Origin of the sequence: Acidovorax sp. 1608163, assembly GCF_003669015.1 — a bacterium.
Classification (GTDB): Bacteria; Pseudomonadota; Gammaproteobacteria; order Burkholderiales; family Burkholderiaceae_C; genus Acidovorax.
The window spans coordinates 375,001-489,266 of record NZ_CP033069.1 but is presented as its reverse complement, the minus strand read 5'-3'; the positions used below and the strand labels follow the sequence as shown (position 1 = coordinate 489,266).

The 114,266-nt window shown below is 64.0% G+C and carries 102 protein-coding genes, 1 tRNA gene, 2 rRNA genes and 8 pseudogenes (2 of these 113 only partly in view); 40 read left to right on the top strand and 73 right to left on the bottom strand.

The window, feature by feature from the left end:
• A protein-coding gene (nhaR, locus tag EAG14_RS02190) for a transcriptional activator NhaR (protein WP_121727927.1) crosses the window boundary here: on the top strand, window positions 1–729 show its 3' portion. Its footprint begins 168 nt before the window's first position; the window shows 729 of its 897 coding nt (coding positions 169–897); the start codon falls outside the window, past its left edge; its stop codon occupies window positions 727–729.
• 253 nt (window positions 730–982) lie between these two features.
• Here the strand turns inward: nhaR and EAG14_RS02185 are convergent.
• The 25 genes from EAG14_RS02185 to EAG14_RS02065 all read right to left on the bottom strand — a co-directional run bounded on the left by EAG14_RS02185 (window position 983) and on the right by EAG14_RS02065 (window position 18,163).
• Window positions 983–1,059 (bottom strand) — tRNA-Met (locus EAG14_RS02185).
• A 21-nt stretch (window positions 1,060–1,080) separates the two neighbouring features.
• Window positions 1,081–1,473, bottom strand: a complete 393-nt coding sequence (rplQ, locus tag EAG14_RS02180) for a 50S ribosomal protein L17 (protein WP_099656876.1) — start codon at window positions 1,471–1,473, stop codon at window positions 1,081–1,083.
• A gap of 92 nt (window positions 1,474–1,565) precedes the next feature.
• A complete protein-coding gene (rpoA, locus tag EAG14_RS02175) occupies window positions 1,566–2,558 on the bottom strand; it encodes a DNA-directed RNA polymerase subunit alpha (RefSeq protein ID WP_099656877.1) in 993 nt (330 codons plus the stop codon).
• Window positions 2,559–2,671: 113 nt separating this feature from the next.
• Complete coding sequence (gene rpsD / locus EAG14_RS02170; RefSeq protein WP_099656878.1) at window positions 2,672–3,295, bottom strand: 30S ribosomal protein S4; 624 nt, start codon at window positions 3,293–3,295, stop codon at window positions 2,672–2,674.
• A gap of 91 nt (window positions 3,296–3,386) precedes the next feature.
• Window positions 3,387–3,791 carry a 30S ribosomal protein S11 gene (gene rpsK / locus EAG14_RS02165; protein WP_005793662.1) on the bottom strand — a complete coding sequence of 135 codons (405 nt, stop codon included), beginning with the start codon at window positions 3,789–3,791 and terminating at the stop codon, window positions 3,387–3,389.
• Between the two features lie 18 nt (window positions 3,792–3,809).
• Entirely contained in the window at window positions 3,810–4,175 is a 366-nt protein-coding gene (gene rpsM, locus EAG14_RS02160) for a 30S ribosomal protein S13 (RefSeq protein ID WP_099656879.1), read from the bottom strand.
• A gap of 23 nt (window positions 4,176–4,198) precedes the next feature.
• Complete coding sequence (gene rpmJ, locus EAG14_RS02155; protein WP_005793651.1) at window positions 4,199–4,312, bottom strand: 50S ribosomal protein L36; 114 nt, start codon at window positions 4,310–4,312, stop codon at window positions 4,199–4,201.
• 137 nt (window positions 4,313–4,449) lie between these two features.
• Window positions 4,450–5,769: a preprotein translocase subunit SecY gene (gene secY / locus EAG14_RS02150; RefSeq protein WP_099656880.1), complete on the bottom strand. Its 1,320-nt coding sequence runs from the start codon at window positions 5,767–5,769 to the stop codon at window positions 4,450–4,452.
• Window positions 5,770–5,793: 24 nt separating this feature from the next.
• A complete protein-coding gene (rplO, locus tag EAG14_RS02145; protein WP_099656881.1) occupies window positions 5,794–6,225 on the bottom strand; it encodes a 50S ribosomal protein L15 in 432 nt (143 codons plus the stop codon).
• 10 nt (window positions 6,226–6,235) lie between these two features.
• Window positions 6,236–6,418, bottom strand: a complete 183-nt coding sequence (gene rpmD, locus EAG14_RS02140) for a 50S ribosomal protein L30 (protein WP_044399276.1) — start codon at window positions 6,416–6,418, stop codon at window positions 6,236–6,238.
• Window positions 6,419–6,432: 14 nt separating this feature from the next.
• Window positions 6,433–6,951 carry a 30S ribosomal protein S5 gene (gene rpsE / locus EAG14_RS02135; RefSeq protein ID WP_069103887.1) on the bottom strand — a complete coding sequence of 173 codons (519 nt, stop codon included), beginning with the start codon at window positions 6,949–6,951 and terminating at the stop codon, window positions 6,433–6,435.
• Window positions 6,952–6,968: 17 nt separating this feature from the next.
• Window positions 6,969–7,334 carry a 50S ribosomal protein L18 gene (rplR, locus tag EAG14_RS02130; protein WP_099656882.1) on the bottom strand — a complete coding sequence of 122 codons (366 nt, stop codon included), beginning with the start codon at window positions 7,332–7,334 and terminating at the stop codon, window positions 6,969–6,971.
• Between the two features lie 11 nt (window positions 7,335–7,345).
• Window positions 7,346–7,879 carry a 50S ribosomal protein L6 gene (rplF, locus tag EAG14_RS02125; protein WP_121727926.1) on the bottom strand — a complete coding sequence of 178 codons (534 nt, stop codon included), beginning with the start codon at window positions 7,877–7,879 and terminating at the stop codon, window positions 7,346–7,348.
• A gap of 24 nt (window positions 7,880–7,903) precedes the next feature.
• Window positions 7,904–8,299, bottom strand: a complete 396-nt coding sequence (rpsH, locus tag EAG14_RS02120) for a 30S ribosomal protein S8 (protein ID WP_005793636.1) — start codon at window positions 8,297–8,299, stop codon at window positions 7,904–7,906.
• A 20-nt stretch (window positions 8,300–8,319) separates the two neighbouring features.
• On the bottom strand, window positions 8,320–8,625 hold the full coding sequence (rpsN, locus tag EAG14_RS02115) for a 30S ribosomal protein S14 (protein WP_099656884.1): 306 nt from the start codon (window positions 8,623–8,625) through the stop codon (window positions 8,320–8,322).
• A gap of 8 nt (window positions 8,626–8,633) precedes the next feature.
• Window positions 8,634–9,173, bottom strand: a complete 540-nt coding sequence (gene rplE / locus EAG14_RS02110) for a 50S ribosomal protein L5 (RefSeq protein WP_099656885.1) — start codon at window positions 9,171–9,173, stop codon at window positions 8,634–8,636.
• Window positions 9,174–9,182: 9 nt separating this feature from the next.
• Window positions 9,183–9,503, bottom strand: coding sequence for a 50S ribosomal protein L24 (gene rplX, locus EAG14_RS02105; protein WP_099656886.1), 321 nt, complete (start codon window positions 9,501–9,503; stop codon window positions 9,183–9,185).
• A 9-nt stretch (window positions 9,504–9,512) separates the two neighbouring features.
• A complete protein-coding gene (rplN, locus tag EAG14_RS02100; protein WP_007861702.1) occupies window positions 9,513–9,881 on the bottom strand; it encodes a 50S ribosomal protein L14 in 369 nt (122 codons plus the stop codon).
• 194 nt (window positions 9,882–10,075) lie between these two features.
• Window positions 10,076–11,668 carry a glycerol-3-phosphate dehydrogenase/oxidase gene (locus tag EAG14_RS02095; protein WP_121727925.1) on the bottom strand — a complete coding sequence of 531 codons (1,593 nt, stop codon included), beginning with the start codon at window positions 11,666–11,668 and terminating at the stop codon, window positions 10,076–10,078.
• A 233-nt stretch (window positions 11,669–11,901) separates the two neighbouring features.
• Window positions 11,902–13,635, bottom strand: a complete 1,734-nt coding sequence (locus EAG14_RS02090; protein WP_099656888.1) for an ABC transporter substrate-binding protein — start codon at window positions 13,633–13,635, stop codon at window positions 11,902–11,904.
• A gap of 198 nt (window positions 13,636–13,833) precedes the next feature.
• Window positions 13,834–14,142, bottom strand: coding sequence for a DUF2160 domain-containing protein (locus tag EAG14_RS02085; RefSeq protein ID WP_099656889.1), 309 nt, complete (start codon window positions 14,140–14,142; stop codon window positions 13,834–13,836).
• 156 nt (window positions 14,143–14,298) lie between these two features.
• Window positions 14,299–15,111: a carbohydrate ABC transporter permease gene (locus EAG14_RS02080; RefSeq protein WP_099656890.1), complete on the bottom strand. Its 813-nt coding sequence runs from the start codon at window positions 15,109–15,111 to the stop codon at window positions 14,299–14,301.
• Window positions 15,104–16,000: a carbohydrate ABC transporter permease gene (locus EAG14_RS02075; protein ID WP_099656891.1), complete on the bottom strand. Its 897-nt coding sequence runs from the start codon at window positions 15,998–16,000 to the stop codon at window positions 15,104–15,106. Before EAG14_RS02075 ends, EAG14_RS02080 begins: the two co-directional genes overlap by 8 nt.
• Entirely contained in the window at window positions 15,997–17,073 is a 1,077-nt protein-coding gene (locus tag EAG14_RS02070) for an ABC transporter ATP-binding protein (protein ID WP_121730252.1), read from the bottom strand. The genes EAG14_RS02075 and EAG14_RS02070 overlap by 4 nt, the downstream gene beginning before the upstream one ends.
• A gap of 1 nt (window position 17,074) precedes the next feature.
• Window positions 17,075–18,163, bottom strand: a complete 1,089-nt coding sequence (locus EAG14_RS02065; RefSeq protein WP_121727924.1) for an ABC transporter ATP-binding protein — start codon at window positions 18,161–18,163, stop codon at window positions 17,075–17,077.
• A 276-nt stretch (window positions 18,164–18,439) separates the two neighbouring features.
• Between EAG14_RS02065 and EAG14_RS02060 the strand changes: the two genes are divergently transcribed.
• The 4 genes from EAG14_RS02060 (at window position 18,440) to proC (ending at window position 22,236) form a co-directional block, all read left to right on the top strand.
• Entirely contained in the window at window positions 18,440–19,204 is a 765-nt protein-coding gene (locus EAG14_RS02060; RefSeq protein WP_121727923.1) for a DeoR/GlpR family DNA-binding transcription regulator, read from the top strand.
• 194 nt (window positions 19,205–19,398) lie between these two features.
• Complete coding sequence (gene glpK / locus EAG14_RS02050) at window positions 19,399–20,892, top strand: glycerol kinase GlpK (RefSeq protein WP_121727922.1); 1,494 nt, start codon at window positions 19,399–19,401, stop codon at window positions 20,890–20,892.
• A 109-nt stretch (window positions 20,893–21,001) separates the two neighbouring features.
• The gene (locus EAG14_RS02045; RefSeq protein ID WP_121727921.1) at window positions 21,002–21,226 is read left to right on the top strand and encodes a molybdenum ABC transporter permease; all 225 of its coding nucleotides are present in this window, start codon (window positions 21,002–21,004) and stop codon (window positions 21,224–21,226) included.
• A 164-nt stretch (window positions 21,227–21,390) separates the two neighbouring features.
• Complete coding sequence (gene proC / locus EAG14_RS02040; RefSeq protein WP_099742224.1) at window positions 21,391–22,236, top strand: pyrroline-5-carboxylate reductase; 846 nt, start codon at window positions 21,391–21,393, stop codon at window positions 22,234–22,236.
• A gap of 197 nt (window positions 22,237–22,433) precedes the next feature.
• Here proC and EAG14_RS02035 read toward each other — a convergent pair whose 3' ends face one another.
• The 11 genes and pseudogenes from EAG14_RS02035 to recG form a co-directional block, all read right to left on the bottom strand.
• On the bottom strand, window positions 22,434–23,081 hold the full coding sequence (locus EAG14_RS02035; RefSeq protein WP_121727920.1) for a VWA domain-containing protein: 648 nt from the start codon (window positions 23,079–23,081) through the stop codon (window positions 22,434–22,436).
• Between the two features lie 18 nt (window positions 23,082–23,099).
• Entirely contained in the window at window positions 23,100–24,140 is a 1,041-nt protein-coding gene (locus EAG14_RS02030) for a hypothetical protein (RefSeq protein ID WP_121727919.1), read from the bottom strand.
• A gap of 70 nt (window positions 24,141–24,210) precedes the next feature.
• On the bottom strand, window positions 24,211–24,822 hold the full coding sequence (locus tag EAG14_RS02025) for a TerD family protein (protein ID WP_099656898.1): 612 nt from the start codon (window positions 24,820–24,822) through the stop codon (window positions 24,211–24,213).
• Window positions 24,823–24,907: 85 nt separating this feature from the next.
• Window positions 24,908–26,143, bottom strand: coding sequence for a hypothetical protein (locus tag EAG14_RS02020; RefSeq protein ID WP_121727918.1), 1,236 nt, complete (start codon window positions 26,141–26,143; stop codon window positions 24,908–24,910).
• Window positions 26,144–26,245: 102 nt separating this feature from the next.
• A complete protein-coding gene (locus tag EAG14_RS02015) occupies window positions 26,246–27,178 on the bottom strand; it encodes a hypothetical protein (RefSeq protein ID WP_205603487.1) in 933 nt (310 codons plus the stop codon).
• 259 nt (window positions 27,179–27,437) lie between these two features.
• Window positions 27,438–28,337, bottom strand: a complete 900-nt coding sequence (gene ubiA, locus EAG14_RS02010) for a 4-hydroxybenzoate octaprenyltransferase (RefSeq protein ID WP_121730251.1) — start codon at window positions 28,335–28,337, stop codon at window positions 27,438–27,440.
• Window positions 28,338–28,554: 217 nt separating this feature from the next.
• Window positions 28,555–29,073 carry a Dps family protein gene (locus tag EAG14_RS02005; RefSeq protein ID WP_056647935.1) on the bottom strand — a complete coding sequence of 173 codons (519 nt, stop codon included), beginning with the start codon at window positions 29,071–29,073 and terminating at the stop codon, window positions 28,555–28,557.
• Window positions 29,074–29,257: 184 nt separating this feature from the next.
• Entirely contained in the window at window positions 29,258–30,997 is a 1,740-nt protein-coding gene (locus EAG14_RS02000) for a dipeptidase (RefSeq protein WP_121727917.1), read from the bottom strand.
• A gap of 217 nt (window positions 30,998–31,214) precedes the next feature.
• Entirely contained in the window at window positions 31,215–32,180 is a 966-nt protein-coding gene (locus tag EAG14_RS01995) for a LysR substrate-binding domain-containing protein (RefSeq protein WP_099656901.1), read from the bottom strand.
• A complete protein-coding gene (locus EAG14_RS01990) occupies window positions 32,177–33,271 on the bottom strand; it encodes a hypothetical protein (RefSeq protein ID WP_162995880.1) in 1,095 nt (364 codons plus the stop codon). The genes EAG14_RS01995 and EAG14_RS01990 overlap by 4 nt, the downstream gene beginning before the upstream one ends.
• 17 nt (window positions 33,272–33,288) lie before the next feature.
• Window positions 33,289–35,408: pseudogene (gene recG / locus EAG14_RS01985) on the bottom strand (ATP-dependent DNA helicase RecG).
• A 108-nt stretch (window positions 35,409–35,516) separates the two neighbouring features.
• Between recG and EAG14_RS01980 the strand changes: the two are divergent.
• The 5 genes and pseudogenes from EAG14_RS01980 to EAG14_RS01960 all read left to right on the top strand — a co-directional run bounded on the left by EAG14_RS01980 (window position 35,517) and on the right by EAG14_RS01960 (window position 42,347).
• Window positions 35,517–36,805 (top strand): annotated as a pseudogene (locus EAG14_RS01980) (HD-GYP domain-containing protein).
• A 70-nt stretch (window positions 36,806–36,875) separates the two neighbouring features.
• Window positions 36,876–37,847: a 1-phosphofructokinase family hexose kinase gene (locus EAG14_RS01975; RefSeq protein WP_121727915.1), complete on the top strand. Its 972-nt coding sequence runs from the start codon at window positions 36,876–36,878 to the stop codon at window positions 37,845–37,847.
• A gap of 118 nt (window positions 37,848–37,965) precedes the next feature.
• A pseudogene (gene queA, locus EAG14_RS01970) lies at window positions 37,966–39,134 on the top strand (tRNA preQ1(34) S-adenosylmethionine ribosyltransferase-isomerase QueA).
• A gap of 206 nt (window positions 39,135–39,340) precedes the next feature.
• Window positions 39,341–39,952 (top strand): hypothetical protein, encoded by a 612-nt coding sequence (locus tag EAG14_RS01965; protein WP_240456906.1) that lies wholly within the window; start codon window positions 39,341–39,343, stop codon window positions 39,950–39,952.
• Between the two features lie 376 nt (window positions 39,953–40,328).
• A complete protein-coding gene (locus tag EAG14_RS01960; protein ID WP_162995879.1) occupies window positions 40,329–42,347 on the top strand; it encodes an Ig-like domain-containing protein in 2,019 nt (672 codons plus the stop codon).
• 168 nt (window positions 42,348–42,515) lie between these two features.
• Here EAG14_RS01960 and EAG14_RS01955 read toward each other — a convergent pair whose 3' ends face one another.
• The 9 genes from EAG14_RS01955 to trpE form a co-directional block, all read right to left on the bottom strand.
• Complete coding sequence (locus EAG14_RS01955) at window positions 42,516–43,238, bottom strand: uracil-DNA glycosylase (protein ID WP_121727913.1); 723 nt, start codon at window positions 43,236–43,238, stop codon at window positions 42,516–42,518.
• A gap of 60 nt (window positions 43,239–43,298) precedes the next feature.
• Window positions 43,299–44,099 (bottom strand): indole-3-glycerol phosphate synthase TrpC, encoded by an 801-nt coding sequence (gene trpC, locus EAG14_RS01950; RefSeq protein WP_121727912.1) that lies wholly within the window; start codon window positions 44,097–44,099, stop codon window positions 43,299–43,301.
• A 68-nt stretch (window positions 44,100–44,167) separates the two neighbouring features.
• The gene (locus EAG14_RS01945; RefSeq protein WP_121727911.1) at window positions 44,168–44,563 is read right to left on the bottom strand and encodes a hypothetical protein; all 396 of its coding nucleotides are present in this window, start codon (window positions 44,561–44,563) and stop codon (window positions 44,168–44,170) included.
• Between the two features lie 212 nt (window positions 44,564–44,775).
• Complete coding sequence (locus EAG14_RS22600; protein ID WP_162995878.1) at window positions 44,776–44,928, bottom strand: hypothetical protein; 153 nt, start codon at window positions 44,926–44,928, stop codon at window positions 44,776–44,778.
• A gap of 6 nt (window positions 44,929–44,934) precedes the next feature.
• Window positions 44,935–45,966 (bottom strand): anthranilate phosphoribosyltransferase, encoded by a 1,032-nt coding sequence (gene trpD, locus EAG14_RS01940; protein WP_121727910.1) that lies wholly within the window; start codon window positions 45,964–45,966, stop codon window positions 44,935–44,937.
• 17 nt (window positions 45,967–45,983) lie between these two features.
• Window positions 45,984–46,655 (bottom strand): LysE family translocator, encoded by a 672-nt coding sequence (locus tag EAG14_RS01935; RefSeq protein WP_121727909.1) that lies wholly within the window; start codon window positions 46,653–46,655, stop codon window positions 45,984–45,986.
• Window positions 46,652–47,236: an aminodeoxychorismate/anthranilate synthase component II gene (locus tag EAG14_RS01930; RefSeq protein ID WP_121727908.1), complete on the bottom strand. Its 585-nt coding sequence runs from the start codon at window positions 47,234–47,236 to the stop codon at window positions 46,652–46,654. The genes EAG14_RS01935 and EAG14_RS01930 overlap by 4 nt, the downstream gene beginning before the upstream one ends.
• Complete coding sequence (locus EAG14_RS01925; RefSeq protein WP_121727907.1) at window positions 47,233–47,568, bottom strand: chorismate mutase; 336 nt, start codon at window positions 47,566–47,568, stop codon at window positions 47,233–47,235. The genes EAG14_RS01930 and EAG14_RS01925 overlap by 4 nt, the downstream gene beginning before the upstream one ends.
• On the bottom strand, window positions 47,565–49,064 hold the full coding sequence (gene trpE / locus EAG14_RS01920; protein WP_121727906.1) for an anthranilate synthase component I: 1,500 nt from the start codon (window positions 49,062–49,064) through the stop codon (window positions 47,565–47,567). The genes EAG14_RS01925 and trpE overlap by 4 nt, the downstream gene beginning before the upstream one ends.
• 385 nt (window positions 49,065–49,449) lie before the next feature.
• On the opposite strand from trpE, the gene EAG14_RS01915 reads away from it, so the two are divergent.
• Window positions 49,450–50,037: a chalcone isomerase family protein gene (locus EAG14_RS01915; RefSeq protein ID WP_099656916.1), complete on the top strand. Its 588-nt coding sequence runs from the start codon at window positions 49,450–49,452 to the stop codon at window positions 50,035–50,037.
• A 36-nt stretch (window positions 50,038–50,073) separates the two neighbouring features.
• Here the strand turns inward: EAG14_RS01915 and EAG14_RS01910 are convergent, their stop codons facing one another.
• Window positions 50,074–50,760 carry a phosphoglycolate phosphatase gene (locus tag EAG14_RS01910; protein ID WP_371414394.1) on the bottom strand — a complete coding sequence of 229 codons (687 nt, stop codon included), beginning with the start codon at window positions 50,758–50,760 and terminating at the stop codon, window positions 50,074–50,076.
• Window positions 50,761–50,823: 63 nt separating this feature from the next.
• Entirely contained in the window at window positions 50,824–51,696 is an 873-nt protein-coding gene (locus EAG14_RS01905; RefSeq protein WP_121727904.1) for a LysR substrate-binding domain-containing protein, read from the bottom strand.
• A gap of 114 nt (window positions 51,697–51,810) precedes the next feature.
• Between EAG14_RS01905 and EAG14_RS01900 the strand changes: the two genes are divergently transcribed.
• Together EAG14_RS01900 and EAG14_RS01895 are read left to right on the top strand one after the other, a co-directional pair.
• Window positions 51,811–52,515, top strand: a complete 705-nt coding sequence (locus EAG14_RS01900) for an SDR family oxidoreductase (protein ID WP_099656918.1) — start codon at window positions 51,811–51,813, stop codon at window positions 52,513–52,515.
• A 98-nt stretch (window positions 52,516–52,613) separates the two neighbouring features.
• Window positions 52,614–53,003: a hypothetical protein gene (locus EAG14_RS01895; protein ID WP_121727903.1), complete on the top strand. Its 390-nt coding sequence runs from the start codon at window positions 52,614–52,616 to the stop codon at window positions 53,001–53,003.
• A gap of 106 nt (window positions 53,004–53,109) precedes the next feature.
• On the opposite strand, the gene EAG14_RS01890 is transcribed toward EAG14_RS01895, so the two are convergent.
• The gene (locus tag EAG14_RS01890) at window positions 53,110–54,645 is read right to left on the bottom strand and encodes a hypothetical protein (protein ID WP_240456905.1); all 1,536 of its coding nucleotides are present in this window, start codon (window positions 54,643–54,645) and stop codon (window positions 53,110–53,112) included.
• Between the two features lie 2 nt (window positions 54,646–54,647).
• Window positions 54,648–55,997, bottom strand: a complete 1,350-nt coding sequence (locus EAG14_RS01885) for an SPFH domain-containing protein (RefSeq protein ID WP_121727902.1) — start codon at window positions 55,995–55,997, stop codon at window positions 54,648–54,650.
• 228 nt (window positions 55,998–56,225) lie between these two features.
• On the opposite strand from EAG14_RS01885, the gene EAG14_RS01880 reads away from it, so the two are divergent.
• Entirely contained in the window at window positions 56,226–56,924 is a 699-nt protein-coding gene (locus EAG14_RS01880; protein WP_121727901.1) for a response regulator transcription factor, read from the top strand.
• Window positions 56,925–57,090: 166 nt separating this feature from the next.
• Window positions 57,091–59,280 carry a HAMP domain-containing sensor histidine kinase gene (locus EAG14_RS01875; protein WP_121727900.1) on the top strand — a complete coding sequence of 730 codons (2,190 nt, stop codon included), beginning with the start codon at window positions 57,091–57,093 and terminating at the stop codon, window positions 59,278–59,280.
• A gap of 46 nt (window positions 59,281–59,326) precedes the next feature.
• Here EAG14_RS01875 and rpe read toward each other — a convergent pair whose 3' ends face one another.
• Entirely contained in the window at window positions 59,327–60,010 is a 684-nt protein-coding gene (gene rpe / locus EAG14_RS01870; RefSeq protein WP_094290388.1) for a ribulose-phosphate 3-epimerase, read from the bottom strand.
• An 86-nt stretch (window positions 60,011–60,096) separates the two neighbouring features.
• Here rpe and apaG point away from each other — a divergent pair, with 86 nt between their 5' ends.
• The 5 genes from apaG to thiL all read left to right on the top strand — a co-directional run bounded on the left by apaG (window position 60,097) and on the right by thiL (window position 66,230).
• Window positions 60,097–60,504: a Co2+/Mg2+ efflux protein ApaG gene (gene apaG, locus EAG14_RS01865; RefSeq protein WP_099656923.1), complete on the top strand. Its 408-nt coding sequence runs from the start codon at window positions 60,097–60,099 to the stop codon at window positions 60,502–60,504.
• Window positions 60,501–62,474 (top strand): site-specific recombinase, encoded by a 1,974-nt coding sequence (locus EAG14_RS01860; protein WP_121727899.1) that lies wholly within the window; start codon window positions 60,501–60,503, stop codon window positions 62,472–62,474. The genes apaG and EAG14_RS01860 overlap by 4 nt, the downstream gene beginning before the upstream one ends.
• A gap of 345 nt (window positions 62,475–62,819) precedes the next feature.
• Window positions 62,820–64,079, top strand: coding sequence for a cation:proton antiporter (locus EAG14_RS01855; protein ID WP_099656925.1), 1,260 nt, complete (start codon window positions 62,820–62,822; stop codon window positions 64,077–64,079).
• Window positions 64,069–65,193, top strand: coding sequence for a YbdK family carboxylate-amine ligase (locus EAG14_RS01850; RefSeq protein ID WP_099656926.1), 1,125 nt, complete (start codon window positions 64,069–64,071; stop codon window positions 65,191–65,193). The genes EAG14_RS01855 and EAG14_RS01850 overlap by 11 nt, the downstream gene beginning before the upstream one ends.
• 50 nt (window positions 65,194–65,243) lie before the next feature.
• On the top strand, window positions 65,244–66,230 hold the full coding sequence (gene thiL, locus EAG14_RS01845) for a thiamine-phosphate kinase (protein WP_121727898.1): 987 nt from the start codon (window positions 65,244–65,246) through the stop codon (window positions 66,228–66,230).
• 79 nt (window positions 66,231–66,309) lie between these two features.
• Here thiL and EAG14_RS01840 read toward each other — a convergent pair whose 3' ends face one another.
• The gene (locus EAG14_RS01840; protein ID WP_121727897.1) at window positions 66,310–67,305 is read right to left on the bottom strand and encodes a TRAP transporter substrate-binding protein; all 996 of its coding nucleotides are present in this window, start codon (window positions 67,303–67,305) and stop codon (window positions 66,310–66,312) included.
• A 433-nt stretch (window positions 67,306–67,738) separates the two neighbouring features.
• Between EAG14_RS01840 and EAG14_RS01835 the strand changes: the two genes are divergently transcribed.
• Window positions 67,739–69,523 carry a pectate lyase gene (locus EAG14_RS01835; RefSeq protein ID WP_121727896.1) on the top strand — a complete coding sequence of 595 codons (1,785 nt, stop codon included), beginning with the start codon at window positions 67,739–67,741 and terminating at the stop codon, window positions 69,521–69,523.
• A gap of 45 nt (window positions 69,524–69,568) precedes the next feature.
• Here EAG14_RS01835 and EAG14_RS01830 read toward each other — a convergent pair whose 3' ends face one another.
• Window positions 69,569–70,873: a ferric reductase-like transmembrane domain-containing protein gene (locus tag EAG14_RS01830; protein ID WP_162995877.1), complete on the bottom strand. Its 1,305-nt coding sequence runs from the start codon at window positions 70,871–70,873 to the stop codon at window positions 69,569–69,571.
• A 243-nt stretch (window positions 70,874–71,116) separates the two neighbouring features.
• On the opposite strand from EAG14_RS01830, the gene EAG14_RS01825 reads away from it, so the two are divergent.
• From EAG14_RS01825 to EAG14_RS01805, 5 genes are all read left to right on the top strand, one after another.
• A complete protein-coding gene (locus tag EAG14_RS01825; RefSeq protein WP_121730248.1) occupies window positions 71,117–72,727 on the top strand; it encodes a DUF4139 domain-containing protein in 1,611 nt (536 codons plus the stop codon).
• Entirely contained in the window at window positions 72,724–73,281 is a 558-nt protein-coding gene (locus tag EAG14_RS01820; protein WP_121727895.1) for a phosphatidylglycerophosphatase A, read from the top strand. The genes EAG14_RS01825 and EAG14_RS01820 overlap by 4 nt, the downstream gene beginning before the upstream one ends.
• Window positions 73,278–73,844, top strand: a complete 567-nt coding sequence (locus EAG14_RS01815) for a CinA family protein (protein WP_121727894.1) — start codon at window positions 73,278–73,280, stop codon at window positions 73,842–73,844. The genes EAG14_RS01820 and EAG14_RS01815 overlap by 4 nt, the downstream gene beginning before the upstream one ends.
• Window positions 73,845–74,031: 187 nt before the next feature.
• Window positions 74,032–75,180, top strand: a complete 1,149-nt coding sequence (ssuD, locus tag EAG14_RS01810) for an FMNH2-dependent alkanesulfonate monooxygenase (RefSeq protein WP_121727893.1) — start codon at window positions 74,032–74,034, stop codon at window positions 75,178–75,180.
• Window positions 75,181–75,284: 104 nt separating this feature from the next.
• Window positions 75,285–75,773, top strand: coding sequence for a nuclear transport factor 2 family protein (locus EAG14_RS01805; RefSeq protein ID WP_099656933.1), 489 nt, complete (start codon window positions 75,285–75,287; stop codon window positions 75,771–75,773).
• 355 nt (window positions 75,774–76,128) lie between these two features.
• Here EAG14_RS01805 and EAG14_RS22595 read toward each other — a convergent pair whose 3' ends face one another.
• Window positions 76,129–76,545, bottom strand: coding sequence for a hypothetical protein (locus tag EAG14_RS22595; RefSeq protein WP_162995876.1), 417 nt, complete (start codon window positions 76,543–76,545; stop codon window positions 76,129–76,131).
• A gap of 420 nt (window positions 76,546–76,965) precedes the next feature.
• Here EAG14_RS22595 and EAG14_RS01795 point away from each other — a divergent pair, with 420 nt between their 5' ends.
• Window positions 76,966–78,567 carry a hypothetical protein gene (locus EAG14_RS01795; RefSeq protein ID WP_162995875.1) on the top strand — a complete coding sequence of 534 codons (1,602 nt, stop codon included), beginning with the start codon at window positions 76,966–76,968 and terminating at the stop codon, window positions 78,565–78,567.
• Between the two features lie 134 nt (window positions 78,568–78,701).
• On the opposite strand, the gene EAG14_RS01790 is transcribed toward EAG14_RS01795, so the two are convergent.
• Window positions 78,702–78,947: a sterol desaturase family protein gene (locus tag EAG14_RS01790; RefSeq protein ID WP_240456904.1), complete on the bottom strand. Its 246-nt coding sequence runs from the start codon at window positions 78,945–78,947 to the stop codon at window positions 78,702–78,704.
• On the opposite strand from EAG14_RS01790, the gene EAG14_RS23700 reads away from it, so the two are divergent.
• Window positions 78,828–79,082: a hypothetical protein gene (locus EAG14_RS23700; protein ID WP_371414437.1), complete on the top strand. Its 255-nt coding sequence runs from the start codon at window positions 78,828–78,830 to the stop codon at window positions 79,080–79,082. The genes EAG14_RS01790 and EAG14_RS23700 overlap by 120 nt on opposite strands.
• Window positions 79,083–79,323: 241 nt before the next feature.
• Here EAG14_RS23700 and EAG14_RS01785 read toward each other — a convergent pair whose 3' ends face one another.
• Both EAG14_RS01785 and EAG14_RS01780 read right to left on the bottom strand, forming a co-directional pair.
• Window positions 79,324–79,761: a hypothetical protein gene (locus EAG14_RS01785; protein ID WP_143226722.1), complete on the bottom strand. Its 438-nt coding sequence runs from the start codon at window positions 79,759–79,761 to the stop codon at window positions 79,324–79,326.
• Window positions 79,762–80,225: 464 nt separating this feature from the next.
• A complete protein-coding gene (locus EAG14_RS01780) occupies window positions 80,226–81,707 on the bottom strand; it encodes a SulP family inorganic anion transporter (RefSeq protein WP_121727890.1) in 1,482 nt (493 codons plus the stop codon).
• Between EAG14_RS01780 and EAG14_RS22590 the strand changes: the two genes are divergently transcribed.
• Window positions 81,706–81,981 (top strand): hypothetical protein, encoded by a 276-nt coding sequence (locus tag EAG14_RS22590; protein ID WP_162995873.1) that lies wholly within the window; start codon window positions 81,706–81,708, stop codon window positions 81,979–81,981. The genes EAG14_RS01780 and EAG14_RS22590 overlap by 2 nt on opposite strands.
• A gap of 47 nt (window positions 81,982–82,028) precedes the next feature.
• Here the strand turns inward: EAG14_RS22590 and EAG14_RS01775 are convergent.
• A pseudogene (locus EAG14_RS01775) lies at window positions 82,029–82,894 on the bottom strand (UPF0149 family protein).
• A 176-nt stretch (window positions 82,895–83,070) separates the two neighbouring features.
• Here EAG14_RS01775 and EAG14_RS01770 point away from each other — a divergent pair.
• Both EAG14_RS01770 and EAG14_RS01765 read left to right on the top strand, forming a co-directional pair.
• Complete coding sequence (locus EAG14_RS01770) at window positions 83,071–84,735, top strand: FMN-binding glutamate synthase family protein (protein WP_121727889.1); 1,665 nt, start codon at window positions 83,071–83,073, stop codon at window positions 84,733–84,735.
• Between the two features lie 45 nt (window positions 84,736–84,780).
• On the top strand, window positions 84,781–85,617 hold the full coding sequence (locus tag EAG14_RS01765) for a hypothetical protein (protein ID WP_121727888.1): 837 nt from the start codon (window positions 84,781–84,783) through the stop codon (window positions 85,615–85,617).
• Window positions 85,618–85,856: 239 nt separating this feature from the next.
• Here the strand turns inward: EAG14_RS01765 and EAG14_RS01760 are convergent, their stop codons facing one another.
• From EAG14_RS01760 to EAG14_RS01750, 3 genes are read right to left on the bottom strand one after another with little or no spacing between them, the layout of a single operon-like run.
• Window positions 85,857–86,372 carry a putative toxin-antitoxin system toxin component, PIN family gene (locus EAG14_RS01760; RefSeq protein ID WP_240456903.1) on the bottom strand — a complete coding sequence of 172 codons (516 nt, stop codon included), beginning with the start codon at window positions 86,370–86,372 and terminating at the stop codon, window positions 85,857–85,859.
• Window positions 86,362–87,666 carry a class I SAM-dependent RNA methyltransferase gene (locus EAG14_RS01755; protein ID WP_121727887.1) on the bottom strand — a complete coding sequence of 435 codons (1,305 nt, stop codon included), beginning with the start codon at window positions 87,664–87,666 and terminating at the stop codon, window positions 86,362–86,364. Before EAG14_RS01755 ends, EAG14_RS01760 begins: the two co-directional genes overlap by 11 nt.
• A 42-nt stretch (window positions 87,667–87,708) precedes the next feature.
• Window positions 87,709–88,170 (bottom strand): thioesterase family protein, encoded by a 462-nt coding sequence (locus EAG14_RS01750; RefSeq protein ID WP_099742268.1) that lies wholly within the window; start codon window positions 88,168–88,170, stop codon window positions 87,709–87,711.
• A 385-nt stretch (window positions 88,171–88,555) separates the two neighbouring features.
• On the opposite strand from EAG14_RS01750, the gene EAG14_RS01745 reads away from it, so the two are divergent.
• Entirely contained in the window at window positions 88,556–89,095 is a 540-nt protein-coding gene (locus EAG14_RS01745) for a hypothetical protein (RefSeq protein ID WP_099656942.1), read from the top strand.
• A gap of 47 nt (window positions 89,096–89,142) precedes the next feature.
• Here EAG14_RS01745 and EAG14_RS01740 read toward each other — a convergent pair.
• The 6 genes and pseudogenes from EAG14_RS01740 to argS form a co-directional block, all read right to left on the bottom strand.
• A pseudogene (locus EAG14_RS01740) lies at window positions 89,143–90,770 on the bottom strand (RNA polymerase factor sigma-54).
• Window positions 90,771–90,834: 64 nt separating this feature from the next.
• Window positions 90,835–91,617 (bottom strand): LPS export ABC transporter ATP-binding protein, encoded by a 783-nt coding sequence (lptB, locus tag EAG14_RS01735; protein ID WP_121727886.1) that lies wholly within the window; start codon window positions 91,615–91,617, stop codon window positions 90,835–90,837.
• Window positions 91,614–92,288, bottom strand: coding sequence for a lipopolysaccharide transport periplasmic protein LptA (gene lptA / locus EAG14_RS01730; protein ID WP_099658846.1), 675 nt, complete (start codon window positions 92,286–92,288; stop codon window positions 91,614–91,616). Before lptA ends, lptB begins: the two co-directional genes overlap by 4 nt.
• A 111-nt stretch (window positions 92,289–92,399) precedes the next feature.
• On the bottom strand, window positions 92,400–93,056 hold the full coding sequence (locus EAG14_RS01725) for a thiol:disulfide interchange protein DsbA/DsbL (protein ID WP_121727885.1): 657 nt from the start codon (window positions 93,054–93,056) through the stop codon (window positions 92,400–92,402).
• A gap of 82 nt (window positions 93,057–93,138) precedes the next feature.
• Complete coding sequence (locus EAG14_RS01720) at window positions 93,139–93,822, bottom strand: SPOR domain-containing protein (RefSeq protein ID WP_099656946.1); 684 nt, start codon at window positions 93,820–93,822, stop codon at window positions 93,139–93,141.
• 12 nt (window positions 93,823–93,834) lie between these two features.
• Window positions 93,835–95,544, bottom strand: a complete 1,710-nt coding sequence (gene argS / locus EAG14_RS01715) for an arginine--tRNA ligase (RefSeq protein WP_121727884.1) — start codon at window positions 95,542–95,544, stop codon at window positions 93,835–93,837.
• 284 nt (window positions 95,545–95,828) lie between these two features.
• Between argS and EAG14_RS01710 the strand changes: the two genes are divergently transcribed.
• The gene (locus EAG14_RS01710) at window positions 95,829–96,233 is read left to right on the top strand and encodes a PsiF family protein (protein ID WP_121727883.1); all 405 of its coding nucleotides are present in this window, start codon (window positions 95,829–95,831) and stop codon (window positions 96,231–96,233) included.
• A gap of 105 nt (window positions 96,234–96,338) precedes the next feature.
• On the opposite strand, the gene EAG14_RS01705 is transcribed toward EAG14_RS01710, so the two are convergent.
• Window positions 96,339–96,785, bottom strand: a complete 447-nt coding sequence (locus tag EAG14_RS01705; RefSeq protein WP_121727882.1) for a DUF2214 family protein — start codon at window positions 96,783–96,785, stop codon at window positions 96,339–96,341.
• 127 nt (window positions 96,786–96,912) lie between these two features.
• Window positions 96,913–98,283 (bottom strand): dicarboxylate/amino acid:cation symporter, encoded by a 1,371-nt coding sequence (locus EAG14_RS01700; protein WP_121727881.1) that lies wholly within the window; start codon window positions 98,281–98,283, stop codon window positions 96,913–96,915.
• A 238-nt stretch (window positions 98,284–98,521) separates the two neighbouring features.
• Between EAG14_RS01700 and EAG14_RS23695 the strand changes: the two are divergent.
• Window positions 98,522–101,208: pseudogene (locus EAG14_RS23695) on the top strand (PAS-domain containing protein).
• Between the two features lie 49 nt (window positions 101,209–101,257).
• Here EAG14_RS23695 and EAG14_RS01690 read toward each other — a convergent pair.
• The 3 genes from EAG14_RS01690 to EAG14_RS01680 all read right to left on the bottom strand — a co-directional run bounded on the left by EAG14_RS01690 (window position 101,258) and on the right by EAG14_RS01680 (window position 104,516).
• The gene (locus EAG14_RS01690; protein WP_371414393.1) at window positions 101,258–102,715 is read right to left on the bottom strand and encodes a PIN domain-containing protein; all 1,458 of its coding nucleotides are present in this window, start codon (window positions 102,713–102,715) and stop codon (window positions 101,258–101,260) included.
• Between the two features lie 163 nt (window positions 102,716–102,878).
• Window positions 102,879–103,523 carry a response regulator transcription factor gene (locus EAG14_RS01685; RefSeq protein ID WP_121727879.1) on the bottom strand — a complete coding sequence of 215 codons (645 nt, stop codon included), beginning with the start codon at window positions 103,521–103,523 and terminating at the stop codon, window positions 102,879–102,881.
• A gap of 72 nt (window positions 103,524–103,595) precedes the next feature.
• Complete coding sequence (locus EAG14_RS01680) at window positions 103,596–104,516, bottom strand: LysR family transcriptional regulator (RefSeq protein WP_121727878.1); 921 nt, start codon at window positions 104,514–104,516, stop codon at window positions 103,596–103,598.
• Between the two features lie 162 nt (window positions 104,517–104,678).
• Between EAG14_RS01680 and EAG14_RS01675 the strand changes: the two genes are divergently transcribed.
• From EAG14_RS01675 to EAG14_RS01650, 6 genes and pseudogenes are all read left to right on the top strand, one after another.
• A complete protein-coding gene (locus EAG14_RS01675; RefSeq protein WP_121727877.1) occupies window positions 104,679–106,886 on the top strand; it encodes a malate synthase G in 2,208 nt (735 codons plus the stop codon).
• Window positions 106,887–107,105: 219 nt separating this feature from the next.
• A pseudogene (locus EAG14_RS01670) lies at window positions 107,106–108,712 on the top strand (methyl-accepting chemotaxis protein).
• Between the two features lie 96 nt (window positions 108,713–108,808).
• Entirely contained in the window at window positions 108,809–109,042 is a 234-nt protein-coding gene (locus EAG14_RS01665) for a cysteine-rich CWC family protein (RefSeq protein ID WP_371414392.1), read from the top strand.
• A 58-nt stretch (window positions 109,043–109,100) separates the two neighbouring features.
• Complete coding sequence (locus EAG14_RS01660; protein ID WP_092699432.1) at window positions 109,101–109,289, top strand: 4-oxalocrotonate tautomerase; 189 nt, start codon at window positions 109,101–109,103, stop codon at window positions 109,287–109,289.
• A 23-nt stretch (window positions 109,290–109,312) separates the two neighbouring features.
• Window positions 109,313–110,790: pseudogene (locus EAG14_RS01655) on the top strand (MFS transporter).
• Between the two features lie 18 nt (window positions 110,791–110,808).
• Entirely contained in the window at window positions 110,809–111,573 is a 765-nt protein-coding gene (locus EAG14_RS01650) for a class II glutamine amidotransferase (protein ID WP_121727875.1), read from the top strand.
• A gap of 219 nt (window positions 111,574–111,792) precedes the next feature.
• Here the strand turns inward: EAG14_RS01650 and rrf are convergent.
• Window positions 111,793–111,905 (bottom strand): 5S ribosomal RNA (gene rrf / locus EAG14_RS01645).
• A 153-nt stretch (window positions 111,906–112,058) separates the two neighbouring features.
• Window positions 112,059–114,266: ribosomal RNA gene (locus tag EAG14_RS01640) — 23S ribosomal RNA — on the bottom strand; it runs 671 nt beyond the window's last position.

Here is a 114,266-nt window from a genome sequence, read left to right as displayed (position 1 = left end):
CTGACCAACGAGGGGCGCATTGCCTTGGGCTACGCAGAACAGATATTTGCGCTGAGCGATGAGTTGGAAAAATCCATTCGCCTGCCTCGGGGGCACTCCAAACCTCTGGAGTTCAAGGTGGGGGTGGCAGATTCGGTCGCCAAATCCGTCGCCTACCACCTGCTGGAGCCCGCGCTCGGCATGAAGGAGCAGGTGCACATGACCTGCCACGAGGGCAAATTCCCCGAGCTGCTCGCCCAACTCAGCATTCACCGGCTGGACCTGCTGCTGGCCGATGAGCCCGCCTCCAAGAAAATCGGCGTCAAGGCCTTCAACCATGCGCTCGGATCGTCCAGCATGAGCTTCTTCTGCGCACCAGCACTCAAAAACGAGCTGCAGGGGCCATTTCCACAGTGTCTGCACGGCGCCCCCATGCTCATCCAGGGGCCGCAATCTTCAGTGCGGCAGCAGTTGGATCACTGGCTGAACAAGCACCACCTGCAGCCACGAATCGTGGGCGAGTTTGACGATAGCGCGCTCATGAATGCTTTTGGGCGGGAAGGACGGGGCATCTTCACGTCACCCACGGTGCTGGAACAAGAGACCCAGACCCAATTTGGCGTGGAAGCCATTGGCCGCTCCAGCGAATTGGTGGAGGAGTTTTTTGCGATTTCTGTGGAGCGCCGCATCAGCCACCCCTGCGTCGTAGCCATCACGGAGTCCGCCAGATCAGACCTGTTTGGTCACTGAACGCAGGCAACTACTCCATTGCTCAGAGGACGGCACTCCGAAAGTGCCGCACTGACGCGAGTCCTGGCGCCCCATTCAAAGCCCCGCAAAGGACGGCTCGGGAGACCGCTCAGCAGCACGCTTGGGCTGCGGCACACTGACTCTCTAAACTGCGATAGCAACCCATAGAAAGAGGCGCACGGCCGACGCCTTTACAAACGGGCAAAAAAAAGCCCTCCAAAAGAGGGCTTTTTGATACGGCTTGCGCCATGTTTGGTTGCGCGAGAAGGATTTGAACCTCCGACCTTTGGGTTATGAGCCCAACGAGCTACCAGACTGCTCCATCGCGCGGTAGATTTAAATTATACCCTATTATTCGGCTGCTGCCGAAGAATTTTCAGTTTCTGCAGCGCGATCCACCAACTCAACCAGGGCCATAGGCGCATTGTCACCCACGCGGAAGCCCATCTTCAGAATGCGTGTGTAGCCACCGGGACGCGCGTTGAAGCGGGGGCCCAGGTCGTTGAACAGCTTGGTAACACTGTCACGGTCGCGCAGGCGATTGAAGGCCAGGCGGCGGTTGGCAACGGTGTCAACCTTGGCCAGGGTGATCATGGGCTCGATCACGCGGCGCAGTTCCTTGGCCTTAGGCACCGTGGTCTTGATGGCCTCGTGCTCGATGATCGAGTTCATCATGTTTTGCAGCATCGCAAGGCGGTGCGAGCTGGTGCGATTGAGTTTGCGAAGGCCGTGTCCGTGGCGCATGGTGCTTTCCTTTTTACTTTGATTAAATCAGGCAGCCGTATCAGGTACTGCCCAATGCACTGTTCCCGAAAAGGGGAACCCGAAATTATAACTTAACGCTTGTCCAGGCCAGCTGGTGGCCAGTTTTCAAGCTTCATGCCCAAAGTGAGGCCACGGGAAGCCAAAACTTCCTTGATCTCATTGAGCGATTTGCGACCCAGATTAGGCGTCTTGAGCAACTCGTTCTCGGTGCGCTGAATCAGGTCACCGATGTAATAGATGTTCTCAGCCTTCAGGCAGTTGGCGGAACGCACGGTCAATTCCAGCTCGTCCACAGGGCGCAGCAGGATAGGATCGAACGTAGCACCACCGCGTGGGCCCGAAGGTGTTTCAAAAGCGGTCAACTCGCCGCCTTCCAACTGTGCAAACACTGCCAGTTGTTCCACCAAAATCTTGGCAGATGCTCGCACTGCATCTTCCGCAGTGATGGCGCCGTTGGTTTCAATTTCAACCACCAGCTTGTCTAGATCAGTACGCTGCTCGACACGAGCGCTTTCTACGGTGTAGCTGACGCGCTTGACTGGAGAGAAAGACGCATCCAGAACAATGCGACCGATGGATTTGGTTGCTTCGTCGGCATAACGACGCATGCTGCCGGGCACATAACCACGGCCCTTTTCCACCTTGATCTGCATGTCCAGCTTGCCGCCTTGCGACAGGTGTGCAATCACATGATCAGGGTTGACGATTTCCACGTCATGGGGCGTCTGAATGTCACGGGCAGTCACCACGCCTTCACCATCCTTGCGCAGGCTCAGTGTGACTTCATCGCGGTTGTGGAGCTTGAAGACCACGCCCTTCAGGTTCAAGAGAATGTTCACCACATCTTCTTGCACACCGTCAATCGACGAGTACTCGTGAAGCACGCCAGCAATGGTCACTTCAGTCGCTGCGTAACCCACCATAGACGAAAGCAGAACGCGTCGAATGGCATTGCCCAGCGTATGGCCATAGCCACGCTCGAACGGCTCCAAAGCCACCTTGGCACGATTGTGGCCAAGCTGCTCAACATTGATCGCCTTGGGTTTCAGCAAATTGGTTTGCATTCAGACTTCCTCTCAATACCCCCAGCTCGTTACACCGGTAAGGCTGGTGAAGCGCCTAAACCGCGATGCCTCGCGGTTTAGGAACGGTTTACTCGAAAAATTAGTTCGAGTGATTAGCGCGAGTACAACTCAACGATCAGCGATTCGTTGATGTCTGCACCGAACTCATCACGATCAGGCACCTTCTTGAAGACGCCTTCTGCCTTGTCGGCATTCACATCGACCCACGCTGGCATGCCTACTTGGGCGGCCAGTTGCAGAGCTTCAGTGATACGGGATTGCTTCTTGGATTTTTCACGCACAGCAACCACATCACCCACCTTCACAAGGTACGAAGGGATGTTGACCGATTGGCCGTTCACCGTGATCGCCTTGTGCGACACCAGCTGACGGGCTTCTGCACGCGTGGAGCCGAAGCCCATGCGGTACACGACGTTGTCCAGACGGGACTCCAACAGGAACAACAGGTTCGCGCCAGTGTTGCCCTTCTTGCCGTCAGCAGCTTCAAAGTAGCGGCGGAATTGCTTTTCCAGAATGCCGTACATGCGCTTGACTTTTTGCTTTTCGCGCAGTTGCAGACCGTAGTCGGAAGTACGGGCACCGGAAGTGCGGCCGTGCTGACCAGGCTTGGAGTCGAACTTGGACTTGTCAGCGATCGAACGACGAGCGCTCTTCAGGAACAGGTCCGTGCCTTCACGGCGAGAGAGTTTGGCCTTGGGGCCGAGGTAACGTGCCACTTGAGCTTCCTTTTATGTCATCTACCGCAAACCATTGCGGGAGCCACCTGGAGCGCTTTCGCGTCTACAGGTGGCGGTGGGCTTGGGAAAATTAGATACGGCGGCGCTTTTGAGGGCGGCAGCCATTGTGCGGCACAGGCGTCACATCGGAAATCGATGTGATGCGAATACCCAGGGCGCCCAGAGCGCGCACAGAAGATTCACGACCAGGACCAGGACCCTTGATTTCAACATCCAGGTTCTTGATGCCTTGGTCAATGGCTGCACGACCTGCCACTTCGGAAGCTACCTGGGCAGCAAACGGAGTGGACTTGCGGGAGCCCTTGAAACCTTGACCACCAGACGAAGCCCAAGACAATGCATTGCCTTGGCGATCGGTGATGGTGATGATCGTGTTGTTGAAGGATGCATGCACGTGAGCGATGCCATCCGAAACGTTCTTACGAACCTTCTTGCGAACGCGTTGAGCTGCGTTATTGGCAGGAGACTTAGCCATAATGATCTTTCAATCTCTTTATTTCTTCAGTGCAGCTGCACCCTTGCGCGGACCCTTGCGAGTACGGGCGTTGGTACGCGTACGCTGACCACGCATCGGCAAACCACGACGATGGCGGAAACCACGGTAGCAGCCAATGTCCATCAAGCGCTTGATGTTCATGGTGGTTTCGCGGCGCAGATCACCTTCAATGGTGAACTGCTCGATTTGCTCGCGAATTTTTTCCAGGTCGCCGTCCGTCAGATCTTTGATCTTCTTGGAGTAAGCGATGCCAGTTGCTTCGCAAATCTTGCGAGCGCGGGTGCGACCAATACCAAAAATGGAGGTCAGACCGATTTCCGCATGCTTGTGGGGCGGAATATTGATGCCAGCGATACGTGCCATATGCGTCCTCTAATACTTTCCAATCAACCCTGGCGCTGCTTGTGACGCAGATCCGTGCAGATCACGCGCACCACACCTTTGCGGCGGATGATCTTGCAGTTGCGGCAGATTTTTTTGACCGAAGCCGAAACTCTCATTGCATTCTCCTAAAACTTTTCCATCCGTCCCGGCTATTCTGCACGGAACACAATGCGTGCCCGCGAAAATTCGTGGGGCGCTCACTTAACTTATTCGTGCCAATCAATGACCACTTGGTAGTGGTCATTGCAGCACCTTAACCACCACTGCCACCCTTGAAGTTTGCCTTCTTGAGCAGAGACTCGTACTGCTGCGACATCATGTAGTTTTGAACCTGGGCCATGAAGTCCATGGTCACCACCACAATGATCAACAGAGAAGTACCGCCGAAATAAAACGGCACGTTGTACTTGAGAATCAAAAACTCCGGCAGCAAACACACAAAGGTGATGTAGACGGCACCGGCAAGAGTCAAGCGAACGAGAATCTTGTCAATGTAGCGGGCAGTCTGCTCACCAGGGCGAATGCCAGGAATAAAGGCACCGCTCTTTTTCAGGTTGTCTGCAGTTTCACGGCTGTTGAAAACCAGCGCTGTGTAAAAGAAGCAGAAGAAAACAATGGCAGCGGCGTAGAACATCACATAGATGGGCTGACCAGGGGTCAGAGCACCAGAGATATCCTTCAACCAGCGCATTGAATCACCAGCACTGAACCAGTTCACCACTGTCGCAGGCAACAGAATGATCGACGATGCAAAGATCGGCGGAATCACACCAGCCATGTTCAACTTCAGGGGCAAATGCGAAGCCTGACCACCGTAAACCTTGTTTCCAACCTGACGGCGGGCATAGTTCACGAGGATCTTGCGCTGCCCTCGTTCAACGAACACAACAAAGTATGTTACCAGACCAACCACCAACACGATAAAAATCGCAGCAGGGGCGGACATTGCACCAGTACCAACCAGTTCCAGCAAACCACCGATAGAGCTGGGAAGCCCCGCAGCGATGCCAGCGAAGATCAGTATCGAGATACCGTTCCCCAAGCCACGCTCGGTAATTTGTTCACCCAACCACATCAAAAACATGGTGCCTGCAGTCAAACTGACCACCGCTGTCATGCGGAAACCAAAACCGGGGCTGAGAACCAGACCAGCAGAGCTTTCCAACGCCACAGCAATACCGAACGACTGAAACAGAGCCAGCCCCAAGGTACCCGCACGGGTGTATTGGGTGATTTTCCGGCGGCCCGCTTCGCCTTCCTTCTTCAATTGCTCAAAGGTGGGAATGACGTAGGTCATCAGCTGCAGGATGATCGATGCCGAAATGTACGGCATGATCCCCAGAGCGAAGACCGTGAAACGAGACAGAGCACCACCCGAGAACATGTTGAACAGGTTCAGGATGCCGCCCTGTTGTCCGCTGAACAATTGCTGAAGTTGGGCTGGATCGATGCCTGGCACAGGGATATGGGCCCCGATGCGATACACGACCAGCGCAAGCAACAGAAAAACCAGACGGCGACGGAGATCGCCGAACTTGCCGGTCTTTGCAATTTGAGCTGCGCTAGTTGCCACAGATGCCTTCCTTGAGGAACGCTATCAGGCTACAGAGCCACCAGCAGCTTCAATCGCTGCCTTGGCACCAGCCGTTGCGCCCACACCCGTCAGCTTGACAGCCTTGGTCAAAGAACCGCTCTTGATGACCTTGACCACCTTGGCCAGTTCACCGATCAGACCGGCTTGCTTCAGAGCCAAAACGTCGACTTCAGGCAGACCCAGTTGGTCCAGAGCAGACAGCGTGACTTCTGCGTTGAACTTCAGCAAATGGGACTTGAAACCGCGCTTGGGCAGACGGCGTTGCAAAGGCATTTGACCGCCTTCAAAACCCACTTTGTGGTAACCACCCGAACGGGACTTCTGACCTTTGTGACCACGGCCAGCGGTCTTGCCCAAACCGGAGCCGATGCCACGGCCTACACGGCGCTTGGCATGCTTGGCGCCGTCTGCGGGCTTGATGCTATTGAGTTCCATGATCGATCTCTCAGACGATTTTGACCAGATAGCTGATCTTGTTAATCATGCCGCGCACTTCGGGCGTGTCTTGCAATTCGCTGATGCTGTTCAGCTTGCGCAGACCCAGACCACGGACGGTGGCGCGGTGCGACTCTTTGGTGCCAATCGGGCTGCGCACCAGTTGAATCTTGACGGTTTGTTGCGTTGTCATATTCAGGCTCCGGTTCAGGCGAAGATGTCTTCGACTGTCTTGCCGCGCTTGGCTGCCACATTCGACGGGGTGGTCGAATTGACGAGCGCGTCAAACGTTGCACGAACCATGTTGTAAGGATTGGAAGAACCATGGCTCTTTGCCACGATATCCGTCACACCCAACACTTCGAAGACTGCGCGCATAGGACCGCCAGCAATGATGCCGGTACCCTTAGGAGCGGGAGCCATCATCACAACAGCGGCGCCATGGTGGCCAGTCACGTTGTGGAAAATGGTGCCGTTCTTCAGCGAAACCTTGACCATGTTGCGACGGGCCTCTTCCATCGCCTTTTGCACTGCAGCAGGCACTTCCTTGGACTTGCCCTTGCCCATGCCAACGCGGCCATCACCGTCGCCGACCACAGTCAGTGCAGCGAAGCCGAGAATACGGCCGCCCTTCACGACTTTGGTCACGCGATTCACCGCGATCATTTTTTCGCGCAGACCGTCGTCTTGACCTTCGCTCTGCACTTTGGGTTGAAATTTAGCCATTTTTTATTCCGCTCCGCTTAGAACTGCAGACCAGCTTCGCGGGCTGCATCGGCCAAAGCCTTGACGCGACCGTGATAAGCGAAACCTGCACGATCAAATGCAACCTTCTCAACGCCTGCTGCCTTCGCTTTTTCAGCGATGCGCTTGCCGATCAGTTGGGCTGCAGCGGCATTGCCACCCTTGCCCGAACCGCCCAAGGACTTGCGCACATCGGCTTCTGCCGTGGAAGCGCTGGCCAGCACTTGGCTGCCATCGCCGGAAATCACACTGGCGTAGATATGGAGGTTCGTACGATTCACAGTCAAACGGGCCACGCCTTGCTGGGCAATGCGGATGCGTGTTTGACGGGCACGACGAAGACGCTGCTCTTTCTTTGTCAACATGTTGCAGCTCCTTATTTCTTCTTGGTCTCTTTGATCGTGATCTTCTCATCCGCGTAGCGGATGCCCTTGCCCTTGTAAGGCTCGGGAGGACGAACAGCACGAATCTCAGCGGCGATTTGACCTACACGCTGACGGTCGGCACCCTTCACTACCACTTCGGTAGGGGTAGGTGTTGCGACAGTGATGCCAGCAGGCATTTCGAAATTGACGGGATGGGAATAACCCACAGCCAGGTTCAACTTGGAACCGGATGCAGCAGCTTTGTAACCCACACCAACCAAGCTCAGCTTCTTTTCGAAGCCTTTGCTCACGCCAACAACCATGTTGTTGACCAGCTGACGCAGCGTACCGCTCATGGCGTTGGCTTCACGCGAGTCATCCACAGGCTCGAAGCTCAACTTGCCATCATTGCTGGACACTTTGACCAACACGTTTTGTGCCAGTGTCAGTGCGCCACCAGAACCCTTGACGGAGATCTGGTCATCTTTGATCGACACATCCACACCAGCGGGGATGGTCACGGGCATTTTTCCTACTCGGGACATTTCAGTTACTCCTCAATGCCGCGGTTAGGCCACGTAGCACAGCACTTCGCCACCGACACCGGTAGCACGCGCTTTGCGATCAGTCATCACGCCCTTAGGAGTCGTGACGATTGCCACACCCAGACCGTTCATAACTTGTGGAATGGAATCACGGCCTTTGTAGACACGCAGACCAGGGCGGCTGACGCGCTCAATGCGCTCAATCACTGGACGGCCTGCGTAGTACTTCAGGGCGATTTCGAGTTCGGACTTGCCAGCTTCAGTTTTCACTTGGAAGCCGTCGATATAACCTTCGTCCTTCAGCACTTGGGCGATGGCAATCTTCACTTTGGAAGAAGGCACCAGAACCGTGGCCTTGGAGACCATCTGTGCATTACGGATGCGGGTCAGCAAGTCAGCGATGGGATCACTCATGCTCATGTTTAATCTCTCCTGCCTGCTTACCAGCTGGCTTTGGTGACACCAGGGATGTCGCCTGCAAAAGCCAGTTCACGGATCTTGGCGCGGGCCAGACCGAATTGACGGAAGGTACCGCGAGGGCGGCCGGTGATTTCGCAACGGTTGCGCTGACGCGTTGGGTTGGCGTTGCGTGGGAGCTTTTGCAAGCCCAGACGAGCAGCTTCACGCTCTTCGTCACTACGCTTGGCATCGCCAGCAATTGCCTTCAGTTCCGCATACTTGGTTGCGTACTTGGCAGCCAGTTTTTCGCGCTTCAGTTCGCGCTGGATCAAAGCTACTTTAGCCATGCTTCGCCTCAGTTCTTGAACGGGAAACGGAAACCAGCCAGAAGCGCCTTGGCTTCTTCGTCGGTCTTGGCCGTTGTGGTGATGCTGATGTTCAGGCCACGCAGAGCGTCAACCTTGTCGTACTCGATTTCAGGGAAAATGATCTGTTCCTTGACACCGATGTTGTAGTTGCCACGACCATCAAAGGCACGGCCAGAGATACCACGGAAGTCACGAACGCGGGGCAGTGCCACGGTCACGAAACGGTCCAGGAACTCATACATTTGCACGCCACGCAGCGTGACCATGCAACCAATCGCTTGGCCTTCGCGAATCTTGAAACCAGCGATAGCCTTCTTGGCTTTGGTCACCACAGGCTTTTGACCAGCAATCTTGGTCAGATCAGCCACGGCGTTGTCCATCACCTTCTTGTCCGACACGGCTTCGCTCACACCCATGTTCAGGGTGATTTTGGTCAGACGTGGAACCTGCATGGGCGAGGTGTAACCGAACTGCTTGGTCAGCTCGGGGGCGACTTTGTCGCGGTAAATTTCTTGCAGTCGTGCCATGTTTACCCCTTAGGCCGCCTTGATTTCAGCGCCGCTGGACTTGAACACGCGAATGCGCGAACCATCAGCCTGCACCTTGATACCCACGCGATCAGCCTTGCCGGTAGCCGCATTGAAGATGGCCACGTTGGACTGATGGATTGGCATAGCCTTTTCAACGATGCCGCCAGTTGTGCCCTTCATGGGGTTTGGCTTGGCGTGCTTCTTGACCAGGTTGATGCCGTCGATGACCACATAAGAGTCATCTTTGCGCAGCGACACTGTGCCGCGCTTGCCCTTGTCGCGCCCTGTCAGCACGATGACTTCGTCGCCTTTGCGAATCTTGTTCATGGCGCGTCCTTAGAGAACTTCAGGAGCCAGGGACACGATCTTCATGAACTTTTCGGTACGCAGCTCGCGCGTCACGGGTCCAAAGATGCGGGTGCCGATAGGCTCCAACTTTGCATTCAGCAACACCGCAGCGTTGCCATCGAATTTGACGAGCGAACCGTCGCCGCGACGAATACCCTTCGCCGTGCGAACCACCACTGCGCTGTAAACCTCGCCTTTTTTGACGCGGCCACGTGGAGCGGCTTCTTTGATGCTCACCTTGATGATGTCGCCAACGCTTGCATAGCGACGCTTAGAGCCACCCAGCACCTTAATGCAAAGGACGGACTTAGCGCCGGTGTTGTCGGCAACCTCTAACCGAGATTCTGTCTGGATCATTTCAATATTCCCAACTTGCACCAGAAGACAACAGCCCCAGAGAACTTCTCAAGGGCTGCAAATCAGCCAGTCAGTCTTGGGCCCGTCGTCCGCACCGCAAACCATTTGCAGCACTTCCCGCTGGGCAGAAACTTCACGCTTTAAACGCGAAGCCTTTGATTATTGCAAACCCAAAGCGCCAAGTCAAGCGCCTATCACATTTCTGGGCGCAAATATTGTGGTGCCAATGCCAAAAAAGCAGGCAACTGCGGGTCGCCACCCAACTCTTCTCGCAGGATCTCTGCAACGGCAGGGGCAACCTCCTGGGCCAGGCGGGCGTCCAGGAACAGCATGCGCGAGCGGCGCGCCAGCACGTCCTCGACGGTTCGGGCGTATTCAAAGCGTGCAGCAAACCGCACCATCGCCTCGGTCAATCCACCGCCCAAGGCGTTGGATGCCCCTGGTAAACCCGCCACTTGCGCAGCATCTGCCCCATAAGAATGCATGCCTGGCGCGTCGCTGATACGGTGGCGCACCGCCTCGGTCGGGGTACCCACCAGCGGCAGCTGGTTGGTCACACCCGCAGCCTTGGGCGGCAAAGCTCCAGTATCAAAGCACTTTTGCAGCACGTCTTCGGCCATGGCGCGATAGGTCGTCCACTTGCCGCCCGTCACGGTGACCAGGCCACTGCGGCTGGCCAGCACGGTGTGCTCCCGACTAATGCTCTTGGTGTTACCGCCGTCATCGTCCTGCGGCTTGACCAAGGGGCGCAACCCGACCCAGATGCTGCGAATGTCCTCGGGCTTGGGCGCGCGGGTCAGGTAGCGGGCAGACTCGTTCAGGATGAAGGCGACTTCTTCCTTGAACGGCAAAGGCTCGCGCACCACATCCTGGCGGGGGCTGTCTGTGGTGCCCAAAATGAGCTTGCCCAGCCACGGAACCGCAAAAAGCACCCGCCCGTCCGCCGTCTTGGGCACCATCAGTGCATGGTCTGACGGCAAAAATTCTTTGTCCACCACGATGTGAACGCCCTGGCTGGGCGCCACGATGGGCTTGACGGGCTTGCCAATGGCCTCCCCGTCCATTTGGCGCAGGCCATCCACCCACACACCCGTGGCATTCACCACGCAGCGCGCCTTGACCGTGAAAGCACGGCCAGATTCCACGTCTTCACACTCGAACCCAGCCACCCGCCCACCTTCATGGACCAACTTCTTGGCGGGGCAGTAGTTCACCAGCAGCGCTCCGCGGCTGGCAGCGGTGCGCGCCAGCGCCAGGGCCAGACGAGCGTCGTCAAATTGGCCATCCCAATACTTCACGCCGCCTTTGAGCCCGTCTTTGCGGGCCGTGGGCAGGCACTGCAAGGTGCGCTCGCGCCCCAGGAACTGCGTGGCACCCAGCCCGGCCTTGCCCGCCAGGGCGTCGTACATCATGAGGCCGATGCCGTAGAAGGGCGTCTCCCAAAAGCGGTAGGACGGCATCACAAACGGCAGGGGCTGCGCCAGGTGGGGCGCGTTGCTCAGCAGCGTGGTGCGCTCGTGCAGGGCCTCGCGCACCAGGGAGATATTGCCCTGCGCCAGGTAGCGCACGCCACCGTGCACCAGCTTGGTGGCCCGGGATGAGGTGCCCTTGGCGAAATCGTGCGAATCCACCAGCACCACACTGAAACCCCGCGCCGCCGCATCCAAGGCCACCCCCAGGCCCGTGGCGCCCCCGCCAATCACGGCCAGGTCATACAAGTGCGGCTGGGCCAAACGGTCCAGAAGTTCGGCACGCGGGGTGGGAAGGGGGGCTGAAACATTGGTCATGGGTGCTGATTGTCCATGGGAGGCCACAGTTTTTAAGGGTTAACCCTTGATTTTGTAACACCAGTGGAGGGCTTGGGTAACAAACCTTGCACCAGCTCCAGGCGGGCGCAAGGCCAAAGAGGCAACAAAAAAGACACAACCACCCTGGGGCTGCCCACCACCATCGCCCCAGGGAGGGCGGCAGGCACGGCACACCTTGCTGTGCCGTGCGCTGCCATCAAACTACCCGCGCATCAGCGCACCTTGCCGGCCTTCCAGGCGTCCAGCAGGGTTTGGTAGGCGATGGTTTCGCCCTTCGGCTTTTCGTTCGCCAGCTTCTTCCAGGGGGCTTGCTTGTCGCTCAGCCACTTGTTGGGGTCTTCCTTCTTGTTGAGCTTGGGCGCGCAGTGGGCCATGCCAGCGCGCTCCAGGCGGGCCATCACCTGGTCCATCTCGTCGGCCAGCGTGTCCATGGCGCCTTGCGGGGTCTTTTCACCCGTCACGGCCTGGGCTACGTTCTTCCACCACAGCTGGGCCAGCTTGGGGTAGTCGGGCACGTTGGTACCGGTGGGCGACCATGCCACGCGGGCGGGGCTGCGGTAGAACTCCACCAAACCGCCCAGCTTGGGCGCTGCATCGGTCATGGCCTTGGACTGGATGTCGCTCTCGCGGATCGGGGTCAGGCCCACCAGCGTCTTCTTGAGCGAGGTGGTCTTGGCCGTCACGAACTGGGCATAGAGCCAGGCAGCAGCGGTCTTGTTGGCGTCGTGGTCCTTGAAGAAGGTCCAGCTGCCCACGTCCTGGTAGCCGTTTTGCATGCCTTGCTTCCAATAGGGGCCGTTGGGGCCAGGGGCCATGCGCCACTTGGGTGTGCCGTCGGCGTTCACCACAGGCAGGCCGGGCTTGGTCATGTCGGCCGTGAAGGCGGTGTACCAGAAGATTTGCTGCGCGATCTGGCCCTGGGCGGGCACAGGGCCGGCCTCGCCGAAGGTCATGCCCGTGGCTTCCTTGGGCGCGTACTTCTTCATCCAGTCCACGTACTTGGTCAGAGCGTAGACGGCGGCTGGCGAGTTGGTCGCACCGCCACGGGATACAGAAGCACCCACCGGTGTGCATTTGTCGTCGGCCACGCGAATGCCCCACTCGTCGATGGGCAGGCCATTGGGCGCGCCGATGTCGGCGGTGCCGGCCATCGACAGCCAGGCATCGGTGAAGCGCCAGCCCAACGATGGGTCCTTCTTGCCGTAGTCCATGTGGCCGTAAATGGCCTTGCCGTCGATCTGCTTGACGTCGTTGGTGAAGAACTCGGCGATGTCTTCGTAGGCAGACCAGTTCAGTGGCACGCCCAGGTCATAGCCGTACTTGGCCTTGAACTTGTCCTTGATGTCCTTGCGCTCGAACAGGTCGGCGCGGAACCAGTACAGGTTGGCGAACTGCTGGTCGGGCAATTGGTACATCTTGCCGTCGGGCCCGGTGGTGAACTTGGTGCCGATGTAATCCTTGATGTCGATACCGGGGTTCGTCCACTCCTTGCCGGTGCCGCTCATGTAGTCGGTCAGGCTCATGATCTTGCCGTAGCGGTAGTGCGTACCGATCAGGTCCGAATCGGAGATCCAGCCGTCGTAAATCGACTTGCCCGACTGCATGGAGGTCTGCAGCTTCTCGACCACGTCGCCTTCCTGGATCAGGTCGTGCTTGACCTTGATGCCAGTGATTTCCTCGAACGCCTTGGCCAGCGTCTTGGATTCGTATTCATGGGTGGTGATGGTCTCAGACACCACCGAGATTTCCTTGACGCCCTTGCCCTGGAGCTTCTTGGCAGCGTCGATGAACCACTTCATCTCGGCCATCTGCTGGTCTTTGCTCAGCGTGGATGGCTGGAACTCACTGTCGATCCACTTCTTGGCTTCGGCCTCGCCGGCCCAGGCGGCTTGCCCCAGGGCCAGGGTGGCGGCGGCGAACGCGATCGCCGTGAACTGCATCTTCATTGTTGTCTCCTCAGATGGAACCCCCATGGTGGATGAACACCGGCCCTGGGGGGAATCGGGCCGGGGCTTGTCATCATCAAAAACAATAGCTGCTAGCGCTTGCTGCACCTATGCTTCAGATACTTTTTTATCTCAATCACTTACCAAATAAGCGCTGGCAGCTATCGTTTTGATACCGCACAGATGCCCAAGCGCCCATCACCCCTTGCGCATCACCAGCGCCAGCAGCGCCATCGACAGCACAAAGCTGATCCAGATGGACGGATCGCCATCCAAGCTGAACCACTGCGCCAGCTTGCCGCTGATGCCCACAAAAATCAGGTTCACATAGGCCGCCGACAGCAGCCCGATAAAAAGCCGATCACCGCGCGTGGTCTCCAGCGGCAAAAAGCCCTTGCGCATCGTTGTGGGCGATTTCACCTCCCACACCGCCATGCCGATCAGCATGAGCACGATGCAGATGAAGAACACCGCCACGGGCAACGTCCAAGCCATCCAGTCAAACATTTGAAGCATTCCTTTCCATTAGCGTGGCGTCAGATACCGCCAAAGCACATCCCTACTGGCACGCCCAAGGCCAGGGACGCCGAGCCAGGGCCGCCCCGCAGCGAGGGCGTCGTCCCCCTGGAGGGGGAAGGCGCCGCAGGCGACTCAGGGGGTGCATCACACCCGTCCCATCGCGAAACCCTTGGCGATGTAGTGGCGCACAAACCAGATCACGATCGCACCCGGCACGATGGTCAGCACACCCGCCGCCGCCAGCGTGGCCCAGTCCATGCCGCTGGCGCTCACCGTGCGCGTCATCGTGGCCACGATGGGCTTGGCGTTCACGCTGGTCAACGTGCGGGCCAGCAGCAGCTCCACCCAGCTGAACATGAAGCAGAAGAACGCCGCTACACCCACACCGGCCTTGATGAGCGGCAGGAAGATGGTGAGGAAAAAGCGCGGAAAGCTGTAGCCATCGATGTAGGCCGTCTCGTCGATCTCGCGCGGAATGCCACTCATGAAGCCTTCCAAAATCCACACCGCCAGCGGCACGCTGAACAAAAGATGCGCCAGCGCCACGGCAATGTGCGTGTCCATCAGCCCCACGGTGGTGTAGAGCTGAAAGAACGGCAGCAAAAACACGGCCGGCGGCGTCATGCGGTTTGTGAGCAGCCAGAAGAACACATGCTTGTCACCCAGGAAGCTGTAGCGCGAGAACGCATAGGCCGCTGGCAGCGCCACGGTGAGCGTGATCACCATGTTGATGCTGACGTAGATCAGGCTGTTGATGTAGCCCGAATACCAGCTCTCATCGGTGAAGATGGTCTTGTAGTTGTCCCACGTAAAGTGCTGCGGAAAAAAGGAGAACGTCGAAAGAATTTCGGCATTCGTCTTGAAGCTCATGTTCACCATCCAGTAGATGGGCAACAGCGCAAACAGCAGGTACGCGATCAGGAACAGCGTGCGTTTTTGGAAGCGTTTTTCATGCATGGCCAGCCCCTTCGTCGCTGACGGTGCCCACCCGCTGCATCCAGTTGTAGAGGATGAAGCACAGCAGCAAGATGATGAAGAAATAGATCAGCGAGAACGCTGCGGCAGGGCCCAGGTCGAACTGGCCCACGGCCTTGGTCGTGAGGTACTGCGACAGGAACGTGGTCGCATTGCCCGGCCCGCCACCGGTGAGCACAAAGGGCTCGGTGTAGATCATGAAGCTGTCCATGAAGCGCAGCAGCACCGCAATCATCAGCACGCCGCGCATCTTGGGCAGCTGGATGTAGCGGAACACCGCCAGCTTGCTGGCGCCATCGATGCGGGCTGCCTGGTAGTACGCATCGGGGATGGAGCGCAGCCCGGCAAAGGCCAGCAGCGCCACCAGTGGTGTCCAGTGCCACACATCCATCAGCAGCACCGTGAGCCAGGCCTGCGTGGCGTTGCCGGTGTAGCTGTATTCAATGCCCATCTCCTGCAGCATGCGGCCCATCAGGCCAATGTCGGCCCGGCCATAAATCTGCCAGATGGTGCCCACCACGTTCCACGGAATCAGCAGCGACAGCGCCACCACCACCAGCACGGCGGACGACTTCCAGCCCTGCGCGGGCATGGACAGCGCCAGCAGAATGCCCAGCGGAATCTCCACCGCCAGCACGGCCAGCGAGAAGGTGATCTGCCGCCACAGGGCCGAGTGCAACTCCTCGTCGCGCATCACGGCGGCAAACCACTCGGTGCCCACAAAAACGCGGCGCTCGGGGCTGATGATGTCTTGCACCGAATAGTTCACCACCGTCATCAACGGCAAGATGGCCGAGAAGGCCACGCAGAGGATGACCGGCAGGATCAGGAACCAGGCCTTCTGGTTCACGGGTTTGGTGGTTGCGCTCATGCCAGCAACTCCTCATTCTTGTAAAAGCAGGTGTGCTCACCCAGCACCTGCAGCCACACCGTATCGCCTGCCGAGGGCAGCCGCGTCTCGGGGCTGAAGCGAGCCTTGAGCGTGTGCTCGCCCACCTTCGCGGTCAGCATCAGGTAGGTGCCGATGTCCTGCACCTGCGCCACGCTGCAGGCCAATGCGCCGGGCTGCTGCGCAGCGGCCAGCGCCAGGTATTCGGGGCGAATGCCGACCTGCAGCGAACCAGCGGGCAGCGCGCGCCCCGCGGGGGCCGCCAGGCGATGGCCCGCTACGGTCAGCTCGGCACCTTCCGACTGCGCAGGCAAAAAGTTCATGCCCGGCGAGCCAATGAAGTGCCCCACAAACACGTGCTGGGGCCGCTCAAACAGCGCATCGGCCGATCCCACCTGCACCGCACGGCCCCGCGTCATCACCACCACCTGGTCGGCAAAGGTCAGCGCCTCCACCTGGTCGTGCGTCACGTAGATCAGCGTGAGCTTGAGTTCATGGTGGATCTGCTTGAGCTTGCGACGCAGCTGCCACTTGAGGTGCGGGTCGATCACCGTGAGCGGCTCGTCAAACAGCACCGCCGCCACGTCCGATCGCACCAGGCCACGGCCCAGCGATATTTTTTGCTTCTGGTCGGCCGACAGGCCCGCTGCGCGCATGTTGAGCTGGTGGCTCATCTCCAGCATCTCGGCAATCGCGCCCACGCGCTCTTTGATCTGGGCTTCGGGCACCTTGCGGTTCTTCAGCGGAAAGGCCAGGTTCTCGGCCACCGTCATGGTGTCGTAGATCACCGGGAACTGGAACACCTGCGCAATGTTGCGCTCCTGTGGGCTGGCGCGGGTCACGTCGCGGCCATCAAACAGCACCTTGCCGTGCGATGGCACGAGCAGGCCCGACATGATGTTGAGCATGGTGGTCTTGCCACAGCCCGAGGGGCCCAGCAGCGCATAGGCGCCGCCGTCTTCAAATTCCATCTTCAAGGGCAGCAGCGCGTAGTCGCTGTCCTGCTGCGGGTGGGGCTTGTACGAATGCGCCAAGTCCAGACTGATACGCGCCATCTCAGCGACCTCCTTGTACAGCCAGGTGGCGGGCAGGCGCCCACACCAGGCGCTCGTCTGCGCCAAACACATAGGCCTGCGCCGGGTCCAGGTGCAAGGTGATGCTTGTGCCCAGCTCAAAGTAGTGCACGCCGGTGAGCTGTGCCACCAGCTCGCCCCAGGGCGTGTGGGCGTGCACAAAGGTGTCCGAGCCCGAGATTTCGGCCAGCTCCACCACGCCGCTCACGCTCACATCGCCGGGGCGGGCATGCACGCGCAGGGCACTGGCGCGCACGCCCACCGTCAAGGCGCCAGCGGCGCTGCCTGCGGGCAGTGGAATGGCCAGATCGCTACCGCCTTGCAACCGCACGCCTTGCGGCAATGGCGTGGCAGGGATCAGGTTCATCGGCGGGTCGCTGAAGGCGCGCGCCACACTCAGTGAATTGGGCGCATGGAATACCTCGGCCGTGGGGCCGTATTGCAGCAACCGACCTTCATCGAGCACGGCGGTGTAGCCGCCCAGCAGCAGCGCCTCGCCCGGCTCGGTGGTGGCGTACACCACCGTGGACTGGCCTGCGGCAAACAGCTGCGTCAGTTCTTCGCGCAGCTCTTCGCGCAGCTTGTAATCCAGGTTCACCAGGGGTTCGTCCAGCAGCATCAGCGGCGCGCCCTTGGCCAGTGCACGCGCCAGCGCCACACGCTGCTGTTGCCCGCCCGACAGCTCGGCCGGGTAGCGGTCCAGAAACATGTCGATGTGCAGCCGCCCGGCCAACTCGCGCACCCGGGCGTCAATGTCCTTGTCGCCGCGCAGCTTCAGTGGCGAGGCGATGTTGTCAAACACCTTCATCGAGGGGTAGTTGATGAACTGCTGGTACACCATGGCCACGTTGCGCTCGCGCACGGGCATGCCCGTCACATCCACACCATCCACCGTCACCTTGCCTGCGGTGGGCGTGTCCAGCCCCGCCATGATGCGCATCAGGCTGGTCTTGCCCGCCTGCGTAGCGCCCAGCAGCACCGTCACGGCATTGCTTTGCAAGGCCAGGCTCATGTCATAAAGCCAGGTCTGCGCCCCCACCCTTTTGCTGATGCTGTCCAGTGCCAGCTGCATGAAGCATCCTCTTCCGGCCCAACGGCCTGTGTGACAAGACGACCCGCATGGATGCCAGCCGCCCGTGATTTTCGATATTTTTCATTTTTGTTCTTTTTGATTCGAATCGAATCCAGGTTTACCCTTAATCATTTCGTTTTCGTTCGATTTAAAGTCCAGCAAAGCGTACGGCGTTCGCTTTCTGTTCATTTCAGTTTCGCTACGATTCGATGACAAAACGCTGCCTGCACCACCCAGGCGAGCCCCCCCCCGAACGCACAACCCATCCGTCTGCCCGTGAACACCAACCCCCGCCAACTGCAACTGCTTGAAGAAGTGCGCACCCGCAAGTCCGCCACCGTGGAACAACTGGCCGACACCCTGGGCGTGACCCTGCAGACCGTGCGCCGCGATGTGCAGCGGCTGGCCGAGTCGGGCCTGCTCACGCGCTTTCATGGCGGGGTGCGCGTGCCCAGCTCCACGGTGGAGAACCTGGCCCACACCCAGCGCGAAACCCTGCACGCCGAAGGCAAAGCCCGCATTGCCCGCGCCGTGGCCGAACAGGTGCCGAACAACTGCTCGCTGATCCTGAACATCGGCACCACGACCGAGGCCATCGCCAAGGCCCTGCTGCACCACCGCGGCCTGCGCGTCATCACCAACAACCTGAACGTGGCGGCCATCCTGTGCAGCAACCCCGAGTGCGAGGTCATCGTGGCCGGCGGCATGGTGCGCCCGCGCGACCGGGGCATCGTGGGCGAAGCGGCGGTGGATTTCATCCGCCAGTTCAAGGTGGACATCGCCCTCATCGGCATCTCGGGCATCGAGCCCGACGGCTCGCTGCGCGACTTTGACTACCGCGAGGTGAAGGTGGCGCAAACCATCATCGGCCAGGCCCGCGAGGTGTGGCTGGCGGCCGACCAAAGCAAGTTCAACCGCCCGGCCATGGTGCAGCTGGCCACGCTCAATCAAATCGGGCGGCTCTTCACCGATGCGCCCCCGCCTGAGCCTTTTCCCGCGTTGCTGCAAGATGCCGGTGTGATCTGCACCGTGGCAGCCTGAAAGATGGAGTGCATCCCCCTGAGCCGCTTCGCGCCTTCCCCCTTCTCTCGAATTGCGATGCAATTCGGGAAGGGGGACACCGCCAGCGCGGCGGGGCGGCCCTTGCGCGGCGGTCGCTGGCATCGGCTGCGCGCTTTCAAGGGCCAGCTCTCCAAGTTAGGGCCGAACTACATGCCTAACAAACCTATTCTTCTATGACCTACCTGCTCGCACTCGACCAAGGCACCTCCAGCTCCCGCAGCATCGTCTTTGACGAACGCGGCCACATCGTGGCCCAGGCGCAGCTGGAGCTGCCGCAGATCTACCCCCAGCCCGGCTGGGTGGAGCACGACCCGCTGGAAATCTGGCGCACCCAGCTGGCCACCGCAAGCGATGCGCTGGCCAAGGCGGGCATTGCGGCCAGCGCCGTGCGCGCCGTAGGCATCACCAACCAGCGCGAAACCACGGTGCTCTGGAACCGCAAGACGGGCCAGCCCGTGCACCACGCCATCGTGTGGCAAGACCGCCGCGCCGAGCCCGCCTGCGCCCAGCTGCGCGAACAAGGCCACGCCGCCACCATCCAGGCCAAGACGGGCCTGCTGGTGGATGCCTACTTCTCCGGCACCAAGCTGCAGTGGCTGCTCGACCACGTGCCCGGCGCGCGCGATGCGGCCGAACGAGGCGAACTGGCCTTTGGCACGGTCGACAGCTGGCTGATGTGGAAGCTGACCCACGGCCAGGTGCATGTGACGGACGTGAGCAACGCCTCGCGCACCATGCTGTTCAATGTGCACACCAACCAGTGGGACGACGAGCTGCTGGCCCTGCTGCGCATTCCCAAGGCGCTGCTGCCCGAGGTGCTGCCCTCGGCCGCCCACTTTGGCGACACGGCGGCCGACCTGCTGGGCCACCCCATCCGCATCGGCGGCGTGGCGGGCGACCAGCAAAGCGCACTGTTCGGCCAAGCCTGCTTCACGGCGGGCATGGCAAAGAACACCTATGGCACGGGCTGCTTCATGCTCATGCACACGGGCAGCACCTTCCAGACCAGCCAGAACGGCCTGCTCACCACCAGCGCGGCGCAAGCCACCACCCAGCCCGAGTTCGCCATGGAAGGCTCGGTCTTCGTGGGCGGCGCCGTGGTGCAGTGGCTGCGCGATGGCCTGCGCGCCATCACCAACAGCAGCGAGGTCGAGTCGCTCGCGCAAAGCGTGCCCGACTCGGGCGGCGTGATGATGGTGCCCGCCTTCACCGGCCTGGGCGCCCCCTACTGGAAGCCCGACGCACGCGGCACCATCACGGGCCTCACGCGCGGCAGCACCATTGCCCACATCGCCCGCGCGGCGCTGGAGAGCATCGCCTACCAAAGCGCCGCCCTGCTGCTGGCCATGAGCCGCGACGCCGTGGCCGCCGGTGGCGCCCCGGTGAGCGAGCTGCGCGTGGATGGCGGCGCGTGCGTGAACGACCTGCTGATGCAGTTCCAGGCCGACCTGCTGGGCATCCCGGTGGTGCGCCCTGCGGTCATCGAGACCACGGCGCTGGGCGCGGCCTACCTGGCAGGCCTGTCGAGCGGCGTGTACGCCAGCACCAGCGAACTCTCCCACCTGTGGCGCGCCGACCGCCGTTTTGTGCCCACGCTGAGCAACGGCCGCGCGCAAGAGTTGATGGCGAACTGGGAACACGCGGTGCGACAAACCACGGCAGCCTGACCACGCCTGAAGCACGGCCGATACAAACAGAGGAAACTGAAAGCATTTGACACACCCACGCTCACCCTCGCTAGATAGCATTGCGCTTCTTTTTTTAAAGGGAGGTGCTATGAGTCTTGTGTGGGGTATTGTTTTCTTGGTGGCCGGTCTTGCCGGCCGTTTTTTCATCGGTCGACGGAAATTCAATCGTCGGAACGTCGCTGGTATCGAGGAGTATGAAAGCTACAGCTCCGCACTGGCCAACTCAGCGTTTGACCGCATCGCATCTATTGGCTCGGGCATTTTGATTTTTCTCGGCATCGTGTTGAGCGCTGGTTTTTTTCTGAGCAAGTAGGTAGCCCACTTGAAGCCGCTTGTACCGAGCCTGCCGAAACGCAATACCGGCGTCGGCCAGCTCAGTCGGATTGGATACTTCTAAACCGCAGAGGTCCAAACTCAATAGGTTGCTGACGTGCTGCCCGCGCTACCATCGTGGCCCTTCCAGACTGTTGACCGACCATGAGCACCACCTCTGCCCCCGCTTCTGCCTCCACCCTGCCCGTCATCGCTTTCATCGGCGGCGGCAACATGGCCAGCGCCATCATTGGCGGGCTGATCCACCAGGGCCTGCCTGCCAGCCAGATCGAGGTGGTGGAACCCTGGGCCGAAGCACGCGAGGCGCTGCGCAAAAACTACGGCATTGAAGCCCAGGCAGAGGCCGGCCCCGCCCTGCAGCGCGCAGGCATCGTGGTCTGGGCCGTCAAGCCGCAAACCTTCAAGGACGCGGCCGCACAGGCCAAGTCCCACACCCCAGCCGCCCTGCACCTGAGCGTGGCCGCAGGCATCCGCTCCAGCAGCATCGCGCAATGGCTCGGCACCGAGCGCATCGTGCGCACCATGCCCAACACACCGGCCCTGGTGGGCAAGGGCATGAGCGCCATCTACGCCCGCCCCGCCGTCACGCCAGCCGAGCGCCAGAGTGTGGAAGCCATCATGGCGTCCACCGGCGAGTTCCTGTGGGTAGAGAGCGAAAAGCAGCTGGATGCCGTCACGGCCCTCTCCGGCTCGGGCCCGGCCTACGTGTTTTATTTCCTCGAAGCCATGACCCGTGCCGGCGTGGGCATGGGGCTGAGCGAGCAGCAGGCGCACCAATTGGCCGTGGGCACGTTTGTGGGCGCCTCTGAACTGGCCCGCCGCTCCGACGAGCCCCCGGCCGTGCTGCGCCAGCGCGTCACGTCCAAGGGCGGCACCACCTACGCGGCGCTGCAATCCATGGAAGGCGCTGGTGTGGGCCCAGCCTTTGAGCGCGCCATGGAAGCCGCACGCCAGCGGGCGGACGAGCTGGGCAACGAGTTCGGCGGCTGACGCCTAAAACATCAAGCAAAATTAGCTGCTAGCGCTTATTGAGCAAGCGCCAGCAGCTATATTTTTAATAGCAAACCAAACCCAAGCGGCGAACGCGCCTCAGGCCCGCCCCGCCTTCAGCCAAGCCACCAGCTCGTCGCTGATGAGCGACTGGTTGATGGCATCGTCCGGCTGCTGCACCCATTGGCGCACCCGGTTCACCGCCGTGAAGCCCACGTTGCTGAACTTGTCCCCAGGCCCTGGATGTAGGGGAACTGGGCGGACTGGTTGCTCACCCCCAGGAAGTGGAAATACACCCCGTCGCCCCGCGCCTGTGAGGCAGACAGCAGCGCAGTGGTCCGGGCCTCGTCGGCGCTTTCGCCATCGGTCACAAAGAAGATCAGCGTCTGGCGGGGCTTGGCGACAGGTGCCGGGGCTTCGCCGCCGCCGAACAAGCGGCTCAGAAAGCCCTTGGGCTTCTCGGTCATCCACCCGAAGTCGGTCAACACCCTCTCCAGCACATACGAGTAGTCGGTCGCGCCCATGTAGCCGGGGCAGCCAATGATTTCGCGCTGCACATAGCCCGCGTAGTTCTTGGCGCTCACATCCGTGGCGTGGTGCACATTGCGAGGGCCGTTGGAGAAGGTGTAGACCTCCATCTTTTGGTCCGGGTCAAACAGCGCGGCCCAGGGGATCAGGCGTGTGAGCAGGTCGTTGGTCACGCCCTGGCGGTGCTCGTCGTCAAACGAGCCGGAGACATCCATCACAAACGCTACGTCCACTTTGGGCAGTTCGCTCACGCCCGCCTTGGCCAGGTTGAGCACCAGGGCTTGTTGCGATTTGTTCAGGTCCAGGGTGAGCGCCATGTTCGGTCGTCCGTCAAGTTAAGAGAGGTGGAGCAGGCCCAGCAGGCCTTGCAGTTGCTGCGCCAGGGCGTAGCGTTCGGTGTCGTTCAACTGCCGCGCCTGGGTGGCCAGGGCCACTTTTTCTGTCCACGCAGGCAGGGCCATCAGCACGGTGTCCTGGATGCGGTGGATCAGCCCATCCAGGCTGTGCTGGCTGCCTTGGCGCAGCTGCAGGCCCCCATGGATGTGCAGCACGGTCTGCGCCAGCGCGCTGGCGCGTTGCAGCAAGGCATGGGCGCGTGGATCGGCGCCAGAGTCCAGCAGATCGGCCAGGTAGTGCGCGGCCAGGCTTTGCGCCTCCAGCCGCACGGCCAGCGGAGCCAGTTCGCTGCCAATGCCTTGCAGCTCGGCCTGCAGGCTGCGCAGAGCGGGCAAGGCCTCGGCCAGATGCTGGCGCAGTTGCGCCAGCTCGCCCTGGCTGGCCTGCAACAGCGCTGCGGGCCCGGCGCTGGTCTTCCAGAACAGCAGCGGCGACTTGGCGGGGGCCAGCCATTCGTCGGCAATGCCTTGCAGCAGCGCATGCAAACGTGCCACATGGCGCAGGCTGGTCTGCAGCGTGGTGGCCTGGGTGATCTGCAACGAGGCATCGACCAGCGCGCCATAGCGCTGCTGGGCCTCTTCGCCCCAGCGGGCGGCCTGGGTCGCGCTCAGGGTATCGACGATGGTGGCCTGCAGCAGGCGCTGGGCTTGCTGCAGCGCCTCGGGCATCGCGGCTGGAAAGCGCTGGACCAGCTCCGGCAGGCTGACCTCCACACCCCGGCGAATCGTGCCCGGCACCACCGAGGGCGGGGCCTTTTGCGCCCCGGATGAAGCACTGGGCGATGCAATGGGTGCAACACCCGGCTGCGGCGCCACCGTGGTGGGCGCGGGGCGCGAGGCCCCCTGCACCGTGGCAGGCACCCCACCCGGCGCAATGACCGTGGCCCGCAAGCCCGCGCCACCTGCGGCTTCAGGCCCCGGCGTGGCGGCTGCTTGCGCCTGCGGGCTGGCAGGGGTGTGGGTGATGACTTTGGGCTTCATCCGGCAAGGGGCATGGATTCAAAGGGGGCGTTACAGAACAAGAACACGGACTGCGCCCCCGCCTCGCCGCTCAAGAAAAGTGCGACAGGATGAAGTTGAAATCGCCGTTGAACCCGCTGCCTGCGGCCAGGTAATGCCAGCCGCTGCCGTCCAGCAGCAGGCTGCCCATCTGCACCGCGTTGAAAGGACCGAATTCGTTGGACAGCAGGTACTCGCCCAGCACCAGGCCCTGGTCGTTCTTGATGCGGATGCCCGCGTTTTTCACGGACGAGAAGTTGGCGCCGGCTGCGGCGTGGATGGTCACGAAGATCGGGATCTCGTTCACGCCCGCAGGGATCTTGCTGCCGTCAATCGACAGGGTTTCGTCCACGTCCAGGTTCACGCCGGTGCGTGCATCGCCCGAGTGGGTGATGCCGCCTTCGGGCGTGGAGAACGAGCCATCGGCGTTGGTGGTCAACACGCCTTGCGGGTTGGTCTTCTTGGCGTTGTAGGTGCTCAGCACCTGGTCAAAGCTGGTGACCTTGGCGCCACCGCCGCCATTGGTGGCAAGCAGCGCATGGGTGTCCAGGTCGTGCGCCGAATCCCACGACAGCTCCACCGTGAAGCGCGCAGGCTTGGCCAGGTTCAGAGACAGTTTGGGGGCGGTATCGCCGGGCTTGGAGAGCTTCAGTTCAAGGGCCATGTCGGTTTCCTTCGGGGCAACATCAGGGGGTGTCTGGGCGCCCCGCCCTCACAGCGCATTGCGCGGGGCGGGCCGGGGGCCAGGGTCAGTATTTCAGGGCCTGGTCGGGGCGCAGCTGCTGGCCCACGGCCAGCATGTCCTGGCGGGCCTGGGCAAACACCTCGCGGGCCTGGGCAAACTTTTGCTGGTTGTCGGCACGGGCTTGCTCCACCACGCCCACCAGCTGCGCGGTGTCGGCCACGATGGCCTGCAGCTGCTGCGCCTGGGCCAGGCGGTTGTCGCCCGGCGCGTTGGCGGCCTTGGTGACCACGTCTTTCATCAACGCCGAGCGCACACCGGCCAGGTTCTGGTCCAGCGCGGCGCCTTGGTCGGCCAACTGCTGCACCGACTGGGTGACCAGCGCGCCGTGCAGCGTGAGCAGCGTCATCTTGATGCTGGCAAAGCGGCTCGATGCGGTGGTGGTGGTTTCTTGCAGCGTGGCAATGGCGGCGTTTTGCAGTTGCCGGATCACGAGTTGGTCGGCAGGAAGGCGGCTGAGCGTGCCTTCGAGCGCCAGCGCGCGCGATTCCAGCGCCTGAAGCTTGTCTTTGAGTTCGGTGACGTGGGCCGTGTCCTGCGGGTTGCCGGGCTGGGCATTCTGCTCGGCCTGCGCTACCTGCTCACGCGCACGCGACAAAAACAACGACAAGAAGGCCACCACCACCACAAAGTCGCTGTAGCGGTCGCGGTACGAATCCTTGAGCTGCTCCAGCGCACGGATTTCGGTGTCGAGCTTGTGCTGCTCCTGGCGCAACTCGCCATCCATCTTTTGCACCACATCGACCAGCGTCTTGGTCTTGCCCAGGGCGATGCGGCGGGTTTCCTCCCACACGGCGGCCAGCGCCTTGGCGGCAGCCGCCTTGTTGAACAGGCCACCAATGCGCGAGAGCAAGGTGGGTTCGGGGTTCAGGATGCGCTGCGCCAGCGCGGGCAGGTCTTCCTTGTCCACGGCCTCTTTGAGGTTCGCGATCAGCTTGAAGATTTTGGGGTCGTTGCCCTGGTCGATGCGCGAGAGAAAGCCATCAAGCGTGCGGTGCAGGGCCGTTTCCACGTCGCCGCCCAGGGTGACGACCTCGCGCGTGGGCAGGGTCAGAAAGTCCACCTGCGACAGGTTTTGCTGCACCAGCTGCTGTTGATCGGCGTGGAGCGTGACGGGAAAGTGCGCAGGCAACGCCACAGGAGCGGCCGAAACCGCCGACACGGACAGCGCCTCCTGAACGGGGGGTTGCGTCACGACGGCGTTGCCGCCAATCACAGTAGCGGTCAGTGGATTGCGGGTCATGGGCGTCTCTGGGAGTTCATCGGCAGCGGCCGAGTTTAATGGCGAACCCATGGCGCTGCGGCGGGCGCCAGGGCTGCTTCAAAGGGGCGGCGCGGGTCCCGCTCAATACATCCCTTGCGGGCACTTGGCCTTGTGGGCGGGCTTGATCTCCACAGGCTGCCAACGGTCATCCAAGGCCCACGCACTGGCCCGCTTGCGGGTCATTTGGTTGCCTTTGCCCAGGCTGCTCACGTTGATGGCCACCACCTTGTTGAACTTGCCAAAGCTGCAATCGACCTCAAACTCCAGCCCCTCCTTGGCAGAGACCACAGGCAGGGGAACCTCCACCAGCTTCAGCGGGGACTTGGCCATTTCAGCGGGGGGCAAGCGGTCATAGTCGCTCGTCACATCCACCACAAAGCCCGCCCGGGAAAACCGTTCCAGGCCATTGCCTGCGGTGCTGCCTGCGGTCGACTGGGCCCAAAAGCCCGCGCTCTTGCCCGCCACGGTGTCAGACGAAAGGTTGGACCATTGCTGGCGCAGTTCTTTGCGCGATGGCAAGGGCCCACCGGAGGGCTGCGGGGCGGAAAGGGGCACGGGCGCAGCGGACGGCGTGGCAGCCGCTGGTGCGGGCGCCGCCTTGGCCACAGGCATGGGGGCCGCTTCGCCCTTGAATTGGTACTTGCCGTCAAACGGCACATCGCCCCAGGCACTGGCACAGGTCTCGACATGCAGCTGCATGCCACCTGCCGCGCGCTTCAAGGTCATGCTGCACCGGCCTTCGCTGAAGCTCCAGCCGCCAGGCGCGTCGGACAAACGGCCTTCGCCAGCACCGCTGCGCAACTGGCCCGGCTTGCCGATCTCCGAGACCTCCAGCGTGAACTTGCCATTGGGCTTGACGGTCAACACGCGCTCGAAGCGGCTGTCACTGGCGTCATACACCCCCGCCTTGGGGTAGGGGCTGTAGTCGGCAGACAGCGCGGGGGCCGCCAGGCTCAGCAGCGCGGCTGCGATGAACAGGCAATGTGCAGCACGGGGGAAGGTGGGTGATTTCATGCAAGCCAGACGAGAAGAAGGGGACAAGGAAGGGGGAAACCGGCACCCATCGCTCGGCCGGCCGAGACTGCACAGGGCGCACGATCTTATCGAGCCCCCCTGCTCAGGAAAGCGCCACAGAGCGCCATCCACACACCTCCCAACAATCCTTACACCTTGCAACCATCCGCGCCACGAGTGCAGAAACTGGGGCCAGTTGGACGCGCTGCGCCGAAGATGCCTCCAAGCGATCGCCAGGCCGCTGCGGCGCCGTGCAGCCTCAAGCCCCAACCACCCCCAGCCACCGCAGCAGGTAACTGCCCGCAATGCCCGCAAACACCGTGGCGCCCAGCCAGTGGTTGATGCGAAACGCCTTGAAGCAGCCCTCGCGGGTGCGCGTGCGGATCAGAGTGAAGTGCCACACGGCCTGGGCCAGTGCCGCAGCAATTGCTATATAAAAAATAGCGCCTAGCGCATAAGGAGCAAGCACTACAGCCCAAATTCCTATAAAAAGCAGATAGAACAGCACAATGCCCGCCACGTCAAAGCGGCCCAGGGTGATGGCCGAGGTCTTGATGCCGATCTTGAGGTCGTCGTCACGGTCCACCATGGCGTATTCGGTGTCGTAGGCCAGCACCCAGAACATATTGCCCAGCCACATCCACCACGCCACGGCGGGCACGCTGCCCTGCACCGCAGCGAAGGCGATGACGATGCCAAAGTTGAACGCAATGCCCAGCACCGCCTGCGGCATGGAGATAAGGCGCTTGGTGAACGGGTAGGCAATGGCCACCAGCACGGCGGGCACGGACCAGAGGATGGCGGCGGTGTTGGTGGTGAGCACCAGGCCAAACGACACGAGGGCCAGCACGGCGCCCAAACCCAGCGCCTCTTTCACCGACACGGCGCCCGTGGTCACGGGCCGCTGCGCCGTGCGCTTGACGTGTTTGTCAAAGTCGCGGTCGGCCACATCGTTCACGCAGCAGCCGGCGCTGCGCATGAGGAAGGTGCCCAGCACAAACACCACCAGCAGGTGCCAGCCGGGGAAGCCATCGGCCGCAATCCACAGCGCAGACAGCGTGGGCCACAGGCACACCAGCCAGCCGGCGGGGCGGTCCCAGCGGATGAGGTCGAGATAAAGCGAAAAGCGGCTGCGGGGGACGGTGGTGGCGGCGGTCATGGGGCGGGATTTTCCCAGATGCAGGCTCGGCATCGGCCCGGCCAGAAAAACGCCCGGGGCCTTACGGCCACCGGGCGTTCGGTTCACAGCGCAGCAGCTGGCTTAGAGCGGAGAACAAAACCCAGCGCAGCGGTTCTGGCTAGGCGCCGCGTCGCAGGCAGTACAAGTAGCACGACAAGACGCGGCAACGACGCCAGAAGGGTTTTGTTAGCCGCTCTTACTCTTCGAGCAGCGAGCGCAGCATCCACGCCGTCTGTTCATGCACCGTCAGGCGCTGCGTCAGCAGGTCCGCCGTGGGCTCGTCGCTGGCTTTGTCGGCCAGAGGGAACAGGCTGCGCGCAGTGCGGGCCACGGCCTCGTGGCCTTCGACCAGCACACGCACCATGTCCAGCGCCTTGGGTGGCTTGGCGGGGGCGTCGGGCACGGTGGCCAGCTTGCCAAACTCGGCGTACGAGCCCGGAGCCACATGGCCCAGCGAGCGGATGCGCTCGGCAATCGGGTCCACCGCGTTCCACAGCTCGGTGTACTGCGCCATGAACATGGTGTGCAGCGTGTTGAACATGGGACCCGTCACGTTCCAGTGGAAGTTGTGGGTGGTGAGGTACAGGGTGTAGGTGTCGGCCAGCAGGCGCGACAGGCCCTGGGCGATGGCAGCGCGATCCTTGTCGCTGATGCCGATGTTGATGCTGGGGGCAGAGGTCTTGCCGGGTGCGGCTTTGCCAGGAGCTTTGGCCATGGGGGTCCTTCCGTGCTGAAACATGAAACGCCCCGCGCTGGCTGGCCCGTGTGAGCGCTGCGCGCGGAGTCCTCAGCCACTGTAGCGCAAGCCACCGGCATCGCCTGTCAGCCGATGCCGATGTCTTGCACCTGGATCAAGAACCGGGGCCCAGAAAACACACGGGAGGCCCCCATCCGCAAGCTCACTGCATTTGCGGCAGGTTGCCGATGCGCACCAGCATTTCGGTGAACATCTGCATGTCCGCGTCCAGGTCCACCACTTCCTTGAACTCCTTGGCGTTGTGGGCCGTGTACTTCTTGCCGGGCATGGCGGGGCCAAAGTTGATGGCGTTGGGCATCAGCTTGGCCGTGGTGCTGCCCGCCGTGGGCACAGGCTGCGCGGGCAGGCCGGTGGTGTCGCCAAAGGTGTTGAGCAGCGTGGCCAGCCAGGCGCCCTTGGGGTCGCGGGCCATCCAGTTGCCTTGGTTGTGGTCCACCTCCACCGCCACACCGGCCTGGGTGCCCCAGGCCTTGATGCGTTCGGTGGTGGCCTTGGCCAGGGCTTCGGGCGTGTTGCCACGGGGCATGCGCACGTTCACCAGCACATCGACCTTGCCGTCTTTCTCACGGATCAGGTTGGGCGACATGGTCAGCGGGCCCATGAAGTCGTCGCTGTAGGCCAGGCCGATGGTGCGGCCCAGGTAGTCCACGCCATACAGGTCAGCGATGTACTTCACGGCCTGGGCATAGCCATTGGCGGCCACCGCCACCCCCGATTGCTGCAGGAACAGCGCCAGGCGCGGCAGCGGGTTCACGCCTTCTTCGGGGCGCGAGCCGTGGGCCGACACACCGGTGACCTTGACCAGCACATCTGCGCCTTCACGCGCCACGTCGATGCTGAACTTACCGCCCTGGCCGGTGTATTTGCCGATGAAGGCATCCTTGGCAGCGCTGAGCTGGCGGGCGGTGGCATCGGCGTTGCCGCCACGCAGGCGGGCGGTGGCCGTTTGGGGCACCGCATTGGCCGATGCGGCTCCAGCCATGGCCACGATGGTGGGCTGGCTGCCTGCAGCGGCGCCCAGGGCAAAGGTGGTGCGCAGCGCGCCCGAACCCTTTTCGGCCACCACGGCGGGGTACTTGCTGTCGAGCACAATGTTGTACTCAGGCAGCGCGGTCTTGGTGCGGTAGTACTTCATCGCGTCGCCACCGGTTTCTTCGGTGGTTTCGATCATGAGGCGGATGGTGCGGGCCAGCGGCAGGCCGCTTTCTTTCACGGCCTTCATGGCGTACAGCACGGTGGCGATGGAACCCTTGTCGTCAATGGAGCCCCGGCCGTACAGGTTGCCGCCCACGCGGGTCAGCTTGAAGGGGTCGAGCTTGGTGCCGTCGTCCAGCACCCATTCGTCGGCCACCACGGGCACCACGTCGGCGTGGGTCAGGATGCCGAACTCTTCGGGGCCGCTGCCGGGCAGCTTCACTTCAAAGATGCGGTTGTCCACGTTGCGGTATTGCAGGCCAAACTCTTTGGCCATGCCTTCCACCAAGGTGCCGAAGGCAATGATGTGCGGGTCTTCGTGCGGCGGCACCTTGTCGGCTCGCACCGTGGGAATGGCCACCATGCGCGCAGTGGCGTCGATCACGGCGGTCTGGTTCTTCAGGCGGTTGTACAGGCCCAGCAGGCGGCTGATGTTGACAAGGTCATCGCCCTGCAACGCGGCCTTGCTGTTGTAGGCCTCCACGACGGGGGCCAGCTCGGGCTGCATTTGCGCCGACAACGCCAGGAACTGGCTGAAGCTGCCAGAAGCAGCGGTGGCCGACATGGCGGCGGGCGCTGCGGCAATGCGGTCCATCTCGGCTTTTTTGAGGGTGCCGCTGGCCTGGGGCACAGTGGAACAGGCGGACAGGGCAGCCACCAGCGTGGCAGTGAGCCAAAGCTTCTTCATGAGAACCTCTCTCTTCTTGGAGTCATAAGCCGCCGTTGCCATGTGGTCGGCAACGTTGCGGGTCAGGGGAATGCAAACACAATGCAAACGCCGGGCACGCGGTGCCAGCGCGGCGCGAGTGTAGCCCCGCCCAGTGACGGAGCGGGGGTAACAAAAAGTTTCACCCCATCGACCGCCGCGACGGGCCAGCAGGCCCCACATCCCGCGCCAGCCAGCGTCAGGACAGGCGCGTCACACCCGGCAGTTCGCAAGCGTAAATGGCGTTGCGCAGCGAGGCAATGGCTTCGTAGCGCGTGAAACTGCGCCGCCAGGCCAACACCACACGCCGCACGGGTGGCGGGCCGCCGTCTTTCTCCTGAATGGGCAGGTAGCGGATGTAGCTCTCGTCGCTCTTGCGGCGGCGTGACACGGTGAGCAGCGCATCGCGCGGCACCGACAGGCGCGGCACCAGCGTCACGCCCATGCCCGCGGCCACCATGTGCTTGATGGTCTCCAGTGATGAGCCTTCAAACGACTTGCGGATGCCCTCGGCATTGCTCGCAAAGCGTGCGAACTCGGGACACACCTCCAGCACATGGTCCCGGAAGCAATGGCCCGCACCCAGCAGCAACATGGTTTCGTTCTTGAGTTCAGCCGCCGTAACCGACTTCTTGGCCGCCAGCGGGTGCGTGCTGGGCACCGCCGCCATGAAGGGCTCGTCATACAGCGGCGCCATGGCCAGGCCGGTGTCGGGGAAGGGCTCGGCCAGGATGGCGCAGTCGATCTCGCCCGTGCGCAGCATCTCCAGCAGCTTGACGGTGAAGTTCTCCTGCAGCATCAGCGGCATCTGCGGCGTGCGCGTGATGGACTGGCGCACTAGCTCGGGCAGCAGATAGGGACCGATGGTGTAGATCACGCCCAGCGTGAGCGGACCGGCCAGCGGGTCCTTGCCGCGCTTGGCGATTTCCTTGATGGCCGCTGCCTGCTCCAGCACGCTTTGCGCCTGGCGCACGATGTCCTCGCCCAGCGGCGTCACCGTCACCTCGCCCGCGCTGCGCTCGAACAGCTTCACATCCAGCTCTTCTTCCAGCTTCTTGATGGCCACCGAGAGCGTGGGTTGCGACACATAGCAGGCATCGGCCGCATGGCCAAAGTGCTTCTCGCGGGCCACCGCAACGATGTACTTGAGTTCGGTGAGTGTCATAGCGGCGTTCCTGAACCGTCATTGTGCAACGCAACGCGGCGCGCCACCCAGGGTACGACGAACGCCCGGTGCAGGGAAACACCCGTGAGCAGGACGAACACAGCCACCAACACCACCGGCAGCGGTGCGGCGAAGCTGCTGTTCGCCAGCGCATCGTCAAAGATCAGGCTGCGCAGCGCCTGCAGGGCCGCCAGCAACAATGTCCCCCAAGCCAGCGCCAGCACAAGGTGCGGCACATGTGCGGGCAGGTCCCGGGCCGGGGCACGGTGGTGCTGCCAGGCTGCCAGCAGCAGGTGCAGCCCCACCACCGCGGCGGCGCACAACAGCGCGGCCCACCAGAACGTGGCCACACCCGACGCGAACAAAGCGTGCACGCGCCTCCAGTGCAGAAGGGGCAACGCCGCCGCGATGGCAGCATGCACCATGGTGAGAGCGACAAGCAGCGCGGTGGCCAGCCATGCGCCGAGCAGCCCCGCGCAGTCCCAGGTCGGCACGGGACGCACCGGCAGACCCGCACCGCACGCCAGCGCCAGCACCGCCTGCAAGGCACGCCCGGCATCCTGCCCAGGCTGCACAAACCCGCTGACGGGGATGAAGTACGACTCTATCGATACAGCGCGGTACAGACGCAGCCCCGTCACATCTACGCTCACGGCCTTGAACCAACTCCAGCGCGAGCGCGCCTCGTGGCGCAGCGTGCCGTCGGGCGCCGTTAAGCGATAGACGAGGCCGTCGGCCGCAAACTCCCAGCGCGTGGCGTCGCCCACAAAGCCGTACTGGCGCTCCGTGGCTTTGAGCATCATGTGGTAAGTCTGCCCCACCCCCAGCGCCAGCAGCACCACGGCCAGCCCCAGCGCAGGCACATGCGCCAGGAAAGGTTCCCTGCCGTAGAGGATGCCCAACAGCCCCCAGGGCGAAAACACAAGCGCGCAGCTCAGTCCAATCCACAGCGGCCCCATGAAGCGTGCCCAGGCAGGTCGGTCGAAAAGAGCCATGCGCACGGCACGGTCGCGGTAGGTACCGTCGCGCCCCCAGGCGGCCACTGCGGGCTGCACGATGTCAGAAGCAGGAAGGGTATCGGGCTGCGGCATGGGCATGGGTGCGTCAATCAGGCCTTGAGGTAGTCCGATTTTCCCCCCAACCAGCGCGCCACGTGTTTGGTGGCCAATTCCGGGTAGCTGTCCAGCATCTGGGGGGCCAGTTCGCGCGCCCATTCCAGCAAATGGGTATCGGTCGCCAGGTCGGCAAACCGCAGCAGTGTATCGCCCGACTGGCGCGCGCCCAGAAACTCGCCGGGGCCCCGAATCTCCAGATCGCGCCGGGCGATCTCGAAGCCGTCGTTGGTCTCGGCCATGGCGCGCAGGCGTTCCTTGGCGGTTTCGCCCACGCGGCCGCTGTCGTTGGTGGCGTACAGCAGTACGCACGCCGACGCCGCTGCGCCGCGCCCCACGCGGCCGCGCAGCTGGTGCAGTTGGCTCAGGCCAAAACGCTCGGCATGTTCAATGACCATGAGCGAGGCGTTCGGCACGTCCACGCCCACTTCAATCACTGTGGTGCTGACCAGCACGCCCATCTGGCCACTGGTGAAGAGCGCCATCACGGCCTTCTTTTCGGCGGTGGGCATGCGCGAGTGCAGCAGACCAACCATGCAGCCCGGCAAGGCCTCGCTCAGGTCGGCGTGTGTGGCGGTGGCGTTGGACAGGTCCAGCGCCTCGCTCTCTTCAATCAACGGGCACACCCAGTACACCTGCCGTCCGGCCTCCACCTGCGCGCCGATGCGTTCGATCACCTCATCCTTGCGGCTGTCGGCAATCAGCTTGGTGACGATGGGCGTGCGGCCCGGGGGCAGCTCGTCGATGACGGACACATCCAGGTCGGCGTAGTAGCTCATGGCCAAGGTGCGCGGAATGGGTGTGGCGCTCATCATGAGCATGTGCGGCTCCATGCCGTGGGCCGCCAGCTTTTGCCGCAAGGCCAGCCGCTGCGCCACGCCAAAGCGATGTTGCTCGTCGATGATGGCCAGCGCCAGGTTCTTGAACTGCACCTGGTCCTGGATCACGGCGTGCGTGCCCACCACCAGCGCCGCCTCGCCGCTGGCCACCAGCGCCAGCATGGCGGTGCGGTCCTTTTTCTTTTGCCCGCCCACCAGCCAGGCCACCTTGCGGCCGCGCGCGGCCAGCAGGGGTTCAAGCCAGCCAATCATCTTGGCGAAGTGCTGCTCGGCCAGGATTTCGGTGGGGGCCATCAGCGCGCACTGCCAGCCCGCGTCCATGGCCAGGCAGGCGGCCAGGGCCGACACCACGGTTTTGCCCGAGCCCACATCGCCCTGCAGCAGCCGGTGCATGGGCACCTGGCGGGCCAGGTCCACGGCGATTTCTTCACCCACGCGACGCTGGGCGGCGGTGAGGCTGAAGGGCAGCACGGCCAGCAGTTGTTCGTGCAGGGGCAGCGTGCCCGCCTTGGCCTTGGCGGGGCGCAGCACCGGGGCGCGCAGGCGGTCGCGCTCGCGCCGCGACTGGTACTGGGACAGCTGCTGGGCCAGCAGTTCCTCGGCCTTCAGGCGCTGCCAGGCGGGGTGGCTGTGGTCTTCCAGCGTGGACAGCGCCACATCGGGCGCGGGGTGGTGCAAAAAGATGAGCGACTCGCGCAAGCTCCATGCGCCTTGGTGGCCATTTTGATCCCCAAAAACGGCAAAAGGTGGCTCCGCCCCGGGGGCAAGGTGTCTGACAAATCCACCCGCGCCAGGGCATTCACCACCGCACGGCGCAGGTAGGGCTGTGCCAGCCCTGCAGTGGTGGGGTACACGGGAGTGAGCGCGGCGGGCAGCTCGCCACCCGCCTGGCGAAACGCCGGGTGCAGCATCTGCCGCCCCCAAAACCCGCCCTTGACCTCGCCCCGGATGCGCAAGCGCGCGCCCACCGCCAGGGTCTTCTGGTGCGAAGGGTAAAAACTGAAAAAGCGCAGCTCGCAAGTGCCCGTGGCGTCTTCCACCTGCACCAGCAATTGGCGGCGCGGGCGCAGTTGCACCTCGCTGGCGGTCACGGTGGCTTCGATCTGCACGGTTTGCCCGTCGCGCGCGCTGCCCAGGGGGGTGATGCGGGTCTCGTCCTCGTAGCGCAGCGGCAGGTGCAGGGCCAGGTCGATGTCGCGCCGAAGACCCAGCTTCTGCATGGCTTTTTGGGCAGCACTCTGGGCTGCCGGGGCGGTGGCCCTGGGGGCTGCGGGCATTTTCTTCAAAGGGGGTGGCAATTGGCGATGGCGTTGTCTGACAAAAAGGCTAACATGGTTACTGTTTGTTCTCCGTGTTTCCGGCAGTCTGCGATCTGGATAGTTGTCATGCTCAAGCGAATCAGTATTCAACACCTCACCCTGGGCATGTACCTGCACGAATTTTGTGGGTCCTGGATGGATCACCCCTTCTGGCGTGCCAAATTCGTGCTGAAAGACCCCAAGGATCTGGCACGCATCCAGTCAACGGCCATTGACGAGGTATGGATCGATACGTCCAAGGGGCTGGACGTGGCCGCTGGCGTGACCTCGGTGTCGCGCGAAGAGGCGGATCTGCAGATCGACTCGGAGTTTGCGCTGCTGGAGGACATGCCGGCCATCGTCATGGCCCCCCTCCCCCACCGCCACCACCGCCCGTGCCCCCACGGGGTCGCCTGCCCGCGACGATGCAAAACGAGCTTCGGGTGGCCGCCTCGATTTGCAGCGAATCCAAGCGCGCGGTGGTGTCGATGTTCAATGAAGCGCGCCTGGGCAAGGCGGTGGACTCGGCCAGTGCGCAGAACCTGGTGGAAGAAATCTCCGACTCTGTCACCCGCAACCCGGGTGCACTGATCAGCCTGGCGCGCCTGAAAACGGCAGACGACTACACCTACATGCACTCGGTGGCCGTGTGCGCCATGATGGTGGCGCTGGCCAAGCAAGTGGGGCTGAGCGAGGAACACACCCGCAGTGCGGGCATGGCGGGCCTACTGCACGACCTGGGCAAGGCTGCCATCCCGCTGGCGGTGCTGAACAAGCCGGGAAAGCTCACCGACGACGAATTTGAGGTGATCAAAAGCCACCCTGTCGAGGGCTACAACATGCTCAAGGAGGGCGGCAGTGTCGAAGACTCTGTGCTGGACGCCTGCCTGCACCACCATGAAAAAATCGACGGATCGGGCTACCCCGACAAGCTCAAGGGCGACGAAATCACCCTGATTGCCCGCATGACGGCGATTTGCGACGTGTACGACGCCATCACCTCCGATCGCCCCTACAAGCGCGGCTGGGACCCCTCTGAATCGCTGCGCCGCATGGCCGAATGGACCAAGGGCCACTTTGACCCGCGCCTGTTCCAGGCTTTCGTCAAAAGCATTGGCATCTACCCCGTAGGCTCGCTGGTGCGGCTGACGTCCGGGCGCATTGGGGTGGTGATGGAGCAGGGCGAGAAATCGCTCACCTCGCCCCGCGTCAAGGTGTTTTTCTCCACCAAGTCGGACCTGCGCATCCCGCCCGAGGTGGTGGACCTGGCAGAGCCCGGCTGCAATGAAAAGGTGGTGGCCCGGGAAGATCCGGACAAATGGCGCTTTCCGGACCTCAACGAGCTGTGGTCCGGAATGCCCGAGCGCCCCTGGTAAGGCAACGCAGGGGCGGCTCCAGGCGCCCCTCGGATTCCCAGCCGCTCCACGGCTCGACCCACAGCCCGCGATGACCCATTTTTTGACGCTCACGCTCAACCCGGCGCTGGACATTGCCACCCGCACCGAGCAAGTGCAAGCCACCCACAAGCTGCGCTGCGCAGGCGTGCAACGCTACCCCGGTGGCGGTGGCATCAATGTGGCCCGGGTGCTGCAACGTCTGGGCGCCCCAGTGCAAGCCTGGGCTCTGGCAGGCGGCCCTGCGGGCGCCCAACTGCAGCAGTTGCTGGCGCGCGAAGGCGTGCCGACCCTGGTGCACCCAATCAGCGGCGACACCCGCGAAAACCTGTCGGTGCTGGAGACCAGCACCGGGCGCGAATTCCGTTTTGTGCTGCCGGGCCCCACGGTAGGGCCCGCCGACTGGCAGGCAGGCCTGGAGTTGCTGCGCACACACCCACCGATCACCCGACCTGCAGCACCCCACTGGGTCATCGCCAGCGGCAGCCTGCCGCCGGGTGTGCCCGATGACTTTTACGCCCAGGCCGCCCGCCTGGCCAAGGCCCAGGGCAGGCACGTGGCGCTGGACACCTCGGGCCCGCCCCTGGCCGCAGCCCTGCAGGCGGGCGTCACCCTCGTCAAGCCCAGCCTGCGGGAGCTGCGCGAATTGCTGCAGCAGCCCCTGGCCAGCCTGCCGGAGCAAAGCCAGGCAGCGCAGTCGCTGGTGTTGCGCGGCGCAGCCGACATGGTGGCGCTATCGATGGGCGAAGACGGAGCCCTGCTGGCCACCCGCCACGGTGTGTGGCAGGCCCCGGCGCTGAATGTGCCCGCCGCCACCGGGACAACGGGCGCGGGCGATTGCTTTTTGGCCGCCCTGGTCTGGGCGCTGGCGCAGGGTGACGCGCCCCCCGACGCCTTGCGCTGGGGTGTGGCCGCAGGGGCTGCGGCTTTGCTGGCACCCGGTACGGCATTGGCCCAGCGCGAAGAGATTCTCCGGCTGCTTGCCACAGTCCGTGCGCCGCAAGCCGTGGCCAGCCCTGGCTGACTGCAGGCCGCAGTTGCCGTGCGCCCCCCGTGGGACAATAGCGCCCCCGTTTTGACGGCTACGTTTCTCCCGTTTTTCCTCTTCCTTCTTGGCACGGGCCCGTTCGGCCCTCAAGCACATGACAGACATCACGCCCGCAGCCCCCGGCGCGCCCCGCGCCTACACCCTCAGCGACTTCGACTTCTCGCTGCCCCCGAACTGATTGCCCAGCACCCCGCCCCCGAACGCAGCGCCTCGCGCCTGCTGGACGGCCGGGCCATGCAGCCGATGGACCGCATCTTCCGCGACCTGCCCAGCCAACTGCGCGAGGGCGACCTGCTGGTGTTCAATGACACCCGCGTGGTCAAGGCGCGCATCTTTGGCGAGAAAGCCAGCGGCGGCAAGCTGGAGCTGCTGATTGAACGCGTGCTGCCCGCCGAGGCCGGAAACCAGGGGAATGAAGTCGTAGCCCACATGAAGGTCAGCAAAAAGCCCCTGCCCGGTAGCTTGGTGCACATGGCGGGTGGCCGCAAAGGCGGGGGTTTTGACGCACTGCTGCTGGGCCGCTGGCCCACCGAGGACGGCCCGCTGTTCCGCTTTGCGCTGCTGGGCCCCGCAGGCGAATCGCCCTGGGAGCTGATGGACCGCCACGGCCACCTGCCGCTGCCGCCCTACATCGAGCGCCACCAGAACACCGACCACGACCCAGACGAAGCCGAAGACAGCCAGCGCTACCAGACCGTGTTTGCGCGCGCCCCCGGCGCCGTGGCCGCGCCCACCGCCGCGCTGCACTTTGACGAAGGCGTGTTGGCCGATCTGGCCGCACGCGGCATCGAACGCGCGAGTGTCACGCTGCACGTGGGCGCAGGCACCTTCCAGCCCTGCAAGACCGAGAACCTGGCAGAGCACCAGATGCACAGCGAGTGGTACGAAGTGCCCCTGGCCACGCTGGCGGCGCTTGAGCGCTGCCGCCAGCGCGGTGGGCGCGTGGTGGCGGTGGGCACCACCACGGTGCGCACGCTCGAATCCTGGGCGCGCACCGGCCTGGCGACGGGCGACACGAATATTTTCATCACCCCGGGCTTCAGCTTCCAGGTGGTGGATGTGCTCATCACCAACTTCCACCTGCCCAAAAGCACGCTGATGATGCTGGTAAGCGCCTTTGCGGGCTACGCCCATGTGATGGGCCTGTACCGCCATGCCATCGCCCAGGGCTACCGCTTTTTCAGCTACGGCGACGCCATGCTGCTGGAGCGCAGCGCCCAGGCCTCCAAAGAGGCACCCCAAGTCCCTCCAACGGCCTGCTGAGCCGCCCATACAGCCCCACAAACTCGGCAAAACTGCACAGAGTGTGGGTTTGCCGACACAGCGCCGGTGCGTGGCTGGCGCACAGGCCACCTACACTCAGCCAGCCCTGCACACAGGCGATCTGTCCACCCCGTGCGGGAGCCTGATTGCCAAAACCACAGGCATGCCCTCACAGGACGTGCTTCACCTCTCTCGGACCAGCCCTCATGAACTCTTTGGTTTCGCGCTTTGCGGTCATCCCCTGCACTTTGTCTGCCGCACTGATTCTGGGCGGCTGCGCATCTGCCCCAGCCCAGCAGGCGCCCACCGCTGCGCCTGAAACCTCTGCGGCCAGTACAGCCTCATCCGCCTCATCGGGCAGCCAGACCGCCACTGAAGTCGGCAAGGCCATCACCTCGCCCCTGGGCGATCTGAACCTGGTCAAAGCCGACATCCCGGCCGTGCTGGCCGCTGCTCGGCAAGCCCCCTACGCCGCCCCCGCCGACCGCAGCTGCACAGCACTGGCCGAGCACATCCAGGCACTGGACACCGTGCTGGGCGCCGACCTGGACACCCCGTCCACCGACCGCAACCCCAGCCTGATCGAACGTGGCGCAGGCGCCGCCAAGAAGGGCGCGATCGGTGCCGTCAAAGGTGCCGCAGAAGGCATCGTGCCCATGCGCAGCTGGGTGCGCAAACTCACCGGGGCAGAGAAGTACGCCCGAGAGGTCGAAGCCTCCATCACCGCAGGCACCATCCGCCGCAGCTACCTCAAAGGCCTGGGCCAGGCCGCAGGCTGTGAAGCGCCAGCGGCACCACGGGCACCGGTGGCGGAGTAAGCCCAAGGCACCGGACTCGGTGCGACCGTCCACCTCTGTGAAACCGGCCAACGGCAGGCATCGCGGCGAAATCAGCCCTGGGTCTGCCCCGGCCATGTGCCTGCCCCCTATGGCGCATTCACAACACTTGCAGCCTGCCCATGGGGTTTGGGCGATACGCTTTTAGAATCCTACCCCAGCCCACTCAGAAACAAAGCCCGTCCAAGATTGGATGGAGTCAGGCTGTGTCCTGCTTGGCTTGCCGAGCGAGCCACCCACCGCCTGCATTGGCTGCGCAAGCGAAGCTGTCCGAGCAACCCAGGGTTCCTTTGGTGGTTGCCCCCTCTACCCTTTGAGCTGATCTATGCCCCGCAAGCATCGCCCATCCCGACTTCCCTTGCTCTTGCTGTCTCTGATCGCACCATTCTGTGTTCAGCCCGCGCAGGCCCAAGGCTCCGTCACCCTCCAACCCGATGGCAGCTTGCTGTACTCCGGTGATGCTGCACGCTTCTCCATTGGCTACTCCAAAGGCGGCAAGTTCCAGGGAGAGCTTTCAGGCGTGCTGCACGAACAGGCCAACAGCACCTGGCTGGGCGAAGGCTGGGTGGCCCAGTCTTCCGGTGGCCTCAAGCTCAGCTACCACCAGCTGCAGGGTGCTACGGTACACAAATACTTTCTGGCCCACGACCAGAACCCCACCCGGGATCGCAAGATCACCTTGGGCTATGGCCGTGAAGAAAGCGATTGGTTTGGCAACCTGAATTTGAGCCGGGCCATCACCGGACGCCGCCTCATTAGCACGACCGACACGACCACGATACTGAACGAAACTGGGGTCGCAGATGGCCGCGCTTACATTGACCAAGTCGTTCGTGTCCAAAGCGCCCGCCTCTATGAAAAGGCCTATGACTACGGCGTCGGCGTGCGGGCTGGTCGCACCTTTGACAATCGCCAAGTCCGCATCACTGCCGGGTACGACTACGAATGGGGCCGCAGCAATGCACACCAGCACACGGTATCGCTGATGGCTGAAAAGGCGTTTGTGGGAACACCCCACAGCGTCGCACTGCAGGTGGACCGCATCTTCAAGAGCGGCGACCTGGACACCACCCGCAATGAAACCCGTGCGATGGTGGTGTACCGCTATGCCCTGGGGGGCAACAACAGCCAACCAGAGCGTCTGTTCCGCGTCACCCCCGTTGACGCACCTGCCGCAGCGCCCTCTACAGAGCCAGCGATGGCCCAGAACCAGGCACCGCAAGAGCCTGTCAAACAGTGGGTGAAAACCAAGGCCAATATGACGGCCGAGGCGTTCTTCGCATTCAACAGCGCGCGCCTGACCCCTTCGGCCAAGGCAGAGCTGGACCGCGTGGCCCAGCAACTCAAAACCCAAGGGCACGAAGGCAACGTACTCATCATTGGCCACACCTGCGACCTGGGCAGCGACGCCGCCAACGACAAGCTGTCCCTGCAGCGTGCCACTGCGGTGCGTGACTACCTGGTTGCCGCCGGCGCATTTGGCGCGACCGAGTCCCTGGCAGAAGGCCGAGGCAAGCGCGACCCCAAGTACCCCGCAGAGCCAGCCACCCGCGAGAAGAACCGCCGCGTGGAATTGGAGTTCTACAGCTTTGTGGACGAAGAGCAAGTGGTGGCCCCTGCACCCGCCCCTGCGTCCACGACAACCGCTGCAGTCGCCCCTCAGCCCCCTGCCGTCACCTACGAGCGCGAACTGGTGGACCAACCCCCGGCCTGGGTTCGTCAAGCCCTGCGCACACCAGCGCTGCACAAACGCACGGTGGATGTGTATCGCACCAAAGAAGAAACGCAGACGGAAAATCGAAGCCGTACATGGGTCAACCGAGCGCCTACGGCCACCGATGACAGCTATCAGGTGGCACAAGGCTCCACCACCACCCTTCCCATCTTGGCGAATGACACAGACCCGGACCAGGGAGACACCTTGACGCTGGTCTCTGTGGGACAACCAGCGCAGGGCCGTGTGCGCATCGAAGGCTCGCAGGTTGTCTACATCGCACCGAGCAATTACGCAGGAGCTGACAAGTTCACTTACTCCATCCGCGACCAGCAAGGACTGACATCGACTGCTCAGGTCGTGGTTCAAGTCACGGGCAACGCGTCTAACCGCGCGCCAGTTGCCGTGGGGGATACCTACTGGGTCAGTGGAACGACCGCCGTCATGCTCTCTGTGCTGGCCAACGATACGGACCCGGATGGCGATACCCTTTCGATCGTTGGAGTGACGCAGCCTGACAACCTGTCGGGTACCGTGCAAATCATGGGATCGCAGATTCTCTTCACGCCCAAGGCCCCGTTCTACGCAGACACCTTCACCTATACCATCAGCGATGGCAAAGGCGGAAAATCCACCGCCATGGTGCACCTGCTGGACCCTTGAGGTGCAGAGCATGGCCTAGCGGCTGTGCCCCTCTCAAAAGCAAAGGGCGCTCTAGGCGCCCTTTGCTTTTTTGGGGGTTACCTCGCGAGGAGCCATGTCAGCGCCAGAGCCATCCAGCGCTCCCACGGAAGGTCAGAAAGCAGCAGCTACCCATGCTCTGCGCAAAAGTCACCCCCGATGCCGCTCCCGAAACTCACGCGCCTGCCCAAAATGTCCGTTGCCGATGAAGGGCACCGGGGGCCGCAAGGCGGACAGCGGCGAGGGGTGGTTGGAGGTGAGCACCAAGTGGCCACGATCCTGCGGAATGAAAGCGCGCTTGGACTGGGCGTGTGCGCCCCACAGCATGAAGACGACAGGGCGGTCGCCCTCGGCCACATGGCGGATCACCGCGTCGGTCAGCAGCTCCCAGCCTTTGCCAGAGTGGCTGGCGGCCTGCCCTTCTTCCACAGTAAGGCAGGTGTTGAGCAGCAGCACGCCGTTCTGTGCCCACTTAACAAGGCTGCCACCAGGCTGCGGAAACGGCGGGAAGGGCACCCCCAGGTCGCGCTGCATTTCTTTGAAGATGTTTTGCAGCGAAGGCGGCAGGCGCACCCCAGAGGCGACAGAGAATGCAAGCCCTTCGGCCTGGCCACGCCCGTGGTAGGGGTCCTGCCCCAAGATGACCACACGCACGGCCTCGGGCGGGGTCAGCTCCAGCGCCCGCAAAGGGCGCGGAGGGAAGATGGCCGCACCCGCCTCGATGCGGCCTTGCAGGTAAGCCAACAGCTTTTGCCCCACGGCGCCGCCAAAGAACCCATCCACCAGCGGCTGCCAGCCTGCCGCCACAGGCCATTGCGCAGGGTTGGCTGCCTGCAATTGGGTGACAGCCAAGTCCTCAGATGCAGTATTCATGATCAAAAAGGCCTCTAGGGCTTGTTTATCAAGCGCAACAAGCTATCAAATCAATAGCAATTACTGAAACAGCTTGGCCAGCGCCAGGCCTGGGTCGTCGGCGCGCATGAAGGCCTCGCCCACCAGGAAGGCGTGCACGCCCGCGTCGCGCATGGTTTTGACATCGGCGGGCTTCAAAATGCCCGACTCGGTGACCAACAGACGATCCTGAGGCACGTCTTTCAACATGCCCAGGGTGGTGTCCAAAGTGACCTCGAACGTGCGCAGGTTGCGGTTGTTGATGCCGACCAGCGGGGTCTTGAGCTTGAGAGCGCGCTCCAGTTCAGGCCGATCGTGCACCTCCACCAGCACGGCCATGTCCAGGCTGCGGGCGATGGCTTCAAAGTCGGCCATTTGCGCGTCATCGAGGCATGCTGCGATCAGCAAAATGGCGTCAGCCCCCATGGCCCGGGCCTCGTACACCTGGTACGGGTCCACCAAAAAATCCTTGCGCAACACAGGCAGTTGGCAGCTGGCCCGCGCCTGCTTGAGGTAATCCACGCTGCCCTGAAAGAACTGCTTGTCCGTAAGCACCGACAGGCACGCGGCGCTCACCTTGCCGTCGCCGTCGGCATAGCTCTGTGCAATGTCGGCGGGGATGAAGTCGGCGCGCAGCACCCCTTTGGAGGGGCTGGCCTTTTTGATCTCAGCGATCACCGCCGCCTGGCCTTTGGCGATCTTGGCGCGCAGCGCGCCTTCGAAGTCGCGCGTGAGCACACGGCTTTCGGCATCGGCGCGAATCACGTCAAACGGCAGTCGCTTCTTGGCGGCAGTCACTTCTTCGTGTTTGACGGCAACGATTTTGTTCAGGATGTCGGACATGATTTCACTTTCAAAAATGGACGATCGGGCAGGTCATCAGGTGCGTACACGCGGCCGCCTCGTACGCCTCACGCAGGGTCTGGCTTGGCGCTGCGAGGCAAGCCCGGCAGCGGTGCGCCCGAGCGACGGATCTCCAGCCGCTGCGCGAGGCGGCTGACAAAACGGTCTAGGGTTGCCATCTCTTCGGGTTTGCCGGAGTTGGCATGGATCAGCGCCAAAGCAGCCACAGGACCCCGGCGCGCATGGCGCAACTCCAATTGCCAAGCGGCCTCTTCGCCGTCACCCCCCACGTAGCAGCCCAAGCTGTAGTCCGGCCCCAGGGTGATGGCAGAGTGACCGGGCAGCCCGACCGGGGTCAACGTGCGCTGCTCGAAATGGACCTCCCAACCCCGTTGCTTTTTGCGTTGGCGCTTTTGCACCAAGGCCCATGTGGCCCAAGTCGCCAAGGCGCCCAGCACCAGCATCCAAACAAGCCATCCCAGCCCGCCAAGGCGCAACGATACAACGATGGAAAAGAAGAGCCCAGCAACGGCGGCCCACGTATTGAGCACTTCCAACCAGAGCACCCAAGCCCCTCCACCCGCATGCTGCGGCAACCACAGGCGAGGCTGTTGTTCCACCGCTGCAGCTAGGCCGTAGAGGCTATGCTGCCGTATCAAGGGCCGACGGGCAGCGCTCACGGTTGCACCTTGTCCTCAAGGGGCTGGGTCACGCTGTCGCTCTCCGGCCCCTTCAGTACACGCACAAACACGCGGTGCAGCACCACCCCCACCGCAATGAACAGCGCGGAAACGCCCAGCGCAATCCACAGACCGGGGTCGTGCCACATGGCTGCTTAGCCCGCCAGCGCGTGGGTGCGAACCACCAGCGCCTCCAGCTTGGCCTTGGCGGCGCCGCTTGCAATCACAGCGCGTGCCTTGGCAATGCCTGCCTGGATGGAGTCGGCCACATTGGCGGCATACAGCGCCACGCCTGCGTTCAGGCAGACGATGTCTTGCGCGGCACCGGGCTCGCCTTTGAGCACACCGATCAACATCTCACGCGATTGCTCGGGCGTCTCGACCTTGAGGGCACGGTTGCTGGACATGGCCAGACCGAAGTCTTCGGGATGGATTTCGTACTCGGTGATCTGGCCGTTTTTCAGCTCGCCCACCAGCGTGGCGGCGCCCAGGCTCACTTCGTCCATGCCATCGCGGCCGTAGACCACCAACGCATGCTCGGCGCCCAGACGCTGCAGCGCGCGCACCTGGATACCGACGAGGTCGGGGTGGAACACGCCCATGAGGATGTTGGGCGCACCGGCAGGGTTAGTGAGCGGGCCCAGGATGTTGAAGATGGTGCGCACGCCCAGTTCCTTGCGCACCGGGGCCACGTTCTTCATGGCCGGGTGGTGGTTGGGCGCAAACATGAAGCCGATGCCGACTTCAGCGATGCACTGGGCGATCTGCTCGGGCTTGAGGTTGATGTGGATGCCCAGGGCCTCCATCACATCGGCGCTACCGCTCTTGCTCGACACACCGCGCCCGCCATGTTTGCTGACCTTGGCGCCCGCTGCGGCGGCCACGAACATCGAGCAGGTGGAGATGTTGAAGGTGTTGGCACCGTCGCCGCCCGTACCCACGATGTCCACCATGTGGGTCGCGTCCTTGACGTGCACCTTGGTGCTGAACTCGCGCATCACCTGCGCGGCGGCGGTGATCTCGCCGATGGTTTCCTTCTTCACGCGCAGGCCGGTGATGATGGACGCGGTCATGACGGGTGATAGCTCACCGTTCATGATGAGCCGCATCAGGTGCAGCATCTCGTCGTGGAAGATTTCGCGGTGCTCGATGGTGCGCTGCAGCGCTTCCTGGGGGGTAATGGGCATGGAATGTCTCCTGGTATTTATGCAGAGGGCTGGTCTGTGAAGGCCAGCTTGAGCCCGAAGCCGATGAACATGGCACCGGCCACGCGGTCCAGCCAGTGCATGCCGCGCTGGATCACCCCGGCGCGCCGTGCCATCCACGATGCCGCCAGCGCCCAGCCCACATTGACGGGGATGGCGTTGAGGTTGAACAACACGCCCAACAGCACAAAGGCCAGCGCCTTGTTGTCCGCGCCCGGCGCGATGAACTGCGGCACAAAGGCCAGGAAGAAGATCGCGACCTTGGGGTTGAGCACATTGGTCCAGAAACCGCCCAAAAACACCTTGCGAAGCGGCGTGTGCTGCGCAGGGGCCGCCTGCGCTGCTGCCAGCGCTGCGCTGTTGCCCCCATCGGCACCGGGCTTGGACAACAGCATGCGCACACCCATCCACATCAGGTACACGGCACCGATCCACTTGAGCACGGTGAACGCCGTGGCCGATGCGGCCAGCAGCGCGCCCACGCCCACGGCGGCCGCAAAGATGTGCACAAAACACCCAGCCGTGATGCCCAGGCCCGCCACGATGCCCGCGCGGGTGCCGGACTTGAGCGCGTTGGTCACGATGTAAAGCACATCGGGGCCTGGCGTGAGGTTGAGCAGCCAGCCTGCGGCGATAAACATCACCAGCTGGTGGGCGTCGATGAAGCTCATGCGCGCTGCTCCAGAAAGTTCTTGAGCATGGCGTGGCCGTGTTCGGTGAGGATGCTTTCGGGGTGGAACTGCACGCCTTCGATCGCCAGCGTCTTGTGGCGCACGCCCATGATTTCGCCATCCTCCGTCCAGGCCGTCACCTCCAGCACATCGGGGCAGGTAGCGCGCTCAATGGCCAGCGAGTGGTAGCGGTTGACGGTGAACTGCTCGGGTAGCCCGGCAAACACGCCCTTTTGCGTGGTGGTGATGACGCTGGTCTTGCCGTGCATCAGCTCCTGCGCGCGGATGATGTTGCCGCCGAAGGCAGCGCCGATGGCCTGGTGACCCAGGCACACGCCCAGAATGGGCAGCTTGCCGGCAAAGTGCTTGATAGCGGCCACCGAGATGCCCGCTTCCGCAGGGGAGCAAGGCCCGGGCGAAATCACCAGGCGGTCGAGCTGGCCCGCATTCAGGCGCGCCTCGATCTCGGCCACGGTGATCTCGTCGTTGCGGAAAACCTCGACCTCGGCGCCCAGTTCCCCAAAGTACTGGACGATGTTGTAGGTGAAGCTGTCGTAGTTATCGACCATCAAGAGTTTCATGCGGCGCTCCCGGCAAGGGCGGGCTCGCGCAGACGGGCGAACTCGCGGTGTTCATAGGCAATGCAGGCTTCCATGAGGCTGCGGTAGATGGCTTCCATCACGTCGGCGTCGCCGCCTTCGGCCCCAGCGCATTCGCGCACGCGGGCCACGATGGCCTCGATGCGCGCTTCATCGCGCACCTGCTCTGCGCCTTGCTTGATGCGTGCGGCTTGGGTCATGTAGCCAACGCGCTCCACCAGCAGGGGCACCAGCACGTCGTCCAGCGCGTTCACTTCGCGGCGCACGTCCTGCATGGTGGTGCAGGGCTTGACTCGGGTGATAGCGAGGGTCATTCCAGGCCCTCCTCAACCAGCTCGGCGGCGCGCAGCAGCGCGCGGGCCTTGTGTTCGGTTTCTTTCCATTCCAGCTCGGGCACCGAGTCAGCCACCACACCGGCAGCCGCCTGCACGTAGAGCGTGCCGTTCTTGATGATGCCGGTGCGGATCGCAATCGCCACATCCATGTCGCCCGCGTAGCTCAGGTAGCCGCAGGCGCCGCCATACAGGCCGCGCTTGGTGGGTTCGAGCTGGTCGATGAGTTCCATGGCGTGCACCTTGGGCGCGCCGGTCAGAGTTCCAGCGGGGAAGGTTGCTTTGAGCACATCCATACTGGTCATGCCCTCGTTCAAGATGCCTTCCACGTTGCTCACGATGTGCATCACATGGCTGTAGCGCTCCACGGCAAAGGCCTCGGTCACCTTCACGGTGCCGGTTTTGGCGATGCGGCCGATGTCGTTGCGCGCCAGGTCGATGAGCATCACGTGTTCGGCACGCTCCTTGGGGTCGTTGATGAGTTCGACCTCGGTGGCCTTGTCCTTCTCGGGCGTGGCGCCACGCGGGCGGGTGCCAGCCAGGGGGCGGATGGTGACCTTGGTGCCTTCGTCGGTCTTCTCCTGGCGCACCAGGATCTCGGGGCTGGCGCCCACCACATGGAAGTCGCCAAAGTCGTAGAAGTACATGTACGGCGACGGGTTCAGCGAGCGCAGCGCGCGGTACAGGCTCAGGGGGCTTTCGGTGTAGCGCTTGTGGATGCGCTGGCCCACCTGCACCTGCATGAAGTCACCCGCGGCGATCAGCTCCTTGGCGCGGCCCACAGCCGCCAGGTAGTCGGCCTTGGCGAAGTCGCGCTGGGCGGGATGGCTTTCAGTGGCCTTCACCACCGGGGCGCTCACCGAATACTTGAGCTGCTCCTTGAGATCGCGCAAGCGCTTTTTGGCGCGGGTGTAGGCCTCGGGCTGGGCCGGGTCGGCGTACACGATGAGGTAGAGCTTGCCCGAGAGGTTGTCGATGACCGCCAGCTCCTCGCACTGCAGCAGCAGGATGTCGGGGCAGCCCAGGGTGTCGGGCGGGCAGGTGGTTTCGAGCTTTTTCTCGATGTAGCGCACCGCGTCATAGCCAAAGTAACCCGCCAGGCCGCCGCAAAAGCGCGGCAGGCCGGGGCGCAGGGCCACCTTGAAGCGCTTTTGGTAGTCGGCAATGAAGTCCAGCGGGTTGCCTGTGGCGGTTTCGACCACCTGGCCGTCCGTCACGACCTCAGTTTTGGCCTGCGCCCCAAAGCCACTGGCCCGCAGCAGCGTGCGCGCGGGCAGGCCGATAAAGCTGTAACGCCCGAAGCGCTCGCCGCCGACGACCGATTCGAGCAAGAAGCTGTGCTTGCCGCCGTCCTTGGTGTGCGCCAGCTTCAGGTAGAGCGAGAGCGGGGTTTCCAGGTCCGCAAAGGCCTCGACCATGAGCGGAATGCGGTTGTAGCCTTCGCTGGCCAGGCTTTTGAATTCAAGTTCTGTAATCACGGGGAGTGCTCCCTGCTGTCGCAGCGCGTGTCCCTGTGCAGTGGAAAAGGGGCGCTGCGGTCCATTCAATCGGCCTCACCGCATCGGGGTGGAGGCCACGGGTGCACGCTGGGGCGGTTGCCCAGGTGCTATCAGGCGTTCAAAAGGACAGGCTGACGCCAGGGCCAGGCTCCCCGGTCGCTGCAACCTGTGATGAACACGTGATGAATGAACATGGGCCAAAGTGTAGCAAACGCGGTCATTGATTTTTGACAGAGCCCCTCAGCACAACACAACCTGCTGGCATCCCATCGAAAACCCTGTTGCGATGCGCTCACGGTGCAGCAACAATTTGAAACGAACGATCGTTCTTTTCTGATCATTCTTTTCCTATAGGGAGCTGTGCATGAAACTCATGGAGCGATGGGCGGTGGGCCTGTGCGCCTGCATTCTGGCAAGCAGTGCCTGGTGCCAGGCCGTGACGGTGGCCGATGTGAAGTACGACGCCACCAGCGCGCTGGGCGATACGGCCTTGCAACTCAACGGCGCTGGGGTGCGCTACAAGGCCGTGTTCAAGGTCTACACCGCCGGGCTGTACCTGGAAAAGAAAGCCTCCACCACCCAGGAAGTGGCCGCCCAGCGTGGCCCCAAGCGCATGAGCATCACCATGCTGCGCGAGATCGACTCCACCGAACTGGGCAAGCTGTTCTCACGCGGCATGGAAGACAACATGGACCGCGCCGCTTTCTCGCGCATCGTGCCGGGCGTGCTGCGCATGAGCCAGATTTTTTCAGAGCACAAAAAGCTGCAGCCGGGCGACCAGTTCATGATCGACTGGATTCCGGGCACCGGCACGGTGATCACGGTCAAGGGCAAGCCCCAGGGCGAGCCGTTCAAGGAGCCCGAGTTTTTCAACGCCCTGCTGGGCATCTGGCTGGGCAACCTGCCCGCCGACTTCAAGCTCAAAGACGCGCTGTTGGGCAAGCCGGCCTGATCCGACCAATGGAGTGGTGCCACAGCGCTATCCGCATCAACTGCCAAGCAATGCGCTGAGCGCGTCCACATACCCATCGGCATCCACGCTGCGCACCGGCTGGCCATGGTTGTAGCCATAGGTCACCAACACCACGGGGCACCCAGCAGCACGGGCGGCCTGGGCGTCGTTGCTGGAGTCGCCCACCATCAGCGTGCGCGCAGGCTGGCTGCCCAGCGCTTCGCAGGTCTTTAGCAGGGGCAGCGGATCGGGCTTCTTGCGCTCAAAGCTGTCGCCCCCAAACACCTGGCCGAAAAACCCCGCCAGCCCCTTGGCCTGCAACAAAGGCCGCGCAAATGACAAAGGCTTGTTCGTCAGGCAAGCCATGCGCAGGCCCGCGCTTTGCAGGGCTGTCAGCCCCTCCACCACACCGGGGTACACCGCTGAATAGCTGCCGTTGATTTCCAGGTAATGGCGCTGGTAGCTGGCCCAGGCCTGGGGAAATAATGCTTCTGTTTTGATAGCTGCTTGCGCTTTATCTATAGGCGCTAGCACATGATTTAGCACGGATCGCAGCAAATGCTCCGACCCTTTGCCCACCATGCTCTCGATGCGCTCGGCCTCGATGGCAGGCAACCCGAGCTCGCGCAGCATGCGGTTCAGCGCCTCGTTGAAATCGCCCATGGTGTCCACCATGGTCCCGTCCAAGTCGACGATGACGGCGTCCACACGGGACGGAAGCAAGGGAATAAAGTTCACAACAGCGCAATAGAGTTGGTAGCGTGGAGGATGCTAAAGCCACCGACCTCAGGCACTCGCCTGTCGGCCCACGGCCCCAAGCCACCTCCTGACATCCGCCACGGCCTCTGGCTGCCGTTGCTTGCGTGGGCATACCAGGTAGTAGCCTGCATCTGTGCGCATTTCCTGCGGGAACACCTGGACCAATCGTCCAGCGGCCAAATCCTGCGCCACGAAATCTCTTTGGACAAGCGCTATGCCTTGCCCGATCAGCGCGGCATCGATGGCCAAGGTCGTCTGGTTGAACCAGATGCCTTGCGCTGCTGCCTCACGCGCCTGGGGCCTGCATTGCTCAAAGTACTGATCCCACGAAGACTGGGAGTCATGCACCAGCACATGCGGGGCATTCTCACCCGCTGTGTGGGGGTGCCCCACCGCCACCAAGCACTCGTCAAACAGCAAGTCGGCCTGAAGCCCGGGCCCGAAGGGCGGGCGACCATAACGCACAGCAAGGTCTACCGCTTCGGTGTGGAAGTGAGACAAGCGCTCCGTCGCAAGAATGCGAAAATCCATACCAGGATAAGCCCGGGTGTAGTCGCCCAGCCGGGGCATGAGCCATTTGGTGGCGAAGGTGGGCGTCACGCTGATGGTCAGGTGCTGCGGCTCGGGGCATAGGCCTTGGGTGGCCTGCGCCAAGGTCTCAAACGCACGGCGCACGCCTATCACATAGCGCTGCCCGTTCTGCGTGAGCGCCAGCGTGCGCGGATGGCGCTCGAACAACTTCAGGCCCAGTTCAGCCTCCAGTGCTCGAATCTGCTGCGCCACCGCGCCTTGCGTCACGCCCAGTTCCAGACCCGCAAGGCGGAAGTTGAGATGGCGGCTCGCCACTTCGAAGGCCCGCAAGGCATTGAGTGAGGGCGTGCGGCCCAGAGGATTAATCATGGGTGTAGATTTTCTACTGGATTGAAACAGCTGCCCTGCCCCAATCTCCAAACCACCATAGGACGAAATATTCAACAATTTCCGAACGCATCTTCAAAGCATTTAAGGGTGGCTATGGCAGTAGAAAAAGTAGCATTGATTACCGCTGGTGGAACGGGGATCGGGGCAGCCGCAGCGCGCCGACTGGCGGCGGATGGCTTTCACATCGGCATCATTTCGTCTTCCGGCAAGGGGGAGGCGCTGGCAGGGGCACTGGGCGGAATTGGCGTGACGGGCTCCAACCAGTCGATAGAAGACCTCACGCGTCTGGTGGACCGAGTGAGGGAGCGCTGGGGGCGCATCGACGTGCTCGTCAACAGTGCGGGCCATGGGCCACGCGCTCCGTTGCTGGAACTGTCGGACGAGCAATGGCTCGACGGCATGAACACCTATCTTCTGAATGTGATTAGACCGACCCGCTTGGTGGCACCGCTGATGCAGCAGCAACGCAGCGGCGCGATCATCAATATCTCTTCGGCCTGGGCGCTGGAGCCTAGCGCGCTGTTCCCGGCATCTTCGGTAGTTCGAGCCGCCCTTGCCTCGTTCACACGCATCTTTGTGGACAGCTTCTCTCACGACAACATCCGCATGAACAATGTCTTGCCGGGCTGGATCGACAGCCTGCCAGAGTGGGAGGAGCGCCGCGCGTCCGTGCCCCTGCAGCGGTACGGGAAGGTCGATGAGGTGGCGGCGACCATCGCTTTCTTGGCCTCGGAGGGTGCGGCCTACATCACCGGGCAGAGCTTGCGGGTCGATGGCGGATTGACGCGATCCGCATGAAGCAAGTCGGGTTTTACGTCTGCCAGACTGGAATCAGGGATGCTTCGCTTCTTCCACGGAAAGCCACGGGTGCCGGTCGAGCCTTTTTACTGAATCACATGCCAAGCACGATCGCACTCCGTCTTATCGGGTTCTTTGTTCTTCTGCCCAGCACCCTGGGCGCTGGCTTCTGGACACTGCAAGGCATCGGATACGTGGTGGACGCATGGTCAAGGGCTACCGGCACCTCTTTCGCTTTTACGCTGGCAATCGCCATGGCCCTTGGGTGGTTCGGCCTCACCACACTCTGGAGCCTGTACTACAGCCTGCTTCGCGGAGATCTGTCGTTCAACCGCCGCGCTGCTTGGGCTGGCCTGGTGTGCGGAAGCCTTGTTTCTGTCGCATTGATCGTGGCTTCTGGTGGGACGATGGTTTTTCGCCTGTGCTTCTTCGGATGGCCGCTTCTGGCCTCCACCTACTTCGGCGCCGTGCTTCGGCGTCTGCCTTGAGCCCATTCCCGCGCAATGGACCCAAGGTGGGCGCCAAGCCTTCGATTGTTGGCGCGTATGCCAGGTTGACCACCGTGGCACCAACCCCCACCGACTCAGGAGGTGTTCACCTCAAGCTCAGCGTCTGCCGCTTCCACGCTGGGTCTTGCCAACGCTGGAACAAGGGCAGCGCTGCCACATCGCCCGTCACGCGCTCGGTGGTCAAGCCCTCCAGCCGCACCACCTCAAAACTCTTGCGGTAGCGGCCCTGGCCCCGGGCTTCGCGTGCCACCAGCATCTGCTGGCCGCCGGGCACCCAGCCCGCCCATTCGGCTACGCCGGTCTCGGGCGTGGCGGCGGCGGGCGGCAGCACATCGGCCAGCCAGCCGCCTTCCGTTTTGCGCAGCACCCACAGCTCGCGCCAGCCTTCCATGGGCTGCACGGCCAGGGCCAAGGCTGTGCCTTCGCGGTTGGTGCTGGCCGATGCAGTCCACACCACGCCGTAGGTGCAGCGGCGCAGCAGCGGGGCCTTGGCGCTGTGCTGCGCGTCCACCAGCAGCACGCAGGTTTCGCCGGGGGCGCCGGGCTCGGTCAACAGTGTGGGGCGGGCTCCGGCGGCGGTAGCGACAGGCGCCGCAGCAGGCACCAGCGCCCAGCGTACGGCGCTCACGCGCATGGCAGCGTCGTTGTAGGCGCTCTGGTCCTCGTCAGGCAGCTCAGCCTTGCTCACGCCGGTGAATTCGGTCAATGCACGGGCAGCGGCGGCGGCCACAGCCGGGTCGGCCGCGTTCCTGCGCGCCTGCTGGAAGGCTGCAGCACCCCACACGCTGGCGCGGCGCATCTGCACCCGGTTACGCAGGTAGCCGGGCAGGCCCGCCACGTCCACGCGCTCCAGTACCTCCGCCTGCCAGGTGGTGACCTTGGCACGCTCGTGTGCGGGCAGATCGGGGTTGATGCATTCGGGGCGGGTCAGCGCCAGGACGGCACGGGCGCGCTGCTCGGCATCGGCCACAGGCATGGCCAGCAGGCGGCGAAAGGCCTCGCCCTCGTAGCAAACCTGCATGCGGCCTTCGACCTCGTAGGTGGCAAAGCGCACGCCGTAGCCGTTGGCAACATCCAGATGGGCCGACAGCGCGGCACCCGAGGCCTTGCCCGGCACGGCCACCGAGGCACGGCGGGCCAGGCGGTCGGCAAAGGTGCCCAGGGCATCGAAAGCCTGGGCCCCCTCCACCCCCGCCAGCGCCTTTGCGGGCGCGGCCTGCAGGTAGGCGGCAGTCAGGCCAATGCCCAGCGCCTCGGCACCCGGGGTGTCCTGCACAAAGCGCGTCACGGCCAGCAGCGCGGGGCCTTCGGCCTCGGTCAGGGCCACGCGGCGCACATCGCTGGCGCGGATGAAGCCACCGCGCTCACGCTTGTGGTCCCACACCTGCAAATAGTCGAGGCGCTCGCCGCGCACTTCGAGCACTTCGCCCTGCCACAGGCTGGCCTGCTGCTGGGCACCGTCACGGGGTGCGGCGCGCAGACTGGCCTGGTCCTGCACCACGATGGCGCTGCCCTGGGCATTGGTTGCGGGTACTGGTGCGGGTACAGGGGCGGCCTCGGCCGCCACGGTCACTGCAGCGCTGGCCACTGCTGCGAACAAAGTTGCGAAGGTGGCGTTCATGTTCACTGCTCCACGGCTTGGGTGGTAGCGGCGTCTTCAGCCACGGCAGCTGCCTGCGCGGCCCCAGCCTGGGCGTTGCGGTTGCCGCCCAGCAGCGCGGCACCGATGAAGTCGCCATTGGTGGGCGGGGGCGCGATGATGACCTGGATCTTGTCCGAGAGCTTGTCGGCCAGCGTCTTCTGGATGAGCAGCGGGTGTTTGGTCACCAGTGCGCCTTCGCGGGCCATTTGCTCGGCATTGACCTTGCCCACGCGGTCCATGCGGTAGGCCTCGGCCTCTGCCAGCTTCTGGCGGGCGTCGGCTTCGCCGTTGGCTTCGATGCGGCGGGCCTGGGCGTTGCCTTCAGCGGCTTTGACGCGGGCCACGCGTTCAGCTTCAGCTTCGAGCTGGCGCTGCTCGATCTGGCGCTGCTTGAAGGGCAGCACGTGCTTCATCGCCTCTTCCTGGGCCTTGGCGGCAATGACCTGCTCGCGCGCGGCGGCTTCGGCGGCCACTTCGCGACGCACCTTGTCGGCGTTGGCGTCCAGCTCGGTTTCACGTACACGCTTGTCTTTCAGCTCCAGCGTGTAGCGCATTTTTTCGGAGGCCAGCTCCTCGGCCAGCAGGCTGTCCATGCCCCGGCGGTACTCGGCGGGCAGGTCCACCTTGCCGATCTGCAGGCTGCGCAGCGTCACGCCATCGGCAGCCAGGCGGGCGCGCAGTTCGGTTTCGATGATTTGCGAAATCTCGGCGCGCTTGGACGAGAAGATTTCGCGCACGGTGTAGCGGGCAAACACCTTGTAGACCAGGCCCTGCACCGCGGGCTCCACGATGTCGACACCCACGTTGTCGGGCAGATTGCCGGCCTTGACGGCGGGCGAGTTGGGGTCCAGTGCGTAGCGCACGCTCAGGTCCAGGCCCAACGACAGGCCTTCCACCGACTGCAGCGGCGCGCTGCCCGTGGCCTGGCGCATGGCTTCAGGGCGGTAGCTCTGGTCACGCAGGGAGAACACCCGCACTGTGTGCAGGCCGGGCACCACCCACACGCTGCCATCGCGCCAGAGGCTCACGGCACCGGTGAACTGGTTCAGGCGCACACCCAGGTCGCCTTGCGCCAGGTGTTGCACCGGCGGGTTGCGGTACACCATCAAGCCTGCGGCGGCCACCACCGTGCCAGCGGTCAGCCAGCGCACGGTGCGGGCGGTGGGCAGCAGGTAAGCCCAATTCAGGCGAGGGGCATCGGCACCGCGTGCATCGGCTGCCACAGGGCTTTGCGATTCAGCGTCCAGCACGGGCTCCGTGCCGGCTTCGGACAACGGGGTAGAGCGACGGCCCTTCAGGGTCTGCACGATGCGGTTCCAGGTGGCTTTCATGGTGTTTCTCTCTCGGGTTGGTTTGGTGTTGTTGTCGGTTCTGAGCCGCCGCCGTGGCTGACTCATTGAGGACCGATTGTTCGGATCCACCCCGGAAGCAACAATGCAGCGCAGCCCCCAATGCGCTCACACCGCCCGCATGAACCTTCCGGCCCCGGAAGAAAAACTCACACCGGCCAGAACCGGCCACCGGGATAATCTGCCCACCCTCTACTGCCCGCCCTGCCCATGACCCGCATTGCCGTGATCGAAGACGACCTGCCCACCAGCAACCAATTGGCCGGGTGGATACGCAGTGCGAAGAGCGGCATCGTCATCGATCAGTGGTTTACCCGCGACGAGGCCGAGGCTGCGCTGGCCCGCGAGCACTACGACGCCGTGGTGCTCGACATCGAACTGGGCCGCGAGCGCCATGCGGGCGTGGCCCTCATCAATGCCATCAACAAGCTGCGCCAGGGCACGCCGGTGCTGGTGGTGTCGGCCATGCCTGCGGCCATCTACCGCAGCATCATGAAGGCGTTGGACGCGTGGGACTACCTGCAGAAAACCACGTTCGAAGAGGCCGATTTCATCGAGACCTTTCTCGACATCCTGCGCACCACGCAGGCACAGACCCCAGCCAGCGCAGCCCCCGCCCCGGTGGGCGATGCGCTGGTGCTGGACCCGCTGTGGCAGCGTACTCCCACCTGGCGCGGCGAGCGCATCAACCTGCCACTGACAGCCCAGCGCATCCTGGCCACGCTGCACCAGCGCAGTGGCGAGGTGGTGTCGTACGACGAACTGTTCGAGGTGGTGAAAAGCGGCCGCAACCGCGACAACGTGCGCAAGCATGTGAGCACCATCCGCGAGGCGCTGCGCGAAGTGGACCCCGGATTTGAAGGCATTGAGAACGTGCCGATGCGCGGGTTCCGCTGGACGGGAAGGTGAACACCCCCCTGAGGCCCTGCGGGCCTTCCCCCCGCTCTCGCATGGCTGCGCAATGCGGGCAGGGGGACGCCGCCAGCGCGGCGGGGCGGCCCTTGCGCGGCGGCCCTGGCCTGGGCCATGCCAGTTTTGACCGCCCTGCACGGTACTTTCACGCGAGAGGAATGGAGTGAAACGCCTACTGCACCCCGCACTTGAAATATCGCGTCTGGAAATGCCCCGCCTGGGCCTGCCCGCGTTCCGCCTGCGCATCCTCGTGCGCGGGGTGTTCGTGCTGCTGGCACTGGCCACGGTGGCGCTGAGCGTGGTGGTGCTCAAGGACGAAAAAGAGCGCGCCTGGCAGGCCTACCAGCATGGCTTTGTGCGCAGCCAGGCCGAGGCCATGGCACGGCTGCGCCACCCCTCGGGCCAGTTGGCGCTGCTCAACGCCAGCCACCTCGGCCAGGGCGTGACGCCGCTGGCGCCGCTGCTGCTGCCCTACGCGGCCATCGACTTTGACGACCCGCAAAAATCACAGCAGGCGGTGGAGATGGCGGGCTGCTCCGTGCAGTACCCCGATGGCGCCTCAGTGTGCGCGGCGATTGGCAACAACCCCTATGCGGGCGGCTTCATTTACCTGGTGGGCAGTTTTTATGCAGGCGAGCTGATACCCCGCGAACGCGGCGCCTTGGTGCCCGCCGAGGCACACCGTGCGCGCATCACCCTGGACATGCGGGGTGCCACCTACCGCTGGATTGCGCCGTATGAGGCCATGCCTCCACAGGGCAGCGCGGCCGTGCGCGGGCGCCTGACGGGGTTTGTGGACAACGGCACGCCGCAGCTCGACGCCCGCGCGCGGCCGGTGCGCGACTTTCGCGGCTGGCTGTGGCAAAACGGCCAGTGCCGTGACCTGCCGCCCCCATCAGCCCAACAACCTTCTGGCGGGGCCGCCATCACCTCCGACTGCCTGCGCCGCACCCACTACTCCATCCGCCTGCCGGTCGAACTGTTCCGCGAAGCGCTGTTCCGCAAGGACGAGCGCCTGGTCTGGCCGCCGGAAGACCTGGGGCAGATGCGCGTGCGGGTGGAGATGCTGGCGCCGGGCGAGGACACCAAACCGCTGTTCGACAGCGACGCACCCGGCGCGCAGCTGGCTGCATCGCTGGGCGACCTCTCGCGCAGCCTATTGCCGGGCGAACGTGTGCAGATCCGCAAGCTGGGCAGTGACGAGGCCAGCGCCATCACCCTCAAGGGCGTCGAAGTGCAGGCCGATCCATCTGCCCCCTGGCTGCTGCGCCTGATCCGCTGGCTGCCGCTGGAGGCCGCAGGCGTGGGCCCGGCGGCAGCCACGCCCGCCGCCCCCACGGCCCTGGACATTCTGGACACACCCACCGGCAACTACGTGGTGAATTTCACCGGTCACCTGCGCGGCGTGGAGCAAGGCCTGGCCGCTGTGGCCACGCGCCTGTCGTGGTACCTGGGCGCCATGCTGGGCGCCATTGCGCTGGCCTGGCTGGTGGTCGAGGTGGGCCTGATCCGCCGCGTGACCGCCCTGACCCGCCGCGCCGCTGCGGTGTCGTACAACGTGCAGCCCGGCCACACCGGACCCCGGCTGGGCGATCTGGACGTGTCGGACCTGCGCGGCTCGGACGAGCTGGGCATTCTGGCCGGTGGCTTGGCCGACCTGCTGCAGCGCGTGAAAGACGACCTGCAGCGCGAGCAGCTGCGCGCCCAACAAGAGCGCGACATGTGGCACGCTGTGGGGCACGAGATCATGTCGCCCCTGCAGTCGCTGATGGCGCTGAACGGCCCACAAGACCCCGGCCACCGCTATGTGCAGCGCATGCAGCAGGCCATCCATGTGTTGTATGGCACAGCATCGCCCGCCGAGGCACTGCAGGCCGCCAATGTGCCCGAGGGGCGGCTGGACCTGGATGCTTTTTTGCGCAACGTGGCCGACAACGCGCACTTTGCGGGCATTCTGGATGTGGTGTACGACCTGGGCCCAGGCCACCCTGGCCCGGTCATCGTGCGGGCCGACGAGTTTGCGCTCGAAGACGTGGTGACCCACATCTTGCGCAATGCCGACCGCTACCGCCCCACAGGCAGCCCCATCAGGCTAACGCTCACCGCGTCGGAATCCACGGCCAGCGCCACGCTGCACAACCAGGGCTCGACCATTGCCGAAGACCTGCTGGAGCGGATTTTTGAATTGGGTGTATCAGACCCCGAGAGCCCCACCCCGCTGGGCGAAGGCGAACACCGGGGCCAGGGCCTGTTTGTGGCCAAAACCTACATGGCCAAGATGGGCGGCACCATCAATGCACGCAACACCGAGGGTGGCGTGGCGTTTGTGCTCACCTTTCAACGGCTGGGGTAGCACGCACCGGGGACGGTGCGACACCCCATCCACCATCAAGCGGCCCTCAAGCAGCCAGCTGCACGCGCATGGCGTCGATCACGCCCTTGTAGTCAGGCTTGCCAAAAATCGCGCTGCCCGCCACGAAGGTGTCGGCGCCCGCATCGGCCACACGGCGGATGTTGTCAGCCTTGATGCCGCCGTCCACCTCCAGGCGAATGTCCTTGCCCGAGGCGTCGATGCGCTTGCGCACGGCTTCGATCTTGCGCAGGGCCGAGTCAATGAAGCTCTGGCCGCCAAAGCCAGGGTTCACGCTCATGATCAGGATGAGGTCGATGTCGTCGATCACCCAGTCCAGCACATCCAGCGGCGCGGCCGGGTTGAACACCAGGCCAGGCTTGACGCCCTTGGAGCGGATGGCCTGGATGCTGCGGTGCACATGGCCCGAGGCATCGGGGTGGAAACTGATGTAGTCCGCACCCGCGTCGGCAAACGCGGCGGCCAGGGCGTCCACCGGCTGAATCATCAGGTGCACGTCGATCGGCACGGCCACGCCCGCAGGCGTTTTGGCATGCGGCTTGAGGGCCTGGCACACCATGGGGCCGAAAGTGAGGTTGGGCACGTAATGGTTGTCCATCACGTCGAAGTGGATCCAGTCCGCGCCAGCGGCAATGACGTTGCGCACTTCTTCGCCCAGGCGGGCAAAGTCGGCAGAGAGGATCGAAGGGGCGATTTGGAAGGTGCGGCTCATCCCCCGATTGTCGCAAAGCTCGATCCCTGGGGTTTTACAGGGGTGCAAGCCCCCGCAAATGGGCCGCCACGGTTACCATCCGGCCCATGTCAAAGTACCAGTTTGCGGTGGAAGTCCTGCCCGAGTATCTGCCCGAGCAATCGGAGCCAGACAGCGAGGTGTTCAGCTTCGCCTACACCATCACCATCACCAACACGGGGGATGCGCCCGGACAGCTGATCTCGCGCCACTGGATCATCAGCGATGCCCGTGGCCACACCGAAGAAGTCAAAGGCCTGGGCGTGGTGGGCCAGCAACCCCTGCTCAAGCCCGGTGAAGCCTTTCAGTACACCAGCGGTTGCCGCCTGCGCACCTCCAGCGGCACCATGCACGGCACCTTTCACTGCGTGGCGGAAGACGGCGAGCCCTTCGACACGCCCGTGCCCCTGTTTGTGCTGGAGGCCATCCAGCACGGACCCTCGGGCCAGCCCTTGGGCACCAGGGTGCTGCATTGAGCCGCCCCGACGACCTGGCCGGCATCCTGGCCGCACTGCAGCCCCAGGCCGACCTGGCCCACCGCCACCTCTGGCTCATCCACCTGCTGGACTGGGTGCGCGGCCAGCGCGACTCGGTGCCCGGTGCGGTGGCCCGATTTCAGCTGTTTCTGGACGCCGTGCAGGCGCGCCCTGAGCTGCAGGCCCGCCTGCAGGCCTGGTGGGCCAGGCTGATCGACACCGTTGACATCACCACCTTGCTGGCCGACTTTGGCTTTGCCCCGCGCACCGCACTGGTCAGCGAGCTGGCGGTGCGCCTGCGCACCAAATGGCTGCCCGGCACGCCAGAGACCATCGATGCCTCGGAGTTGTTCGTACTGGCCCTGCCGCACGAATTCGATGCCCAATGGGTGTCTGCACTGGACGAAACCCAGCTGAACCGCCTGGCAGCGCTGCTGGCGCCCGCAGAGGGCACAGGCATCTCGCCTTGGCACAGGGCCCTGCTCAACGCCATGACGTACTGCGCGGGCCAGATTCTCTCGACCGGCTTTGCCCCTGAGCTGCGGCTGCGCATGAGCGAAGCCGCGCGCGATGCGCAGCCGTTTCATGCCCTCATCAGCGATGTGGAGAGCCTGCGCGTGGAAGTGCAACACGCCCTGCGCACACCCGACCGCCTCAACGAAGCCGCGCAGCGCCTGCGCGAGCGGCTGGAGGCCTGCCGCGCCGCCGCAGCCACGGTGTACACCCACTTTGAAGACAACGGGATTTCGGTGGGGCTGGTGTTTCGCCTGCGCCAGTTGCGCGAGCGCATTTTGCGCGTGCGCTTGCTGCTGGACTGCCTGCTCTCGCCCAAGCCCGCCGCTGCGGCCGCCAAGCTCATGGCCTCGCTGGTGCAGGTGGGGCAAGAGCGGCGCAGCCTGCGGGCGCTGTATGCGTCCAACTCATCGCTGGTGGCCGCCAAGGTGGCCGAGCGCAGCGCCGAGACAGGCGAGCACTACATCACCCGCACGGCGGCCGAATACCGCTCCATGGTCAAAAAGGCGGCGGGCGGCGGGCTGGTGATTGCCTTCACCACCCTGGCCAAGTTTGCGCTGTATGCCCTGGCCTTGTCCGCCTTCTGGGCGGGCTTTTGGGCGGGATTCAATTACGCCGTGAGCTTTGTGCTGGTGCAGCTGCTGCACTTCACCGTGGCCACCAAGCAGCCCGCCATGACGGCCCCCGCCATGGCCGCCAAGCTCAAGGAACTGGGCACAGGCGACGCCATTGAATCGTTTGTGGACGAGATCACCCACCTGGTGCGCTCGCAAGTGGCCGCCGTGCTAGGCAACGTGCTGGTGGTGTACCCGGTGGTGCTGGGCATTGCGCTGCTGATGCTCCACACCCTGGGCCAGCCACCCATCAACACCAAGCAGGCCGAACATGTGCTGGAGTCCTTGCACCTGCTCGGCCCTTCGGTGCTGTTTGCGGCCTTCACCGGGGTGCTGCTGTTTGCCTCCAGCATCATTGCGGGCTGGGCCGAGAACTGGTTTGTGCTGGCGCGGCTGGACTCGGCCATCCAGTACAACCCACGCATCACCCGCTTTTTGGGAGCACCTCGGGCCGCGCGCTGGGCGCACTTCCTGCGCGACAACATCTCTGGCTTTGCGGCCAACATCTCGCTGGGCTTCATGCTGGGCCTGGTGCCGGTGATTGCCACCTTCTTTGGCCTGGGGCTGGACGTGCGGCACGTCACGCTGTCGGCCGGGCAGATTGCCGCCGCCAGCGCCACCCTGGGGCTGGATGTGCTGCACCAGCCCTCCTTCTGGTGGGCCGTCGCCACACTGCCGCTCTTGGGCGCACTCAACGTGGGCGTGAGCTTCTACCTGGCCTTCAACCTGGCCATGCGCGCGCGCAGCGTGAGCGGGGTAGACCGCTCGCGCATTTACGCGGCGATTCGTGCGCGCCTGCGCATCGCACCGCTGAGCTTCTTCCGGCCCGAGCGCGCACGCTGACGCGCCTTAACACGCAGATCGCCCACCACCGTCCCGCAGGGTGCGGCGCGCGATCTGCGTATCCGTCCTACACGATACAACTGCTTCAAGCGGTAAATTCACCGGCACTTGGGCAGTGCCTGCGCGCACTGTAAGACCCCCGCGTACCGGGCCGCTGGCCGGGTGCACTACCCGGGGGTTCTACCCAAGTCACAGGCCTTTGTCACCATGGCATGGGCGGCCACCCCAGGCCGACCATTCACCATCGGCCGCCCCCAAGCCGCGCCGCTGTCTGCGCCCACCGGGCACAACAGGGCCTTTCATCCACCTCCGGGCCTGTCCCGAGTCGCACAAAGGGCGCATGCAATGAACGAACTTTTCAGCTTCTGGGCCCAGTGGCTCAGGCCCTCGGCGGGGCTGCCCACCGTGCAGTGGTCGCTGTTGCTGGCCGTGGCGGCCATGGTGGGCTATCTGGTACATCGGCACTCGGGCCTGCCCAAAGTGCTCGGCTACTCGCTGGTCGGCACGGCAGCCGGCCTGGCGGGCTTCAGTGGGGCGGTGTGGCCGCTGCAGGGCATTGGCCTGTTTTTGCTGGAGCTGGGCATTGCCATCGTGCTGTTTGAGTGCGGTGGGCGCATCTCGCTGCGCTGGTTCCGGCACAACCCCATGGTGCTGGTGCAGAGCATTGCCGAATCCACGCTGACGTACTTCGCGGTGTATGGGATGTTGCTGTGGCTGGACCAGCCCGCGCAAGTGGCCGGCCCCCTGGCCCTGGTGGCGCTGGCTGCGTCGCCTGCGGTGCTGACCCGCGTGGTGGCCGACACCCGCGCGGCCGGCCCGGTGACCGAACGCGCGGTGGTGCTGGCCACGCTCTCCACGCTGTACGCCCTCACGCTCGGCTCAGCCTGGTCTGAGCAGATGAACCGCCACAGCGCCACGCTGATGAGCACCGTGTACCCCATTGTGGTGGTGCTGGGCGTATCGATCATCGTGGCCGCCGTGCTGGCGCTGGTGCTGCGCACGGCGCTGCGCTTCATGAGCCCCACGAGCGAGAACACCTCCATGCTGCTGCTGGCCCTCATTGCCGCAGGCACGGCAGTGGCGGCCCACATGGGCGGCTCGGCCCCGCTGGCGGCGCTGCTGGCGGGCATTTTGCTCAAGCAGCTCAACCCCCGGCCCTGGGCTTGGCCACGGCAGCTGGGCAATGCGTCCTCGCTGCTCACCATGCTGATGTTTGTGCTGGTCTCCACCGTGGCCGCGCAGGCCGACTGGAGCGGCCCCGTCGCAGGCGTGGTGCTGGCCCTGATTGCCGTGCGCCTGCTGGCCAAGGCGCTGGGCGTGGCGGTGGGCAATGTGGGCAGCGGTGCTAGCTGGCGCCAGGCGCTGTGGGTGGGTTGCGCGATGACGCCCATGTCGTCCATTGCTCTGCTGATTGCCTCGCAGTTCGTGGTCGCCTCACCCTCCACCGGCTACCAAATTGCCAGCGTGGCGCTGCCCGCCATCTTGCTGATGGAGGTGCTGGGCGCCGTGATTGCCACCGTGGCCATTTACCGTGCGGGCGAAAGCTCGAAACCCTGGGCACCGCTGCTGCGCGGTGGCCGCAACGGAGAGTCCCATGAGTCTTGAAGCCTTTCACCACTCCGAACCGCTGACGCTGGGCGTTGAACTGGAGCTGCAGCTCGTCAACACCAACGACTACGACCTGGCCCCCTATGCCGAGGACATGCTGCGCCTGATGAAGAAAACCCCGCTGCCCGGCAGCGTGGTGCCCGAGATGACGAACAGCATGATCGAAATCTCCACGGGCATCTGCCACTCGGCCAGCGAAGTGGTGGGCCAGCTCACGCCGATCCGCGATGCGCTGGTCAAAAGCGCCGACAAGCTCAACATCGCCGTGGTGGGCGGCGGCACGCACCCGTTCCAGCAGTGGCACGAGCGCCGCATTTACGACAAGCCGCGCTTTCGCGAACTGTCGGAGCTGTATGGCTACCTGTCCAAGCAGTTCACCATCTTCGGCCAGCACGTGCACATTGGCTGCCCCGATGCGAACGCCGCGCTGCTCATGCTGCACCGCATGTCGCGCTACATCCCGCACTTCATCGCGCTGTCCGCGTCGAGCCCCTATGTGCAGGGGCAAGACACGGCGTTTGACTCAGCGCGGCTGAACTCGGTGTTCGCGTTTCCGCTGTCGGGCCGCGCACCGTTTGTGCTGACCTGGGAAGCGTTTGGCCAGTACTTCGACAAGATGACCCGCACCGGGGTCGTGAAAAGCATGAAGGATTTTTACTGGGACATCCGCCCTAAGCCCGAGTTCGGCACCATCGAAATCCGCGTGTTCGACACCCCCCTAACCATCGAGCGCGCTGCCGCGTTGGCAGGCTACGTGCAGGCCCTGGGCTCATGGTTCCTGGCCGACCAGCCCTTCATGCCGCAGGAGGACGACTACCTCGTCTACACCTACAACCGCTTCCAGGCCTGCCGCTTTGGGCTGGACGCGGTGTATGTGGACCCGGCCACGGGTGAACACATGCCGCTGCGCGAACACATCCTGCAGACGATGAACCAGATTGCAGGCCACGCCGCCGTGCAAGGCGCCGCCAACGCGCTGCACCTGCTGCGCACCGAGACCGAAGCCGGCCAGAACGATGCCCGCTGGCTGCGCGAGCGCCAGCGCGAAGAGCAGTTGCTGGCCGAGGTCAGCCGCCAGGCAGCGCAGCGCTTTCGCGGCGTGCCGGTCTGAGCCCCCGACGGATCGACTGTTGCAGCCCCCAACCCACCGACAATCGGAGCATGGGTGAATTTGACTTGATCGCGCGCTACTTCACGCGCCCCGTGCGCCACGCCGCTTTAGGCGTGGGCGACGACTGCGCCTTGCTGGCCCCGCGCCCCGGCATGCAGCTGGCCGTCAGCAGCGACATGCTGGTGGAGGGCCGCCACTTTTTTGCCGATGTGGACCCCGAGGCCCTGGGCCACAAGGCCCTGGCCGTGAACCTGTCGGACCTGGCGGCTTGCGGTGCCAAGCCGATGGCCTTCACGCTGGCTTTGGCACTGCCACGGGTAGACGAAGCGTGGCTGGCAGGCTTTTCGCGCGGGCTGCTGGCGCTGGCCGATGCGCACGGCTGTGAGCTGGTGGGTGGCGACACCACGCAGGGCCCGCTCAATATCTGCATCACCGTGTTTGGCGAGGTGCCCGCGGGCCAGGCCCTGCTGCGCAGCGGCGCGCGGGCGGGCGACGACATTTACGTGAGCGGCACGCTGGGCGATGCACGCCTGGCACTGGAAGCGCTGCTCGGCCACATCCACCTGCCCAACGACCTGCTGGCCCAGGCCCGCCTGCGGCTGGAGCGGCCCACGCCCCGCGTGGCGCTGGGCCTGGCGCTGCGCGGCATTGCCAGCAGCGCCATGGACGTGAGCGACGGCCTGCTGGGCGACTTTGCCCACATCCTCAAGGCCTCGGGCATGGGGGCGTGCATTCACGCCCATGAAACTATCAAATTGATAGCTGCCAGCGCTTATTTATCAAGCGCTACAGGCCTATTTGACACTCAATCCAGCGCACCACTGCTGCACCAGTGCACGCTGGCAGGCGGGGACGACTACGAGCTGGTGTTCACCGCCCCGCCAGCGCACCGCGCCGCCGTGGCCGCCGCTGCAGCCCAAAGCCAGACGCCCGTGGCACGCATTGGCCAGGTGCAGGCCGAGCCCGGGCTGCGGCTGGTGGATGCACAGGGCCAGCCAGTGGAGCACCGCTTCGCCTCGTTCGATCACTTCGCCTGACGCACCCATCAGCGTGCAGGTGGGTGCGCTGATCGGCACGCGCATCCGTGCGCAGCGGGCAGCGCGGCCCCCCGCGCCCTCACTTGTTGGCGATGATGCTGAGCAGCTCTTCGCGCGTGGTGGGATCGTTCATGTACTTGCCGTACAGCGGCGACATGCGGCGCACGAAGGGCGATACGTCCTTGACCCGCACAAACTGCGCACCCTGCTTGGCCGTGGTCTCCTGCGCCTGGGCCACGCGCTTGTTCCACAGCTCGCGCATCAGCAGGGCTGATTTGCCACCGGCGTCTTGAAAGACCTTGCGGTCGGCCTCTGACAGCTTGCCCCACAGCGCGGCCGACACCACCAGCGCCTCGGGCGAGACCACGTGGTTGGTCACGTACACGTTTTTGGCGACCTTGTAATGGCCCGTCGCCTCGTACGACGGCATGTTGTTCTCGGCGCAGTCGATGGTGCCCTTTTCAAATCCGGCCATCACCTCTTTGAAGGGCAGCGGCACGGGCTTGGCGTCCAGCAGCTTGACCATTTCAATGTAAATCTCCGACTGCTGCACCCGGATGGAAGCCCCCGCCAGATCGCGCAGATTGTTCGGGCTGCGGCCAGCGCAGTAAAACGAGCGCGCCCCGCCGTCGTACCAGCCCAGCACCACAAAGCCAGCGCCTTTGAGGTTGGAGGCAAAGCGCTCGCCCAGCTTGCCGTCCAGGTGGCGGAACATGTGGGCCGAGTCGGTGAACAGAAACGGCAGGTTCAGCACCTTGATGCCCGGCACCGCGTCGGACAGTGGGCCCGAGCTGAACTCGGCCAGATCGATCTCGCCGCTCTTGAGCATCTGCACGGCCTTGGGCTGGTCGCCCAGCGTGGCGTTGGAGAACACCTCGATCTGGTAGCGCCCCTGCGTGCCCTTGTTCACCTGGTCGGCAAAGCTCTTCATCGCCTCGGTCACGGGGTAGCCGTCGGGGTGAATATTCCAGGCCCGCAGCTTGGTTTGCGCGCTGGCAGGCGCCACGACGCAGGCCAGGCCCAGCGCCAGCGGGGCCGCCCATTGGCGGGCCTGCCGCAGCAGTTGGTGTGTCATCTCCTCACTCCTTTTTTGTGGGCTCGACCCCCTTGGGCGGACCATCTTCGGTTATTACTTATTAGTACGATGTCATATCAATTTGCACATCACTGGATACCGATTGCGGGATGGAAGGCACCCACGCCACCGGCTTTTCAGTTTGCAATTCGCCTTTGACACTTTTTCAGCGCATACCGCTTCGTTTCATTCTTCAGAGTGACGACAAGCATTTCATCTGCGAATGCATCCCATTTTTCAGCAACATTTGCTAACCAGCCATACGGGTAAACGCCATTCATGTGGCAAATCAAACTCCAGAGAATCGCCGCTTGTTGTACGACATCATTTCTCTAAGTAATGTCCACACAGCATCGGCATCCAGACCGGACCTGTGGCGCCCCTCCTTGCGGGCCGCCCCAGGCACACATCCATTCAATGAGGAGACAGACACATGAAGCGCAGAGACTTTGCCCTGACCGCAGCCCTTTCACCGCTGCTGATGACCGCCTGCGGCGGCGGGGGCAGCAATGGGGGCGTGGAATTCAGCGGCGCCAAGGCCGAAGCGGCCGCAGGCCTCAAGCGCGCAGCGCAGTACATGGACGAAGTGGTGTCCTACCAGGGCGGCTACGTGTGGTCGTACTCGCCCGACCTGAAGCAGACCTTTGGCGAGATGGAGGCCTACCGCACCATGTGCTGGATCCAGCCGCCCGGCACGCCCTCGGTGGGCCACGTGTACCTGGACGCCTACCACGCCACCAGCGACGAGCGCTACTACCAGGCCGCCGAGCGCACCGCCCTGGCCATTGCGGCCGCGCAGCACAGCTCGGGCGGGTGGAACTACATCCACGATTTTGCGGGCGAAGAGTCGCTCAAGAAGTGGTACGACACCATTGGCAAGAACGGCTGGCGGCTCGAAGAGTTTCAGCACTACTACGGCAACGCCACGTTTGACGACGCAGGCACCGCCGTGGCCTCGCAGCTCATGCTGCGCATGTACCTCGAAAAGCGCGACGCTCGCTTTCTGGCGCCGCTGCAAAAGGCCATCGACTTCATGGTCAAGTCGCAATTCGGGCCCGAATACGGCATTGCCAATGGTGGCTGGCCGCAGCGCTTCCCCCACTTCCCCGGCTCGGTCAGCAGCATGCCGCAGCCCAATGCAGGGCAGATTCCGCCCGGCGGCATTGCGGGCATGGGCGATGGCGACTACACCCTGCACGTCACCTTCAACGACGACGTGATGGGCGAGAACATCAAGTTCCTGACCCTGTGCGTGATTGCGCTGGGCGAGACGCGCCTGATCAGCAACATCGAGCGCGCCATGGAATGCATGCGCCTGATGCAGCAGCCCGGCCCCCAGGCGGGCTGGAGCCTGCAGCACCTCTCGCGCCCCACAGGCGGCCGCCCTGCAGGCGCGCCCGCCGGTGCGCGCAGCTACGAGCCCCGCTCGCTGGCCACGCACACCACGCAGACCAACATCAACCAGCTGTTCAACTACTTCCAGCTCACGGGCGACAAGAAGTACCTGGCCCGCATCCCCGAGGCGATTGCCTGGCTCAAGAGCTGCCCGCTGCCTGCCGATGCGGCCACCAAAAACCCGCTGCTCGCCGGGGGCCGCACGCACCCCACCTTCATCGAGCTGGGCACCAACGACGGGCTGTACATGCACCGCTACGGCTCCAACATCCACAACGGCGCCTACTACGCCGACAAGGACTACACCAACACCATCAGCCACTACTCGGCAGGCCGCACCATCAACATCGCCACGCTGGAGGCCACCTACAACAAGCTTAACGCGATGACGAGCGCCGAGATCGCGGCCATGGTTGCCAAGTCACCGCTCAAGACCACCGGCACCCGCGCGCTGCCCAAGTACTTCTCGATCCGCGAGGTGGACTTCCCCGATCTGTTCGCTGGCGCCGTGATGACCACGCCCACAGTGCCAGACACCGAGGTGCAGACGCTGCTCACCGAGCTGGGCACCAAGAACTACTGGACCTCGCCCGTGCCCGAGATCGTCAACCCCTACAAGGCAGACGGCCCCAGCACCGCCTACACGGGCACGGCCTACCGCAGCAAGCATGTGGGCGATGTGTACGACACCTCGCCCTACCCGGCCGACAACCCACCCGAGATCGAGCCCTACGTGAAGCGTGAGAAGCCGCAGTTCATCGTCACCTCAGAGTGGATCCGCCGCATGGGCCGCCTGATCGCCTACCTGACGCCCGTGGCCTGACACCAGCGGCCTGATCCGTACCGGGCCGTGCGGCCCGGCTCGCGCTCAGCGCATCTGGAACAGCTCTTGGTGAAAGCTGCGCGGCCTGCGCCCCAGGCGCTGCATGGCGCCGCGCAGCGCTTGCCCAAAGCCCTGTGGCCCGCAAAACCACACGCTGGCCTGCGGCCCGGCGCTGGCCAGCAGCGCCTCGGCGGCCACCGGGCCCGCAGCGTCGCTGTGGTGCACGTGCAGCGTCACGCTGGGCAACTGCGCACACAGCTGCTGCATGCGCTGGGCAAACACGGCCTCGCCCGCATGGCGCACGCAGTAGTGCAGTTGCACCACGGGGGCCTGGGCCGGGTCAGCCACCAGCGATTCCAGCCATGCCACAAACGGCGTGGCGCCAATGCCTGCCGCCACCCACACCTGCTCGGGTGTGCGGTCTTGGCGAAAGTCAAACCGGCCGTAAGGCCCCTCCACCCACACCGACTGGCCCACGGCCACGCGCTGGGCAAGCTGCGCGGTGTAGTCGCCCAGCGCCTTGATGGCAAAGCGCACTCGGCCATCGCCTGCATCGGCGTTGACCAGCGTGAAGGGGTGGTGCCCCTCGCCCGCCTGCAGGGTCAAGAAGGCAAACTGCCCGGCCTGGTGCTTCCAGGCGCCCTGCACCTGGCACTCCAGCTCCACCACGCCGCCGGGGTGGGCCTGCACCGCTACCACCTGCGCCGCATGGCGGCGGCTGCCGCCAATGCGCCCGGCCAGCGAACGCACGGCGCACAACACGCCCGCCAGCGTGGCCACGGCCACGAACGCGCCCGCAGGCTGCACCCACCATTCGGGCGGCACCAGCACCACGGCATGGAAGGCCAGCACCAGGTACACCACCGCCAGCAGTTTGTGCAGGTAGCGCCACACGTGGTACGGAAACCGCTGCCACAGCGTGATGACCAGCATGGCCGCCAGGAACCACACCGCCCACTCGCCCATGTCTTCCGCCAGGTGGCGGAAGGTGTTGAGCCACCAGTCAGCACGCGGGGCCTTCACAGGGCGCCCCACCCAGGCCACCAGCAGGCTCTTGGACAGCTGCGTTCCATAGTGCAAAAGCGACAGCACGATGGCCCCAATGCCCGCCCACTTGTGCAGGCGGTAGACCTTGTCCATGCCGCCCAGCGGCCGCTCCAGCCACGTGGGCCGCAGCGACAGCACCATGATCAGCGACATCAGCGCCCAGGCGCCCAGCCCGGTCAGCAACAGCACTTGGTTGCGCCACCACCAGACGTTCATCACCGGCGTCACCGGGTTTTGCCACGGCACGGCCATCGCCCACAACAGCACCGCCAATGCCAGCGTGCTTCCCAAAACCTTTTTCATCATCGACCCTGTCCTTGTTTTGTCGGTCTTGCCACCATAGTCCCAGGGGATGAAGGGCGCCTTAACCCAACATAAACAAGCCGTAAAGCGTTGCGCCCTCCGCGTTGGCAAGCGGCCCCACGCTGCTAGCATTCCACCCACCGCAAAGCGCGCACCGCAGCGCCTGCGCCGTTTTGCCCCTCTGCCCCCAGGAGCCCCGCCGTGAAGCACACCACCCCTGCCCGCCCCTTGCCCCCTGCCGCCATGACCACCCTGGCCACACTGGCCGCCCTGTGGGCCGCCGCCAGCCCGGCGCTGGCACAAGACACCGCCTCGCGGATTGCCCGCGTCACCGTGTACCCCGGCAGCGCCACGGTCGAGCGCGTGGCCAAGGTGCCCGCAGGCGCGCGCAGCATCACGCTGGGCTGCCTGCCCGCGTCGCTCGATGCGCAAAGCCTGCAGATCAACGCCGACCCCGCCGTGCGCGTGGGCGAATTCAATGTGCGCACCGAAGACCGCGACGTGGTGGCCGCCTGCGCCAGCCCGCTCGATGGCCGCATCCGCGAGCTGGAAGACCAGATTGCCGCCATCAAGGCCGAAGCCGCCTCGCTGCAACTGGTCGATGGCTACCTGAAGAACGTAGCGACCGGGGGAGCCGGCACCGAAACACCCGCAGGCCGCCTGCAAGCCACCACACCCGCACAGATCGCAGCCACCGCCGACGCACTGCGCAAATCGGCGCAAGAGTCGCAAACCCGCGCCCACCAACTGCAGCGCAAGCAAGAGGCGCTGGAGCTGGCCCTCAAACCCCTGGCCGCCGAGCGCGAGCGCACCGCCAGCCAGCGTGCGCAGGTGGTCTCCGTCACCGTCACGCTGGCCACCGACCGCGAGGCCGAGCTGCGCCTGTCCTACCAGGTGCGCGGCACCGGCTGGCAGCCCACCTACCGCGCCACGCTGGACGCCGCCAAACCCAGCGTGCTGCTGGAGCGCCAGGCCCTGGTGGCGCAAAACAGTGGCGAGGACTGGAGCAATGTGCAGCTCACCCTCTCCACCGGCCAGCCCGGGCGCGCCACCCAGGGCCGCCTGCCCCGGCCCTGGACGCTGGACATTGCACCGCCCATGCCCAAGGGCCCGCCGATGGCGGCAATGGCACTGTCGGCCCCTGCCCCAGCCGCCATGCCCGTGGCACGCCGCGCCAGTGCCGAAGACGCCCTGCCCAGCTTTGAAGTGAGCAGCACCGACAAGGCCTTTGCCACCGAATTTGCAGTGCCGCAGCGCATCACCGTGCCCTCCAACGGCCAGCGTGTGACGCTGGCCCTGGGCAACTACACCGCACCCGCCACGCTTCTGACCCGCGCGGCCCCAGCGGTGGAAGAAGCCGCCTACCTCGTGGCCGAGCTGGCACCGCCCCCCGGCGTGTGGCCCGTGGGCACAGCCAACCTGTACCGCGATGGCGCCTTTGTGGGCACAGGCCGCATCGACTTTGCCACCGCGACCAGCACCAACGGCACCAGCAGCCTGGCCTTTGGGCGCGACGAGCTGGTCACCGTGCGCGCCGAGCCCGTGCAAGACCTGACGGGCAGCACCGGCTTCACCGGCTCGCGCATCGAGCGCCGCACCCGCCGCGCCTACACGGTAGAGAACCGCCACAAGACCCCCGTGACGCTGCAGGTGCTGCACGCCGCACCCCAGTCGCGCAACGAGAAGATCGAGATCGAATCGCGCTACCAGCCCCAGCCCACCGACCTGGCCTGGAACCGCAACCCCGGCACCGTGGCCTGGCAGCAGCCCCTGGCCGCAGGCGCCACCGCGCAGTTCAGCGCCGAGCACACCATCCGCTACGCCAAAGACCTGGACGTGCAGGAACGCCAATGACCTTTGACGCCCAAACGCCTGCCACGCCAACGCCCGCAGCCCCCGGCATGGGCGCACCGCGCCGCGCCAGCGCCGCCTTCATGCTGGCGCACCCGGCCCACGCCATTGCGCTGGGCTTTGGCTCGGGCCTCTCGCCCATCGCGCCCGGCACTGTGGGCACGCTGTGGGGCTGGATGTCGTTTTCGGTGCTCAAGCCTTGGCTCAATGCCTGGCAAATGGGCGCGCTGATCCTGGGTGGCGCCCTGGTGGGCTGGTGGGCCTGCACCACCGCCGCCCGCCACCTGCGCGTGGCCGACCCTGGCGCCATCGTGTGGGACGAAATCGTGGCCTTCTGGCTCGTGCTGTGGCTGGCCATGCCCATGGGCCTCACGGGCCAAATCTTGGCCTTCGCCCTGTTCCGCTTTTTTGACGCCGCCAAGCCCGGCCCCGTGGGCTGGGCCGACAGCCTGTTCAAAGGCTTTGGCTGGCGCGGTGGCTGGGGCATTTTGTTTGACGACTTTGTGGCCGCCTTCTGCACGCTGCTGGTGATTGCGCTGTGGAGGTTCTTGGCATGAGCCCCGCAGACCCCACCGACCTGTCCGCACCGACACCCCAATTACTATCAAAAAGTGAGCCGCCAGCGCTTACCAATCAAGCGCTAGAGGCCCATTTGATTCAAATATCTGCCACCCTGCTTACACGCGGCTGGATTCTGGCCACCGCCGAGAGCTGCACCGGCGGCATGATCGCCGCCGCCTGCACCGACCTGGCAGGTTCGAGCCAGTGGTTTGAGCGCGGCTTCGTCACCTATTCCAACGAAGCCAAGACCGAGCTGCTGGGCGTGCCCGCCACGCTGATCGCCGAGCACGGCGCCGTGAGCGAGCCCGTGGCCCGCGCCATGGCCCAGGGCGCCGTAGCCCACTCCCGCGCCCAGGTGGCCGTGGCCGTCACCGGCATTGCCGGCCCCACCGGCGGCAGCGCCGACAAACCCGTGGGCACCGTCTGGTTTGGCTGGAACGTGAACGGCACCGTGACCACCGCCACCCGCCGCTTCGACGGCGACCGCGCCGCCGTGCGCCAGCAAACACTGCACTGGGCCTGCGAGCGGTTGAACGCGCTGCTGCAAGCAAGCAGCTGATTCGCTCCAGGCGCTGCGTTTTTCAGGGGGGCGGCGCACACCTCGCTTATGCCAAAACCGAGCATACATATGCGCCCACCAATGCAAGAAAACCCAGTGCCCATGCGGGTTTGCGGCAGATCAAACGCTGGTGCAGGCGCATTCGAACAATGGGGCTTTCCTTCATTCCTGATGCTGAAAGTCCCTCATGAGCCTCCACGTTTTCTGGTTCCTTCCCACCCACGGCGATGGCCGTTACCTTGGCAGCACGCAGCAAGCGCGGGCGGTAGACCAAACCTATTTGCAGCAGATTGCACAGGCGGCTGAGCGCCTGGGCTACGGCGGCGTGCTGGTGCCCACAGGGCGCTCGTGCGAGGACTCGTGGGTCATCGCCTCCAACCTGGCGGCCGTCACGCGCACGCTCAAGTTTTTGGTGGCGCTGCGGCCCACCACGTTCTCCGTCACGGCCAATGCGCGCATGGCCGCCACGCTGGACCGCCTCTCGGCTGGGCGCCTGCTCATCAACGTGGTGGCCGGGGGCGATGCGGGCGACCTGGAGGCCGATGGCACCTTTCTCTCGCACGATGCGCGCTACGAACATGCGCGCGAATTCCTCACCGTGTGGAAGGGCCTGCTGGCGGGCGAGACGGTGGACTTTGATGGCGAGCACATCAAAGTCAAAGGCGCGCGCCAGCTCTTTCCACCGCTGCAGCAGCCGCACCCGCCGCTGTACTTTGGCGGCTCGTCCCCCGCTGCGCACGACCTAGCGGCCGAGCAGGTGGAGCTGTACATCTCGTGGGGCGAGCGCCCCGAAGATGTGGCGGCCAAGTTTGCCGACCTCCGCGCCCGCGCCGCCGCCAAGGGCCGCACCGTGCGCTTTGGCGTGCGCCTGCACGTGATCGTGCGCGAGACCGAGCCAGAAGCCTGGGCCGCCGCCGACCGACTGATCAGCGAGCTGGACGACGAAACGGTGGCCCGCGCACAGGCGGCACTGGCGCGCCTGGACTCGGAAGGCCAGCAGCGCATGAGCGCACTGCACGGCGGCCAGCGCGACAAGCTGGAGATCAGCCCCAACCTGTGGGCCGGCGTGGGCCTGGTGCGCGGCGGCGCGGGCACGGCCCTGGTGGGCAACCCGCAGCAGGTGGCAGACCGCCTGAAGGAATACGCGGCACTGGGGGCTGACACGTTTGTGCTCTCGGGCTATCCGCACCTGGAAGAGGCCTACCGCTTTGCCGAGCTGGTGTTCCCCCTGCTGCCCGTGGCGGTGCAAGAGAAGGTGGGCGCCACGCTGCTGAGCCCGTTTGGCGAAGCCATTGCCGATGGCGCCGTGCCCCGGCTCAAGGTCGCGCAGAGCTGATACGGCGGCCGGGCGGCATGCTGAACTGCGGCCAGCGTCACCCAGGCGGCAGTGCGGCCACCGCCCAGCGGGTAGCATGGGCGCCCACATTCAGGAGGAGACCCATGCACCCCAACGCCCAGACCCTGCAGCGCTTTTACACCGCCTTCAGCCAGCTCGACCACGCCACCATGGCCGCCTGCTACGCGCCCAACGCCACGTTTGACGACGAGGCCTTCTCGCTCAAGGGCCGCGAGCAGGTGGGCGGCATGTGGCGCATGCTGTGCAGCGCCACCCAAAAGCCCGGCGCGGCCGAGCACTGGAAGCTGGAGTTCAACGGCATCGAAGCCGACGCCAACGGCGGCCGCGCGCACTGGGAGGCGCACTACCTCTTCAGCGCCACCGGGCGCAAGGTGCACAACATCATCGACGGCACCTTCACCTTCACGCCCGACGGGCTCATCGCCACGCACCGCGACCGCTTCAGCTTCTGGCGCTGGTCACGCCAAGCCCTGGGCCTGCCGGGCGTGCTGCTGGGCTGGTCGCCTTCGCTCAAGCGCAAGGTGCGGAGTACGGCGGCGGGGAACTTGAAGAAGTTTTTGGCGCAGGGGTGATGGGGGTTGCGTGATGCGGCAGAGGGTTGATGCGCAGGGTCGGTGGCTATCGGCTACAACCGGCAGTTCACACTGAATACTCAAGACCAATGGCAAGGTGTCAAATTTGTGGGCGCGAGCTAGACAGGCGCGAAGACCTGCTGTCTCAAGATTGCGGCGGTGACTGCTGGGGTTGCATCGACGAGATTGAAGCCGACGGCGGCTGGGTCTCGTCCCTTGAACAGGTACGCAAGGAGCACGAGCTGGGACTGCGGCTTGAATGGGTTGGCCCTGTCGGCACGCAAGTGCCGCCTCTCTCTGAATGATTTTTTCACCGCGACAAAAAACCAGGGGTTCGCGTAAAGAGTCAAGCACCTTACGGTTCGCGCCAAAATGACCTGTCACGAACAAGGACTGCAAACAACCAAACAACGCCCCCGGTATCGGCGACAAGTATCAGCAGACTGGTGGCAGCTACTGACAGATTTCCCCAGGCGACTAAAACCGCAATCGCGACAAGGATTGACCCAACCACGGGAATCCCAGAAACATGCTTGTAGCCGTTCATTGATTTGCCATGGCGCATGGCGTACAGCGCAGAACGTAAAAACGAAAGGTGAAGATTCATTGCCATCGCCATTGATGCCAGGGCAATGAGCACCCAAGCTGTTGCAGGCTCTCGAATGTCGTTAGGGGCAATCAAAGCGAAGCACACCGACCCCAGAGAAAGCGCCACCGGTGATGCGATGAACGCGGCAATTGCTAAATTTTTGGCGACAAGCGTTACACGCATAGAGCGGGTCTTTCGATCAATCGCAGTTGTGCGAGCAACAGAGTCTGCGCGACAAGCAGGCCCGTAAGTAAAGGGTTGACCCCATCAACTGACGGCCTCGCCACTGTTTTGAGTTGGACTGTAAAGGGCTCAAAGCACTCTATCGCAAAACTGTCCACCAAGCAGTCGCATCACACCTGCGGCACGCAGTGGCCCGAATGCAAACCAAACAGGCCTCTAGCGCTTTCTAATCAAGCGCAAGAAGCTATCAAATACATAGCAATTTCACCATGCAGCGGGGTAGCACGCCTGGCTACCGCATTGGCGGGGCCACCAGCCTGCATGTGTCGCCCCTGGCGCCAACCCACCCTACAGATTCTCCCCAACGCGCCGATAAATAGATAACTATTTGTCAACCCAACACCCCGGGAGGGAATGCCCTTGACGTCCCTATCGCCGTTGTCTGCCGTGCGCGGGGCTGTGCCAACGCCTTCCATTGATCGCGAGGCGCTGCGCCAGCGGGTGCAAGAGGCGGGCGGCAGCGCGCAGGCCTCGGTGTCTGTGGCGGCCGCGGCGCTGACCTTGGCCGCTGACGATGCGGCCCCCACGGCGTCGCTGATCTGGAGCCCCCTGCCGCAAGACCGGGTGGTGCCGCCCGACAACACCTACGGGCCGCTGGTGTCGGTCGCCTGGGGATCGGGGTCCAAGGCTGAACTGCCCGACAGCCCGGCGACAGAGCCCCAGCGTGTGCAAGCCTGGGCCACCGCGCCCGCTGGCGATGCCATCAGCCGCCAGATGGCGCGCAACGAGTTTCGCAGCACCGAGGGCACCCTGGCCAGCCAATGGAACGGCCTGGGCAGTGCGCTGTTGTCGCTGGCCTCCGCCCCGTCCACATCGCCGCTCAATTACCAGCAGACCTTGCTGTCGGCGGCAGACCCAACGCAGCCCCTGAAAGAGCAGTTTGACCGCCTTCAGAAAGGTGCCACCACCGTCACGCTGCAGATCAAAACACGGTCGGGGCAGACGGTGGACTTGCAGATTGCGGTCAACCGGCAGCCAGGGACATTGGGCGAGGGCAGCAGCCAGGGCTTGCAGGTGTCCGTCAGCAGCACCGGGCCGCTGAGCGAGACCGAGCGCCGGGCACTGGCCGCACTGTCGCAGGGGCTGGAGGACACGCTAGCCGGGCTGGGCGATGCCGATGCGCCGGAGATCGACCTCTCGGGCCTGCTGGCCTATGACCGCAGCGCGTTTTCGCAGCTGAATCTGGACATCCAGAACCCTACGGCTTCGGCGGCCCTGGGGTCATTTGCCTTGCACCTGGGCGACGGTGGCAGTTCGCTGTCGTACCAGGGCGCTGCGGGCAAGATGGACCTGCGGCTGGACGCCACGCCACCCTTTCAAACGGGCAGCGCGCAGCAGCGCCAGGCGGCCATTGCGCAGCAGCTGCAGCTCATCGATGCCGCGGCAGACCGCAGCCACGCCGATGAAAAGCTGGTGGCCTTGTTCAAAAGCAGCTTTTCGCAATTGCACGGTGCAGCGCCCACCACGGCGGGCGACACCCCCGTGGGCGAGACCAGCGCGGTGGACGCGGCCCTGGTCGAGAAGGTGCAGCCCCTGCTCAGCGGCCTGGTGGACTTTGAGGCCAGCTTCAGCGGCGACTTCAGCCGTGACAACCGCTGGGGCAATGTCAACGAGCAGGGCAAGGCCCAATACGCCATCAGCCAGAAGACCACCGTCGATGCGGACCGCAAGGAAAAGACGGCAGGCATCATTCAGACGCAAAGCGAGCAGCTGCAATCGAACTACGCCAAGGCACGCTATGACGGCGCACTCGACATCCTCTCAGGCAATTTTGACCGGTATGCCATCCAGGACCACCGCACCATGAGCACCCTGATCAGCGCAGCCGATAACAAGCTCACCAGTGCCGTGCGCAGCACCGACCGGCAGCAGCTGGAAACCCATGAAACGGTGGTGAAGCACCGCGTGGTGGACCGGCGCGAGACGCCGGACCAGCAGCACCTGCTGACGCTGCTGATGTAATGCGCGGCTCCCCGGTCTTTGCGCCCAGGCCATCGCTGAAGTGAATATCTGGTCCAGTGGCGAGGCCGGCCCACACCGCTCTCAGGTATGCACGACGCTCTGTGCCTCGGTCTAGCTATGACTTGTGCACGTCTCTAAAAATGAGCATTTCGGCGAGCGTTCGGACCTCGCGTCGTCGCCCCCAAAGCGGTGTAGCGCTCTTTGGGGTTAGTCCACGTGCCGAACAGCAGATCCCACAAAGGCAGCCCATAGTTCTGGGCGTGGTGGTCTATTTCGTGGTGCACGGTATGCATTTCAGGGCGCTGTACGAAGTAACCCCGCCACTGGGGCGCTCGCAGGTCGCTGTGCAGAAACAGGCCGACCGGGGCGGCCGAGCGCACTGGGAGACGCACTATCTCTTCAGCGCCACCGGGCGCAAGGTGCACAACATCATCGACGGCACCATCACCTTCACACCCAACGACCTGATCGCAACGTACCGTGACCACTTCAGCTTCTGGCGCTGGTCAAGCTAGGCTCTGGGCATGCCGGGCGTGCGGCTGGGCTGGTCACCCTCGCTCAAGCACAAGGTGCGGAGCACGACGGCAGGAACTTGAAGAAGTTTTTGACGCAGGGGTAATAGCCCAGCATGTTGGCGTGAACGCAGATATTTTTGTTTCTGCTGCCCAGCGGCAAGCTCAGGGGGCACCGGACACCTCCCGCGCCGGAGTGATTCACACAGCCCTCGGGCATGCGACGCTCAAACCACCGCAAAAACTAACTTCTGCGCCAGCGGATAAAAGAAGCAAGAAGGAGAATGAGACCGGTAATGGCGGCACCGGTTGTGTTGGCCGTGTGGTCATCGTATCGAACCAATTTGGGATTGTTCGAGACGTAAGTAACCAGGACATCTTGGCCACTGATCATTCTGTCAACGACCCAACTGGGGACACCAGCTGAAACCTCAATACGCTCTTTATTTGCCGTCATGAAATAGGTCGAGATACCCTTACTTTTGTATTCCCTGGGCGTGTTATCGAAGAAGGGGCTGTCTCTTTTTCGCTTGAATGTTGTGGTTTTATCAATATAACTATCGATGGGGGCTAATTGGGCTTTCAGCCCATACAGCCGAAAAGCTTTGTTCTCGACATAGCATCCCCAAGATAGGCCAAACATACCGATGGCAGCCAAAAAACAAACAACACGAGCCAACACGATCCATCCTCCCGCTCATCTAATTTTGATAATTCAAAAGCAGCCGTACTGCTACCTGGGCGTAGCGTCAGACCACTGACTGAAAATCATACGCCGAGCGATATATAACTCCCTCCTGCTGACGTTGTCTCGTGGTACCCGAACCACAGAGGGTGGGTCTGCCAGCGGTTCGCTAAATAAACGCAGCCGACGCCGACGGGCAAGCACTTACACATCCGGCGGATGGAAGGGTAGGCGGTCGCCCCAGGTTAGCCTGATAAGTCGGCGAATTATTGACCACACGCTTAGCTCGTATCGTCCAAAGCGCAGTTGTGCAGTTAGATCGGCTAACCAATTTTTTGCCTGCTGGCCGGTTGGTGGCAAGCGCCGGGAGGGTGCTGACACAGTAGGCAGTCAAGCAAAGCGTGAAAGGGAACACCGCATCGTTGAAACGCCTGTCTCGCCCTGCGGCGCCACGGCAGGTGTCACGTCACCCCAATGCGGTCAACCAGCACCGCGCTGGCCTCATTGAGCCCCAGCACCTGCACCGTGCAGCCGTGGTGGCGCAAGCGCTGCACCACCTTGTCGAGTGCAGCCACAGCGGTGATGTCCCAGAAGTGTGCGTGCGTCACGTCGATGCACACCGCGCGGCCTTCGGCGCCCAGCACGTCAAACGCCTCGATGAACGCATCGGCCGAGGCAAAGAACACCTGGCCGGACACGTGCCAAGTGCGTTGGGCGGTCTGGGCATCGTCGTGCATGCGCACATCGAGCATGCGCGAGACCTTGAACGCAAAGAACACCCCGCTGAGCACCACACCCACGGCCACCCCAGCGGCCAGGTTGTGCGTGGCGATGGTGACGGCCACAGTGGCCAGCATGGCGGCGCTGGACAGGCGCGGGTGGCGCACCAGGGCGCCCAGCGATTTCCAGTCAAACGTTTCGGCCGACACCATGACCATGATGGCCACCAGCGCAACCACCGGCACCTGCGACACCCAGGGCTTGAGCGCCACCATGAGGATGAGCAGGAACACCCCGGCAAACAGCGTGGACAGGCGCCCGCGCCCGCCGTATTTCACGTTGCCCACGGCCTGGCCGATCATTCCGCAGCCTGCGATGCCGCCAAACAGGCTGGCTGCGATATTGGCCATGCCCAGCCCGGCGCATTCGCGGTTCTTGTCGCTGGGGGTGTCGGTCAGCTCATCGACCACGGCGGCGGTGAGCACGGATTCGAGCAAACCCACCATGGCAATCGCCAGTGCGGGCAGCAGGATGATGCGCAGCGTGTCGAGCGACGCGGGCACCTGCGGCAGCGCAAACACAGGCAGCGCATCGGGCAGTTGGCCCAGGTCACCCACGGTGGGCAGGTGCAGCCCCAGCGCCGAGGCCAGCACCGTGAGCACCACCACGCAGATCAGCGGTGACGGGATCACGGACAGCGCAGGCCACGCCAGCCGCTGGCCCAGCCACGGCAGGCCGTAGATGAGCGCCAGCCCCAGCGCCAGAGCACCCCAGGTGGCCAGCCCGGCGCCGTGCAGGTGCGGCAGCTGCGCGGCGAAGATGAGGAGGGCCAGCGCATTCACGAAACCCGTGCGCACCGAGCTGGACACAAAACGCATCAGCACGCCCAGCTTCATCAGCCCAAACGCCACCTGCACCGCGCCTGCCAGCAGCCCCGCCGCCAGCAAATAGCCCAGCCCGTGCGACTGCACCAGCGGCGCGGCCACCAGCGCCACCGAGCCCGCCGCGGCCGACACCATGGCGGGCCGCCCGCCCGTGAAGGCGATGACCAGGCTGATGACGAACGAGGCAAAGAGCCCCACCGAAGGGTCCACGCCCGCCACAAAGGAGAACGCGATGACTTCGGGGATGAGCGCAAAGGTGGCCACGGCCCCGGCCAGCAGCTCGCGGGGAATGCTGGGCGCCCATTCGGCGCGCAGGCGGTTGAGGAAAGATGGATTCATGGAAGCTGCAAAGCAAAGCGCGCCCGAAGGCGCGCTGCGAGACATATCAAACAAAAAAGGCTATAGCGCTTACCTACAAAGCGCAAGCAGCTATAAATTAAATAGCAAAAACACATTACATCTCACCGAGGATAGGGGGTCACAAGTTCGCATCAATCCCGATCTCGTCGGTGCGCGCAGCCCTACCAGCGGCCACCGCGCAAGGGCCGCCAACCTGCGCGGGCGGCGCTTTGCTTGCAAGCGCTGGTGGCGCACCCCTTCCCGAATCGCATAGCGATTCGAGAGAAGGGGGAAGGCGCGTAGCGCCTCAGGGGGTTGTACTCATCCCCCGTGGCACTTCTTGTACTTCTTGCCGCTGCCGCAGTGGCAAGGGTCGTTGCGGCCAGGCTCTGGGGCTTTGCGCAGGGTCTCCACGCGCGGGCCCATGCTCTTCCACAGCTGGCGCAGGTCGTACACGGCCCAGATGGCTTCGCCAAAGGTCTCCACGCGCGCCTGGCTGGTGCTGGGAGGGCCGTCTTCGTTGTACATGCAGACTTCGGGCTTGCCGGTGTCGTCTTCCGTCAGGGCAACGATGCTGCTGAGCGCATCGTCCAGCCACTTGGCGGCTTCCTTGTCGCGGGGGCGGCCCAGTCTTCGGGCCAATTTTCTACGGCGAACATGAAGCCGAGGGCCCACACCTGGCCAAAGGACGGGATTTCCTGGCCCGCCATCTCGGCCCGTTCTTCCTCGGGCAGGCTGGCCACGGCGCCGCGCATGTCCATGGCTTCGGGCTGGAAGGTGCGGTCGTCGTCCAGCGTCTTCACGTCGGTGTCGAGCTGGGTCACGATCTCGTTCCAGCGGCGCATCCACAGCTCCATGAAGCGCGCTTGCTGGGCCGCATCGGCAAAGGCGGGCAGCAGGGGCAGCGGTTCGCCGTCGGCCACTTCCAGCTCAGCGCCGTCGCCCAGCAGCATGGGCAGGTATTCGGCCGGGGCGATGGGGCGGCGGCTGCAGATCAGCGCCGTCATGAAGCCGTCGCAAAACTCCCACTGTGGGATTTCTTCGCCGCGTGTGCGCAGGTCGTCCAGCAGGTTGTCGAGCTCTTCCAGCTCTTCGGGGGCCAAACCGGTGGTGCTGTCGGCAGGCGCGGCGTTGGCTGGGGTCAGGTCGGCGTCGGCCTGCGGTGTGGAGGATTCGGTGGGGGTCATGGATGAGGGCTCCGATAGGGGGAAGGCAGCCGGGGCGCGCAGGTGGCAAAGCTCTTATGATGCCTCGCACCGGCCCGCCCGGCCGGGGCGCAAAGCGGCCCCAAAATCGGCGGGTGCGCGCCGCGCCAAGGCGGCGAGTGTAGCCCGCCGCATCCCGAACCCCTCTAGCGACCGCCATGATCCACCAACTCAACCAGCTCTACCCGGTGCGCTACACAGCCTTTGCGCTGTGCATTGCCGCCCTGCTCTTCAATGCGGCGGCCCTGGTGGTCTGGGGGCCTGCCCTGGTGTGGCTAGCCACGCTGGCGGTGGTGGCGGCCTTGGTGGCCCTGGGCATTTACGACGTGCGCCAGCAGCGCCACGCCATCTTGCGCAATTACCCGGTCATCGGGCACATCCGCTTCATGCTCGAATACGTGCGGCCCGAGGTGCGCCAGTACTTCATTGAAAGCGACAGCGAGGCCGCGCCCTTCTCGCGCGCACAGCGCTCGCTGGTGTACCAGCGCGCCAAGGGCGACCCGGACAACCGCCCCTTTGGCACGCACCTGGATGTGGGGGCGCAGGGCTATGAGTGGGTCAACCACTCGATGGCGCCCACGCAACTGGCCTCGCACGACTTTCGGGTGTGGATTGGCGGCAGCCCGGATGCGGCATCGGCCTCGGCGGCGCCGTGCACCCAGCCTTACCAGGCCAGCGTGTTCAACATCTCGGCCATGAGCTTTGGCGCGCTGTCGGCGCAGGCCATCAAGGCGCTGAACCTGGGCGCCAAGAACGGCGGCTTTGCGCACGACACGGGCGAGGGCAGCATCAGCCAGCACCACCGCGTGCATGGCGGCGATTTGATCTGGGAGATTGGATCGGGCTACTTTGGCTGCCGCAACGACGATGGCAGCTTCAGCCCCGAGCGCTTTGCGGCCAACGCGCAAGACCCGCAGGTGAAGATGATCGAGCTGAAACTGAGCCAGGGCGCCAAGCCCGGCCACGGCGGTGTGCTGCCCGGCGCCAAGGTGACGGCCGAGATCGCCGCCGCCCGGGGCGTGCCCGAGGGCCACGCCTGCATCTCGCCCGCACGGCACAGTGCTTTCAGCACACCGGTGGAGATGATGCATTTCGTCGCCAGGCTGCGGCAGCTCTCGGGCGGCAAGCCCACGGGCTTCAAGTTCTGCCTGGGCCACCCGTGGGAGTGGTTTGCCATCGTCAAGGCCATGCTGGAGACCGGCATCACCCCCGACTTCATCGTGGTCGATGGGGCCGAGGGCGGCACGGGTGCTGCGCCGGTCGAATTCACCGACCACGTCGGAGCCCCGCTGCAAGAGGGCCTGCTGCTGGTGCACAACACACTGGTGGGTGTGAACCTGCGCGAGCGGGTGCGCATTGGCTGCGCAGGCAAGGTGATCAGCGCCTTCGACATTGCCCGCATGATGGCGCTGGGGGCCGACTGGTGCAACGCCGGGCGCGGCTTCATGATGGCGCTGGGCTGCATCCAGGCGCAAAACTGCCACACCGGCCACTGCCCCACAGGCGTGGCCACGCAAGACCCGCAGCGCCAGCAAGCCCTGGTGGTGCCCGACAAGGCCACGCGCGTGGCGCAGTTCCATCGCAGCACGCTGCATGCGCTGCAGGAGCTGGTGCAGGCGGCGGGCCTCATGCACCCGAGCGATATCACCGCCCACCACATCGTGCGCCGCATCAGCGACACCGAGGTGCGCCTGCTCTCCAACCTGATCGCCCGCGTGGAGCCTGGCGCGCTGCTGGGGCCGCTGGAGGCGCAGCACAATGTGTTCCGCCAATACTGGCCCCTGGCCAACCCCTACAGTTTTCAGGCCCACACTGCGGTGTAGCCTGCCGCCTGCGCCTTCCGCTTTCGCTTCCCGCTGTCCGCCTTCATGAATTTGCCCGCTATTTCAGAGCACCTGCAGGTGCCCACCCCCGCCCCGGCGGTGGACTACGCCGCCTTCCTGGCCCGCCAGCTGCAAACCCAGCAATTCAATGCCGCCTGCTACCGCCTGGGCGACGAGCAGGTGTGGGTGAAAAAAGCCAACACGCCGCACGGCATGGCGCGCTACCGCGTGCTGGGCGCGCTGGCGCTGCTGTTTGGCCTGCCCGTGCTGCAGCCTGTGCCCAACCTGGGCGGCAACATTGCCATTGCCACCGAGGTGCAGCGCCTGCGCGACCTGGCCGCACGCGGCCTGCGCGTGCCCACCGTGCTGGCCGCGCAGGACAACGGTTTTTTGATGCGCCACCTGGGGCGCCCGGCCGAGCAAACGCCCTCGCTGGGCAACGAGATCGAGGCGGCCGTGCCCGCAGGCCCCGAGGCCGTACTCCGCCTGTGGGTGCAGGGGCTGCGCGCCATTGAGCTGGTGCACAACCAGGGCGCCTGCCTGAGCCAGGCCTTTGCCCGCAACCTGGTGCGCTGCCCCGATGGCGTGGTGGGCTACGTGGACTTTGAAGACGACCCCATGGCCGTGCTGCCGCTGCCGCTGTGCCATGGGCGCGATGCGCTGTGCTACGCGCATTCCACCGCCATTTACCTGCGCCAGTGCGGCGCACTGGAAGACGCACGGCCCCTGTGGGCGCAGTGGATTGCGGCCCGGGGCCCGGCCCTGCAAGCGGTGATGGCGCAAAGCGTGCGCCGCCTGCGCCTGGCCCACCACCTGCCCCAAAGCCGCAAGCTGGGGCGCGATGCGCAGCGCGTGCGCGCGGCGTATGACTTGATGGCCTGAGAGGCGGATTCAGCAAGGCCCAGCTGCGGTTCAGATGCAGGCAGATGCAGATCGGGCGAGTCGCAGGCATCACCCGACAGGCCGTGCCCAAGCCAAAGAACGTCGGGTTACGCTGCGCTAACCCGACCTACGGGGCGCAGCAAGGCCCAGCAAGGGTTCAACGGCGTAGGTCGGGTTAGCCGAAGGCGTAACCCGACAGCCCCCCGACAAAACCACCACCACACCACCCACACGTAGGGTTACGCTGCAGCGACCTCTGCGGCCATGGCGGCATCATTCGCTACCAAAACAATAGCTGTTGCCGCTTGCGTATCCAGCGCTAGCAGCCGTTTTTGCATGCAAATGACGGCCTTGTCCTTGCTGAGCAAGATGGCGCGGTGCGCCACGGCCAGGTCGATGAACTGCTGGTCGTCGGCGTCCTTGCACACGGCCGATACGCGCGGGGCCACGTCCACCCAGCGCACCTGCGCGTCGTAGCGGGCCAGCACATCGGCGGCGGTGAGCTGGTAGTAGGCCAGGCGCGGCACGATTTGCGGGTAGGCCAGCACGCGGGCCAGCTCGGTGCGCATGGCCTGCGTGGCCACCCATTGCAGGCGGCCTGCGGCCAGCAGCGCGCGCACCGGGGCCACGGCCTCGTCGGCAAACACCAGCAGGTCGAGCACGATGTTGGTGTCCAGCACCAGGGCACGCACGGCCTCTTCGCCCTGCGCCTGGGCAGGCAGCGCCAGCAAGGCGCGCAGGGGTTTACTGGCCATGGCTTGCCGGGGGTTGGGCCCCGCCCTCGCCCGCAGACCCTGCACGGGGTGCGCGCACCGAGCCCTTGATGAGGTCGAAGCGGAACATGCGGCATTCGATGGGGCCGTTCCACATGGGCACGCGGCGCGATTCCTTCAGGCGCATCTTGCCGGGCAGCTTGAGGTCAGGCGTCAGCATCCAGGCCGTCCAGCCGCTGTAGTTCTTCTTCCAGTGCGTGGCCAGTTGGCTGAAGAACTCGCCACCATCGTCGGTGTGCGCCTCTTCGCGGCCCACGACCATGCCCTGGGCACGGTCAGCGGCGCGCTCGCTGGCGTTGCGGCCCGCGCTACCTGCGGCAGCAATGCGCTCGCCGTAGGGCGGGTTGAGCAGCATCACGCCGGGCTGCTCGCAAGGCGGCATGCGCTGCAGGGCATCGCCACCGCGCAGTTGCACGGCGTCGGCCACGCCCGCACGCTCGGCGTTGCGTTGGGCAAAGTCCACCATGCGGTGGGCTACATCGCTGCCAAAAATGGGCACAGGGCTCTTGCAGATAGCGCTGTCAGCTTCGTTTTTGATAGCAGTCCAGACGTGCGCCTGGAAGGGCAGCAGCTTTTCAAAAGCAAAGCGGCGCAGCATGCCCGCGGGGATGCGGCAGGCGATTTGCGCGGCTTCGACGGCAATGGTGCCGCTGCCGCAGCAGGGGTCGTACAGGGGCTGGGGGTTGTCGCCGTGCGGGTCCCAGCCGCTGGCGGCGATCATGGCGGCGGCCAGGGTTTCCTTCAGGGGCGCGTCGCCCTTGTCCTCGCGCCAGCCGCGCTTGAACAGCGGCTCGCCCGAGGTGTCGATGTAGATCGTGGCTTCGTCAGTGGTCAGGTGCAGGTGGATGCGCACATCGGGCCACTGGGTGTTCACATCGGGGCGCACACCGGACTTGGCACGGAAGCGGTCGGCCACCGCGTCTTTCACCTTGAGGGCGGCGAAATTCAGGCTCTGCAGCGGGCTGTGCTGGGCCGTGACTTCGATCTTGAAGCTCTGGCGCGTGGTGAACCAGATCTCCCAGGCCACCTCGCTGGCCATGGCGTACAGGTCGTTTTCTGAGCGATAAGGCCGGTGGGCCAATTGCACCAGCACCCGCTGGGTCAGGCGGCTGTGCAGGTTCAGCTGCAGCGCATGGCGCCACGAGCTGCGCAGCAGCACGCCGCCCCGCCCGACCAGCAGGTCTTGCCCCGTGAGGCCGGTGATGCCGTGCACCTCATCGGCAAGGAAGCCCTCTACGCCAGCGGCGCAGGGAAGAAAGAGTTGGAGTTGGTTCATAAATTGGGCGTCAGGATACGCGGTCAGGGCGCGCCCTGGCGTTTAAAGCGGTGTGGAAGCCCCCGCAGCGCTTGGCGCACGCGCCAGCAGCAGTTGGCGAATGGAGTCAGGGATGGGCGCTACCTTGCGGTCACTGCGGTGGACAAACACGATGCCCACTTTGCCACGGGCCACAGCCCGGCCGCTGGTTTTTTCGGTCATGCGAAACAGCAGGTCGAACCCATAGCGGTTGAAGTCGGTCGGCGCCATCTCCACCCGCATGGTTTCGCCGTGAAAGCCCTCAGACTGGTACTGCGCCACGATGTCGCCCACCACGGTGGAGAGGCCGCCGACATCGGCCTCCGGATAGCCCAGCGACTTGAAAAAGCGCACCCGCGCCTCGGACACCAGGCTCAGCAGCTGCGCGTTGTCCAGGTGCCCGCCCTGGTTCACGTGGCTGATGTAGATCTGCATCTCGGTGGCAAAGCCAAGCTGCTCTGGAAGGTCGAAAACAATGCGGGACATCGCGCGAAGGGAGTGAATGGTGGTGGCTGGTGGGCAGCGCCCTTGGGGTATGCCGGGCCGGGGGGCAACAAGTGGCCCGGCGGTGGCAGGCCCAGTGGCAGGTTCGGCAGGTTCAGTGGGGCTTCGCCACATCCAGGCGGGGCTCTGGCGGGTGGCAACGCGCTTTGGCAAGGCGGCCCCAGCACCTGCACCTGCTACCCGCCCTATGCAACAGTGGCGATTTTAGCGGCTGCCCCGCGCCATGGCCCTGGCTAGGCGTTTAGCCGCAGGCAGTACAAGGAGTACGACAAGGCGGGACAACGACGCCAGGGAAGTTTGGTCAGCCGCTCCTCGCCACGCAGGTGGTTACAGTGCTGTACCTCTGACTCCCACCCTGTTTCGCCCCATGCTCCGCCGACTCATCACCCTGCTGGCCCTGGCCTGCGCCCTGCCCGTCCATGCCGAAGAACTGCGGGTGGCTTTGCCCGGCCATGACGATCTGGTCATCGACCTCCCCGCCCAATGGCACGCCCAAGTCCGCCGCCCCCGGGCCGAGCTGCCGCCCTCGGTGGCCATCAGCGGCCCCGACGCGAGCGCACTGCAAATGGTGGTCACCCCCATCTGGCCTGTGAATGGCGCACAGCCCGCCACCCCCAGCGAGCTGCGGGCACAGGTGCAAGGCGCAGCCACGCGGGCCAAGCCCAAAGCCGTGGAGGCCGAGCTGCCGCTCAAAGACCTCGGGGCCTCGGGCAAGGTGGGGTATTACTTCTCGGCCACGGACCGGGCCCCGGATGCAGGCGGCTTCAAGCACCTGACCCAAGGCGCCCTGGGCATGAATGAACTGCAGGTGACCTTCACGGTACTGGCCAACGGCCAGGCCGAAGAGCCCACGGCACTGGCGCTGGAAATGCTGCGGTCTTTGCGGCGCGCCCCTGCCGCCAAGTAAACCCGGGCTCAAGCCCGAGAGCTCTGGAACCTGCCGGTGGCAGGCTCTCAGAGCGACTTGCGCAAATTGGCTGGCGCAATCTTGAGCGATTCGCGGTACTTGGCCACCGTGCGGCGGGCGCATTCGATGCCCTGCTCCTTGAGCATTTCGGCCAGTTGGCTGTCTGACAAGGGCTTGGTGGGGCTTTCAGCGGCCACAAACTGCTTGATGAGGGCACGCACCGCGGTGCTGGAGGCGTTGCCCCCGGTTTCGGTGCCCAGGCCGGAGCCGAAGAAGTACTTCAGCTCGTAGGTGCCGATGGGCGTGGCCATGTATTTGGCCGTGGTCACGCGGCTGATGGTGGACTCGTGCAGGCCCAGCTCGTCGGCAATGTCGCGCAGCACCAGCGGGCGCATGGCCAGCTCGCCGTGGGTGAAGAAGCTCTTTTGCCGCTCCACGATGGCGCGCGAGACACGCAAGATGGTGTCAAAGCGCTGCTGGATGTTCTTGATGAACCAACGCGCCTCTTGCAGGCGCTGCTGCATGCCCTGGTGGCCCTCGCCGCCCTTGTGGCCGCGCAGGGCGCCGGCGTAGATGTCGTGCACGCGCAGGCGCGGCATCACGTCGGGGTTCAGCGCCACGATGAAGTTCTGCTGCCCGCTGTTGCCATTGGCGCGCCCGGCTTTGCGCACGATCACATCGGGGATGATGATGTTGCGCTCCACGTCGGCAAAGCGGCGCCCGGGACGCGGCTCCAGCCGGGCAATCAGGGCCATGGCGGCGCGGGTGCGTTCTTCACCCGCAGCGCCGCCTTCGGTGCAGGCCTGGGTGAGGCGGCGCACGTCGCGGCGGGCCAGCATCTCCAGCGGCTGCTGGCAGATCAGCAAGGCGGTCTGCACCACGGCCGCAGGGGCCTCGCTGTCAGGGTCGGCCGCCAGGGCGCTGAGTTGCAGGGTCAGGCATTCGGCGAGGTTGCGGGCGCCCACGCCCACAGGCTCCAGGGTTTGCAGCAGGCGCTGGGCCACCGTAAAGCGGTGCACCAGCTCGTCAATTTGCTCCAGGTCATCCGGGCCCGCGAGGCTAACGGCCAGCTCTTGCAGCGGCTCTTCCAGGTAGCCATCGTCGTTCAGCGATTCGATGAGGAAGCGCAAGGCAGCGCGGTCCACCTCGGACAAGCGCAGCGCCAGGGCCTGGCGGTGCAAAAAGGCGGTGAGGGACTCTTGCGAGCGTGCCAGCTCCGTGGCATCGGCCTCGTCGCCCTCCATGTCGTTGCGGGTGCGCGGGGGGCGTCGCCACCCCACTCGCTCTCATTGGGCGCCATCTCCACCGTGCCGTCCCCGCCCCAATCGGGCTCGTCAGAGGCAGTGCTGCTGGTGTAGTCGGCATCACCCGAGGCGTCACTTTGCGCATCAGAAGTGGTCTCAGCGCTTGTGGATGAAGCGCTGGTAGCTCCTGAATAGATAGCATCATCTGCGCTGTACTCGTCGGCCTGCACGGGGGTGTCAGCGTGCTCCAAGCCAAACTCTTCGCGCACGGCTTCATCGGCGTTGCGCTCCAGGAAGGGGTTTTCGTCGAGCATCTGCTCAACCTCTTGCCCCAACTCCAGGGTCGACAACTGCAGCAGCCGGATGGACTGCTGCAACTGCGGCGTGAGGGCCAGGTGCTGCGAGACCCGCAGGGACAGGCCGGGCTTCATGCCTCAGCCCCCTGCAACACCGCACGATCCGTCACACACCGCATAGCCACACCGCGCCAAGCCATCACATGCGGAAGTGTTCGCCCAGGTACACACGGCGCACCTCGGCGTTGTCCACGATCTCAGCCGGCGTGCCCTGCGCCAGCACACGGCCATCGCTGATGATGAAGGCGTGGTCGCAAATGCCCAGGGTCTCGCGCACGTTGTGGTCGGTGATGAGCACACCAATGCCGCGGGCCTTCAGAAAACCGATGATGCGCTGGATCTCGATCACCGCGATAGGGTCAATGCCCGCAAAGGGCTCGTCCAGCAGGATGAAGCGGGGCTGCGTGGCCAGGGCGCGGGCGATTTCGACGCGGCGGCGCTCGCCACCCGACAAAGCCAGCGCGGGCGAAGCGCGCAGGTGGTCCACCCGCAGCTCTTGCAGCAGCGAGGTGAGTTGCTCTTCAATCGCCGCCCGCGACAGAGGGGCGTTGTGTTCATCGCGCTGCAATTCCAGCACCGCGCGCACGTTCTCTTCCACCGTCAGCTTGCGGAAGATGGAGGCTTCTTGCGGCAAATACGACAGGCCCAGCCGCGAACGGCTGTGGATGGGCATGTGCGCCACCGATTGGCCGTCGATGCGGATATCCCCCGCATCGCTGCGCACCAGCCCCACGATCATGTAAAACGAAGTGGTCTTGCCCGCCCCATTGGGGCCCAGCAAACCGACGACCTCGCCTTTTTGCACCACCAGGGACACGTCCTTGACCACCTTGCGGCTGCCGTATGACTTGGCCAGGTGGGCGACCTCAAGGCGACTGGAAGACGGCCCCGCTACCGAGGCTTGCACGGAACGATCGCTCACTGGGTGGCACCGCCCAAAGAGGTGCTGGGCCGCAGCACGGGCGCCGAGGCTGCAGGGGCCGGGCTGGTCGCGCTGGAGCCCGGTGCCGAAGCTGGCGTCTTGGGGTCTTTGGGGGCCAGCACGGCCCGCACGCGGCCGCCGCTGCTGGCCTGGCCTTCAGAGCCACTGGCCGGCAGGGCCTTCTTTTGGCCATCAACCGTGAAGACATCGGTCAGGTTGTTGTAGACGACAACCGCGCCGGTGATCTCGTCGCTCAAGGCCCCGCCACGGTAGCGCCGCAGCTCGGCACGGGTGATGAAGCGCACGTTGTCGGTACGGCCGTCGTACTCGATAACTTCGCCTTCGCCTTCGATGAACTCTTCGGGCGCACCCGGCAGGGTGTCACGCTTTTGGCGGAAGAACGCGCGTTTGCCCGCTTCGGCCGTGACGATGCCGGACTGGTAGCCCTCGGCATCCTGGCGCACATCCAGCCGCGCACCGCGCAGCACGATGGAGCCTTTGGTCATGACCACGCGGCCAGAGAACACGCTGGTTTGCTTGACTTCATCGTGGCGCAGCGCATCGGCCTCGATGTTCATGGGCTTGCTGCGGTCGGCCTTTTCAGCTTGCGCCACGCCAAAGGCGCAGGTCAAGGCTGCAAGCACAAGGAGGGGGGTAATGCGATGTTTCATGAGGGCACGAATCTTGCAATCATTGTAGCCATGCATTGCACCCCAGAACAAAAAAAGCCCGCTTGCGCGGGCTTTTGGTAGCGAGGTGGCACGGCGTATGCCGCAGGCGCATCAGCCCTTGCGGACCGAGCTCACCAGATAGTCCACCACTTGCAGCACGGTTTGCATGCTGCCAGCCATGGTGCCATCGGTGTAATAACGGCCTGCCACGCCCATGGAGGGCACGCCTTCGACGCCATAGTCGGCTTGCAACTGGGCCGCACGGCGGGCCTGGTTGGCCACGTTGAAGGAGTTGTAGATCTCCTTGAACTTGGCGACGTCCACCCCCTGGTTGCCCACCCAGGCAAAAATATCTTCGTCCTTGGTCAGCTTGAGCTTTTCCACGTGGATGGCGCGGAACACCTTGGCGTGCACAGCGTCGAGCTTGCCCATGCCTTCCAGGGCGTAGTACAGCTTTTGCTGCGACAAAAAGCTGGCGTTGAACGCCACGGGCACGCGGCGAATGACCAGGTCCTTGGATGCCGCCTTGATCCAGGCGTCCAGCACCGGCTCAAAGGCGTTGCAGTGGGGGCAGCTGTACCAGAAGAACTCGATGACTTCGATCTTGCCGGCAGCCGCTTCGGTCGCGACGGGCTTGGAGAGCTTTTGGAAGTCCTTGCCCTCCTTGAACTGGCGCACTTGCGCCATAGCGGGGGTGGCCATGGGCAGCGTGACGGCAGAGGCAGCAACCGCCGTAGCGGCGGACAGGGAAAACTCGCGACGTTTCATGAAAAGAACACTCCTTGATCTGGTCTTGGGGATGTGAGCGGCATACCTGGAAAAAGTTCAGCAGCGGCCGGGCGCAAAAACGTCAGCGCTGCACGCGCACCAGCGCGGACTCCACGCCGGTGTCGTCCAGTTTGTCCTTCAGGGCGGCAGCGTCATCCCGTTTGGCGAACGGGCCCACCCGCACGCGGAAGACCGGGCGGCCATTTTGCTCGCGCTCGCTCACCCGGGCTTCCCAGCCCATCATGGCCAGTTTGGCGCGCTGGGCGTCGGCATCGGCCTGGGTGCGGAAGGCCCCGGCCTGCACAAAGTAATCGTAGGGGTCGGCCCCGCCGGATTCTGCGGCCTTGGCTTTGGCCAGGTCGCCCAGCGGGTCGGCACTGGTGGCGGCGGGCTTGGCCGTGTCGGTTTTTTCCGGCTTGCTGGCAGCCGCTTTAGGGGCCGATGCGGCCGTCGCCTTGGGGTCTGGCGTGGCGGCAGCCGTCTGGGCTGGCGTCACCGGGCCACTGGCGGCGGGGGCCGATGCGGCAGCCGCCGCCTGCGCAGCGGCCTTGGCCGCAGACTTGCTGCGCAACGGCGAGTTGGGGTCCCAGTCCTTGTTCTTTTGGGCCTCGGCGGCGTCTTGGTCCACCCCGCGTGCACTGCCTTTGTTCAAGAACGGCACGGGCACCTTGGTCACATACACGGCCACGGCCAGGGCAGAACCCAGCCCCACGATAACGCCCAGAATGAAACCCAGGATGGTTCCGCCCAACTGCTTTTTCTTCATGGTAGTTCCTGCTTACATTCTGGCCGGAGCCGACACACCCAGCACGGCCAGGCCGTTGTGCAACACCTGCGCCGTCGCGGCAACCAGCGCCAGGCGGGCTTTCTTGATCGCTTCGTCGTCCACCAAAATGCGCTCGGCATCGTAGTAGCTGTGGTAGGCCGATGCCAAGTCGCGCAGATAGAAAGTGACGTCGTGCGGGGCTTCGCCGTCGGCTGCGGCCGTGAGCATCTCGGGGTACTTGGCCAGCTGCAGCATCAGGGCCTGGGCCTGCGGGCCTTCCAGAGCCGACAGATCCACATCCTTGAGCGCAGCGACATCCCCACCGCCCGCCTCTTGCCACGCACGCAGCACCGATTGGATACGGGCATGCGCGTACTGCACGTAGTACACGGGGTTGTCGTTGTTCTGGGCCACAGCCAGGTCCACGTCGAAGGTGTACTCGGTATCGGGCTTGCGGCTCAAAAGGAAGAAGCGCACGGCGTCCTTGCTCGTCCACTCGATCAAATCGCGCAGCGTGACGTAGCTGCCCGCACGCTTGCTGATCTTGACCTCTTCGCCACCGCGCACCACGCGCACCATGGTGTGCAGCACGTAGTCTGGGTAGCCTTGTGGAATGCCCACATCGGCCGCCTGCAGGCCAGCGCGCACCCGTGCGATGGTGCCGTGGTGGTCGGTGCCCTGGATGTTGACGACCTTGGTGAAGCCGCGCTCCCACTTGGCAATGTGGTACGCCACATCAGGCACGAAGTAGGTGAAGGTGCCGTCCTGCTTGCGCATGACGCGGTCCTTGTCATCACCATAGTCGGTGCTCTTGAGCCACAACGCGCCGTCTTGCTCGTAGGTCTTGCCGTTGGCCACGAGCTTGTTCACCGTGGCCTCGACGCGGCCGCTGGTGTACAGGCTGGATTCAAGGTAGTACTCGTCAAAGTGCAGGTTGAACGCCTGCAAGTCCTTGTCCTGCTCATTGCGCAGGTAGGCCACCGCAAACTGGCGGATGTTGTCGTAGTCCTCGACATCGCCATTGGCGGTGAATTCGCGGTCATCGGCCTTGACGGTGGCTTTGGCCTTGAAGGCCTCTGCAATGTCGGCGATGTAGTCGCCGTTGTAGAAGTTCTTGGCCAGCGGGTTGTCGCTGTCCGTGGGCCAGCAGTCGTCGCCGGGCTTGAAGCCCTTGGCGCGCAGTTGCGTGCTCTTGGTCAGGGTGTCGATCTGCACGCCCGCGTCGTTGTAATAGAACTCGCGGTGCACGTTCCAGCCCTGGGTGCTGAACAGGTTGCAGATGGCATCGCCCAGCGCAGCTTGGCGGCCATGGCCCACGTGCAGTGGGCCCGTGGGGTTGGCCGACACAAACTCGACCAGCACACGCTGACCGTTGTCAGGCTGATAACCAAAACGCTCGCCAGCGGCCAACACCTCGCGCACAATTTCTTGCTTGGCGGCGGGCTGCAGGCGGATGTTCAGAAAGCCTGGCCCGGCGATTTCAATGCCCGCCACCCAGCGGGCAAAAGCGGGCGTGGCCTCCAGTGCGGCCTTGAGTTGCTCGCCCAGCGCACGGGGGTTGAGCTTCAGCGGCTTGGCCAATTGCATGGCTGCAGTGCAGGCAAAGTCGCCATGGGCAGCAACCTTGGGGGATTCAAAGGCCGCCTTGGCGCCTGCGCCGGGCGAAATGGCATCCAGCGCGGTAGCCAATGTGGCCAGAAGTTCGTTTTTGACAGAGAGCATCGGAGGATTTTACGGGGCGCCACCTGTGGCGCTGTAAACGCAGTGACCAAGCACACCACAGACCAGGGGCCACAGCGGCCCGAAAGCACCGATCAACACCCGCCACGGCCTCAAAGTGAGCCGGGCCATGATCGATAAGTCACCGATTGGCGTGAAGCGCAACAGATCGTAAGAAACAGGCCCCATGATGCGGAACTGTCAGCGCCGCCAGAATCTGGCGCGTTGAAACCCTACCATCCATACCGGATTGGTTATCGATGTTCCTAAAACATTCTGGAGCCCCTATGAAAAAGCTTCTCTCCCTGACCGCCCTGAGCCTGGCCCTTTCGATCAGCGCAGCCCATGCTGCCGATGCACCCGCCGCCGCTGGGGCCGCAGCACCTGCAGCCAAGACCGCTCCAGCCCCCGCCGCCGCACCGGCAGCAGCAGCGCCCGTGGCAGCCGCCCCTGCGGCGCCTGCCTCCGCTCCAGCAGCAGCGCACACCAAGCAACAATCCAAAATGGCCACCTGCAACACAGAAGCGGCGGACAAGAAGGGCGATGACCGCAAGGCGTTCATGAAGACTTGCCTGAGCAACAAGCCTGCGACGCAGCAAGACAAGATGAAGACCTGCAATGCAGACGCCAAGGCCAAGACACTCAAGGGCGACGAACGCAAGGCATTCATGAGCGAGTGCCTCAAGAAGTGAGGGACTGGGCGGTTCCCACTATCCGCCCACCCCACACGGAAAAGCCCGCCAGACTCACGTCTGGCGGGCTTTTTCATTGGGGCTATGTACTGCGCTCAGTGCCCGTTACCACCCACGCGCCCAGAACACGGCAATCACCGCAACCACGGGCAGGATGTGGGACTGCACCATGACCCAGCGGCGGGTGCTGCGCACTTCGGCCTCGCCGGGCAATGCACCCGTGCTGTTCAGCACTTTGAGCCAGCGGCGAAAGGTCAGCGTGGGCTTGATGGAGATCAACCCCATCAACACGAACAAGGTGATCTTGATGTGGAACAGCGGCTGTGACACATACCAGGACAGCCCTTTCACCCCCAGATACAGGCGCGCCAGACCCGTTGCCAAAAGCACCACGGCCGTGATGCCGTAGATCAGGTCCAGCCGCGCCAGGCGCTTGACCACGGCGGAGCTCATCCATTCCGAGCGGCAAAGTGCGGCTTCGCTGGTCAAAAAAACCACCAGCGTGAGGATGGCCAGCAAGTGCAATGCGGCCAAAACGGCTTCGAGAGTCATGGAGTTTCCTTGGTATGCCCCGGTGAGACCGCCATTGTGCTTGAGGCAAATCCCACACGGCCCCAGAAAAAACGCGGCGCAGGCCCTGAAGCCTGCGCCGCGTTGGTCGAACCCCAGGGGAGGCGGATCAAGCCACCGTGCGTGCCGCAGCCCCCGCAGGTACGTCGGCAGTCATCACCGGTGCGGTGGCCGCTATGGTGGGGGCAGGCAGTGCGTGGCCGTTGAGTGCGGCGTCCAGGCGTTCGTGGTCCAGCGCGTTTTCCCAGCGCGAGACGACCACGGTGGCCACGGCGTTGCCGATGAAGTTGGTCAGCGAGCGGCATTCGCTCATGAAGCGGTCCACGCCCAGGATCAGCGCCATGCCGGCCACAGGCACTTCGGGCACCACGGCCAAGGTGGCGGCCAGGGTGATGAAGCCCGCGCCGGTCACGCCGGCCGCGCCCTTGGAGCTGAGCATCGCCACCAGCAGCAGCGCCACCTGGTGGCCCAGCGTCAGTTCGGTGTTGGTGGCCTGGGCGATGAACAGCGCAGCCAGCGTCATGTAGATGTTGGTGCCGTCCAGGTTGAAGGAGTAGCCCGTGGGCACCACAAGGCCCACCACCGACTTGCTGCAGCCGGCCTTTTCCATCTTTTCCATCAGTGATGGCAGGGCGGATTCGGACGACGAGGTGCCCAGCACCAGCATCAGCTCGGCCTTGAGGTAGCGGCACAGCTTGAGCACCGAGAAGCCGCACAGGCGGCAGACAAAGCCCAAGATCACCAGCACGAACAGCAGCGAGGTGATGTAGAACGAGCCCACCAGCCACGCCAGGTTGACCAGCGAGCCCAGGCCAAACTTGCCAATGGTGAACGCCATGGCCCCGAAGGCGCCCAAAGGTGCTGCCTTCATGACAATGCCCACCACCTTGAACACGGGGGTGGTGAGGGCTTCCAGGAAGTTCAACACCGGACGGCCAGGCTCACCCACCATGGCCAGGCCGACGCCGAACAGCACGGCCACCAGCAACACCTGCAGGATGTTGTCGCCCACGAAGGGGCTGACCAGGGTCTTGGGGATGATGTCCAACGCAAAGCCGGTGAGCGTCATCTCGTGCGACTTGGCCACGTAGCCCTTGACGGCCGTCTGGTCCAGGTCAGCGGGGTTGATGTTCATGCCCGCGCCAGGCTGCACCACATTGGCCACCACCAGGCCCACCACCAGGGCCAGCGTGGAGAAGAACAGGAAGTACGCCATGGCCTTGCCAAAGACGCGCCCCACGGTGGAGAGCTGGGACATGCCTGCGATGCCGGTCACAATGGTCAGGAAGATCACCGGGGCGATGATCATCTTCACCAGCTTGATGAAGGCATCGCCCAGCGGCTTGAGCGCCTCGCCATAAGAGGGCTCGAAGTGGCCCAACAGCACGCCCAGGACGATGGCCAACACCACCTGGAAGTACAGTTGCCGATAGAAGGGCAGCTTCAAGGTCGAAGCGGCTGGAGCGGAATGGTTGTGCATGGGGCGGGTCTCCAAAAATCGCGGGGCGCACCACCGGGGTGCGACAGGTGCGCGTTAAGGGTGCTGTTTGTACCGCTGCAATTTGTTTCAGCCGATAACCTATTGGTATTAGTCCCAAGCCGCCCCATAGGAGAGCACACGCGCCCCATCAGGGTAACTACCTAGTCCCCAACAGGGTGCGGCACACTCTCACCCGCCCCAGACTGCACAGCGCCCTCTCCACCACGCCCCCTCAGACATGTCTACGCCCCGCCTTCGCCAACTCTGGACGCTGCTGATCCTGCTCGCCGGCACGGTGGGCTGCATGTTGGTGGCCGGGCAATGGGCGTGGCACCGGTCGCTGCACGACGAAAGCGACAGCGTGCAGCGCCAGCTGGGCCTGTATGGCCAGACATTGGCCCAGCGCATCGACCGCTACCGCACCCTGCCGGAGGTGCTGGCGCTGGACGCGCAGTTGCAAAGCGCCCTGCAACGCCCCCTGCGCCCGGCCGAGGTCGAGCAGCTCAACCTCAAGCTGGAGCAGGCCAACGGCGCCAGCCAGTCGTCCACCCTGACCCTGCTCAACCGCGAGGGCCTGGCCGTGGCCGCCAGCAACTGGCGCACCGCCACCAGCAACGTGGGCGTGGACTACAGCTTTCGCCCCTACGTGCAGCAGGCGCTGGCCCAGGGGCGCGGCAGCTTCTACGGCATTGGCGTGACCACCGGCGAGGCGGGCTACTTCCTGTCGCAGGCCATCCGCGATGAAACCGGCCACATCCTGGGGCTGGTGGCCATCAAGATTGCCCTGCAGGAGCTGGAGCGCGAGTGGCTGCAGACGCCCGACATCGTGCTCGCGTCGGACGCGCACGGGGTCGTCTTTCTGGCCAGCCAGGACGCCTGGCGCTACCGCCTGCTGGAGCCGCTGGACGACGAGGAGCGCCGCGAGCTGATGGCCACGCGGCAGTACTCCGACCAACCCCTGCGGCCGCTGGAGTTGCGGGTGGACGACCGTCTGGACAACGGGGGCCGGCTGGTGCGCCTGCTCTCTGCCGATCTGCCCCCCTGCCCGGCCGCGCGCTATGGCAAACCCAGCCGCTGCCCGGCACCCCCTGGCAATTGCACCTGGTGCATGAAACCCACAGCAGCCTGGTCGACAGCCGCTGGGCCGCTGCGGCTGGCGGGGGCGGCTGGCTGGCCTTGTCGCTGCTGGTGCTGTTTGTGCGCCAGCGCCAACGCCTGGCCCGCCTGCGCCAGCGCAGCCGTCAAGAGCTGGAAACCGTGCTGCAACAGCATGCGCAAGAGCTGCGCACCGCGCAGGACGGCATCGTGCAGGCCGCGCAGCAGGCCGCCCAGCAGACAGACACGGGCTTGAGCCGAAGCCTGGAGCACCTGCCGCAAGGCGTGGTCATCATCGATGCGGAACTGAACCTGGTCGCCTGGAACTCGCGCTACGTGCAGCTGTTTCGCTACCCGGCCGACCTGATGCAGGTGGGCCGCCCCATTGCCGACCTGCTGCGCCACAACGCACGCCGCGGGCTGCTGGGGCACGGCCGGGTGGAGGAGTCCATCGAGCGGCGGCTGGAGCACCTGCGCAGCGGCACGCCCCACCTGCACGAAAGCGCCAAGGAGGACGGCACCGTGCTGGAGATCCGGGGCAACCCGCTGCCCGAGGGCGGTTTTGTGACCAGCTACGCCGACATCACCAGCTACAAGAACGCCGCGCGCGAGCTGCGATCGCTGGCCGATGCGCTAGAGCAGCGCGTGGCCGACCGCACCCGCGACCTGGACGCCGCGCGGCGCGAAGCCGAGCAGGCCAACCGCTCCAAAACCCGCTTTGTGGCCGCCGCCGTGCACGACCTGCTGCAACCGCTGAACGCCGCGCGCATGTTCACCTCGCTGCTGCGCAGCCACCTGCAGGGGGATGCGGCCCAGCATGCCGCCGACAGCATCGAAGGCGCACTGGCCGCGCAAGACGCCATCCTGGGCAGCCTGCTCGACATCTCGCGCATGGAATCGGGCCAGCTCGACGTGCACATCCACGACGTAGCCCTGGGCCCACTGCTGCAGGTGCTGGCCCACAACTTTGGTGTGCTGGCCGAGAGCCAGGGGCTGAAGCTCAGCTGCGTGCCCACGCGCGCCGTGGTGCGCACCGACGAGAACCTGCTGCGGCGCATCGTGCAGAACTTTGTCTCCAACGCCATCCGCTACAGCCGGCGCGGGCGCATCGTGGTGGGCTGCCGGCGGGTGAAGCGGGCGGACGGCGAGCACCTGCGCATTGAGGTACATGACCAAGGCCCCGGCATCCCCGAGGCACTGCAGCGCGAGATTTTTGAGGAATTCCGCCGTCTGGACGAGGGCCGCGCCGACGACCGGGGCACAGGCCTGGGCCTGGCCATCGTCGAGCGCCTGGGCCGCCTGCTCGGGCACGAGATTGGCCTGCGATCGCAGCTAGGGCGTGGCAGCGTGTTCTGGGTGTGCGTGCCGCTGGGCGACCCGGCTGCGGTGCAACCCACTCCAGCCCGCGCCACCGCACAGCCCGCGTTGGACGACGCCCCGCTGCAAGGCAGCAGCGCCTGGGTGATCGAAGACGACGGCCCCACCTGCGCCGCCACACGCGCCTTGCTGCAACGCTGGGGCTGCGACGTGCCACTGGCAGGCGGCCCGCAACAGGCACTGGAGCAGGCTCGCCCAGGGCAGGCGCCCCAGCTCGTGTTGCTGGACGTGCACTTGGGTGCTGGCCACCAGGGGCCAGAGGTGTATGCCGAACTGTGCCAACGCTGGGGCCAAAGCCCCGCCGTGATCCTGGTCACCGCTGAACGCGACGCAACACTGCGCCGCCAAGCCGCCGAACGCGGCTGGGGCTTTCTGGCCAAGCCGGTGCGAGCCCCAGCGCTGCGTGCGCTGGTGAGCCAGACGCTGCTGAGGTTGCAGCAGGGCATGCTTTAATGCTATGCCTTCAATAGCACCTAGCGCTTAATTTATAAGCGCTAGGTGCCTATTTCGCTTTGAAGTAGGTGACCCTCTTGCCATCCGATGCGGTGGCCACGTCCTTACGAGCCTCCAGCAAGCCAAGCACGCGCAGCGCCATGGCCACCGGGTCTTCCGCCCGTGCGGCGTGGGTCTGGATGTGCTTGAGCAAGCCTGCACGTTGCCGGGGCTTGTTTGTGGTCATTTTTTGAAGGCTGGACAGCACCGCCCGCGCCACCTGGGCTGCAGTGGGGGATTGCGCCGTCTTCGCCGAGGTCTTGCCAACGGCAGGGATGGGCGGCTTGGGTGGGGTCGAAGCAGCGGACTTCTTCAGCACCGGCGGCTGTGCGGGCACTTTGGGTGCAGATGCTTTCTTTGCAGCGGCGGCCTTTGCAGTCACCGCCTTGGGAGCCGCTTTTTTGACCGCAGGGTGGGCCACAGCAGCAGTTGGATAGGACACCGCATCGCCCTTTACCATCACCCGCTTTCGCGCCTGCAATTGGGCCAGGGCGTGCGATGTGCGCGCAGACCTGGCACTGGGCTCGCCCAACCAACTTTGCAGCAGCACCAACAGCGCATCCTTCTGCACGGGGCGGTGAGGTGGAGCCAGCCCATCCAGTTGGGCCAGCAGTTGCTGCATGTCTGCCCGCGTGGCCTGGGTGCGGGCCGGAGCAGCTTTTGCAGGCGGAGGCAGTGGTGCCACAGCTTTCGCTGTGGTCTTGACCGTCGCCTCCACCGCAGGGTTCACCGCCGATGGAGGCTCTGGCTGCAGCACTGGCGCTGACTTCAGCACCACGGGCGCCTCGGATACTGCGGGTGCGGCGAGTGGTGCCTGCACTCTGCGGAACCCACGCTGCTGCGCATCAAACCCCAGCTCCCGCGCATGCGCGAGCATGGGTTCATACCCCTGGTCGTTGGAGACGACGAAAAACGTGCCCTCCGACTGGCGGGCCGAAATGTTGGCCGAGATGTATCCGACGTAGTAGGTCAGCTGAAAATCCAGCGCGTTTTTGCCCGTGCCCGTTCTCTGAACGAGCGTCACCTGTTCTGCCCCGTAGACCTGCCGATGACCCGATGCATCCACCGTCTGGCGCGGGCCATGGAACAACCACACATGCGTGCCCTGCGGCACCAGGGCCTGGAGTTCATCGCCCTTGGGCTGCACGTTTTCCCAATCGACGAGCAAGTGCACCCTGGGGGCTGTCGGTGCTGGCATTGCCGCCACAGCGGCAGCGGGCGTGGGAGGCTCCAACTCCGGGTGCTTAGGTGGGTGTTCAAGCGCCTTGGCACGCAGCGTCTGCTCCACGGCCTCTGGCAGATCAACCCCAGCCTGGTCTGCCAGTTGCACCAGACACAACAGCACGTCGGCGATCCCATGGGCCACGCGCTCTTTGTGGACGGGGTCGCGTGCCACACCCCGCGATTCGCTGAGCGTCGTCCACTGGAACAGCTCCAGCAGTCCCGCCGCCTCCACCGTCAGCGCCATGGCTAGGTTCTTTGGCGCGTGGCGAGACTGCCAATCACGGGCTGCAGCAAAACTGCGCAGCCGGGTTTGTAGCGCTGGAAAATCCACCCCCTCACTCCTATTTTCATAGCTGCCAGCGCTTAATTTACGTGCGCCAGAGCCTATTTTTATCAAAACCGCCCCGTCAAACGGGCTCCGTCCCCTCCGCCTCCAGGCTCTTGACCAGCACCGCCGCCTGCGTGCGGCTGTAGCAAGCCAGCTTCTTCAGGATGGCGGTGACATGCACCTTCACGGTGTTCTCGGCCAGGCCCAGCTCGGCGGCGATCTGTTTGTTGAGCAAACCATCCGCCAAACACAGCAGCACGCGGAACTGCTGGGGGGTGAGCTGCGCCAGGCGTGCGGCCAGCTCGGCGTCGGCCTCGGAGCGCTCGGCCGCCATGGGCGGGAACCAGCTGCCGCCGTCGAGCACGGCGGCAATCGCTTCGCCCATGGCCTCGGCGGGGGCCGACTTGGGGATGAAGCCCGCCGCGCCAAACTGCTGCGCGCGGCGGATGACGCGCGGGTGGTCGTTGGACGAGATGATCACCACCGGCAGCTCGGGGTATTCGCCGCGCACATGCAGCAGGGCCGAGAAGCCGCGCGTGCCGGGCATGCTCAGGTCCAGCAGCACCAACTCCACCTCGGGGTGCTCTTGCAGCGCCTGGCCCAGGGTGGCGGCGCTGGCCGCCTCCAGTGTGCGGAACTGCGGCAGGCGCTCGCGCAGCACATGCAGTACGGCAGCGCGGAACAGGGGGTGGTCGTCAGCGACGAGGAGCGTGGGCTCGGACATGGGCTCAGTCTGCCACGGCGCGGGCGGCCTGGGTGGGAAAATGGGGCGCGTGGAGGGGAACGCGAAGGGGCATCACCGCCCCTCCCAGAACGCGGGCCGTGCGTATTGCTGCTTGAGGTAGTCGATCCACAGCCGCACTCTCAGGGGCAAGTGCTTGCGCTGCGGGAACACCACGTAAATGCCGTTGGGCGGCGCAGCAAACTCGCCCAGCACCTCCACCAGGCGCCCGGCTGCGATCTCGGACTCCACCTCCCAAGTGCTGCGCCAGGCAATGCCGTAGCCCGACAGGCACCAGTCATGCAACACCTGGCCGTCGGAGCAATCCAGCGGGCCGCCGGGCTTGAGGTGCAGCACCTCATGGCCGCCCTCAGCTGGGATGCGGAACGCCCAGCCACGCACTTGCGAGGCTTCGCTGGAGAGCGTGAGGCAGTCAAACTGCACCAGCTCGCTCGGGTGGCGGGGCGTGCCGTGGCGCTGCAAATAGGCGGGCGTGGCCACACACAGGCGGCGGTTGTCGGCAATGCGCACGCTCACCAGGGACGAATCGGGCAGGTCCCCCACGCGCACGGCGCAGTCGTAGCCCTCGCCCGCCATGTCCACCACGCGGTCGCTGAGGTTCAGGGAGATGGTCACATCCGGGTGCAACTCACGAAAGCGCGGCACCAGCGGAGCCACATGGCGGCGGCCAAAACCTGCCGGGGCGGTGATGCGCAGTTGCCCCGTGGCTTTCACCCCGCCCGCAGAGACGCTGGCCTCGGCATTCGCCACGTCCGACAGCATGCGCTGGCAGTCCTCCAGGAAGGCACTGCCCTCGTGCGTGAGGCTGATGCGCCGCGTGGTGCGCACCAGCAGCTTCACGCCCAGGTGGGCCTCCAGCGCATCCAGGCGGCGGCCCATGATGGCCGGGGCCACGCCCTCGGCCTTGGCCGCTGCGGTGAGGCTGCCGCGTGTGGCCACCGACACGAACGATTCAAACGCTTTGAGTTTGTCCATGGCCTCACTTTTGCATAAAAGTCATTGGTTTTGAGATTTTGATGATCTTTATATCGTCAAACATTTGCAATACAGTGGCCCACAAGCTGTTCCCCATGCCCCCCTGGCAACTGGGAAAGATCCTCCTTTCAACCATTGCAACCATCGCTAGAGGCAAGCACCATGACCGATCGCACCACCGTCCACGGCCTGCAAGTGGCCAACTCCCTGTTCCGCTTTGTCGAAGACAAGGTGCTGCCCGGCACGGGGGTCGATGCCGCCGCCTTCTGGAAGGGCTTTGATGCCATCGTGGCCGACCTGGCCCCCCGCAACATCGCCCTGCTGGCCGAGCGCGACCGCCTGCAGACCGAGCTGGACACCTGGCACAAGGCCAACCCCGGCCCCATCCAGAACATGGTGGCTTACCGCAGCTTTCTCGAAAAGATCGGCTACCTGGTGCCCCAGCCAGTCGAGGTGAAGGCGACCACCGCCAACGTGGACGACGAGCTGGCCACCCAGGCCGGTCCGCAGCTGGTGGTGCCCATCCTGAACGCGCGCTATGCGCTGAATGCCGCCAACGCCCGCTGGGGCAGCCTGTATGACGCGCTGTATGGCACGGATGCCATCAGCGAAGAAGGCGGTGCGGAAAAGGGCAAGGGCTACAACCCCGTGCGCGGCGCCAAGGTGATCGCCTTTGCACGCCAGGTGTTGGACGACACCGCGCCGTTGGCCAGCGGCTCGCACAAGGACTCCACCGGCTACCGCGTCGAAGACGGCCATCTGGTCGTGTCACTGGCCAACGGCAGCACCACAGGCCTCAAGGACGCGTCGCAGTTCAAGGGCTACCAGGGCGATGCCGCCACGCCGTCGTCGGTGCTGCTGCAGCACAACGGCCTGCACCTGGACATCCAGATCGACCGCGCAACGCCCATCGGCCAGACCGACGCCGCGGGCGTAAGCGACCTGGTGCTCGAAGCGGCCCTGTCCACCATCCTGGACCTGGAAGATTCCGTGGCCGCCGTGGACGCCGAGGACAAGGTGCTGGGCTACAGCAACTGGCTGGGCATCATCCAGGCCACGCTGACCGAGCAGGTTGCCAAGGGCGGCAAGACCTTCACACGCGGGCTGAACCCTGACCGTGTTTACACGGCCCCCCAAGGCGGAGAAGTGCGCCTGCATGGCCGCTCGCTGATGTTCCTGCGCAATGTGGGCCACCTGATGACGAACCCGGCCATCCTCTGGACCGACGCGCAAGGTGCTGTGCGCGAAATCCCCGAAGGCATCATGGATGCCGTGGTGACCACGGCGATTGCACTGCACGACCTGCAGGGCCATGGACAAAACGGCATCCGCAACTCCCGCAAGGGCAGCGTCTACATCGTCAAGCCCAAGATGCACGGCCCCGCCGAAGTGGGCTTTGCCGCTGAACTCTTCGGCCGCGTCGAGAAGCTGCTGGGCCTGCCCGACAGCACCGTCAAGCTGGGCATCATGGACGAAGAGCGCCGCACCTCCGTCAACCTCAAGGCCTGCATTGCCGCCGCATCGAGCCGCGTGGCCTTCATCAACACCGGCTTCCTGGACCGCACCGGCGACGAGATGCACACCGCCATGCTGGCCGGCCCGATGATCCGCAAGGGCGACATGAAGACCAGCGCCTGGATCCAGTCGTACGAGAAGAACAACGTGCTGGTGGGCCTGAGCTGTGGCCTGCGCGGCAAGGCGCAGATCGGCAAGGGCATGTGGGCCATGCCCGACCTGATGGCCGAGATGCTCAAGCAGAAGATTGGCCACCCCAAGGCCGGTGCCAACACCGCCTGGGTGCCCAGCCCCACGGGCGCCACGTTGCACGCGCTGCACTATCACCAGGTCAAGGTGAGCGACATCCAGATCGAGCTGGAAAAGACCGACGTGAACGCCGAGCGCGACAACCTGCTGACCGGCCTGCTGACCATCCCCGTCACTGGCACCCCGAACTGGACGGAGGCCGAAAAGCAGCAAGAGCTGGACAACAACGCCCAGGGCATTCTGGGCTACGTGGTGCGCTGGGTGGACCAGGGCGTGGGCTGCTCGAAGGTGCCCGACATCAACGACGTGGGCCTGATGGAAGACCGCGCCACGCTGCGCATCAGCAGCCAACACATGGCCAACTGGCTGCACCACGGCGTGGTGACCGAGGCCCAAGTGCGCGAAACCTTCGAGCGCATGGCCGCCAAGGTGGACAAGCAAAACGCTGGCGATGCGCTCTACCAGCCCATGGCCGGCCACTTCGACACCAGCATGGCCTACCAGGCTGCGTGCGATCTGGTCTTCAAAGGCAAGGAGCAGCCCAGCGGCTACACCGAACCGCTGCTGCATGCCTGGCGCCTGAAGGTGAAGGCCTCTGCAAAGTAAGAGGCCACTATAAAAACAATAGCTGCTAGCGCTTATAAATAAAGCGCTAGCAGCTATTTTTATGAATAGCGCATACAGCCCATCGCCCCAATCCACCCGCACAGCCAACGCGGCCTGCGTGGCATTTAAAAGACAAGTACTCTGGCAAACGCGCGGTGCACCTCAAGTTTGAAATGGAGGATGTCGAAAATAGAAGTGAGTAACCACCCTTGATTCGACATGCACATCCACCACCTCTCCATCGGCAGCCGCTTGGCACTGGCGTTTTCTGCCGTGATTTTCCTCACGGCGGCCATTTTGGGCATCGGCATCTGGCAGCTGCAGGCCATTGCCAGCGAGACCGACGCCATGATGGAGCGGCCGCTGACCAAGGAGCGCCTGGTCTCCGACTGGTACCGCACCATCCACACCAGCGTGCGCCGCACCACCGCAGTGGCCAAGAGCTCCGATCCGTCTCTGGCCACCTTCTTCGCCCCTGAAAACGCAGAGGCCTCGCGCAACTCCACAGAGCAGCAAAAGCAAATCGAGGCCCTGCTGGAGACGCCCGAGGAAAAGGCTCTGTTTGCCACGTTGTCGCAAGCCCGCCAGCGCTACATTGCAGCACGCGACGCGGTGAACAAAGCCAAAGCCGATGGTCAGGCCGAGGAGGCAGAAAAACGCTTCAACAGCGATTTCCGCCCCGCAGGCGCGGCTTATCTGGACAGCCTGCAAGCCCTGCTGGACCAGCAGCGCGCCAGCATCAATACCGCCGCAGCGAACGTGCAAAGCGGCTACACCCGGGGCCGCGTGCTCATGATCAGCCTGGGCGCGTTGGCACTGCTCACCGCTACGGCTCTGGCGTACATCATCACCCGCAGCATCACCCGCCCCCTGCACCGCGCCGTGGTGGTGGCCCAGACGGTGGCCAGTGGCGACCTGAGCACGCAGGCCGGTGCCGCTGCCAGCGCCCGCGACGAAACCGGCCAACTGCTGCGCGCACTGGACGCCATGAGCGAGCAACTGCGCTCCACCGTCGGGCAAGTGCGCCAGGGGCAGAGACGATTGCGCTGGCCTCCAGCGAAATTGCGCGGGGCAATCTGGACCTGTCCAGCCGCACGGAAGAGCAGGCCAGTGCGCTGCAAGAGACGGCTGCGTCCATGGAGCAGATGACCGCAACCGTGCGGCAAAACGCGGACAACGCCCGGCAGGCCAACCAACTGGCACAAGACGCCTCCAGCCTGGCCCAACGGGGTGGCACCGTGGTGGGCAATGTGGTGAGCACGATGGGCGGCATCCACACCGCCTCCCGCAAAATCGTGGACATCATCTCGGTCATCGATGGCATTGCCTTCCAAACCAACATCCTGGCCCTGAACGCGGCCGTGGAAGCCGCCCGCGCAGGCGAGCAGGGGCGAGGCTTTGCCGTAGTGGCTGGCGAGGTCCGCACCCTGGCCCAGCGCAGTGCGGCGGCGGCCAAGGAGATCAAGGGGCTGATCGACGACTCGGTGCAGCAAGTGGACGCGGGCAACCGCCTGGTGGAAGAAGCCGGGACCGTCATCCGCGACGTCGTGAGCGGCGTGCAGCGCGTGACCCACATCGTGGGCGAGATCAGCGCGGCCAGCCAGGAACAGACGGGCGGCCTGGAGCAGGTGAACCGGGCCATCGCCCAAATGGACCAGGTCACCCAGCAAAATGCCGCCCTGGTGGAAGAAGCCGCCGCCGCCACAGGTTCGCTGGAATCCCAGGCCACTCAACTGGTGCAGGCCGTGGCGGTGTTCAGTTTGGGCAATGCAGACACCGGCCGGCTGCAGCGCCATCCCGGCGCTGCGTTGTCCATCGCGGCCTGACACCGGGCACGGCCCCCTCGGCCGAGGGCTGGCAAAAAAGCACGCCAGCCCCCCTACACTGCACGAGCCCTCTCCCCCTCATCCCGATTGAACGCCGTGACCCCAGACCCATCGTCGTGCCCCCTGTGCGGCCAAAGCAACCAGTGCGCCATGGAAGCGGGGCTGGGCATTGAGGCGTGCTGGTGCACCGCGACCCCCATTGAGCCCACGGCATTGCAGGCCATCCCCCAAGCTTCGCAAGGTAGGGCCTGCCTGTGCCCCGCCTGCGCCACCCGGGCCCACCCGCCACAGGGTGGCGGGCCAGCCAAGACAAACCCGAGTGGGCACTAGGCACGGACCACGCCGATATGATGGGCCTTTAGCGTTTTCAACCCGAAAGGACTCCCCCATGCCCACCTATCACATCGAAATGATGGAAGGCCGCACGATCGAGCAGAAAAAAAAGCTCGTCGCAGAAATCACCCGCGTCTCGGTCGAAATTCTGGGCGGCTCGCCCGAGTCAGTCGACATTCTCATTACCGATGTGAAGCGGGAAAACTGGGCCACCGGCGGAACGCTGTGGACTGAGCGCAGCTAACCCCCACCCTGACCGGGATTTCCATGGACACGCAACCATCCAGCTCGCTGGCCGTATTGAAAGAACGCTACGGCCAACGCTATCGGTGGTTGCTGCTGCTTTCGGTGATGGTGGGCACCATGGCCTCCATCATGTCGTCCACCATTGTGAATGTGGCCATCCCGGACATGAGCCATTACTTCACGCTGGGACAAGAGCGCGCCCAATGGGTGACCTCTGGCTTCATGGTCGCCACCACCGTGTCCATGCTGACCACCCCGTGGCTGTTGGCTCGCTATGGGTACCGGGCTACGTATGTGGGCGCCATGCTCATCCTGCTGCTCGGTGGCGTAGGGGGTGGGTTGGCACAGAATTTTGGCCTGGTCTTGCTGGCCCGCGTGGCAGAAGGCCTGGCCGCCGGGGTCGTGCAGCCCATTCCTGCCGTCATCATTCTTTATGCATTTCAGCCCCATGAACAAGGCCGCGCCAGCGGTATCTTTGGCATGGGGGTGGTGCTGGCACCAGCGATTGGCCCCAGCATTGGCGGCCTGCTGGTCGACTGGTTCGGCTGGCGCTCCATCTTCTTCATGGTGGTGCCGCTGTGCCTGGCCTCCATCTGGCTGGCCTACCGGTTTGTGCCCATGACAGCCCCGGGGGAGTTCCTGCCAATCGATCCGGTGAAGGGCTGGACTGGCGCGGCCTGCTACTGGGCACAGTGGGGACCTTGTGCTTGCTCAACGGGCTGGTGTCGCTGCATGGCGGCACGGGCGCGGAAGCGGGCGTCTTGCTGCTAGTGGCGGTGGGAGCCTTTTTCGGGTTCATCGCCTGGCAAAAGCGCATGGCGAGCTTGGGAAAAAAGCCGTTGATGGATTTACGGCTCTTCCAATTTCGCCAATTTGCGATGGGCAGCATCGTGGCCTTTATCTACGGCACCGCCCTGTTTGGCTCCACCTATCTGCTGCCGGTGTTCATGCAGCTGGGGCTGGAGCTCACTCCCTCGCACGTGGGCACGTTGATGCTGCCGGCAGGCATTGTTTTGGCCATCACCATTGCCTGGGTGGGCCGCCTGGCAGACCGCCATCCCACCCATGTCCTGGTCAGTGCGGGCCTGGCACTGCTAGCCGCCTCGTTCGCGCTCATGCTGCTGATCGGCTTGCAGTCCACGCTGTGGATGCTTATCGCATTCGCCATCCTCGGGCGCATTGGCCTGGGCTTCATTCTTCCCTCGCTCAACCTGGGAGCCATGCGCCCGCTGGACAAGGCGCTGATTTCTCAAGGTTCCAGCGCTATCGGCTTTGTGCGCATGCTCGGTGGCGCAGCTGGCGTGAGCCTGTGCGGCATTGTTCTGGAGTGGCGCATCGCCGCCCATGGCGCATCCTTGTCGCTAGGCCCCAGCAATCCCCAAAGGGTCGCAGCCTTCGGAGAGACCTTCCTCATGCTGGCCGCGCTGTGCCTGATCGCCATGGTGGCCGCGTGGCAATTGCGAGAAAAACCCGCAGCCGACCCAAAATCTGCAAACTAACATTTAATCGCGCTCATCATGTGCCAACTGCTGGGAATGAACTCCAACACGCCCACGGACGTGACTTTCAGTTTCAAGGGCTTTGCCCAACGGGGCGGCAACACCGCCGACCACTCCGACGGCTGGGGCATCGCATTTTTTGAAGATCGGGGCCTCAGGCACTTTGTGGACCATTTGCCTGCGGTGGATTCGCCGATTGCAGACCTGATTCGGCGTTATCCCATCAAAAGCCGCAACGTCATTGCCCACATCCGCAAGGCCACCCAGGGCGTGGTCGCCCTGCAAAACTGCCACCCTTTCGTGCGCGAGCTGTGGGGGCGCTATTGGGTGTTTGCCCACAACGGCGATCTGAAAGACTTCCGCCCCCGGTTGCACTCCCATTTCCATCCCGTGGGCAACACCGACAGCGAACATGTTTTTTGTTGGCTGATGCAGGAGTTGGCCAAGTCACATGCCTGCTTGCCACCGATTGACGAGCTCACACTGACTCTCAAAGAGCTCACACGCTACATTGCGCCCCATGGGACGTTCAATTGCTTGCTCTCCAATGGTGAGGCCTTGTGGGCCCACGCCACAACCCAGCTTCATTACATCGAGCGCCAGCACCCCTTCAGCGAGGCGCAACTGTCTGACGAAGATGTACGCATTGACTTCGCCAAAGAAACGCAACCCACAGACCGTGTGGCCATCATCGTCACAGCGCCGCTGACCAACAACGAGCGCTGGATCGCCTTCAACGCTGGCGAATTGGCTGTTTTTGCTGATGGGGTGAGGCGAAGCTGATTGAGCTGTCCGCAGCCCCGACACAACGAGTACACAGAACAAGCGATATGGCTTACTTGGTGCAGGCGTCCAAAGGCGAGGGTGTTGGGTACCCGAGAAGCAGCCACGAGAGCAACGCTAGCGTGTGGCCATCAGCGGTTGGGGATAGTGTTCATTTCGATAGCCCCAAACGCAAAACCCCCCAATCCGTTGGGACTGGGGGGTATTGGGGCTATAAGAGCCTGACGATGACCTACTTTCACACGGGAACCCGCACTATCATCGGCGCAAAGTCGTTTCACTGTCCTGTTCGGGATGGGAAGGAGTGGTACCAACTTGCTATGGTCATCAGGCATAACTTGGTGCTGGGCTGTTCGTGGAACAGCCTGGCGAATTCATAGAGTTTGGAATCAGATTTTATGTGTTTTGACTGCGTCAACTTGGCATAACAATCTTTGAGCTTTTCACACAAGCATGACTGCTTGAGCGTTGGCTATCAAAGTTATAGGGTCAAGCCTCACGAGCAATTAGTATCAGTTAGCTTAACGCATTACTGCGCTTCCACACCTGACCTATCAACGTCCTGGTCTTGAACGACTCTTTAGGGGGCTCAAGGCCCCGGCAGATCTCATCTTGAAACGAGTTTCCCGCTTAGATGCTTTCAGCGGTTATCTCTTCCACACTTAGCTACTCGGCAATGCCACTGGCGTGACAACCGATACACCAGAGGTGTGTCCACTCCGGTCCTCTCGTACTAGGAGCAGGCTTCCTCAAATCTGCAGCGCCCACGGAAGATAGGGACCAAACTGTCTCACGACGTTTTAAACCCAGCTCACGTACCTCTTTAAATGGCGAACAGCCATACCCTTGGGACCGGCTACAGCCCCAGGATGAGATGAGCCGACATCGAGGTGCCAAACACCGCCGTCGATATGAACTCTTGGGCGGTATCAGCCTGTTATCCCCAGAGTACCTTTTATCCGTTGAGCGATGGCCCTTCCATACAGAACCACCGGATCACTATGTCCTGCTTTCGCATCTGCTCGACTTGTCAGTCTCGCAGTTAAGCACGCTTATGCCATTGCACTATCGTCACGATGTCCGACCGTAACTAGCGTACCTTCGAACTCCTCCGTTACGCTTTGGGAGGAGACCGCCCCAGTCAAACTGCCTACCATGCACTGTCCCCGATCCAGATAATGGACCTAGGTTAGAACCTCAAACACACCAGGGTGGTATTTCAACGTTGGCTCCATGAGAACTAGCGTCCTCACTTCAAAGCCTCCCACCTATCCTACACAGATCTGTTCAAAGTCCAATACAAAGCTACAGTAAAGGTTCATGGGGTCTTTCCGTCTTTCCGCGGGGAGATTGCATCATCACAAACATTTCAACTTCGCTGAGTCTCAGGAGGAGACAGTGTGGCCATCGTTACGCCATTCGTGCAGGTCGGAACTTACCCGACAAGGAATTTCGCTACCTTAGGACCGTTATAGTTACGGCCGCCGTTTACTGGGACTTCAATCAAGAGCTTGCACCCCATCATTTAATCTTCCAGCACCGGGCAGGCGTCACACCCTATACGTCCACTTTCGTGTTTGCAGAGTGCTGTGTTTTTATTAAACAGTCGCAGCCACCGATTTTTTGCAACCCCTTTGGGCTCCCTCTGTACGAGTTCACCTACTTGGGGCATACCTTCTCCCGAAGTTACGGTATCAATTTGCCGAGTTCCTTCTCCTGAGTTCTCTCAAGCGCCTTAGAATACTCATCTCGCGCACCAGTGTCGGTTTGCGGTACGGTCGTCAATAGCTGAAGCTTAGTGGCTTTTCCTGGAAGCAGGGTATCACTCACTTCGTCTGCAAGCAGACTCGTTATCACCCCTCATCTAAGCCCGGCGGATTTGCCTACCAGGCACGACTACAGGCTTGAACCAACATATCCAACAGTTGGCTGAGCTAACCTTCTCCGTCCCCACATCGCACTATTGATCGGTACAGGAATATTGACCTGTTTCCCATCAGCTACGCATCTCTGCCTCGCCTTAGGGGCCGACTCACTCTACGCCGATGAACGTTGCGTAGAAAACCTTGCGCTTACGGCGAGGGGGCTTTTCACCCCCTTTAACGCTACTCATGTCAGCATTCGCACTTCTGATACCTCCAGCATCCGTTACCAGACACCTTCACAGGCCTACAGAACGCTCTCCTACCACGTGCAATAAATTGCACATCCGCAGCTTCGGTAACTGGCTTAGCCCCGTTACATCTTCCGCGCAGGACGACTCGATCAGTGAGCTATTACGCTTTCTTTAAATGATGGCTGCTTCTAAGCCAACATCCTGACTGTTTTAGCCTTCCCACTTCGTTTCCCACTTAGCCAATTTTAGGGACCTTAGCTGGCGGTCTGGGTTGTTTCCCTCTTGAGTCCGGACGTTAGCACCCGGTGCTCTGTCTCCCAAGCTGTACTCGTCGGTATTCGGAGTTTGCATAGGTTTGGTAAGTCGCCATGACCCCCTAGCCTAAACAGTGCTCTACCCCCGACGGTAATACTTGAGGCACTACCTAAATAGTTTTCGGAGAGAACCAGCTATTTCCAAGTTTGTTTAGCCTTTCACCCCTATCCACAGCTCATCCCCTAGTTTTGCAACACTAGTGGGTTCGGACCTCCAGTACCTGTTACGGCACCTTCATCCTGGCCATGGATAGATCACTTGG

Coding starts and splice junctions, on each gene's coding strand:
- rplR (WP_099656882.1), bottom strand. CDS start 7,334: ATGTTGACAAAGAAAGAGCAGCGTCTTCGTCGTGCCCGTCAAACACGC.
- EAG14_RS02090 (WP_099656888.1), bottom strand. CDS start 13,635: ATGAAGATGCAGTTCACGGCGATCGCGTTCGCCGCCGCCACCCTGGCC.
- ubiA (WP_121730251.1), bottom strand. CDS start 28,337: ATGACCGCCGCCACCACCGTCCCCCGCAGCCGCTTTTCGCTTTATCTC.
- EAG14_RS02025 (WP_099656898.1), bottom strand. CDS start 24,822: ATGGCCCTTGAACTGAAGCTCTCCAAGCCCGGCGATACCGCCCCCAAA.
- EAG14_RS01745 (WP_099656942.1), top strand. CDS start 88,556: ATGCTCCGCCGACTCATCACCCTGCTGGCCCTGGCCTGCGCCCTGCCC.
- EAG14_RS01760 (WP_240456903.1), bottom strand. CDS start 86,372: ATGGCCAGTAAACCCCTGCGCGCCTTGCTGGCGCTGCCTGCCCAGGCG.
- EAG14_RS01835 (WP_121727896.1), top strand. CDS start 67,739: ATGAAGCGCAGAGACTTTGCCCTGACCGCAGCCCTTTCACCGCTGCTG.
- EAG14_RS01660 (WP_092699432.1), top strand. CDS start 109,101: ATGCCCACCTATCACATCGAAATGATGGAAGGCCGCACGATCGAGCAG.
- EAG14_RS01720 (WP_099656946.1), bottom strand. CDS start 93,822: ATGAAGAAAAAGCAGTTGGGCGGAACCATCCTGGGTTTCATTCTGGGC.
- EAG14_RS02095 (WP_121727925.1), bottom strand. CDS start 11,668: ATGACCAATGTTTCAGCCCCCCTTCCCACCCCGCGTGCCGAACTTCTG.
- apaG (WP_099656923.1), top strand. CDS start 60,097: ATGTCAAAGTACCAGTTTGCGGTGGAAGTCCTGCCCGAGTATCTGCCC.
- EAG14_RS01880 (WP_121727901.1), top strand. CDS start 56,226: ATGACCCGCATTGCCGTGATCGAAGACGACCTGCCCACCAGCAACCAA.
- rplQ (WP_099656876.1), bottom strand. CDS start 1,473: ATGCGCCACGGACACGGCCTTCGCAAACTCAATCGCACCAGCTCGCAC.
- EAG14_RS02030 (WP_121727919.1), bottom strand. CDS start 24,140: ATGAAGCCCAAAGTCATCACCCACACCCCTGCCAGCCCGCAGGCGCAA.
- EAG14_RS22595 (WP_162995876.1), bottom strand. CDS start 76,545: ATGCGTGTAACGCTTGTCGCCAAAAATTTAGCAATTGCCGCGTTCATC.
- EAG14_RS02080 (WP_099656890.1), bottom strand. CDS start 15,111: ATGCATGAAAAACGCTTCCAAAAACGCACGCTGTTCCTGATCGCGTAC.
- EAG14_RS01915 (WP_099656916.1), top strand. CDS start 49,450: ATGAAACTCATGGAGCGATGGGCGGTGGGCCTGTGCGCCTGCATTCTG.
- proC (WP_099742224.1), top strand. CDS start 21,391: ATGAGCACCACCTCTGCCCCCGCTTCTGCCTCCACCCTGCCCGTCATC.
- rplF (WP_121727926.1), bottom strand. CDS start 7,879: ATGTCCCGAGTAGGAAAAATGCCCGTGACCATCCCCGCTGGTGTGGAT.
- EAG14_RS01780 (WP_121727890.1), bottom strand. CDS start 81,707: ATGAATCCATCTTTCCTCAACCGCCTGCGCGCCGAATGGGCGCCCAGC.
- lptA (WP_099658846.1), bottom strand. CDS start 92,288: ATGAAACATCGCATTACCCCCCTCCTTGTGCTTGCAGCCTTGACCTGC.
- EAG14_RS01815 (WP_121727894.1), top strand. CDS start 73,278: ATGAGCCCCGCAGACCCCACCGACCTGTCCGCACCGACACCCCAATTA.
- EAG14_RS01895 (WP_121727903.1), top strand. CDS start 52,614: ATGCCAAGCACGATCGCACTCCGTCTTATCGGGTTCTTTGTTCTTCTG.
- EAG14_RS02035 (WP_121727920.1), bottom strand. CDS start 23,081: ATGGCGCTCACCCTGGACCTGAACAAATCGCAACAAGCCCTGGTGCTC.
- EAG14_RS01935 (WP_121727909.1), bottom strand. CDS start 46,655: ATGAGCTTCATCGACGCCCACCAGCTGGTGATGTTTATCGCCGCAGGC.
- rpsN (WP_099656884.1), bottom strand. CDS start 8,625: ATGGCTAAAGTAGCTTTGATCCAGCGCGAACTGAAGCGCGAAAAACTG.
- trpC (WP_121727912.1), bottom strand. CDS start 44,099: ATGTCCGACATCCTGAACAAAATCGTTGCCGTCAAACACGAAGAAGTG.
- EAG14_RS01820 (WP_121727895.1), top strand. CDS start 72,724: ATGACCTTTGACGCCCAAACGCCTGCCACGCCAACGCCCGCAGCCCCC.
- EAG14_RS01725 (WP_121727885.1), bottom strand. CDS start 93,056: ATGAAACGTCGCGAGTTTTCCCTGTCCGCCGCTACGGCGGTTGCTGCC.
- EAG14_RS02085 (WP_099656889.1), bottom strand. CDS start 14,142: ATGTTTGACTGGATGGCTTGGACGTTGCCCGTGGCGGTGTTCTTCATC.
- EAG14_RS01850 (WP_099656926.1), top strand. CDS start 64,069: ATGAGTCTTGAAGCCTTTCACCACTCCGAACCGCTGACGCTGGGCGTT.
- EAG14_RS02000 (WP_121727917.1), bottom strand. CDS start 30,997: ATGAAGAAGCTTTGGCTCACTGCCACGCTGGTGGCTGCCCTGTCCGCC.
- EAG14_RS01770 (WP_121727889.1), top strand. CDS start 83,071: ATGATCCACCAACTCAACCAGCTCTACCCGGTGCGCTACACAGCCTTT.
- EAG14_RS01705 (WP_121727882.1), bottom strand. CDS start 96,785: ATGACTCTCGAAGCCGTTTTGGCCGCATTGCACTTGCTGGCCATCCTC.
- rpsH (WP_005793636.1), bottom strand. CDS start 8,299: ATGAGCATGAGTGATCCCATCGCTGACTTGCTGACCCGCATCCGTAAT.
- rpsM (WP_099656879.1), bottom strand. CDS start 4,175: ATGGCACGTATCGCTGGCATCAATATTCCGCCCCACAAGCATGCGGAA.
- thiL (WP_121727898.1), top strand. CDS start 65,244: ATGGGTGAATTTGACTTGATCGCGCGCTACTTCACGCGCCCCGTGCGC.
- EAG14_RS01945 (WP_121727911.1), bottom strand. CDS start 44,563: ATGCTGGTGCTGGGCGCCTTGGCGACTTGGGCCACATGGGCCTTGGTG.
- argS (WP_121727884.1), bottom strand. CDS start 95,544: ATGCTCTCTGTCAAAAACGAACTTCTGGCCACATTGGCTACCGCGCTG.
- EAG14_RS01840 (WP_121727897.1), bottom strand. CDS start 67,305: ATGACACACCAACTGCTGCGGCAGGCCCGCCAATGGGCGGCCCCGCTG.
- EAG14_RS02020 (WP_121727918.1), bottom strand. CDS start 26,143: ATGACCCGCAATCCACTGACCGCTACTGTGATTGGCGGCAACGCCGTC.
- rplO (WP_099656881.1), bottom strand. CDS start 6,225: ATGGAACTCAATAGCATCAAGCCCGCAGACGGCGCCAAGCATGCCAAG.
- EAG14_RS22590 (WP_162995873.1), top strand. CDS start 81,706: ATGGAAGCTGCAAAGCAAAGCGCGCCCGAAGGCGCGCTGCGAGACATA.
- EAG14_RS01685 (WP_121727879.1), bottom strand. CDS start 103,523: ATGTCCGAGCCCACGCTCCTCGTCGCTGACGACCACCCCCTGTTCCGC.
- EAG14_RS02070 (WP_121730252.1), bottom strand. CDS start 17,073: ATGGCGCGTATCAGTCTGGACTTGGCGCATTCGTACAAGCCCCACCCG.
- EAG14_RS02075 (WP_099656891.1), bottom strand. CDS start 16,000: ATGAGCGCAACCACCAAACCCGTGAACCAGAAGGCCTGGTTCCTGATC.
- EAG14_RS01765 (WP_121727888.1), top strand. CDS start 84,781: ATGAATTTGCCCGCTATTTCAGAGCACCTGCAGGTGCCCACCCCCGCC.
- EAG14_RS01925 (WP_121727907.1), bottom strand. CDS start 47,568: ATGACCCTCGCTATCACCCGAGTCAAGCCCTGCACCACCATGCAGGAC.
- EAG14_RS01830 (WP_162995877.1), bottom strand. CDS start 70,873: ATGAAAAAGGTTTTGGGAAGCACGCTGGCATTGGCGGTGCTGTTGTGG.
- EAG14_RS01855 (WP_099656925.1), top strand. CDS start 62,820: ATGAACGAACTTTTCAGCTTCTGGGCCCAGTGGCTCAGGCCCTCGGCG.
- EAG14_RS01890 (WP_240456905.1), bottom strand. CDS start 54,645: ATGAACGCCACCTTCGCAACTTTGTTCGCAGCAGTGGCCAGCGCTGCA.
- EAG14_RS01825 (WP_121730248.1), top strand. CDS start 71,117: ATGACCACCCTGGCCACACTGGCCGCCCTGTGGGCCGCCGCCAGCCCG.
- EAG14_RS01930 (WP_121727908.1), bottom strand. CDS start 47,236: ATGAAACTCTTGATGGTCGATAACTACGACAGCTTCACCTACAACATC.
- EAG14_RS01680 (WP_121727878.1), bottom strand. CDS start 104,516: ATGGACAAACTCAAAGCGTTTGAATCGTTCGTGTCGGTGGCCACACGC.
- rplX (WP_099656886.1), bottom strand. CDS start 9,503: ATGAACAAGATTCGCAAAGGCGACGAAGTCATCGTGCTGACAGGGCGC.
- EAG14_RS01975 (WP_121727915.1), top strand. CDS start 36,876: ATGACCCATTTTTTGACGCTCACGCTCAACCCGGCGCTGGACATTGCC.
- EAG14_RS01675 (WP_121727877.1), top strand. CDS start 104,679: ATGACCGATCGCACCACCGTCCACGGCCTGCAAGTGGCCAACTCCCTG.
- EAG14_RS01690 (WP_371414393.1), bottom strand. CDS start 102,715: ATGGCGCTGACGGTGGAGGCGGCGGGACTGCTGGAGCTGTTCCAGTGG.
- EAG14_RS01710 (WP_121727883.1), top strand. CDS start 95,829: ATGAAAAAGCTTCTCTCCCTGACCGCCCTGAGCCTGGCCCTTTCGATC.
- EAG14_RS02015 (WP_205603487.1), bottom strand. CDS start 27,178: ATGAAATCACCCACCTTCCCCCGTGCTGCACATTGCCTGTTCATCGCA.
- EAG14_RS01995 (WP_099656901.1), bottom strand. CDS start 32,180: ATGACACTCACCGAACTCAAGTACATCGTTGCGGTGGCCCGCGAGAAG.
- rpsK (WP_005793662.1), bottom strand. CDS start 3,791: ATGGCTAAGTCTCCTGCCAATAACGCAGCTCAACGCGTTCGCAAGAAG.
- EAG14_RS02005 (WP_056647935.1), bottom strand. CDS start 29,073: ATGGCCAAAGCTCCTGGCAAAGCCGCACCCGGCAAGACCTCTGCCCCC.
- EAG14_RS01750 (WP_099742268.1), bottom strand. CDS start 88,170: ATGTCCCGCATTGTTTTCGACCTTCCAGAGCAGCTTGGCTTTGCCACC.
- glpK (WP_121727922.1), top strand. CDS start 19,399: ATGACCTACCTGCTCGCACTCGACCAAGGCACCTCCAGCTCCCGCAGC.
- EAG14_RS02065 (WP_121727924.1), bottom strand. CDS start 18,163: ATGCAGCTGGCACTGGACAGCATCAGCAAAAGGGTGGGGGCGCAGACC.
- EAG14_RS01650 (WP_121727875.1), top strand. CDS start 110,809: ATGTGCCAACTGCTGGGAATGAACTCCAACACGCCCACGGACGTGACT.
- trpD (WP_121727910.1), bottom strand. CDS start 45,966: ATGCCCATTACCCCCCAGGAAGCGCTGCAGCGCACCATCGAGCACCGC.
- EAG14_RS01885 (WP_121727902.1), bottom strand. CDS start 55,997: ATGAAAGCCACCTGGAACCGCATCGTGCAGACCCTGAAGGGCCGTCGC.
- rpmJ (WP_005793651.1), bottom strand. CDS start 4,312: ATGAGAGTTTCGGCTTCGGTCAAAAAAATCTGCCGCAACTGCAAGATC.
- EAG14_RS01900 (WP_099656918.1), top strand. CDS start 51,811: ATGGCAGTAGAAAAAGTAGCATTGATTACCGCTGGTGGAACGGGGATC.
- ssuD (WP_121727893.1), top strand. CDS start 74,032: ATGAGCCTCCACGTTTTCTGGTTCCTTCCCACCCACGGCGATGGCCGT.
- EAG14_RS01965 (WP_240456906.1), top strand. CDS start 39,341: ATGAACTCTTTGGTTTCGCGCTTTGCGGTCATCCCCTGCACTTTGTCT.
- rpoA (WP_099656877.1), bottom strand. CDS start 2,558: ATGCAAACCAATTTGCTGAAACCCAAGGCGATCAATGTTGAGCAGCTT.
- EAG14_RS01990 (WP_162995880.1), bottom strand. CDS start 33,271: ATGCCGCAGCCCGATACCCTTCCTGCTTCTGACATCGTGCAGCCCGCA.
- EAG14_RS01905 (WP_121727904.1), bottom strand. CDS start 51,696: ATGATTAATCCTCTGGGCCGCACGCCCTCACTCAATGCCTTGCGGGCC.
- EAG14_RS02045 (WP_121727921.1), top strand. CDS start 21,002: ATGAGTCTTGTGTGGGGTATTGTTTTCTTGGTGGCCGGTCTTGCCGGC.
- rplN (WP_007861702.1), bottom strand. CDS start 9,881: ATGATCCAGACAGAATCTCGGTTAGAGGTTGCCGACAACACCGGCGCT.
- EAG14_RS01955 (WP_121727913.1), bottom strand. CDS start 43,238: ATGAATACTGCATCTGAGGACTTGGCTGTCACCCAATTGCAGGCAGCC.
- rpe (WP_094290388.1), bottom strand. CDS start 60,010: ATGAGCCGCACCTTCCAAATCGCCCCTTCGATCCTCTCTGCCGACTTT.
- rpsE (WP_069103887.1), bottom strand. CDS start 6,951: ATGGCTAAATTTCAACCCAAAGTGCAGAGCGAAGGTCAAGACGACGGT.
- EAG14_RS01755 (WP_121727887.1), bottom strand. CDS start 87,666: ATGAACCAACTCCAACTCTTTCTTCCCTGCGCCGCTGGCGTAGAGGGC.
- rpmD (WP_044399276.1), bottom strand. CDS start 6,418: ATGACAACGCAACAAACCGTCAAGATTCAACTGGTGCGCAGCCCGATT.
- rplE (WP_099656885.1), bottom strand. CDS start 9,173: ATGGCACGACTGCAAGAAATTTACCGCGACAAAGTCGCCCCCGAGCTG.
- EAG14_RS01700 (WP_121727881.1), bottom strand. CDS start 98,283: ATGCACAACCATTCCGCTCCAGCCGCTTCGACCTTGAAGCTGCCCTTC.
- EAG14_RS22600 (WP_162995878.1), bottom strand. CDS start 44,928: ATGTGGCACGACCCCGGTCTGTGGATTGCGCTGGGCGTTTCCGCGCTG.
- EAG14_RS01805 (WP_099656933.1), top strand. CDS start 75,285: ATGCACCCCAACGCCCAGACCCTGCAGCGCTTTTACACCGCCTTCAGC.